The 113,805-nt window shown below is 56.3% G+C and carries 108 protein-coding genes, 1 tRNA gene, 3 pseudogenes and 1 riboswitch (2 of these 113 only partly in view); of the genes and pseudogenes, 59 read left to right on the forward strand and 53 right to left on the reverse strand.

Annotation, left to right across the window (positions count from 1 at the left end; translation table 11 throughout):
• Positions 1–121, forward strand: partial view of an undecaprenyl-diphosphate phosphatase gene (gene bacA / locus K7H21_RS03515; RefSeq protein WP_004125333.1) — the 3' end only. The gene continues 701 nt to the left of window position 1, outside the view; 121 of the gene's 822 nt are visible here — the last part of the coding sequence; its start codon lies beyond the left edge, outside the window; its stop codon occupies positions 119–121.
• A 10-nt stretch (positions 122–131) separates the two neighbouring features.
• Here the strand turns inward: bacA and K7H21_RS03520 are convergent, their stop codons facing one another.
• Complete coding sequence (locus K7H21_RS03520; protein WP_004125331.1) at positions 132–1,373, reverse strand: multifunctional CCA addition/repair protein; 1,242 nt, start codon at positions 1,371–1,373, stop codon at positions 132–134.
• Positions 1,374–1,433: 60 nt separating this feature from the next.
• Positions 1,434–2,054 carry a TIGR04211 family SH3 domain-containing protein gene (locus K7H21_RS03525; protein WP_004125329.1) on the reverse strand — a complete coding sequence of 207 codons (621 nt, stop codon included), beginning with the start codon at positions 2,052–2,054 and terminating at the stop codon, positions 1,434–1,436.
• Between the two features lie 214 nt (positions 2,055–2,268).
• Here K7H21_RS03525 and K7H21_RS03530 point away from each other — a divergent pair, with 214 nt between their 5' ends.
• From K7H21_RS03530 to hldE, 3 genes are read left to right on the forward strand one after another with little or no spacing between them, the layout of a single operon-like run.
• Positions 2,269–3,567, forward strand: coding sequence for a CYTH domain-containing protein (locus tag K7H21_RS03530; protein WP_196565303.1), 1,299 nt, complete (start codon positions 2,269–2,271; stop codon positions 3,565–3,567).
• Positions 3,568–3,590: 23 nt separating this feature from the next.
• On the forward strand, positions 3,591–6,425 hold the full coding sequence (gene glnE, locus K7H21_RS03535) for a bifunctional [glutamate--ammonia ligase]-adenylyl-L-tyrosine phosphorylase/[glutamate--ammonia-ligase] adenylyltransferase (RefSeq protein WP_223035580.1): 2,835 nt from the start codon (positions 3,591–3,593) through the stop codon (positions 6,423–6,425).
• A gap of 58 nt (positions 6,426–6,483) precedes the next feature.
• On the forward strand, positions 6,484–7,917 hold the full coding sequence (gene hldE / locus K7H21_RS03540) for a bifunctional D-glycero-beta-D-manno-heptose-7-phosphate kinase/D-glycero-beta-D-manno-heptose 1-phosphate adenylyltransferase HldE (RefSeq protein WP_004125323.1): 1,434 nt from the start codon (positions 6,484–6,486) through the stop codon (positions 7,915–7,917).
• Between the two features lie 153 nt (positions 7,918–8,070).
• Here hldE and K7H21_RS29250 read toward each other — a convergent pair whose 3' ends face one another.
• Positions 8,071–8,199, reverse strand: a complete 129-nt coding sequence (locus tag K7H21_RS29250) for a hypothetical protein (RefSeq protein ID WP_305955102.1) — start codon at positions 8,197–8,199, stop codon at positions 8,071–8,073.
• On the opposite strand from K7H21_RS29250, the gene glgS reads away from it, so the two are divergent.
• Entirely contained in the window at positions 8,191–8,400 is a 210-nt protein-coding gene (gene glgS, locus K7H21_RS03545) for a cell surface composition regulator GlgS (protein WP_004125321.1), read from the forward strand. The two genes, K7H21_RS29250 and glgS, sit on opposite strands and share 9 nt — an antisense overlap.
• A gap of 54 nt (positions 8,401–8,454) precedes the next feature.
• On the opposite strand, the gene ubiK is transcribed toward glgS, so the two are convergent.
• Positions 8,455–8,736 (reverse strand): ubiquinone biosynthesis accessory factor UbiK, encoded by a 282-nt coding sequence (ubiK, locus tag K7H21_RS03550; RefSeq protein ID WP_049089054.1) that lies wholly within the window; start codon positions 8,734–8,736, stop codon positions 8,455–8,457.
• Between the two features lie 120 nt (positions 8,737–8,856).
• A riboswitch (FMN riboswitch) is annotated at positions 8,857–9,008 on the forward strand.
• 106 nt (positions 9,009–9,114) lie between these two features.
• On the opposite strand from ubiK, the gene ribB reads away from it, so the two are divergent.
• Positions 9,115–9,768, forward strand: a complete 654-nt coding sequence (gene ribB / locus K7H21_RS03555; RefSeq protein ID WP_004125315.1) for a 3,4-dihydroxy-2-butanone-4-phosphate synthase — start codon at positions 9,115–9,117, stop codon at positions 9,766–9,768.
• A gap of 57 nt (positions 9,769–9,825) precedes the next feature.
• On the opposite strand, the gene zupT is transcribed toward ribB, so the two are convergent.
• Positions 9,826–10,596, reverse strand: coding sequence for a zinc transporter ZupT (gene zupT, locus K7H21_RS03560; RefSeq protein WP_049112688.1), 771 nt, complete (start codon positions 10,594–10,596; stop codon positions 9,826–9,828).
• A gap of 193 nt (positions 10,597–10,789) precedes the next feature.
• Between zupT and ygiD the strand changes: the two genes are divergently transcribed.
• Positions 10,790–11,581: a 4,5-DOPA-extradiol-dioxygenase gene (ygiD, locus tag K7H21_RS03565; RefSeq protein WP_004125309.1), complete on the forward strand. Its 792-nt coding sequence runs from the start codon at positions 10,790–10,792 to the stop codon at positions 11,579–11,581.
• A 46-nt stretch (positions 11,582–11,627) separates the two neighbouring features.
• Here the strand turns inward: ygiD and K7H21_RS03570 are convergent, their stop codons facing one another.
• The 3 genes from K7H21_RS03570 to tolC form a co-directional block, all read right to left on the reverse strand.
• A complete protein-coding gene (locus tag K7H21_RS03570) occupies positions 11,628–12,788 on the reverse strand; it encodes a glutathionylspermidine synthase family protein (protein WP_004125306.1) in 1,161 nt (386 codons plus the stop codon).
• 5 nt (positions 12,789–12,793) lie between these two features.
• Positions 12,794–13,462, reverse strand: a complete 669-nt coding sequence (locus tag K7H21_RS03575; RefSeq protein WP_004125303.1) for a DUF1190 family protein — start codon at positions 13,460–13,462, stop codon at positions 12,794–12,796.
• A 169-nt stretch (positions 13,463–13,631) separates the two neighbouring features.
• Positions 13,632–15,080, reverse strand: a complete 1,449-nt coding sequence (gene tolC / locus K7H21_RS03580) for an outer membrane channel protein TolC (protein ID WP_004125302.1) — start codon at positions 15,078–15,080, stop codon at positions 13,632–13,634.
• 195 nt (positions 15,081–15,275) lie between these two features.
• Here tolC and nudF point away from each other — a divergent pair, with 195 nt between their 5' ends.
• From nudF to parE, 5 genes are read left to right on the forward strand one after another with little or no spacing between them, the layout of a single operon-like run.
• Entirely contained in the window at positions 15,276–15,908 is a 633-nt protein-coding gene (nudF, locus tag K7H21_RS03585; RefSeq protein ID WP_004125299.1) for an ADP-ribose diphosphatase, read from the forward strand.
• Positions 15,905–16,327, forward strand: a complete 423-nt coding sequence (locus K7H21_RS03590; RefSeq protein WP_004125296.1) for a DUF1249 family protein — start codon at positions 15,905–15,907, stop codon at positions 16,325–16,327. The genes nudF and K7H21_RS03590 overlap by 4 nt, the downstream gene beginning before the upstream one ends.
• A gap of 24 nt (positions 16,328–16,351) precedes the next feature.
• Positions 16,352–17,179: a 3',5'-cyclic-AMP phosphodiesterase gene (gene cpdA, locus K7H21_RS03595; protein ID WP_004125292.1), complete on the forward strand. Its 828-nt coding sequence runs from the start codon at positions 16,352–16,354 to the stop codon at positions 17,177–17,179.
• Complete coding sequence (yqiA, locus tag K7H21_RS03600) at positions 17,179–17,754, forward strand: esterase YqiA (protein ID WP_004125289.1); 576 nt, start codon at positions 17,179–17,181, stop codon at positions 17,752–17,754. The genes cpdA and yqiA overlap by 1 nt, the downstream gene beginning before the upstream one ends.
• 30 nt (positions 17,755–17,784) lie before the next feature.
• Entirely contained in the window at positions 17,785–19,680 is a 1,896-nt protein-coding gene (gene parE / locus K7H21_RS03605) for a DNA topoisomerase IV subunit B (RefSeq protein WP_004125286.1), read from the forward strand.
• 40 nt (positions 19,681–19,720) lie between these two features.
• On the opposite strand, the gene K7H21_RS03610 is transcribed toward parE, so the two are convergent.
• The 4 genes from K7H21_RS03610 to qseB form a co-directional block, all read right to left on the reverse strand.
• Positions 19,721–20,035, reverse strand: coding sequence for a putative quinol monooxygenase (locus K7H21_RS03610; RefSeq protein WP_004125281.1), 315 nt, complete (start codon positions 20,033–20,035; stop codon positions 19,721–19,723).
• Between the two features lie 91 nt (positions 20,036–20,126).
• A complete protein-coding gene (locus tag K7H21_RS03615; RefSeq protein WP_004125278.1) occupies positions 20,127–20,708 on the reverse strand; it encodes an NAD(P)H-dependent oxidoreductase in 582 nt (193 codons plus the stop codon).
• A 106-nt stretch (positions 20,709–20,814) separates the two neighbouring features.
• On the reverse strand, positions 20,815–22,164 hold the full coding sequence (gene qseC, locus K7H21_RS03620) for a quorum sensing histidine kinase QseC (RefSeq protein ID WP_223035581.1): 1,350 nt from the start codon (positions 22,162–22,164) through the stop codon (positions 20,815–20,817).
• The gene (gene qseB, locus K7H21_RS03625) at positions 22,161–22,820 is read right to left on the reverse strand and encodes a quorum sensing response regulator transcription factor QseB (protein ID WP_004125272.1); all 660 of its coding nucleotides are present in this window, start codon (positions 22,818–22,820) and stop codon (positions 22,161–22,163) included. The genes qseC and qseB overlap by 4 nt, the downstream gene beginning before the upstream one ends.
• Positions 22,821–22,970: 150 nt before the next feature.
• Here qseB and K7H21_RS03630 point away from each other — a divergent pair, with 150 nt between their 5' ends.
• The 6 genes and pseudogenes from K7H21_RS03630 to K7H21_RS03655 all read left to right on the forward strand — a co-directional run.
• Complete coding sequence (locus tag K7H21_RS03630) at positions 22,971–23,378, forward strand: YgiW/YdeI family stress tolerance OB fold protein (RefSeq protein ID WP_004125269.1); 408 nt, start codon at positions 22,971–22,973, stop codon at positions 23,376–23,378.
• A 77-nt stretch (positions 23,379–23,455) separates the two neighbouring features.
• On the forward strand, positions 23,456–24,325 hold the full coding sequence (locus tag K7H21_RS03635; RefSeq protein ID WP_112166964.1) for an AraC family transcriptional regulator: 870 nt from the start codon (positions 23,456–23,458) through the stop codon (positions 24,323–24,325).
• Between the two features lie 122 nt (positions 24,326–24,447).
• Positions 24,448–26,706 (forward strand): DNA topoisomerase IV subunit A, encoded by a 2,259-nt coding sequence (parC, locus tag K7H21_RS03640; RefSeq protein WP_004125256.1) that lies wholly within the window; start codon positions 24,448–24,450, stop codon positions 26,704–26,706.
• Between the two features lie 192 nt (positions 26,707–26,898).
• The gene (plsC, locus tag K7H21_RS03645) at positions 26,899–27,636 is read left to right on the forward strand and encodes a 1-acylglycerol-3-phosphate O-acyltransferase (protein WP_004125254.1); all 738 of its coding nucleotides are present in this window, start codon (positions 26,899–26,901) and stop codon (positions 27,634–27,636) included.
• 84 nt (positions 27,637–27,720) lie between these two features.
• Positions 27,721–29,133 carry a cell division protein FtsP gene (gene ftsP, locus K7H21_RS03650; protein ID WP_004125252.1) on the forward strand — a complete coding sequence of 471 codons (1,413 nt, stop codon included), beginning with the start codon at positions 27,721–27,723 and terminating at the stop codon, positions 29,131–29,133.
• Between the two features lie 30 nt (positions 29,134–29,163).
• Positions 29,164–31,389, forward strand: a pseudogene (locus tag K7H21_RS03655) (YgiQ family radical SAM protein); the annotation flags it as partial.
• A 95-nt stretch (positions 31,390–31,484) separates the two neighbouring features.
• Here K7H21_RS03655 and K7H21_RS03660 read toward each other — a convergent pair.
• The 3 genes from K7H21_RS03660 to yqhD all read right to left on the reverse strand — a co-directional run bounded on the left by K7H21_RS03660 (position 31,485) and on the right by yqhD (position 34,162).
• Complete coding sequence (locus K7H21_RS03660; RefSeq protein ID WP_223035582.1) at positions 31,485–31,940, reverse strand: HIT family protein; 456 nt, start codon at positions 31,938–31,940, stop codon at positions 31,485–31,487.
• Between the two features lie 98 nt (positions 31,941–32,038).
• Positions 32,039–32,866 carry a 2,5-didehydrogluconate reductase DkgA gene (dkgA, locus tag K7H21_RS03665; RefSeq protein WP_049113394.1) on the reverse strand — a complete coding sequence of 276 codons (828 nt, stop codon included), beginning with the start codon at positions 32,864–32,866 and terminating at the stop codon, positions 32,039–32,041.
• A gap of 132 nt (positions 32,867–32,998) precedes the next feature.
• Positions 32,999–34,162: an alcohol dehydrogenase gene (gene yqhD, locus K7H21_RS03670; RefSeq protein ID WP_223035583.1), complete on the reverse strand. Its 1,164-nt coding sequence runs from the start codon at positions 34,160–34,162 to the stop codon at positions 32,999–33,001.
• 196 nt (positions 34,163–34,358) lie between these two features.
• Here yqhD and K7H21_RS03675 point away from each other — a divergent pair, with 196 nt between their 5' ends.
• On the forward strand, positions 34,359–35,258 hold the full coding sequence (locus tag K7H21_RS03675) for an AraC family transcriptional regulator (RefSeq protein WP_142471610.1): 900 nt from the start codon (positions 34,359–34,361) through the stop codon (positions 35,256–35,258).
• A 44-nt stretch (positions 35,259–35,302) separates the two neighbouring features.
• Here K7H21_RS03675 and yghB read toward each other — a convergent pair whose 3' ends face one another.
• A complete protein-coding gene (gene yghB / locus K7H21_RS03680) occupies positions 35,303–35,962 on the reverse strand; it encodes a DedA family general envelope maintenance protein YghB (RefSeq protein WP_223035584.1) in 660 nt (219 codons plus the stop codon).
• Positions 35,963–36,094: 132 nt separating this feature from the next.
• Entirely contained in the window at positions 36,095–37,282 is a 1,188-nt protein-coding gene (gene metC, locus K7H21_RS03685; RefSeq protein ID WP_004125240.1) for a cystathionine beta-lyase, read from the reverse strand.
• 251 nt (positions 37,283–37,533) lie between these two features.
• Here metC and exbB point away from each other — a divergent pair, with 251 nt between their 5' ends.
• The 4 genes from exbB (at position 37,534) to yghX (ending at position 40,383) form a co-directional block, all read left to right on the forward strand.
• Positions 37,534–38,265, forward strand: a complete 732-nt coding sequence (gene exbB / locus K7H21_RS03690) for a tol-pal system-associated acyl-CoA thioesterase (protein WP_004105812.1) — start codon at positions 37,534–37,536, stop codon at positions 38,263–38,265.
• Between the two features lie 6 nt (positions 38,266–38,271).
• Positions 38,272–38,697 carry a TonB system transport protein ExbD gene (gene exbD / locus K7H21_RS03695; RefSeq protein WP_004125236.1) on the forward strand — a complete coding sequence of 142 codons (426 nt, stop codon included), beginning with the start codon at positions 38,272–38,274 and terminating at the stop codon, positions 38,695–38,697.
• Between the two features lie 142 nt (positions 38,698–38,839).
• The gene (locus K7H21_RS03700; RefSeq protein ID WP_004105804.1) at positions 38,840–39,334 is read left to right on the forward strand and encodes a TIGR00645 family protein; all 495 of its coding nucleotides are present in this window, start codon (positions 38,840–38,842) and stop codon (positions 39,332–39,334) included.
• Positions 39,335–39,495: 161 nt separating this feature from the next.
• Positions 39,496–40,383 (forward strand): YghX family hydrolase, encoded by an 888-nt coding sequence (yghX, locus tag K7H21_RS03705; protein ID WP_223035585.1) that lies wholly within the window; start codon positions 39,496–39,498, stop codon positions 40,381–40,383.
• 35 nt (positions 40,384–40,418) lie between these two features.
• Here the strand turns inward: yghX and yghU are convergent, their stop codons facing one another.
• Positions 40,419–41,285 carry a glutathione-dependent disulfide-bond oxidoreductase gene (yghU, locus tag K7H21_RS03710; protein ID WP_004125234.1) on the reverse strand — a complete coding sequence of 289 codons (867 nt, stop codon included), beginning with the start codon at positions 41,283–41,285 and terminating at the stop codon, positions 40,419–40,421.
• A 60-nt stretch (positions 41,286–41,345) separates the two neighbouring features.
• Complete coding sequence (locus tag K7H21_RS03715) at positions 41,346–41,906, reverse strand: DsbA family protein (RefSeq protein ID WP_049113389.1); 561 nt, start codon at positions 41,904–41,906, stop codon at positions 41,346–41,348.
• Here K7H21_RS03715 and K7H21_RS29255 point away from each other — a divergent pair.
• The 3 genes from K7H21_RS29255 (at position 41,906) to K7H21_RS03725 (ending at position 45,427) form a co-directional block, all read left to right on the forward strand.
• Positions 41,906–42,034, forward strand: coding sequence for a hypothetical protein (locus tag K7H21_RS29255; protein WP_305955025.1), 129 nt, complete (start codon positions 41,906–41,908; stop codon positions 42,032–42,034). The genes K7H21_RS03715 and K7H21_RS29255 overlap by 1 nt on opposite strands.
• Before the next feature lie 76 nt (positions 42,035–42,110).
• Entirely contained in the window at positions 42,111–43,982 is a 1,872-nt protein-coding gene (gss, locus tag K7H21_RS03720; RefSeq protein ID WP_142468403.1) for a bifunctional glutathionylspermidine amidase/synthase, read from the forward strand.
• A gap of 263 nt (positions 43,983–44,245) precedes the next feature.
• Positions 44,246–45,427, forward strand: coding sequence for an aminotransferase-like domain-containing protein (locus K7H21_RS03725; RefSeq protein WP_004125228.1), 1,182 nt, complete (start codon positions 44,246–44,248; stop codon positions 45,425–45,427).
• Positions 45,428–45,747: 320 nt separating this feature from the next.
• Here K7H21_RS03725 and K7H21_RS03730 read toward each other — a convergent pair whose 3' ends face one another.
• From K7H21_RS03730 to K7H21_RS03745, 4 genes are all read right to left on the reverse strand, one after another.
• Positions 45,748–45,936 carry a hypothetical protein gene (locus K7H21_RS03730; protein ID WP_071988238.1) on the reverse strand — a complete coding sequence of 63 codons (189 nt, stop codon included), beginning with the start codon at positions 45,934–45,936 and terminating at the stop codon, positions 45,748–45,750.
• A gap of 273 nt (positions 45,937–46,209) precedes the next feature.
• Complete coding sequence (locus tag K7H21_RS03735; protein WP_227631560.1) at positions 46,210–48,132, reverse strand: tyrosine-protein phosphatase; 1,923 nt, start codon at positions 48,130–48,132, stop codon at positions 46,210–46,212.
• Between the two features lie 272 nt (positions 48,133–48,404).
• Positions 48,405–48,731 (reverse strand): hypothetical protein, encoded by a 327-nt coding sequence (locus K7H21_RS03740; RefSeq protein ID WP_004125215.1) that lies wholly within the window; start codon positions 48,729–48,731, stop codon positions 48,405–48,407.
• Between the two features lie 106 nt (positions 48,732–48,837).
• The gene (locus K7H21_RS03745) at positions 48,838–49,440 is read right to left on the reverse strand and encodes a short chain dehydrogenase (RefSeq protein ID WP_004125214.1); all 603 of its coding nucleotides are present in this window, start codon (positions 49,438–49,440) and stop codon (positions 48,838–48,840) included.
• 98 nt (positions 49,441–49,538) lie between these two features.
• On the opposite strand from K7H21_RS03745, the gene K7H21_RS03750 reads away from it, so the two are divergent.
• Positions 49,539–50,438 carry a LysR family transcriptional regulator gene (locus tag K7H21_RS03750; protein ID WP_004125213.1) on the forward strand — a complete coding sequence of 300 codons (900 nt, stop codon included), beginning with the start codon at positions 49,539–49,541 and terminating at the stop codon, positions 50,436–50,438.
• A 79-nt stretch (positions 50,439–50,517) separates the two neighbouring features.
• Here K7H21_RS03750 and K7H21_RS03755 read toward each other — a convergent pair whose 3' ends face one another.
• Entirely contained in the window at positions 50,518–51,663 is a 1,146-nt protein-coding gene (locus K7H21_RS03755; protein WP_049112486.1) for a trans-sulfuration enzyme family protein, read from the reverse strand.
• A gap of 10 nt (positions 51,664–51,673) precedes the next feature.
• A complete protein-coding gene (locus tag K7H21_RS03760; RefSeq protein ID WP_064397229.1) occupies positions 51,674–53,044 on the reverse strand; it encodes a pyridoxal-phosphate dependent enzyme in 1,371 nt (456 codons plus the stop codon).
• Between the two features lie 545 nt (positions 53,045–53,589).
• On the opposite strand from K7H21_RS03760, the gene K7H21_RS03765 reads away from it, so the two are divergent.
• The 7 genes and pseudogenes from K7H21_RS03765 (at position 53,590) to K7H21_RS03790 (ending at position 64,447) form a co-directional block, all read left to right on the forward strand.
• Entirely contained in the window at positions 53,590–54,978 is a 1,389-nt protein-coding gene (locus tag K7H21_RS03765; protein WP_223035586.1) for an SLC13 family permease, read from the forward strand.
• Positions 54,979–55,611: 633 nt separating this feature from the next.
• Positions 55,612–57,108, forward strand: a complete 1,497-nt coding sequence (locus tag K7H21_RS03770; protein WP_072011278.1) for a DUF3375 domain-containing protein — start codon at positions 55,612–55,614, stop codon at positions 57,106–57,108.
• Positions 57,109–57,113: 5 nt separating this feature from the next.
• Positions 57,114–57,863 carry a DUF4194 domain-containing protein gene (locus K7H21_RS03775; protein WP_185910073.1) on the forward strand — a complete coding sequence of 250 codons (750 nt, stop codon included), beginning with the start codon at positions 57,114–57,116 and terminating at the stop codon, positions 57,861–57,863.
• Positions 57,860–58,015 (forward strand): annotated as a pseudogene (locus K7H21_RS29260) (ATP-binding protein); the annotation flags it as partial. The gene K7H21_RS03775 and the pseudogene K7H21_RS29260, both read left to right, overlap by 4 nt.
• A 1,785-nt stretch (positions 58,016–59,800) precedes the next feature.
• The gene (locus tag K7H21_RS29265) at positions 59,801–61,147 is read left to right on the forward strand and encodes an SbcC/MukB-like Walker B domain-containing protein (protein WP_311103891.1); all 1,347 of its coding nucleotides are present in this window, start codon (positions 59,801–59,803) and stop codon (positions 61,145–61,147) included.
• A 1-nt stretch (position 61,148) separates the two neighbouring features.
• Entirely contained in the window at positions 61,149–62,297 is a 1,149-nt protein-coding gene (locus K7H21_RS03785) for a DUF3322 domain-containing protein (protein WP_049079800.1), read from the forward strand.
• 98 nt (positions 62,298–62,395) lie between these two features.
• A complete protein-coding gene (locus K7H21_RS03790; protein ID WP_142445248.1) occupies positions 62,396–64,447 on the forward strand; it encodes an RNA-binding domain-containing protein in 2,052 nt (683 codons plus the stop codon).
• Between the two features lie 53 nt (positions 64,448–64,500).
• Here K7H21_RS03790 and K7H21_RS03795 read toward each other — a convergent pair.
• From K7H21_RS03795 to K7H21_RS03805, 3 genes and pseudogenes are all read right to left on the reverse strand, one after another.
• Positions 64,501–64,799 (reverse strand): annotated as a pseudogene (locus tag K7H21_RS03795) (transposase); the annotation flags it as partial.
• Between the two features lie 143 nt (positions 64,800–64,942).
• Positions 64,943–65,018, reverse strand: a tRNA-Phe gene (locus K7H21_RS03800).
• A 105-nt stretch (positions 65,019–65,123) separates the two neighbouring features.
• Positions 65,124–65,840, reverse strand: coding sequence for a DUF554 domain-containing protein (locus K7H21_RS03805; protein ID WP_004125195.1), 717 nt, complete (start codon positions 65,838–65,840; stop codon positions 65,124–65,126).
• A 437-nt stretch (positions 65,841–66,277) separates the two neighbouring features.
• On the opposite strand from K7H21_RS03805, the gene K7H21_RS03810 reads away from it, so the two are divergent.
• Complete coding sequence (locus K7H21_RS03810; RefSeq protein WP_142469408.1) at positions 66,278–68,416, forward strand: ornithine decarboxylase; 2,139 nt, start codon at positions 66,278–66,280, stop codon at positions 68,414–68,416.
• Between the two features lie 67 nt (positions 68,417–68,483).
• Here K7H21_RS03810 and K7H21_RS03815 read toward each other — a convergent pair whose 3' ends face one another.
• From K7H21_RS03815 to mutY, 4 genes are all read right to left on the reverse strand, one after another.
• The gene (locus K7H21_RS03815) at positions 68,484–69,740 is read right to left on the reverse strand and encodes a nucleoside permease (protein ID WP_004125191.1); all 1,257 of its coding nucleotides are present in this window, start codon (positions 69,738–69,740) and stop codon (positions 68,484–68,486) included.
• Between the two features lie 193 nt (positions 69,741–69,933).
• Entirely contained in the window at positions 69,934–71,016 is a 1,083-nt protein-coding gene (gene mltC / locus K7H21_RS03820; protein WP_004135825.1) for a membrane-bound lytic murein transglycosylase MltC, read from the reverse strand.
• 50 nt (positions 71,017–71,066) lie between these two features.
• Entirely contained in the window at positions 71,067–71,342 is a 276-nt protein-coding gene (locus K7H21_RS03825; protein WP_004105744.1) for an oxidative damage protection protein, read from the reverse strand.
• Positions 71,343–71,369: 27 nt separating this feature from the next.
• Positions 71,370–72,428 carry an A/G-specific adenine glycosylase gene (gene mutY / locus K7H21_RS03830; protein WP_154902673.1) on the reverse strand — a complete coding sequence of 353 codons (1,059 nt, stop codon included), beginning with the start codon at positions 72,426–72,428 and terminating at the stop codon, positions 71,370–71,372.
• A 137-nt stretch (positions 72,429–72,565) separates the two neighbouring features.
• On the opposite strand from mutY, the gene trmB reads away from it, so the two are divergent.
• The 3 genes from trmB to K7H21_RS03845 are packed head-to-tail and all read left to right on the forward strand — an operon-like array spanning position 72,566 to position 74,381.
• Positions 72,566–73,285 (forward strand): tRNA (guanosine(46)-N7)-methyltransferase TrmB, encoded by a 720-nt coding sequence (trmB, locus tag K7H21_RS03835; RefSeq protein WP_004125186.1) that lies wholly within the window; start codon positions 72,566–72,568, stop codon positions 73,283–73,285.
• Positions 73,285–73,611: a YggL family protein gene (locus tag K7H21_RS03840; RefSeq protein ID WP_004105731.1), complete on the forward strand. Its 327-nt coding sequence runs from the start codon at positions 73,285–73,287 to the stop codon at positions 73,609–73,611. The genes trmB and K7H21_RS03840 overlap by 1 nt, the downstream gene beginning before the upstream one ends.
• Before the next feature lie 50 nt (positions 73,612–73,661).
• The gene (locus K7H21_RS03845) at positions 73,662–74,381 is read left to right on the forward strand and encodes a YggN family protein (RefSeq protein ID WP_024358653.1); all 720 of its coding nucleotides are present in this window, start codon (positions 73,662–73,664) and stop codon (positions 74,379–74,381) included.
• Positions 74,382–74,429: 48 nt separating this feature from the next.
• Here K7H21_RS03845 and K7H21_RS03850 read toward each other — a convergent pair whose 3' ends face one another.
• The 8 genes from K7H21_RS03850 to K7H21_RS03885 all read right to left on the reverse strand — a co-directional run bounded on the left by K7H21_RS03850 (position 74,430) and on the right by K7H21_RS03885 (position 80,882).
• Positions 74,430–75,731, reverse strand: coding sequence for a TRAP transporter large permease (locus K7H21_RS03850; RefSeq protein WP_004125184.1), 1,302 nt, complete (start codon positions 75,729–75,731; stop codon positions 74,430–74,432).
• Positions 75,731–76,234, reverse strand: coding sequence for a TRAP transporter small permease (locus K7H21_RS03855; protein WP_049113283.1), 504 nt, complete (start codon positions 76,232–76,234; stop codon positions 75,731–75,733). Before K7H21_RS03855 ends, K7H21_RS03850 begins: the two co-directional genes overlap by 1 nt.
• A 46-nt stretch (positions 76,235–76,280) precedes the next feature.
• Positions 76,281–77,267: a TRAP transporter substrate-binding protein gene (locus K7H21_RS03860; RefSeq protein ID WP_004125181.1), complete on the reverse strand. Its 987-nt coding sequence runs from the start codon at positions 77,265–77,267 to the stop codon at positions 76,281–76,283.
• A 304-nt stretch (positions 77,268–77,571) separates the two neighbouring features.
• Positions 77,572–78,708 (reverse strand): radical SAM family heme chaperone HemW, encoded by a 1,137-nt coding sequence (hemW, locus tag K7H21_RS03865; RefSeq protein WP_004125178.1) that lies wholly within the window; start codon positions 78,706–78,708, stop codon positions 77,572–77,574.
• The gene (locus K7H21_RS03870) at positions 78,701–79,294 is read right to left on the reverse strand and encodes an XTP/dITP diphosphatase (protein WP_049113279.1); all 594 of its coding nucleotides are present in this window, start codon (positions 79,292–79,294) and stop codon (positions 78,701–78,703) included. The genes hemW and K7H21_RS03870 overlap by 8 nt, the downstream gene beginning before the upstream one ends.
• Positions 79,295–79,306: 12 nt before the next feature.
• Complete coding sequence (yggU, locus tag K7H21_RS03875) at positions 79,307–79,597, reverse strand: DUF167 family protein YggU (protein WP_004125173.1); 291 nt, start codon at positions 79,595–79,597, stop codon at positions 79,307–79,309.
• Positions 79,594–80,160, reverse strand: coding sequence for a YggT family protein (locus tag K7H21_RS03880; protein WP_004105714.1), 567 nt, complete (start codon positions 80,158–80,160; stop codon positions 79,594–79,596). Before K7H21_RS03880 ends, yggU begins: the two co-directional genes overlap by 4 nt.
• Before the next feature lie 8 nt (positions 80,161–80,168).
• A complete protein-coding gene (locus K7H21_RS03885; RefSeq protein ID WP_004125172.1) occupies positions 80,169–80,882 on the reverse strand; it encodes a YggS family pyridoxal phosphate-dependent enzyme in 714 nt (237 codons plus the stop codon).
• A 16-nt stretch (positions 80,883–80,898) separates the two neighbouring features.
• Between K7H21_RS03885 and K7H21_RS03890 the strand changes: the two genes are divergently transcribed.
• Positions 80,899–81,879 (forward strand): type IV pilus twitching motility protein PilT, encoded by a 981-nt coding sequence (locus K7H21_RS03890; protein WP_142468404.1) that lies wholly within the window; start codon positions 80,899–80,901, stop codon positions 81,877–81,879.
• Positions 81,880–82,227: 348 nt separating this feature from the next.
• Positions 82,228–82,881, forward strand: coding sequence for a LuxR C-terminal-related transcriptional regulator (locus K7H21_RS03895; RefSeq protein ID WP_004125160.1), 654 nt, complete (start codon positions 82,228–82,230; stop codon positions 82,879–82,881).
• Positions 82,882–82,936: 55 nt separating this feature from the next.
• Here the strand turns inward: K7H21_RS03895 and ruvX are convergent, their stop codons facing one another.
• From ruvX to metK, 8 genes are all read right to left on the reverse strand, one after another.
• Entirely contained in the window at positions 82,937–83,353 is a 417-nt protein-coding gene (gene ruvX / locus K7H21_RS03900) for a Holliday junction resolvase RuvX (RefSeq protein WP_223035588.1), read from the reverse strand.
• Entirely contained in the window at positions 83,353–83,916 is a 564-nt protein-coding gene (locus K7H21_RS03905) for a YqgE/AlgH family protein (RefSeq protein WP_004125153.1), read from the reverse strand. The genes ruvX and K7H21_RS03905 overlap by 1 nt, the downstream gene beginning before the upstream one ends.
• 175 nt (positions 83,917–84,091) lie before the next feature.
• Positions 84,092–85,039 (reverse strand): glutathione synthase, encoded by a 948-nt coding sequence (gene gshB / locus K7H21_RS03910; RefSeq protein WP_049113275.1) that lies wholly within the window; start codon positions 85,037–85,039, stop codon positions 84,092–84,094.
• A gap of 20 nt (positions 85,040–85,059) precedes the next feature.
• Positions 85,060–85,791 (reverse strand): 16S rRNA (uracil(1498)-N(3))-methyltransferase, encoded by a 732-nt coding sequence (gene rsmE / locus K7H21_RS03915; protein WP_004125147.1) that lies wholly within the window; start codon positions 85,789–85,791, stop codon positions 85,060–85,062.
• Between the two features lie 90 nt (positions 85,792–85,881).
• Positions 85,882–86,589 carry a deoxyribonuclease I gene (gene endA / locus K7H21_RS03920; protein WP_004125144.1) on the reverse strand — a complete coding sequence of 236 codons (708 nt, stop codon included), beginning with the start codon at positions 86,587–86,589 and terminating at the stop codon, positions 85,882–85,884.
• Between the two features lie 94 nt (positions 86,590–86,683).
• Positions 86,684–87,184: a SprT family zinc-dependent metalloprotease gene (locus K7H21_RS03925; protein WP_087828544.1), complete on the reverse strand. Its 501-nt coding sequence runs from the start codon at positions 87,182–87,184 to the stop codon at positions 86,684–86,686.
• 75 nt (positions 87,185–87,259) lie between these two features.
• A complete protein-coding gene (locus K7H21_RS03930; RefSeq protein ID WP_004125138.1) occupies positions 87,260–88,654 on the reverse strand; it encodes a sugar porter family MFS transporter in 1,395 nt (464 codons plus the stop codon).
• 380 nt (positions 88,655–89,034) lie between these two features.
• Positions 89,035–90,189 carry a methionine adenosyltransferase gene (gene metK / locus K7H21_RS03935; protein WP_004125136.1) on the reverse strand — a complete coding sequence of 385 codons (1,155 nt, stop codon included), beginning with the start codon at positions 90,187–90,189 and terminating at the stop codon, positions 89,035–89,037.
• A 467-nt stretch (positions 90,190–90,656) separates the two neighbouring features.
• On the opposite strand from metK, the gene K7H21_RS28885 reads away from it, so the two are divergent.
• The 4 genes from K7H21_RS28885 (at position 90,657) to speB (ending at position 94,142) form a co-directional block, all read left to right on the forward strand.
• Entirely contained in the window at positions 90,657–90,806 is a 150-nt protein-coding gene (locus tag K7H21_RS28885; protein ID WP_227637570.1) for a hypothetical protein, read from the forward strand.
• Between the two features lie 85 nt (positions 90,807–90,891).
• Complete coding sequence (yqgB, locus tag K7H21_RS03945) at positions 90,892–91,023, forward strand: acid stress response protein YqgB (RefSeq protein WP_075210876.1); 132 nt, start codon at positions 90,892–90,894, stop codon at positions 91,021–91,023.
• 8 nt (positions 91,024–91,031) lie between these two features.
• Entirely contained in the window at positions 91,032–93,008 is a 1,977-nt protein-coding gene (speA, locus tag K7H21_RS03950; RefSeq protein ID WP_004125134.1) for a biosynthetic arginine decarboxylase, read from the forward strand.
• A gap of 213 nt (positions 93,009–93,221) precedes the next feature.
• The gene (gene speB / locus K7H21_RS03955; protein WP_004205166.1) at positions 93,222–94,142 is read left to right on the forward strand and encodes an agmatinase; all 921 of its coding nucleotides are present in this window, start codon (positions 93,222–93,224) and stop codon (positions 94,140–94,142) included.
• A 3-nt stretch (positions 94,143–94,145) separates the two neighbouring features.
• Here speB and K7H21_RS03960 read toward each other — a convergent pair whose 3' ends face one another.
• Positions 94,146–95,357 carry an MFS transporter gene (locus K7H21_RS03960; protein WP_142983814.1) on the reverse strand — a complete coding sequence of 404 codons (1,212 nt, stop codon included), beginning with the start codon at positions 95,355–95,357 and terminating at the stop codon, positions 94,146–94,148.
• 427 nt (positions 95,358–95,784) lie between these two features.
• Here K7H21_RS03960 and K7H21_RS03965 point away from each other — a divergent pair, with 427 nt between their 5' ends.
• From K7H21_RS03965 to K7H21_RS04030, 14 genes are all read left to right on the forward strand, one after another.
• Positions 95,785–96,108 carry a Rieske (2Fe-2S) protein gene (locus K7H21_RS03965; RefSeq protein WP_112166751.1) on the forward strand — a complete coding sequence of 108 codons (324 nt, stop codon included), beginning with the start codon at positions 95,785–95,787 and terminating at the stop codon, positions 96,106–96,108.
• Positions 96,105–96,413 carry a recombinase-like helix-turn-helix domain-containing protein gene (locus tag K7H21_RS03970; RefSeq protein WP_004125120.1) on the forward strand — a complete coding sequence of 103 codons (309 nt, stop codon included), beginning with the start codon at positions 96,105–96,107 and terminating at the stop codon, positions 96,411–96,413. Before K7H21_RS03965 ends, K7H21_RS03970 begins: the two co-directional genes overlap by 4 nt.
• A gap of 10 nt (positions 96,414–96,423) precedes the next feature.
• Positions 96,424–97,446 (forward strand): aromatic ring-hydroxylating oxygenase subunit alpha, encoded by a 1,023-nt coding sequence (locus K7H21_RS03975; RefSeq protein WP_223035589.1) that lies wholly within the window; start codon positions 96,424–96,426, stop codon positions 97,444–97,446.
• Positions 97,446–98,195 (forward strand): SDR family oxidoreductase, encoded by a 750-nt coding sequence (locus K7H21_RS03980; RefSeq protein WP_004125115.1) that lies wholly within the window; start codon positions 97,446–97,448, stop codon positions 98,193–98,195. The genes K7H21_RS03975 and K7H21_RS03980 overlap by 1 nt, the downstream gene beginning before the upstream one ends.
• A 13-nt stretch (positions 98,196–98,208) precedes the next feature.
• On the forward strand, positions 98,209–98,997 hold the full coding sequence (locus K7H21_RS03985) for an IclR family transcriptional regulator (RefSeq protein WP_004125113.1): 789 nt from the start codon (positions 98,209–98,211) through the stop codon (positions 98,995–98,997).
• A gap of 87 nt (positions 98,998–99,084) precedes the next feature.
• A complete protein-coding gene (locus tag K7H21_RS03990; RefSeq protein WP_004125106.1) occupies positions 99,085–100,011 on the forward strand; it encodes a VOC family protein in 927 nt (308 codons plus the stop codon).
• Positions 100,008–101,195, forward strand: a complete 1,188-nt coding sequence (locus K7H21_RS03995) for an NAD(P)/FAD-dependent oxidoreductase (RefSeq protein WP_223035590.1) — start codon at positions 100,008–100,010, stop codon at positions 101,193–101,195. Before K7H21_RS03990 ends, K7H21_RS03995 begins: the two co-directional genes overlap by 4 nt.
• Positions 101,196–101,221: 26 nt before the next feature.
• Positions 101,222–102,478: an MFS transporter gene (locus K7H21_RS04000; protein ID WP_004125097.1), complete on the forward strand. Its 1,257-nt coding sequence runs from the start codon at positions 101,222–101,224 to the stop codon at positions 102,476–102,478.
• A gap of 10 nt (positions 102,479–102,488) precedes the next feature.
• On the forward strand, positions 102,489–103,019 hold the full coding sequence (locus K7H21_RS04005) for a cupin domain-containing protein (RefSeq protein WP_004125089.1): 531 nt from the start codon (positions 102,489–102,491) through the stop codon (positions 103,017–103,019).
• A 9-nt stretch (positions 103,020–103,028) separates the two neighbouring features.
• Complete coding sequence (locus K7H21_RS04010; protein ID WP_004125084.1) at positions 103,029–103,799, forward strand: alpha/beta fold hydrolase; 771 nt, start codon at positions 103,029–103,031, stop codon at positions 103,797–103,799.
• Positions 103,783–104,577, forward strand: a complete 795-nt coding sequence (locus K7H21_RS04015; protein WP_223035591.1) for an SDR family oxidoreductase — start codon at positions 103,783–103,785, stop codon at positions 104,575–104,577. Before K7H21_RS04010 ends, K7H21_RS04015 begins: the two co-directional genes overlap by 17 nt.
• Positions 104,578–104,586: 9 nt before the next feature.
• Positions 104,587–105,351 (forward strand): aspartate dehydrogenase, encoded by a 765-nt coding sequence (locus K7H21_RS04020; RefSeq protein ID WP_049113594.1) that lies wholly within the window; start codon positions 104,587–104,589, stop codon positions 105,349–105,351.
• Positions 105,352–105,366: 15 nt separating this feature from the next.
• The gene (locus tag K7H21_RS04025) at positions 105,367–106,836 is read left to right on the forward strand and encodes an aldehyde dehydrogenase (protein WP_223035592.1); all 1,470 of its coding nucleotides are present in this window, start codon (positions 105,367–105,369) and stop codon (positions 106,834–106,836) included.
• Between the two features lie 14 nt (positions 106,837–106,850).
• A complete protein-coding gene (locus tag K7H21_RS04030) occupies positions 106,851–108,491 on the forward strand; it encodes a thiamine pyrophosphate-binding protein (protein WP_049113591.1) in 1,641 nt (546 codons plus the stop codon).
• Between the two features lie 134 nt (positions 108,492–108,625).
• On the opposite strand, the gene loiP is transcribed toward K7H21_RS04030, so the two are convergent.
• Complete coding sequence (loiP, locus tag K7H21_RS04035) at positions 108,626–109,384, reverse strand: metalloprotease LoiP (protein WP_223035593.1); 759 nt, start codon at positions 109,382–109,384, stop codon at positions 108,626–108,628.
• A gap of 278 nt (positions 109,385–109,662) precedes the next feature.
• Between loiP and tkt the strand changes: the two genes are divergently transcribed.
• Positions 109,663–111,654, forward strand: coding sequence for a transketolase (tkt, locus tag K7H21_RS04040; RefSeq protein WP_024358643.1), 1,992 nt, complete (start codon positions 109,663–109,665; stop codon positions 111,652–111,654).
• 160 nt (positions 111,655–111,814) lie between these two features.
• Here tkt and K7H21_RS04045 read toward each other — a convergent pair whose 3' ends face one another.
• The 3 genes in view from K7H21_RS04045 to K7H21_RS04055 are tightly spaced (each overlapping or abutting the next) and all read right to left on the reverse strand, a layout consistent with a single transcriptional unit that may run on beyond the window.
• A complete protein-coding gene (locus K7H21_RS04045) occupies positions 111,815–112,471 on the reverse strand; it encodes an ABC transporter ATP-binding protein (RefSeq protein ID WP_049112182.1) in 657 nt (218 codons plus the stop codon).
• Positions 112,465–113,142 (reverse strand): energy-coupling factor ABC transporter ATP-binding protein, encoded by a 678-nt coding sequence (locus K7H21_RS04050; protein WP_049112184.1) that lies wholly within the window; start codon positions 113,140–113,142, stop codon positions 112,465–112,467. The genes K7H21_RS04045 and K7H21_RS04050 overlap by 7 nt, the downstream gene beginning before the upstream one ends.
• Positions 113,130–113,805: the 3' portion of an energy-coupling factor transporter transmembrane component T gene (locus K7H21_RS04055; RefSeq protein WP_049112186.1), read on the reverse strand. It continues 32 nt past the right edge of the window; only the last 676 of its 708 coding nucleotides appear in the window; the start codon falls outside the window, past its right edge; it ends in the stop codon at positions 113,130–113,132. Before K7H21_RS04055 ends, K7H21_RS04050 begins: the two co-directional genes overlap by 13 nt.

Raw genomic sequence — 113,805 nt, forward strand, 5'->3', positions numbered from 1 at the left:
GTTTATCGTTGCGCTGATTGCGATTAAAACCTTCCTGCAGCTGATTAAACGTATTTCGTTTATCCCGTTCGCCATCTACCGCTTTATTGTCGCGGCAGCGGTCTACGTGGTCTTCTTCTAAGCGCCCGCCCTCAGTCCCGCGGCTGAGGGCAACGCTTTTCTTTCCAGCGGGCGACGGCCTGAATTCGCCGACGCGTCAGCTCTTCACGAATCTCAACGCCCTGAAAACCTTCGGCAACCACCTCTTTTGTTGAGACCGACCGGGCAACATCCCAGGCTTCCAGCAGCAGGCGTCCCTGCGGATAATCGCAGGCTTCAAAGCCGGTGCGCCCGCGCACGTCGGCCTCGCTGGTTAACGCGATTTGTCTGACACGATGCGGCTTGCGCCAGGCGTCAATATTATCGAACAGCTTGACCAGCGTCTTCGGCTGCAGGATCGGCAGCGTATGAATCAGATCGTGAAATTCGGCGACCAGCTTCGCCAGGTCGCGAATGTCGTTTGGTACTCGCAGGCGGGTGCAGAGCTGCTCGACCAGCTTAACCCCCGCCGGGCCGTGACCATGATGGCGCGGCCAGAGCGCTTTCGGCGTCAGCCCTTTCCCCAGGTCGTGGCATAGGGTGGCAAAACGGACATCCACTTCGGGCGAGAGCATTGCCGCCATGGTGACGGTCATCAGCGTGTGCAGGCCAGTGTCGATTTCCGGGTGCCATTTAGCCGGGGCCGGTACGCCATAAAGCGCGTCGACTTCCGGGAACAGCACCTTGAGCGCGCGGCAGTCGCGTAATGTCTGGAAGAAGACCTGCGGATTGCGGGTGGAAAGGGCGCTTTCCGTCTCTTTCCACACCCGCTCAGGCGTGAGGTGCGCCAGCTCGCCGGCATCGGCCATGGCGCGCATCAGCGCCATGGTTTCATCGGCGATGCGGAACCCCAGATGCGCGTAGCGGGCGGCAAAACGCGCCACGCGCAGGACGCGTAGCGGATCCTCGCTAAAGGCGGGCGAGACGTGGCGCAACAGGCGCTGGCGTAAGTCAGCCTGGCCGCCGTAGGGATCGATAATCTGGCCGTCGGCGTCCTGGGCCAGCGCATTGATCGTCAGATCGCGGCGCAACAGGTCTTGTTCAAGGGTAACGTCGGCTGCGGCATAGCAGGTAAAGCCGGTGTAACCAGAACCTGACTTGCGCTCGGTACGCGCCAGGGCATACTCTTCGCGGCTTTGCGGATGAAGGAACACGGGAAAATCACGGCCTACCTGCTGGTAGCCCGCGTCGAGAAGTTGCTGAGGCGTGGCGCCAACTACGACCCAATCTTTGTCTTTAACCGGTAGCCTTAATAACGCATCTCGTACTGCACCACCGACCAGATAAACCTTCACGCCTTACTCTCCCGTCTTCATTTTCTTACGATGATACGTAAGTCTGGCAGAGAAGACGAATTAGTTCATCCAACGGTCTTTGCGTTTGCGGCTCGGTACCAGGTGCGGCAACACCAGTCCGAGGATCAGGCCGACGCCCAGCACGCCGCCGCCGTACATAAACCACTGCATGATAATGGTGCGCTGTTTGTCATCAAGCTGTAGATTCGCGGCGTTTACCTTTTTCTGCGCGACAACCAGCTCATTTTTCAGCTTTTGGTTCTCTTCTTTCAGGCCGTTAATCACGGCGTCGCTACCGGCGACTTTCTTCTGCATGTCCGCCGTGCGCTGGTTCCAGGTGGTGTCGATGTTGTTGAGTTTGTCGGTCAGGGTTTTGACCTGGTTTTCCAGATCCGGCACGCGGGTGCGCAGGCTGGGCTCGTTGCTCAGCTCTTTCAGGGGGATCCAGGCTGTACGGCCGCTGCCGTCGCGTACCTGAGCATAGTTAGTGCTGTCGTTGGTTTGCAGCACCGCGACTTCTTCCCCGGCGTTGATGGTGCCCACGAGACGATAGTTATCGCCTGGACCGCTGCGCACCCAGGTATTCAGTTCATCTGAAACGTAACGTTTTTCTTCCGCGTGAACCGCCGTGGCGGCGCTCAGCGCCAGCAAAGTCAATGTAATAAGGCGTAATTTAGGCATCAGGTCATCGTTTGGTCATAAAAAGTTGAACGATAGTAGTGGCATCGCCGAAGCGACGCAAAGTTTTCCGCCACAATCGGAATCATCCAGGAGGTGGCCCGGCAAAATGCGCATTGCATGGCGATTCGCCGCAAAATACTATTTACTGACAAGAAATATCGTTGTTAGTTCGCCGCAATTTCCCGGCACAGCATATAAGCGGAAGAATTCAGTCATGGCTCAAGAAATCGAATTAAAGTTTATCGTCGCTCAGGATGGCGTTGACGCGCTGCGTCAGCACCTCAGTACGCTGGAGGCAAAGCATACGCCCGCGGGTCAATTGCTGAATATTTACTATGAAACGGCGGATAACTGGCTGCGCCGTCACGACATGGGGCTACGCATTCGCGGTGACCAGGGGCGCTATGAAATGACGCTGAAAATTGCCGGGCGCGTCGTCGGCGGCCTGCATCAGCGTCCGGAATACAACATTCCGCTGGACACGCCGGAGCTGGCGCTGGAGAAACTGCCGGCTGAGGTCTGGCCGCAGGGGGAACTGCCGGCGGAGCTCGCACAGAACGTACAGCCGCTTTTCAACACCGATTTTGCGCGTGAAAGATGGGTGGTCAAGGAAGGCGACAGCGAAATTGAAATCGCGCTCGACCGCGGCGAAGTGACAGCCGGCGAGCATCAGGAACCGATTTGTGAACTGGAGCTGGAACTGCTGTCCGGTAAAACGCAGGACATTCTGACCCTTGCCCGTCGCCTGCTGGATACCGGCGTACTGCGCCAGGGTAGCCTGAGCAAGGCGGCGCGTGGTTATCATCTGGCGCAGGGCAATGAAGAACGTCCGCTGACCGCGTTAACGATCCTTCGCGTCGCGCCGAAGGCCAGCGTCGAACAGGCGCTGGAAGCGGCGCTGGAAAGCGCGCTCGCGCACTGGCTGTATCATGATGAACTCCTCAATCGCGGCAATGCGAAAGCGAAAGCGGAGATTTTGCACGCTATTGCCCGCGTGCGGCACGCGCTGGTGCTATTTGGCGGTATTGTCCCGCGCAAGGCCACCACGCTGCTGCGTGAGCGTCTGAATGAAGCCGAAACGGCGCTGACCGAGGCCGAAACGGCCCAGGCGGCGCTTTTCAGCGTGGCGACCGTCAGAGCCAAGCTGACGCTCACCGATCTGCTAGTAAACCGCGGCTGGCGTCCTTTCCTGAACGCTGCCGGGGAGCAGAAAATTGCCGGATCGTTTAAACGCTTCGCGGATATTCAGCTCTCCAGAGCTGCGGCGGAGCTGAAAAACACCTTTCGCCAGCCGTCCGCTGACGGTTATGTCGATCAGCTTCCGCGCCTGACCCGCGAAATTGACACCGTTCAGCTGTTATCCGGAGCCTATCTCGACGTCGCCGGGCCGTGGCTGGAAAACTGGCAAGAGACCCGCCGGGCGATTGCGCATAACGACAGTAGCGTTATCGAATATTTTCGTCGCCAGGCGCTGGCAGCGGAGCCGTTCTGGCTGCATAGTGGAAAACGATAATTTCAGGCCAGGGAGCCCCTAAGATGCCGCTTTCTTCGCAGTTACAGCAGCACTGGCAGACGGTTGTAGACCGACTGCCAGCGGATTTTCCCGTATCGACGTTGAGCGAACGGGCGCAATCGGTTATGGCCTTCAGCGATTTTGTCGAGCAGAGTCTGATCGCGCAGCCGCAGTGGCTGGCGGAACTTGAAAGTTCGCCTCCCGAGGCGCTGGAGTGGCACCACTACGCCGAGTGGCTGCAGGTTCGCCTGGCCGAGGTCAATGATGAGGCCGCGCTGATGCGCGAGCTGCGCCAGTTTCGCCGCTGGATTATGGTGCGCATCGCCTGGGCCCAGGCGCTATCGCTGGTCAGCGAAGAGAGCAGTTTGCAGCAGCTAAGCGCGCTGGCGGAGACCTTAATCGTCGCCGCGCGCGACTGGCTTTACGCCGCCTGCTGTCGTGAATGGGGGACGCCGTGTAATGCTGAAGGTTCAGCGCAGCCGCTGCTGATCCTCGGCATGGGCAAGCTCGGCGGCGGCGAGCTGAACTTCTCCTCCGACATCGATCTGATTTTCGCCTGGCCGGAGCACGGCTCCACCCGCGGCGGCCGTCGTGAGCTGGATAACGCGCAGTTTTTTACCCGTCTCGGACAGCGCCTGATTAAGGTGCTGGATCAGCCCACCCAGGATGGCTTTGTCTACCGCGTGGATATGCGATTGCGCCCGTTTGGCGACAGCGGCCCACTGGTGCTGAGCTTTGCCGCGCTGGAAGATTATTACCAGGAGCAGGGGCGCGACTGGGAGCGCTACGCGATGGTAAAAGCGCGAATCATGGGCGATAACGATGGCGTTTACGCCAGCGAGCTGCGCGCCATGCTGCGGCCGTTTGTCTTCCGCCGCTATATTGATTTCAGCGTGATTCAGTCACTGCGCAACATGAAGGGAATGATCGCCCGTGAAGTGCGCCGCCGGGGTCTGAAGGATAATATCAAGCTTGGCGCGGGCGGTATCCGCGAAGTGGAGTTTATCGTCCAGGTCTTCCAACTGATTCGCGGCGGTCGCGAGCCGATGCTGCAACAGCGGGCCCTGCTGCCGACGCTGGCCGCTATCGAAGAGCTGCACCTGCTGCCGGAAGGCGATGCGCGGAGCCTGCGCGAAGCCTATCTGTTTTTGCGACGCCTGGAAAACCTGCTGCAAAGCATCAACGACGAGCAGACGCAAACCCTGCCCCAGGATGAACTTAATCGCGCCCGGCTGGCCTGGGGGATGGGGGCTGCCGACTGGGATACGCTCAGCGCGCGGCTGGCGGAGCAGATGGCCAACGTGCGGCGCGTGTTTAATGAATTGATCGGCGATGATGAAACCCAGTCGCCGGATGAACAGCTTGAAGAGTACTGGCGCGAACTGTGGCAGGACGCGCTGCAGGAGGATGATACCAGCCCGGCGCTGGCGCATCTTGCCGACAGCGATCGCCGCAGCGTGCTGGCGCTGATCGCCGATTTTCGTAAAGAGCTGGACCGGCGCACGATTGGTCCGCGCGGCCGCCAGGTGCTCGACCAGCTCATGCCGCACCTGCTCAGCGAAATTTGTTCGCGCACCGATGCCCCGGTGCCGCTGGCGCGCATTACGCCGCTGCTCACCGGGATTGTCACCCGCACAACCTATCTGGAACTACTGAGCGAATTCCCCGGCGCGTTAAAGCACCTGATTAGCCTGTGCGCGGCGTCGCCGATGGTCGCCAGCCAGCTGGCTCGCCATCCGCTGCTGCTGGACGAGCTACTGGACCCGAATACGCTTTATCAACCGACGGCCACCGATGCCTATCGCGACGAGCTTCGGCAGTATCTGCTGCGCGTACCGGAAGAGGATGAAGAGCAGCAGCTGGAGGCGCTGCGCCAGTTTAAGCAGGCGCAGCTGCTGCATATCGCCGCGGCCGATATCGCCGGAACCCTGCCGGTGATGAAAGTGAGCGATCACTTGACCTGGCTGGCGGAGGCGATGATTGACGCGGTGGTTCAGCAAGCCTGGCTGCAGATGGTGGCCCGCTATGGGCAGCCGACGCACCTGCACGATCGCCAGGGGCGCGGTTTTGCGGTGATCGGCTACGGTAAACTCGGAGGCTGGGAGCTGGGCTACAGTTCCGATCTCGACCTGGTGTTCCTCCACGATTGTCCGATGGAGGTGATGACCGACGGCGAGCGCGAAATCGACGGTCGTCAGTTTTATCTGCGCCTGGCCCAGCGCATCATGCATCTTTTCAGCACTCGCACTTCGTCGGGCATTTTGTACGAAGTGGACGCTCGCTTACGTCCTTCTGGCGCGGCGGGCATGCTGGTGACTACCGCCGATTCCTTTGCCGATTATCAGCAAAACGAGGCATGGACCTGGGAGCACCAGGCGCTGGTTCGCGCCCGCGTAGTGTACGGCGATCCTGAGCTACAGACGCGCTTTGACGCCATTCGTCGGGATATTCTCACCGCTCCGCGAGAAGGCGAAAAACTGCAAACAGAAGTGCGGGAAATGCGTGAAAAAATGCGCGCTCATCTGGGGAATAAGCATCACGATCGCTTTGATATTAAAGCCGATGCCGGGGGAATCACCGATATTGAATTTATTACCCAGTATCTGGTCCTACGCTATGCCAGTGATAAACCGAAGCTCACGCGCTGGTCCGATAACGTCCGTATTCTGGAACTGCTGGCGCAGAATGACATTATGGACGAGGCAGAGGCGAGGGCGTTAACTCACGCTTACACCACGCTGCGCGATGCGCTACATCACCTGGCGCTGCAGGAGCAGCCGGGGAACGTGGCGCCAGAGGCGTTTAGCCAGGAGCGCGAACAGGTCAGCGCCAGCTGGCAGAAGTGGTTGATGGCTTAACTAAAAAAACGGGTGTGCTATTATCGCGCGCAAAGTTTGCGTCTCGCAGGAGAGAGGAATGAAAGTAACGCTGCCAGAGTTTGAACGTGCAGGAGTGTTGGTGGTTGGCGATGTGATGCTGGACCGCTACTGGTATGGTCCCACCAGCCGCATTTCGCCGGAAGCGCCGGTGCCGGTGGTGAAGGTGGAAAATATCGAAGAACGTCCTGGCGGCGCGGCAAACGTGGCGATGAACATTGCGTCCCTCGGCGCGACCTCTCGCCTCGTTGGCCTGACCGGGATTGACGATGCCGCCCGCGCGTTGAGTAAGGCGCTGGCCGACGTTAACGTGAAGTGCGATTTTGTTTCTGTCCCGACGCACCCGACGATTACCAAACTGCGCGTACTGTCGCGTAACCAGCAGCTGATTCGTCTTGATTTTGAAGAGGGTTTCTCCGGCGTCGACCCGCAGCCGATGCACGAGCGGATTCAGCAGGCGCTGGGTTCCATTGGCGCGCTGGTGCTGTCTGATTACGCCAAAGGCGCGCTGACCAGCGTTCAGACCATGATTAAGCTGGCTCGCGACGCGGGTGTCCCGGTGCTCATTGATCCGAAAGGCACTGATTTTGAACGCTATCGCGGCGCCACCCTGCTGACGCCTAACCTCTCAGAGTTTGAGGCGGTAGCGGGTAAATGTAAGGATGAAGAAGAGATCGTTGAACGCGGGATGAAAATCATCGCCGATTTTGACCTCTCCGCGCTGCTGGTGACCCGTTCCGAGCAAGGGATGACGCTACTGCAGCCTGGGCGGCCGCCGCTGCATATGCCTACTCAGGCGCAGGAAGTTTATGATGTTACCGGCGCGGGCGACACGGTCATCGGCGTGCTGGCGGCAACGCTGGCTTCCGGCAACACGCTGGAAGAGGCCTGCTATTTTGCCAACGCGGCGGCGGGCGTCGTGGTGGGTAAACTTGGTACCTCAACCGTTTCACCTATCGAACTGGAGAACGCGGTACGCGGGCGCTCAGAGACCGGTTTTGGCGTGATGGGTGAAGAAGAGCTGAAGCTGGCGGTCGCCGCGGCGCGCAAGCGTGGCGAGAAAGTGGTGATGACCAACGGCGTGTTCGACATTTTACACGCGGGCCACGTTTCCTACCTGGCGAACGCTCGCAAGCTGGGCGATCGGCTGATTGTGGCGGTGAACAGCGACGCATCAACGAAGCGTCTGAAAGGCGAGTCTCGTCCGGTCAATCCGCTGGATCAGCGAATGATCGTGCTGGGCGCGCTGGAAGCCGTCGACTGGGTGGTCTCTTTTGAAGAGGACACTCCGCAGCGGCTGATTGCAGGCATTCTGCCGGATCTGCTGGTGAAAGGCGGCGACTATAAGCCGGAACAGATTGCCGGTAGTGAAGAGGTGTGGGCAAACGGCGGCGAGGTGCTGGTGCTCAACTTCGAAGACGGTTGCTCGACGACCAATATCATTAAGAAGATCCAGAAAGATAACAAACAGTAATGTGTTCTCTCCGCACTGTAGCGGCGGTATATCCGGGATTATCGCGCTAACCGAGGCGTAACCGGCGATAACGCTGCAACACAGAACAAAAGAGGCCCGCGATCGCCTAATTGCGGGCCTCTTTATATTTAATGACGGCATAAATGATTTGGCTCAATAAATCACCATGTTGGGCGCATTTTTCGTACAAAAAACGTTAAGGTAAGGATAAATACTGAAGTAAGTAAAAAGCATATGACCAATCAGAACACCAACGGCTGAAGGAGTATGCGTATGAAGAATAACGATATGTATTTAATGAAGAATTTTGATTTCCTGGCTCAGAGTTTCGCCAGAATGAACGCACAAGGTCAGCCCGTCGATCTTCAGGCCATTGTTGGCAATATGGATGAAGCGCATCGTGAATGGTTTTGTCAACGCTATGAGCTTTACTGCCGGCAGGCGAACAACGCTATGACGCCAGAAGCGGAGCTGGAGCACTAATCAACTTTCCACCTTACCGATATAACAACGGGCCTTGCGGCCCGTTGCTTGTTTTTACTGCTTCTCTTCAGCGTCTGGTGTCGCCGGCGCGCTCAACGAACGACTTTCCAGATCGTTAAGACGCTGCTCCAGCAGCGCCAGCTTTTCACGCGTGCGCAGCAGCACCTGCGTCTGCACGTCGAACTCTTCGCGGCTTACCAGGTCCAGGCGAGTTAACTGCGACTGGAGCACCTGACGAATTTTTTTCTCCACGTCTTCCCCCAGATCGCGGAGCCCTTTTGGCATCGATTCATGAACCTGACGGGCGATTTGTTCAATTTTTTTCGGGTCAATCATGGTGGTATCCTGCTCTGGTCGGTTATGCGCTCATTGTAGTGCGATCGTCGGTGCCTATAAACCATAAATGTTTGAAGCTTATGCATTGCCGACGATAGTCAATAGCGTTATAGTGACTTTGCTTATTCTCAGGGCGGGGCGAAATTCCCCACCGGCGGTAAATCAACCATAGCGTTGAAAGCCCGCGAGCGCTTTCTGTGAATGCAGAAAGGTCAGCAGATCCGGTGTAATTCCGGGGCCGACGGTTAGAGTCCGGATGGGAGAGAGTAACGGCTCAGTCGGGTTTCTGCCCGCTTGCGTTGACTTTTGCCGCTAAACCGGCGCTCCTAAGACTGCCCTGATTCTGGTAACCATACAATTAATGAGGTTTTTTTTACCATGAATCAGACGCTACTTTCCTCTTTTGGTACCGCTTTTGAACGTGTGGAACACGCTTTAGATGCATTGCGCGAAGGCCGCGGTGTGATGGTACTTGACGATGAAGATCGTGAAAATGAAGGCGATATGATTTTCGCCGCTGAAACCATGACCGTTGAGCAAATGGCCCTGACTATTCGTCACGGCAGCGGTATTGTTTGCCTGTGCCTGACGGAAGATCGCCGTAAACAGCTCGACCTGCCAATGATGGTTGAGAACAATACCAGCGCCTACGGTACTGGTTTTACCGTGACCATCGAAGCCGCTGAAGGCGTGACCACTGGCGTTTCCGCCGCTGACCGTGTGACCACCGTGCGCGCGGCAATTGCCGATGGCGCCAAGCCGTCCGACCTGAACCGTCCTGGCCACGTTTTCCCGCTGCGCGCGCAGCCGGGCGGCGTCCTGACCCGCGGCGGCCATACCGAAGCGACTATCGATCTGGTGACCCTGGCGGGTTTCAAACCGGCTGGCGTACTGTGCGAACTGACCAACGACGACGGTTCTATGGCTCGGGCGCCTCAGTGCATCGAGTTTGCTCAGCAACACAATATGGCTGTGGTCACTATCGAAGATCTCGCGGCTTACCGTCGCGAACACGAGCGTAAAGCCAGCTGATTTCGGCTTATTCGCTTAACAAAGCCCACCTCAAGTGGGCTTTGTTGTTTTTGTCTTTTAGCCGATTCCCACCGTTTGCAAAACCACCAGGCTTAATCCCATCACCGACATCCCGCACAGCACGCCATAGCTCGGGTTGCTTTGCGGATCGAGTTCTTTCGCCAGCGGCATAAGCTCATCGACTGACAGCGCAATCATGATACCGGCCACCGCGGCCATGACCGCGCCTATCATTACCGGGGATATCACGCTGCCCAGAACCAGCCAGGCCAGCACGCCGCCAAGGATTTCCGCCATGCCGGAAAGACCCGCCCAGAATACCGCTTTACTTCTGGAACCCGTGGCGGCATAAACCGGTCCGGCTACCGCCAACCCTTCCGGGATGTTATGTAGCGCAACGGCTAACGCGACCCCCATCCCCAGTTCGAGGTTATTGCTGGCCGTCACGAAGGTCGCTATGCCCTCGGGGAAGTTATGCAGGCTGATGCCTAACGTCAGCAATATCGCCGTACGGCGCAGATTGCGCGGGCGGGAAATACCGGGAGACATCAGATCCTGGGGGTGGGCGTGAGGCAGTATGCGATCAAGCGCAAAATAGCCCAGAAGACCGATAATAAACATGCCGTAGCCGAGCAGCGGCGACATACCTTCGGTAGCCAGCGCGGCAGGCAGCATTTCCATCAACGAAATCAACAGCATGATCCCGGCGGCGAAACCCAGAGAGAACCCCAATAAGCGGTTCGAGGGTTTCTGCCCAATAACGCCGAAAATTGCCCCAATAAAGGTGGCGCTCCCTGCCAGCAGGGTCAAAATTATGGGGGATGACATCCTGCATCTCCTTATGAAAATGATTCTTATGAAGAGTATTTCTCTTCATTAACGATCGCAAACGCGCTGATGCACGCTTTACCGACTCTTACATTCAAATTTTCTGACGATCATCATCATGCTTATCTGAGTTTATCCTCCATAGAAAGAGCGTAATGTAAATACATCAACTTTCTTAATAAAGGATATCACTATGTCCCGTACCCGCATGCCCGCGCTCTTTTTAGGCCACGGTAGTCCGATGAACGTGCTGGAAGATAACATCTATACCCGCGCCTGGCGGCATCTGGGCGAGACGCTGCCGCGGCCTAAAGCCATTGTGGTGATTTCCGCGCACTGGTTTACACGCGGTACGGGAGTGACCGCGATGGAGGCGCCGAAAACGATCCATGATTTTGGCGGTTTTCCACAGGCGCTTTACGATACGCATTATCCGGCGCCGGGTTCACCTGAGCTGGCCCAACGCCTGGTTGAGCTGCTGGCGCCGGTGCCGGTGACGCTGGATAAAGAAGCCTGGGGCTTTGACCACGGTTCATGGGGCGTGTTGATTAAAATGTATCCCGATGCCGATATTCCGATGGTGCAACTAAGTATTGATAGCACGAAACCCGCCGCATGGCATTTCGAAATGGGGCGTAAGCTGGCTCAGCTGCGCGATGAAGGGATTATGCTGGTCGCAAGCGGCAACGTGGTGCATAACCTGCGTACCGCGCGCTGGCACGGCGAGAATACGCCATATCCCTGGGCTGAGTCGTTTAATGACTACGTGAAAGCGAATCTGAACTGGAAAGGCCCCGTGGCTGAGCATCCGCTGGTGAATTACCTGGCGCATGAAGGTGGATCGCTATCTAACCCGACGGCCGATCACTTCCTACCGCTGTTGTACGTACTGGGGGCGTGGGACGGCGAGGAGCCGATAACTATTCCGGTTGAAGGAATAGAGATGGGGTCGTTGAGTATGCTGTCAGTAGTGATTGGCGCTTGAGAAAAAACAAAACCCCGGCAGTAAGCGGTGCAGCCGGGGTTCAGTGTTACTCGACGAAAATGTGCGGATAAAAGCGCGACAGGTCCTGAGTGATCAGCGCCCGGTCTTCGCGAATGCCAATCCCCGCAGGCTGATCGTTAATTAGCCAGCTGCCAATCAACGTGTAGCTGTCGCCAAACTTCGGTAAGGGATAGAACTCCTGGACGATGGTGCCTTCTTCGCCGTACGGCCCTTCTACCGACTCCAGCACTTTACCGTTCTCCACGATAGAGACGTTAGCGCCTTCGCGTGAGAAGATGGGCTTGATAACGTACTTGTCCATCTCCGGATGCGCATCTTCGCTGAAATAAGCGGCCAGTAGGTTTGGATGGTTGGGGAACATATCCCACAGCAGCGGCAGCAGCGCTTTGTTGGAGATAATGCTCTTCCACGCTGGCTCCAGCCAGCGCACGCCAGCGTCTTCCAGCTTGGTAGAGAAGACCTCACGCAGCATGAACTCCCACGGATAGAGCTTGAACAGATTACCAATCACCTGGTCCTGTAGGTCGGTAAACTGACCTTTTTCGCCAAGACCGATATCTTCGATGTAAAGGAATTCGGTTGCCACACCCGCTTCTGCGGCGCAGTCCTGCAAATATTGCACGGTACCGCGGTCTTCAACGGTATCGCGGCAGCAGGCCATATGCAGCAGCTGAAAGCCGAACTGCTCGCGCAGCTCGCTGAAGCGTTCGATCAGCTTCTCCTGCAGGCTGTTGAACTGATCGCTGCCCGCCGGAAGTTGACCGGCGTTAAGCTGATCTTCCATCCAGATCCACTGGAAGAATGCCGCTTCATACAGAGACGTTGGCGTATCGGCGTTGTTCTCCAGCAGCTTCGGCTCACCTACGCCGTCCCACGCGAGATCGAGACGCGAATACAGCGAAGGCTGATGGGTTTTCCACGACTGACGTACAAAGCCCCATGTGTGTTTGGGGATGCGAAATTTGACCATTAACTCATCGCTGGCGATGACTTTCTCTACCGCCTGCAGACACATCTGATGCAGTTCAGCGGTAACATCCTCAAGCTTCTCAACCTGCGCCAGCGTCAGTTTGTAATAGGCCTCTTCGCTCCAGTACGGCTCGCCGTACATAGTGTGAAAGTTAAAGCCATATTCTGTCGCCTTTTCGCGCCAGTCCGGGCGCTCGGTAATGCTGATTCTTTCCATGTCGCTTAGCCGCCCATTGAGCGTGAAGAAGAGGAGCTTGCTGAGCTACGCTGCATTGTTGATTGCTTAGCGACCGAGTCGCCAAACCCGCCGCGCGTCACGGTGCTGGTGGTGGCCGGTTTCGGCGCCATCGCGGTTTTCGGCACGGTCATAGTACGGCCAGGCTGCGCTGCGCCGTAGCTCTTACCACCCGCGTCGGTGTATTTACCATAGGCCGGGCTGGCCGGATTTTTTGAGCTGAACAGCGGTTGCTGAGCGCCCATTCCGCCGCCCATCATCCGGCCCATCATGTAGCCAGCCATCAGCGGCATCCAGAAGCTGCCGCTGCTTTGCGCCTGTGCCTGGTTTTCCGGAGCCATGCCAGCCTGAGCCGGCGCCTGCTGGCACTGACCTTCACCGAATTCGGCGACGCAATCTTCACGGGAGGCGTATTTCGGCGCGGTACGTTCCGCTTCTTTAAGCGCGTTATTGTAAGCGGTGGTGCACTCTGCGGATTTGCTCGGGTTAGCGGCAGAGCAGTCATCGGCGTTTTGATACAGAGAAACCGTTTCATCGCTTTGTTCACAACCGGCGAGCATAAATACCGCCGTCACGGCAAGCGCGACGGGAGTTAAATGACGAGCGCTCCAGCTTTTGCGGAAGGAGGCGTGTTTAATATTTTTTGTCCGTTTCATGTTTGTCTTCCTGGACCCAGTGGTATGCGTTTTGTTAACGCTCAGGATAGAGGATGAGTGGTGGAAAATGAAGCGAATAGGGGCGGAAAGCGGGGGATCTTTACGTTGCCTTACGTTTAACGCTTCGCTTACCCGCGGGGTAAGCGAAGCGTGGAGTGCGCAAGCGTGATTACTGGCGGAACGGGTTGCTGCCGTTGGTGCTGCGTGCGGACGCCGGTTTTGCCGCGGCGGTGTTGCTGTAGCCGTCAGCGCTGGCATCCTGCTGCGGATTTTCCGGCGCGACGCTGTCCGGCGAGGTCGGAATCGCTTTACCCAGCGTGTTGTTCAGCGCAACCAGGTCCTGCTCGTTCAGCGTACCGAGCGCGGACTTGATGTTCAGCTCGTTAATCAGGTAGTTATAACGCGCGTTGGACAGCTGCTGTTTTGCGTTATACAGCGTGGTGGTCGCGTCCAGGACATCGACGATGGTACGCGTTCCCACTGAATAACCGGCTTCCATGGCATCCAGTGAACTTTGGGCAGAGACCACGGCCTGTTTGTAGGCATTGATGCTGCTGATGGACGCGTTCACGTTGTTAAAAGAGGAACGAACGGTCTGCACCACGCTACGATGCGCGCTTTCCAACTGCTCGCTGGCGCCGACAAAGTTGTACTGCGCCTGTTTAACCTGGGAGTTCACCATCCCGCCCTGATACAGCGGCAGGGAGAAGTTCAGGCCGATTTGGTTCTGCCCGATATCTCTGTCCTGCGTGGTGTTTTTAGAACCATTGTAGCTGTTATTAGATACGCTACTGGTCGCGTTTAAATTCAGGGTCGGCAGATGCCCATCCTGCGCCTGGCGAATTTGCTCGCGCGCCAGGTCCTGGCTGAGTCGGGCCTGCAGCAGCGACAGGTTGCGGTTTTCCGCTTCTTTCAGCAGCGCGTTCACCGCCGATGGTTTCGTGGTTTTAAACCCATCAACATTCAGCGAGGCCAGCTCCGGATAGTAGTTGCCGGTCACCTGGCGCAGCTCTTCAACCGCGTTATCGAGGTCGTTGCGCGCGGTGACTTCGTTTGCCAGCACGGCATCGTACTGTGAACGGGCGTTCTGTACGTCAGTAATCGCCACCAGGCCAACGTTAAAGCGCTGGGTGGTCTGATCTAACTGGCGGTAAATAGCCTGTTTCTGCGCTTCGGTATAGGAGAGCGTATCGATAGCGGCCAGCACTTTAAAATAGGCCGTCGCGGTGTTCAGAATCAGCGTTTGCTGGTCCGTCTGATAGGTGACGTCCTGAATGCCGGCGTTCTTTTCCTGCAGCGTCAGCGCACGCCATTTCGACATATCAAACAGAACCTGCGTGAGCTGCAGCGATCCGCTGGTGACGTCGGAATTCTGGTCTTTAGCATCACGGAAGCCGCTAGTATAGGTATAATCGGCACCCAGACCGAGCTGCGGCAGTAACGGGCTACGCGCTTCGTTGATCTTCTCGAATGCGGCATCACGATCGGCTGCTGATTTACGCAGATCAGGGTTGCTGATACGCGCCTGCTGATAAACCTGCAGCAGGTTTTCTGCCTGGCTCATGGCGCTGAAGCCAGTCAGGCCCAGGCCGATAAGGATGGGAAAGAGTTTCTTCATTTGCATTCCTTGTTGTGAAGCATTTAGCGCTACTCAAATTCTAAAAATAATCACTGATTGTATAGAGTCTGTTACCGTAAAAAGTTGGCGTTATGTGCCATGGGGCGGTAATTTGCACCAATCTAACATACGAGCCGTAAAACGGTAGCCACACCGCCTATAAATTCATAACTTCATGTTCTACAGGATATCGAAATGAGCGACGTCAATCAGCAGGGGATTACCTTCTCTAAAAACGATGTAGAAATTATTGCACGCGAAACGCTTTATCGCGGTTTTTTTTCGCTCGATTTATATCGTTTTCGCCATCGCCTGTTTAACGGCGGCATGAGTGATGAAGTGACGCGTGAAATTTTTGAGCGCGGGCACGCCGCAGTCTTGCTACCCTTTGACCCGGTGCGCGATGAAGTTGTGCTCGTCGAGCAGATCCGTATTGCGGCGTACGATACTAGCGCGAGCCCGTGGCTGCTTGAAATGGTCGCCGGTATGATAGAAGAAGGCGAATCTCCTGAAGATGTCGCACGTCGTGAAGCGGTGGAAGAGGCCGGGCTTAATGTTGGCCGGATTAAACCGGTCCTGAGCTACCTGGCCAGCCCCGGCGGCACCAGCGAAAGACTGTCTATTATGGTGGGAGAAGTCGATGCCACGACGGCGAAAGGGATTCATGGATTGGCCGACGAAAATGAGGATATTCGCGTCCATGTGGTGAGCCGGGAACAGGCTTACAAATGGGTGGAAGAGGGGAAAATCGACAACGCAGCCTCTGTCATCGCGCTGCAATGGCTGCAACTGCATTATCACAATTTACGCAACGAGTGGACAAAATGAAGCGTTATACGCCTGACTTTCCTGAAATGATGCGCCTGTGTGAAACCAACTTTGCCCAGCTGCGCCGCCTGTTGCCGCGAACGGATGCAGCGGGAGAAAAGGTGAGTTACCAGGTGGGCAACGCGCAATACCGATTAACCATCGTCGAATCGACCCGCTACACTACGTTAGTAGCGATTGAGCAGACGGCTCCCTCGGTGAGCTACTGGAGTCTGCCGTCAATGACGGTACGGCTCTATCACGATGCAATGGTCGCTGAAGTGTGTTCAAGCCAGCAGATCTTTCGCTTCAAAGCGCGGTATGATTATCCTAATAAAAAGTTGCATCAACGCGACGAAAAGCATCAAATTAATCAGTTTTTGGCCGATTGGCTGCGATACTGTTTAGCACATGGAGCGATGGCGATTCCGGTTTGTTAGCGTCGTGAAACCTAAGGACACCATTTGGAAAGCCTGTTAAACCTACCTTTGGCTGGTGAGGCCAGAGTCAGGATATTACAAATTACCGATACTCACCTGTTTGCTGAAAAACACGAAACGCTGTTAGGCATCAATACCTGGGAAAGCTATCAGGCCGTACTGGATGCTATCCGCGCCTCACAGCGAGAATGCGACCTGATTGTTGCTACAGGCGATCTGGCGCAAGATCACTCTGCCGCGGCCTATCAGCATTTTGCTGAGGGCATCGCGAGTTTTGCTGCACCTTGCGTCTGGCTGCCGGGTAATCATGATTTTCAACCGGCGATGTACAGCACGCTGCAGGAATCAGGCATCTCCCCCGCTAAACGCGTATTGCTGGGCGACCATTGGCAAATACTGCTCATGGATAGCCAGGTGTTCGGCGTGCCGCACGGCGAGCTGAGCGATTTCCAGCTGGAATGGCTGGAGCAGAAGCTGGCGGAAGTCCCGGAGCGGTATACGCTGCTGCTGTTGCACCACCATCCTATGCCGTCAGGCTGCAGCTGGCTGGATCAGCATAGCCTGCGCAATGCCGGGGCGCTTGATTGCGCGCTGGCCGCGTTTCCTCGCGTTAAGCATCTGCTGTGCGGCCATATTCATCAGGAACTGGATCTTGACTGGAACGGTCGGCGCATGATGGCCACGCCATCCACCTGCGTGCAGTTTAAGCCGCACTGCGCTAACTTCACGCTGGATACCGTCTCTCCGGGCTGGCGCTGGCTGGATCTGCATCCTGACGGCACATTGACCACTGAAGTTTGCCGCCTTGAAGGCGTGAAATTTCACCCGGATATCGCTTCAGAAGGATACTGATGTCTACGCTTCTCTATCTGCATGGTTTTAACAGCTCGCCGCGCTCGGCAAAAGCGACTGCGTTGAAAGAGTGGCTGGCGCGGACCTATCCTGACATCTCAATGGTGATACCGGAGCTCCCGGTTTACCCTGCGCAAGCGGCTGAGCATCTGGAGTCTCTGGTGCTGGAGCATGGCGGTGAACCGCTGGGCGTTGTCGGGTCGTCGCTGGGGGGATATTACGCGACCTGGCTATCGCAGTGCTTTATGCTACCGGCGGTGGTCGTGAACCCTGCGGTGCGCCCGTTTGAGCTATTGAACAATTTCCTTGGCCCTAATGAGAATCCATACACGGGGCAGCAATATGTGCTAGAGTCTCGCCATATTTACGATCTCAAAGTCATGCAAATTGACCCGCTGGAAGCGCCGGATTTAATCTGGTTATTGCAGCAAACGGGCGATGAAGTGCTTGATTACCGCCAGGCCGTTGATTATTTCGCCTCCTGCCGACAGACGGTAGAGGAGGGCGGTAATCACGCATTTGTTGGCTTTGAAGATCATTTCACTCAGATTATCGATTTTCTGGGCCTGCGCTGAGCGGTTCGGAACGACCTACGAATACACACCATGACGCAATCTTCATATAACGCTGATGCCATTGAGGTACTCACCGGGCTTGAGCCGGTTCGCCGCCGTCCGGGAATGTACACTGATACCACACGTCCAAATCATCTTGGTCAGGAAGTTATTGATAACAGCGTGGATGAGGCCCTGGCCGGTCACGCGAAACGCGTGGAGGTCATTCTCCATGCCGATCAGTCGCTGGAAGTTATCGATGATGGCCGCGGAATGCCGGTGGATATCCACCCTGAAGAGGGGGTTCCGGCAGTTGAACTGATTCTTTGCCGCCTGCACGCGGGGGGGAAATTCTCCAATAAGAACTACCAGTTCTCCGGCGGCCTGCATGGCGTAGGGATATCGGTGGTCAACGCCTTATCGAAACGCGTTGAGGTGAACGTGCGCCGCGACGGCCAGATCTACAGCATCGCCTTTGAAAACGGCGATAAAGTAGAAGATCTCCACGTGACCGGTACCTGCGGTAAGCGTAATACCGGTACCAGCGTGCACTTTTGGCCGGATGAAAGCTTTTTTGACAGCCCGCGTTTTTCCGTCTCACGCCTCTCGCATTTATTAAAAGCCAAGGCCGTTCTTTGCCCTGGCGTAGAGATTGTTTTCCGCGATCTGGTCAACGATAGCGAACAGCGCTGGTGCTATGCCGATGGTCTGACCGACTATCTTAGCGAAGCGGTTAACGGCCTGCCTCTACTGCCGGAAAAACCGTTCGTCGGCACCTTCTCCGGTGATACTGAAGCGGTCGACTGGGCGCTGCTGTGGCTGCCGGAAGGCGGCGAGCTGCTGACCGAAAGCTACGTCAACCTGATTCCTACGATGCAGGGCGGAACCCACGTTAATGGTCTGCGCCAGGGGCTACTGGACGCCATGCGCGAGTTCTGTGAATATCGGAACATCCTGCCGCGCGGCGTGAAGCTGTCGGCGGAAGATATCTGGGAACGCTGCGCCTACGTGCTCTCCGTGAAGATGCAGGATCCTCAGTTTGCCGGGCAAACCAAAGAGCGCCTCTCTTCACGTCAGTGCGCCGCGTTTGTTTCCGGCGTGGTCAAAGACGCCTTCAGCCTGTGGCTAAACCAGAACGTCCAGTCGGCAGAGCTGCTGGCGGAGATGGCGATTTCCAGCGCCCAGCGTCGTCTGCGCGCGGCGAAGAAAGTGGTGCGTAAAAAGCTGACCAGCGGTCCGGCGCTCCCCGGTAAGCTGGCGGACTGCACCGCCCAGGATTTGAACCGCACCGAACTGTTCCTTGTGGAAGGGGATTCCGCGGGCGGCTCGGCCAAGCAGGCGCGCGATCGCGAATATCAGGCGATCATGCCGCTGAAAGGTAAAATCCTGAACACCTGGGAAGTTTCTTCCGATGAAGTGCTGGCTTCCCAGGAAGTGCATGATATTTCCGTCGCCATTGGTATCGACCCGGATAGCGACGACCTAAGCCAGCTGCGCTACGGCAAGATTTGTATTCTGGCGGATGCCGACTCCGATGGTCTGCACATCGCGACGCTGCTGTGCGCGCTGTTCGTCAGGCATTTCCGCACTCTGGTCAAACACGGTCATGTCTACGTGGCGCTGCCGCCCCTGTACCGTATCGACCTCGGCAAAGAGGTGTATTACGCGCTCACAGAAGAAGAGAAAACCGGCGTGCTGGAGCAGCTTAAGCGCAAGAAAGGCAAACCGAACGTACAGCGCTTCAAAGGGCTGGGCGAGATGAACCCCATGCAGCTGCGCGAGACCACGTTGGATCCGAATACCCGCCGTTTGGTACAGCTGATTATCAACGATGAAGACGAGCAGCAGACAACCGCCATGATGGATATGCTGTTAGCGAAGAAGCGCTCTGAAGATCGGCGTAACTGGCTTCAGGAGAAGGGCGATCTGGCGGAGCTGGACGGATAATAAAAAATCGGCCGGGAAACCGGCCGATTTATTTGCTTGCTTAAATGCCCGCTTCGAGAATACGAATGTTCATTTCCAGCACGTCGCCTTTAACGGCTTCGCCGTAGGCTTTCATGTGCGGAGTCTGCAGGTGCGCCTCAAGATGGGCGACGCTTTCCCACTGCTCGACCATCACGATGGAATCCGGTGAAGTGGTCTGAAAACTGACGCCAGCGGCGTGATCGACCAGCGGCGCATAGCCATGGCAGCCTTCTTCCTGAAGAACGGTCGGGGTTATTTTTGCGAACTGATCAAGCACCGCCTGGCGATGGTGTTGGCCTGGACGAGTACGAATTTCAGCGATCACTGTCAACATGGTTAACTCAACTCCTTCTGTATATTCTCATCATACTTCAAGCCGCCGCTAAAATGAGCCGCGCTTGTCGTTTTTTCATAACTCACTACAGTTAACCAAAAATTTCCGCCAGATGCTTGCGATATTCTGCCGTATAACGCGGAACATCGGGCATTTTGATCACATCGTTGGCGATGAAGGTAGGTAGGGCGCTCATCCCAAGGAACTGGTTGGCCTTATGGAATGGCAAGTAAACGCCGTCGACGCCAACGCCGTGGAAGAACTGATCTTTTTCGGTGAAGGCTTCCATCGGCGCGTTCCAGGTCAGAGACAGCATATATTTTTTCCCCTGAATCAGGCCGCCGGAACCATATTTCTTACTGGCGTCAGATCGAGTGCGGCCATCGCTGGCATACAGCGCGCCGTGACCTTCGGTAAAGACGTCATCAATGTACTTTTTCACCGTCCACGGCGCGCCCATCCACCAGCCCGGCATTTGCCAGATAACGGAATCGGCCCACAGGAAGTTTTGCACTTCGGTTTTCACGTCGTAGTCGCTATCGGCGCGGACCACTTTAACATCATGCCCGAGGTCGCGCAGATAGGTTTCCGCGACTTCAGTCAGGGTGTCGTTCAGCTGGCCGTTAGAGTGGCCGAACTTTTTTGCGCCATTAATAATCAGGATGTTACTCATTTTTTATCCTCAACTTTTCAATTTTGTGGTTAATTTTACCCCGCCGGGCAGAGCGGTAAAATGGGCAAAATGTGCAAAGTCTTTTGCTTTTATAGCAATAATGCCGCTACCAGCGAATGCGCGCCTCGAATCCGCCGTCGCGGGCGTTGCCGAAACTTGCCGTCATCCCGTGCAGCGCGGCGATGCGTTTGACGATGGAGAGCCCGAGGCCGCTACCGGGCTGCTCCTGGCCTGGAGGACGATAAAAGCGCTCGCCGACGCGCGCCAGGGCCTCGGCGCTGATGCCCGGGCCGTTGTCGCGTACGCGGAATTCACCGGCATACAGGGTGATGTCGACCTGGCTTCCGGCGGGGCTATAGCGCACCGCGTTATCTAAAAGATTGCGCACCAGTAGGCTTAGCAGCAGCGGCTGCCCGGTGCGCAAGATGTTCTTCGCGTTCAGGTGCAGGCGTAGCTCAAGTCCGGCCAGTTGCGCCGGGTGGTACATCTCCATGACCGCAGACTGTAGCAGTTCATCAATGGCGATCGTCTGAACATCATCCAGCTGCGCCAGCGAATCCAGGCGCGATAGGGTAAGTAGCTGGTCGACCAGGCGGGTTGCGCGATCGATACCCTGGTGGAGCTGCTCCAGCGCTTTATCCAGCCCTTGCGGATCGTCCAGCGAGAGCTGGGCCACTTCGGTTTGCACCTTCAGCGCCGCCAGTGGGCTGCGCAGTTCGTGGGCGGCATCGGAGGTGAACCGACGCTCGCGGATCATGGTGTCATGCGTCCGGGTAAAGAGCTGATTTAGCGCGTCGACCAGCGGGCGAACTTCGCTGGGCACGTTCTCGCTATTTAGCGTTTCGGCGGAATCCGGCGCTCGGGTGCGCAGCGTGTTGGCCAGCTTTTTCAGCGGCGCCAGTTCCCGGCTTAACAGCACGATGAGCAGCAAAAACATCAGCGGCAGCGCAACCAGCCAGGGTGTAAGCTGGGAGGTGACGATATCCAGCGCCATCTCGCGGCGGTAATCCCATTCCTGGCCGACGACGATACGATGGCGCCCGTCGCGGGTGGTGAGCCACAGAAAGCGCCATTCGTCATCATCGCCGCGCAGGTAGCCGTCGCTGAACCCCTCCCGGTTGTTACCCCACAGGATATCCTGGCCATTTTCGCCATCGTTAAGCACCATTTTGCCGTCGGTGGTAAAGATAGCGAAAGCCAGCGCATCGTCGTCGAGATGGCCGTGTTTAACCTTTTTCTTTGTCCGCACCTGTGGCGCGAGGGTATGGAGCTCGTCGAAATTCATCGCGCTCAGGCGGCGGGCGAACAACAACTGCTGGGTATCGAACAGCTTATCCAGCTTATCGGTGGTCTGTTGCCAGGCCACAAAGCTGGCAATGCCCCAGGCGGCGCTGGTCAGCAGCAAAAAAAGCAGCGTCAGGCGGACGCGCAGGCTCAGTTTCCCCAGCCGCTTCATGCGTCCCCCAGGGTATAGCCGATACCGTGTACGGTACGAATGAAAGCGCTGCCGAGCTTACGGCGCAGATGATGGACGTGTACTTCTATCGCATTGCTGGAGACGTCGTCATCCCAGCTATAGAGCTTTTCTTCAATAAGCTTACGCGGCAGCACGCGTCCGGCATTGCGCATCAGCAGCTCCAGCAGAGCAAACTCCTTTGGCTTGAGCGGCAGGCTCTCGTCGTTCAGGGTGGCCGTGAGTCGGCCAGGATCGAGGACCACATTGCCGTGCCGCAGTTCGCTGCTGCTCTGGCCGTGGGCGCGGCGCATCAGTGCTTCCAGGCGCGCGGCGACTTCAACCAGCGCGAAAGGTTTGCAGAGATAGTCATCGGCGCCGAGGCGTAATCCTTCGACGCGCTGGTTAAGCGCGTCGCGGGCGGTCAGGATCAGTACCGGTTCGTGGCGGCCTTTGTCGCGCCATTCGCGCAGAATATCCAGCCCATCGATGCCGGGCAGGGTCAGGTCAAGAATAATGGCGTCGTAAGCGGCGTGATACAGCGCGGCTTTCCCCTCTTCGCCGCGGGTAAACCAGTCGACGCTGAAGCCCAGCTTGGTCAGTCCGGTTTTGAGGCCGTCACCGATCAGTTTGTCGTCTTCCACCAGTAAAATGCGCATTTTCTGCTCCTGTGTCCCTTGGATACTCCCGCAGTAAAGCGCGTTGCGGCGCGCGCTGTACAGGAATAAAATTTATTTTTTCCGCTTAAGAAGTTGTTAAGTTTTGCCCGGTGTAATAGTGACGATATAAACACAAAGGGAGAACACATCATGAAGAAAATCGCCGCAATGACCGCTATCATCGCCTTAGTTTCCATGCCGGTACTGGCCGCTGAGCAGGGCGGGTTTTCCGGACCCGGCTCGACGCAAACCAGCCAGACGACCACGCAAAACGGCGGGTTCATTGGCCCGAACGGGAGCGTAACGACGGTCGCGAATGCGAAAACCCTGCGTGACGATACCTGGGTGACCCTGCGCGGTAAAATCGTGGAGCGTATTTCCGACGACCTGTATAAATTCCAGGACAGCTCCGGCACCGTGAACGTCGATATCGATCACAAGCGCTGGAACGGCGTGACCGTGACCCCGCAGGATACGGTAGAGATTCAGGGTGAAGTGGATAAAGACTGGAACTCAGTGGAAATCGACGTAAAGCAGATTCGTAAAATCACGCCATAGTTTTCTCATCATCTTAAGCAAGATCGGTCAGGAACCGCACTCCTCGCTCTGTCAGAGTATGTTTCCGGGAGGATGCGATGAACGATACTCAGGTAAGCCCGGCCTTTGCCGGGCGTTTTCAGCAAGTGTGCTTGTACATTGAACGTCATCTGGACACGCCGCTGTCGCTGGAGACGCTCAGTGCGATAGCCCATAGCTCGCCGTATCATTTTCACCGGCAATTCAGCGCCTATAGCGGGGTACCGCTCTATCGCTATATCCAATGGTTACGTTTGCGTCGCGCCTGTTGGCGACTGGCGTTTAATCCACAGGAAAAGATTATCGATATTGCCCTTGATGCGGGGTTCCAGAACCCGGAGTCGTTCAGCCGCGCCTTCCGCAGCGCCTTCGCGCAAAGCCCCAGCCAATTCCGCCAACAGCCGGACTGGCTGGAATGGCATCGACGTGTACCGAAGCATACGCTACAGGAGCAACACCCAATGGATGTTAAAATAATCCAGCTTCCTACCACTCAGATCGCGATGCTGCAGCATCGCGGCAACCCTGGCTTAGTCAATGAGACCGCCGCGAAGTTTATCGCCTGGCGCAAGAAGAGCGGTCTGTCCCCGGTCGCCAGCTGCGCAACCTGGGGGATCTCCTGGGACGACCCCGCTGCCACGCCGGCTGACGATTTTCGTTTCGATATTGGCGGTACGGTCAGCCAGCCGGTGCCGGAAAACAGCTTTGGCGTGGTGAATGGCGAGATCCCCGGCGGGCGCTGCGCAGTAGGGCGTCATTACGGTTCTCTGGACACGCTCGCGCAGAGTATCTGGTTTCTTTATCGCGACTGGCTGCCCGCATCGGGAGAGGCGCTGCGCGATTTCCCGGTTTTCTTTCGCTACCTCAATTTTGTGCATGAAGTCGGTGAGCATGAGCTGCAGACGGACGTTTATCTTCCGCTGAAATGAAGGATGTCCACGGAATTCCTCAACCAGCCTAACGCCCTGTGACTCAGGGCGTCAGATAGGGTATTATCGCCGGTAGTTTTGCCGTCCGAACGGCCGGTACGCAGATTGAGGATTCACGATTAATGAGCGATATGGCAGAGCGCCTCGCGCTGCATGAATTTACGGAAAACGCCTACCTGAACTACTCCATGTACGTCATCATGGACAGGGCGCTGCCGTTTATTGGCGATGGCCTGAAGCCGGTCCAGCGTCGCATCGTCTATGCGATGTCTGAGCTGGGTCTCAACGCTAGCGCCAAGTTCAAAAAGTCCGCCCGCACCGTCGGCGACGTGCTGGGTAAATACCATCCGCACGGCGATAGCGCCTGCTATGAAGCCATGGTGCTGATGGCGCAACCCTTCTCTTACCGCTATCCGCTGGTTGACGGTCAGGGGAACTGGGGGGCGCCGGACGATCCTAAATCCTTCGCCGCGATGCGTTATACCGAATCCCGTTTGTCGAAGTATGCTGAACTGCTGCTGAGCGAACTGGGGCAGGGCACCGTTGACTGGGTACCAAACTTTGACGGCACTCTGCAGGAGCCGAAAATGCTGCCTGCGCGCCTGCCCAATATTCTGCTCAACGGCACTACCGGCATCGCCGTCGGCATGGCGACGGATATTCCGCCGCACAACCTGCGTGAAGTGGCTCAGGCGGCCATTACCCTGATTGAAAAACCGCAGACCTCGCTGGACGATCTGCTGGATATCGTACAGGGGCCGGATTACCCGACCGAAGCGGAAATCATTACTCCGCGTGCCGAGATCCGCAAAATCTACCAGAATGGCCGCGGTTCGGTGCGTATGCGCGCGGTGTGGACGAAAGAAGACGGCGCGGTGGTGATCAGTGCGCTGCCGCATCAGGTTTCCGGCGCCCGCGTGCTTGAACAGATTGCCGCTCAGATGCGCAACAAAAAGCTGCCGATGGTGGATGACCTGCGCGACGAATCGGATCACGAAAACCCGACTCGTCTGGTGATCGTCCCGCGCTCTAACCGCGTGGATATGGAGCAGGTGATGAACCACCTGTTCGCGACGACCGATCTGGAAAAGAGCTATCGTATCAACCTGAATATGATCGGGCTTGATAACCGTCCTGCGGTAAAAAACCTGCTGGAAATCCTCTCGGAATGGCTGACTTTCCGCCGCGATACCGTGCGCCGTCGTCTCAGCTACCGTCTGGAAAAAGTCCTCAAGCGCCTGCATATCCTGGAAGGTTTGCTGGTGGCGTTTCTGAATATCGATGAAGTTATCGAAATTATCCGTCACGAAGATGAGCCGAAGCCGGCCCTGATGTCGCGCTTTGGCATCAGCGAAACCCAGGCGGAAGCGATTCTGGAGTTAAAACTGCGCCATCTCGCCCGACTGGAAGAGATGAAGATCCGCGGTGAACAAAGCGAGCTGGAAAAAGAACGCGACCATCTGCAGGCCATTCTGGCGTCTGAACGCAAAATGAATAACCTGCTGAAGAAAGAGCTGCAGGCCGATGCCGACGCCTTTGGTGACGATCGTCGTTCGCCGCTGCGCGAGCGTGAAGAAGCGAAAGCGATGAGCGAGCACGATATGCTGCCGTCCGAGCCGGTGACCATCGTTCTGTCGCAGAGCGGCTGGGTACGCAGCGCCAAAGGCCATGATATCGACGCGCCGGGACTGAACTATAAAGCGGGAGACAGTTTTAAAGCCGCAGTGAAAGGGAAGAGCAATCAGCCGGTGGTCTTTATTGACACCACCGGGCGTAGCTACGCGATTGACCCTATCACCCTGCCGTCCGCACGTGGACAGGGCGAGCCGCTCACCGGTAAGCTGACGCTGCCGCCGGGGGCGACGGTGGAGCATATGCTGATGGAGGCCGATGATCAAAAACTGCTGCTGGCGTCCGACGCAGGCTACGGGTTTATTTGTACTTTCAACGATCTGGTCGCGCGCAACCGCGCCGGTAAGACGTTGATTAGCCTTCCGGATAACGCCCACGTGATGCCGCCGCTGGTGATTGAGGACGAGTCCGATATGCTGCTGGCCATTACCGCCGCCGGCCGCATGCTGATGTTCCCGGTCAGCGACCTGCCGCAGCTGTCGAAAGGCAAGGGCAACAAGATTATCAACATCCCGTCGGCGGAAGCGGCTGCGGGTCAGGATGGCCTGGCGCATCTGTTTGTCCTACCGCCGCAAAGTACGCTGACGATTCACGTCGGCAAACGGAAAATCAAACTCCGTCCGGAAGAGCTGCAAAAAGTCACCGGCGAGCGCGGCCGCCGCGGCTCTCTGATGCGTGGACTGCAGAAAATCGACCGGGTGGAGATTGATTCACCGCGTCGCGCCTCGGCGGGCGATAGCGAAGAGTAGGATGATCCTCCCCCGCAGTAAGGCGGGGGAGGTTAATATTTACCGCAAAATCGTTGTTTATTCAGGCATTGCGATTAACAATATCCGTCAGGATCGTTCGGGGTGCTTAACGCGCTTTGCAATGATGCCCGATGCCTGCAATCTGCGAAACAGCGAGTATAATTCTAAGCGGTTTGGGTTTTAGAGGTAGCTATGCTATTTATTTTTCGACTAATTATCGTTGTCATCTATTGTATTCTGGTCTGCATCTTCGGCTGTATTTATTGTCTGTTCAGTCCTCGTAATCCTAAGCACGTCGCCACCTTCGGTCACCTGTTTGGCAAACTGTCGCCGGTCTTCGGCCTGAAAGTCGAGCTGCGCAAGCCGGCCGATGCGGAAAGCTACGGCAACGCTATCTATATCGCTAACCACCAGAATAACTATGATATGGTGACGGCATCAAATATTGTGCAGCCGCCGACCGTTACCGTGGGTAAAAAGAGCCTGGCGTGGATCCCTTTTTTCGGCCAGCTCTACTGGCTAACGGGGAACCTGCTGATTGACCGCAATAACCGGGCAAAAGCGCACGGCACTATTGCCGAAGTCGTGAATGCGTTTAAAAAGCGCAATATCTCTTTTTGGATGTTTCCAGAAGGGACCCGCAGTCGAGGCCGCGGTCTGCTGCCTTTTAAAACCGGCGCTTTTCATGCGGCTGTCGCGGCTGGCGTGCCAATTATTCCGGTGTGCGTTTCTAATACATCGAATAAAATTAATCTCAATCGCCTGAATAACGGTCTGGTGATTGTAGAAATGCTGCCGCCGGTAGACACCAGTCAGTATGGAAAAGAGGGCGTTCGCGCGCTGGCGACGCACTGTCGCGAGCTGATGTCCGCTAAAATCGCTGAGCTGGATAAAGAAGTTGCCGAACGCGAAGCGGCCGCAAAGAAATAACACAGGAAACGCCGCGAAGCGCGCGCGTATTGCTGGCGGGAAACGAATTCCCTTGTTAATTAGTCAGTATTTCATGGAGTAAATATGTCACTCAGTCGGCGTCAGTTCATTAAGGCTTCAGGCGTAGCGCTGTGCGCAGGCGCCGCGCCGCTGAAAGCACAGGCCGCTGGTCAGCAGCCTGCGCTGCCGATCCCTCCTCTGCTGGAGTCCCGCCGCGGGCAGCCGCTATTTTTAACGCTACAGCGAGCGCACTGGTCGTTTACGCCCGGAACCCGCGCATCGGTGTGGGGGATTAACGGCCGCTATATGGGGCCAACCATTCGCGTCTGGAATGGCGACGATGTGAAGCTGATTTACAGCAACCGCCTGACGGAAAACGTGGCGATGACGATCCGCGGCCTGCAGGTCCCCGGTCCGCTGATTGGCGGCGCCGCGCGCATGATGTCCGCCAACGCCGACTGGGCTCCGGTACTGCCAATCCGCCAAAGCGCGGCGACGCTGTGGTATCAGGCCAACACGCCAAACCATATGGCAAAACAGGTCTATAACGGTCTGGCCGGGATGTGGCTGGTGGAAGATGATGTCAGTAAGAATCTGCCGATCCCCAATCACTACGGCGTGGATGATTTCCCGGTGATTATTCAGGATAAGCGTCTGGATAATTTCGGTACGCCTGAGTATAGCGAGCCCGGTAGCGGAGGGTTCGTTGGCGATACGCTGCTGGTGAACGGCGTTCAGGGGCCTTTCGTGGAAGTGTCGCGCGGCTGGGTGCGCCTGCGCCTGCTGAATGCGTCCAACTCCCGTCGCTATCAGCTGCAGATGAGCGATGGTCGATTGCTGCACGTGATTTCCGGCGATCAGGGGTTGCTGCCGGCGCCGGTTTCGCTGAAGCAGCTGTCGCTGGCGCCGGGTGAGCGTCGTGAAATTCTGGTCGATATGACTAACGGCGATGAAGTATCGATCACCTGCGGGGAAGCGGCCAGCATCGTCGATCGTATTCGCGGCTTCTTCGAACCGTCGAGCATCCTGATTTCCACCCTGATTCTGACGCTGCGCCCGACGGGCCTGCTGCCGCTGGTGACCGATAGCCTGCCCGTGCGTTTGCTGCCGACGGAGATTCTGGCTGGCGCGGCGATTCGCAGCCGCGATATCACGCTTGGTGACGATCCGGGTATTAACGGTCAGCTATGGGATCCGCAACGTATCGATATTACGGCGCAGCAGGGAACCTGGGAGCGCTGGACGGTGCGCGCCGACCGGCCGCAGTCCTTCCATATTGAAGGCGTGATGTTTCAGGTGCGTAACGTCAACGGCTCCGCGCCGTTCCCGGAAGATCGCGGCTGGAAGGATACCGTCTGGATCGATGGTCAGGTTGAGCTGCTGGTCTATTACAATCAGCCCTCCTGGCCGCACTTCCCGTTCCAGTACTTAAGTCAGACGCTGGAGCTTGCCGACCGTGGCTCTATTGGCCAGATTCTGGTGAATCCGGCGCCGTAATGTATTCTGTCCCGGCCCATACCGGCCGGGATCGGAAAAACCTCCTTCATTTCTTCCATCGTTCCGGCTTATAATCGCCGCCCTTTTTGATTATTTTTTTATCATTTCCCCGGAAGCAATATGAGCGCAATATCCCTGATCCAACCGGATCGTGACCTTTTCTCCTGGCCGCAGTACTGGGCCGCCTGCTTTGGCCCCGCGCCGTTCTTGCCGATGTCGCGAGAAGAGATGGATCAACTTGGCTGGGATAGCTGCGACATTATTCTGGTTACCGGCGATGCCTATGTCGATCACCCGAGCTTTGGCATGGCGATCTGCGGACGCATGCTGGAAGCGCAGGGGTTCCGCGTGGGGATTATTTCCCAGCCGGACTGGAATAATAAAAACGACTTTATGCGCCTGGGTAAACCGAATCTGTTCTTCGGCGTCACCGCCGGGAATATGGATTCGATGATCAACCGCTACACTGCTGACCGTAAGCTGCGCCATGACGATGCCTACACGGCGGGGAACGTGGCCGGCAAGCGCCCGGATCGCGCCACGCTGGTTTATACGCAGCGTTGCAAAGAAGCGTGGAAAGATGTGCCGGTGATCCTCGGTGGTATCGAAGCCAGCCTGCGCCGAACCGCGCACTACGACTACTGGTCTGATACCGTGCGTCGCTCGGTTCTGGTGGACTCTAAAGCCGATATGCTGATGTTCGGCAACGGCGAGCGTCCGCTGGTGGAAGTGGCGCACCGTCTGGCCGCCGGCGAGCCTATCGGGCAAATTCGCGACGTTCGCAACACCGCGATCATGGTGAAGGAAGCGCTGCCGGGCTGGAGCGGGGTGGACTCCACGCGTCTGGACACGCCGGGGAAAATCGATCCGATCCCGCATCCGTACGGTGAAGATCTGCCGTGCGCGGATAACAAAACCGTCGCACCGCCAAAACAGGAAGCGAAGCGCGTTACCGTACAGCCGCCGCGTCCGAAGCCGTGGGAGAAGACCTATGTCCTGCTGCCTTCCTTTGAAAAGGTGAAAGGCGACAAGGTTCTCTACGCGCACGCGTCGCGTATTCTGCACCATGAAACTAACCCCGGCTGCGCCCGCGCGCTGATGCAGAAACACGGCGAACGCTATATCTGGATTAACCCGCCCGCTATTCCGCTTTCCACTGAAGAGATGGATAGCGTGTTTGCCCTGCCGTATAAGCGCGTTCCGCATCCTTCATACGGCGATGCCCGCATTCCGGCCTACGAGATGATTCGCTTCTCGATTAACATCATGCGCGGCTGTTTTGGCGGCTGTTCGTTTTGCTCGATTACCGAGCATGAGGGCCGCATCATTCAGAGCCGCTCCGAAGATTCGATCATCAATGAAATCGAAGCGATTCGCGACACGGTTCCCGGCTTTACCGGCATTATTTCCGATCTTGGCGGTCCGACGGCCAACATGTATATGCTGCGCTGCAAGTCGCCGCGCGCCGAGCAAACCTGCCGCCGCCTGTCATGCGTTTATCCGGATATCTGTCCGCATATGGACACTAACCATGAGCCGACGATTAATCTTTACCGCCGCGCCCGTGACCTGAAAGGCATCAAAAAGATCCTTATCGCGTCCGGCGTGCGTTACGACATCGCCGTTGAAGACCCGCGCTATATTAAAGAGCTGGCCACCCACCACGTTGGCGGTTATCTGAAGATTGCCCCTGAGCATACGGAAGAGGGGCCGCTGTCGAAGATGATGAAGCCAGGAATGGGCAGCTACGATCGCTTTAAGCAGCTGTTTGATACCTATTCGAAGCAGGCGGGTAAAGAGCAGTATCTGATCCCGTACTTTATTTCCGCCCATCCGGGGACGCGGGATGAAGATATGGTGAATCTGGCGCTGTGGCTCAAGCAGCATCGTTTCCGCCTGGATCAGGTGCAAAACTTCTATCCGTCGCCGCTGGCGAACTCGACCACCATGTATTACACCGGTAAGAACCCGCTGGGTAAGATTGGCTATAAGAGTGAGGATGTAGTGGTGCCGAAGGGCGACAAACAGCGCCGCCTGCACAAGGCGCTGCTGCGCTATCACGACCCGGCCAACTGGCCGCTGATTCGCCAGGCGCTGGAGACCATGGGTAAAAAGCACCTGATCGGCAGCCGTCGCGATTGCCTGGTACCGGCGCCGACGATCGACGAGATGCGCGAAGCGCGTCGCCAGAACCGCCATACTCGTCCGGCGCTAACCAAGCATACGCCGGTGGCGCATCAGCGCCAGACGCCGGCAGGCCAGAAAAAGCGGGTAAAAGCAGGGCGTTAATCTCTTGCCCGGTGGTTATAGGCTACCGGGCCCAAGCCTCAACGGCAAAAGCCGTTATGTGGCTATGCTTCTCTGATTCTGGCGGCCAGCGCCGCCAGCTTTTCATCATCCGCCCGCTCGTAATCGTGGGAAGAGAGATAGCCTTCGTATTGCGCAAAAAACTGAGTCTGACGCGACTCGATAGGCCGCCATTGGGTCATATCGCCGGTGCCGTGCATCGGGCTGAGCTTGCTGTGGACATGGTCAACGCCATAGCCTTCAAAAAACATCCCCGTACGGCCCACGTCATCAAAGGCTTTATCCAGAAGCTTCGCCACTTTCTGCGTCGCCAGCACCAAATCGGCCAGCGCCTGCGGCGGCATATCAAACGCATAGCTGGGGTAGTGCTTCTTTGGGATCACGACCGTAAAACCGTCGGTATTGGGGAAAATAGAGAGAAAGGCGAGGTGGTGTTCATCTTCCCACACCTTATGGCAGGGGGCTTTCCCCGCAACAATTTGACAGAAAATACAGCTCATCAGCACACATCCATTTGATTGCAACAAACTCTCAATGTACGTGGTTTTAACCGGTCCGCAAAGCGATGCTCCGCCGAAATCCGACGGAGCGGGGAAGATTAACCGCCGAACTGATCCGGGTCTGGCCCCAGGCGTTTGTTCTGGTCCAGTTTAGTGATTTCACTTAATTCATCTTTATCAAGACGGAAGTCCCAGACGTTAAAATTCTCGGCAATGCGCGATGGCGTCACCGATTTCGGGATCACCACCAGGCCGCTGTCCAGATGCCAGCGGATTACGATCTGCGCCGGGGTTTTAGCGTATTTATCCGCCAGTTGACGAATAATTTTGTGATCGAATACCCCTTCGCCGCCCTGCGCCAGCGGGCTCCAGGACTCGGTCTGGATCTTATGCGTCGCATTCCAGGCGTGAAGCTGACGCTGCTGCATCAGCGGGTGAAGTTCAATCTGGTTTATCACCGGAGCGACACCGGTTTCATCGATGATTTTTTGCAGATGATGAACCTGGAAATTACACACGCCGATGCTTTTTGCCAGCCCCTGCTGCTGCAGCTCAATTAAGCTTTTCCAGGCGTCGACGAAGTGGTTCGTTGCCGGAACCGGCCAGTGAATTAAATATAAATCGACGTAGTCGAGCTTCAGTTTTTTCAGACTTTCCTGCAGCGCTTCTTTGGGCTGCTTTTGATCGTCATTCCACAGTTTCGTGGTGACGAACAGCTCATCGCGGGGAACGCCTGCGCTGCTCAATGCGTTGCCGACGCCGGTTTCATTTTGGTACACGGCGGCGGTGTCAAACGAGCGATAACCGACTTCCAGCGCCTTATGAATGGCGGAGACGACTTCCTCGTTGCCTGCTTTCCACACGCCGAGCCCCAGCTGCGGCATCAGGTTGCCGTCGTGTAGTTTTATAACGGTTGGATGTGTCATGCCTTCCTCCTGTTAATGAACTCAGCGGAATAAAATCCGCCGAGGGGTAGCATTAAGTCTGGACGAAATAGCTAAAAACGGTAGTTAAACTCCTCTCCTTTGCGCGAGTTTACGCGTCGGAGAGGAGGTTGATTAGCGTGCAGCCTCGTAAATACGGCGGCTGACGTCCAGCGTAATATCCTGGTTTTCGCCCAGTTGGGTCATGCCGTGCTCTTCCAGTTTCGCCAGCAGCGCCGGGATAGAGCTACCATCCAGACCGTAGGCAGAAAGGCGCGTCGGGACACCCATCTGTTCGAAGAAATCACGCGTTGCGGCGATGGCGGCATCGATACGCTGCTCTTCAGAACCTTCGGTCATGTTCCAGACGCGAGCGGCGTACTGCAGCAGCTTGGCGCGTTTAGCGTCGCGTTTTTCATTCCACAGCGCAGGCAGGACGATAGCCAGGGTCTGGGCATGATCGAGACCGTGCATGGCGGTCAGCTCGTGGCCGAGCATATGGGTCGCCCAGTCCTGCGGCACGCCTGCGCCAATCAGGCCATTCAGTGCCTGGGTGGCCGCCCACATAATATTGGCGCGTACGTCGTAGTTTTCCGGCTCTTTCAGCGCTTTCGGGCCGTCTTCCACCAGGGTCAGCAGAATGCCTTCGGCAAAGCGGTCCTGAATTTTGCCATCGACCGGATAGGTGACGTACTGTTCAACGGTATGGACAAATGCGTCGACGACGCCGTTAGCCACCTGGCGCGGTGGCAGGGTATAGGTGTAAACCGGATCCAGGATGGCGAATACCGGCTGGACGTGGCTGGACATAAACGCGCGTTTGTCACCGGTGGTTTTGCGCGAGATGACCGCGCCTTTATTGGATTCGGAACCGGTCGCCGGCAGCGTCAACACGGAGCCCATCGGGATGGCGCTGGCCACTTTGCTGCCGTAGGTTTCGAGGATTTCCCACGGATCGCTATCGGCATTGTAGTGGGCCGCCGCGGCGATGAATTTGGTGCCGTCGAGAACGGAACCGCCGCCCACCGCCAGCAGGAAAGTGATTTTTTCATCACGCGCAATTTTTACCGCGTTCATCAGCGTTTCGTAGGATGGGTTGGGCTCGATGCCGCCAAATTCCCGGACGTCAATGCCGTTCAGCGCGCTGAGAACCTGATCAAGCACGCCGGTTTTCTTCACGCTACCGCCGCCGTAGGTGACAAGCACGCGAGCATCCGCCGGGATTTGATCGCGCAGATTTTCAATCGCGCCTTTACCGAACAGAATGCGGGTTGGGGTATGTAGGTCGAAATTATTCATGGCTGGTGCCCTCAAATAGATAAAACCGCCAACAGAGACGATACCTCTGCCAGATGACGGACATTGTGTTCCCGTCGCCCGTTCCCCTCAATGCACATTCCTGCCGTTGTCTTGCCCATTTCTCCTTGGGGCTGGAGAAATACGCCGGAAGTGCGCACAATACGGAGGTAAAAAAACGTTCGCAGAGGCCCGACAAATGAACCGCGCTGAGATATGTCAGTTACTAACGAGTAAGGTTAATCAGCTGAAAAATAAAGAAGAAGTGCTTAATGGTCTGCTGCCGGATATTCGCCTGCTGTACGGTACCCAGCCGGGGACACGGACGCCGGTCATGTATCAGCCGGGGATCGTTTTTCTCTTTTCCGGGCATAAAATTGGTTACATTAACGAGCGTACCTTTCGCTATGACACCAATGAGTATTTGCTGCTAACGGTACCGCTACCGTTTGAATGCGAAACCTTCGCCACCCCGGAAGTGCCGCTGGCGGGGATTCGGCTGAATGTCGATATTCTGCAACTGCAAGAGCTGCTGATGGATATCGGCGAAGATGAGCAGTTTCAGCCGTCCATGGCGTCGAGCGGGATCAACTCCGCGGTGCTGTCCGAGGAGATTCTGTGCGCGGCGGAGCGCCTGCTGGACGTGATGGAGCGCCCGCTGGACGCGCGCATTCTTGGCAAACAGATTATCCGCGAAATCCTTTATCACGTGCTGACCGGGCCGTGCGGGGGGGCGCTGCTGGCGCTGGTCAGCCGGCAGACCCACTTCAGCCTGATTAGCCGCGTATTGAAGCGTATTGAAAGCCAGTACACAGAGAACCTCAGCGTCGATCAGTTGGCGGCGGAAGCGAATATGAGCGTCTCGGCGTTCCACCATAACTTTAAATCAGTCACCAGCACCTCCCCGCTGCAGTACCTGAAAACCTATCGTCTGCATAAAGCGCGCATGCTGATGATCCACGATGGTATGAAGGCCAGCGCGGCGGCGATGCGGGTGGGGTATGAAAGCGCGTCGCAGTTCAGCCGCGAGTTTAAGCGTTATTTCGGCATGACGCCGGGGGAAGATGCGGCGCGAATCAGAACGATTCAGGGGATGTGACGAACGATGTAAGGGCGGCGAATCCGCGCCGCCCCGGCAAACGATCAGGCGTTACAGTATTTCTTTTTAATCACCACGATAACCGTACCGAGCAGCCCGGCGATCAGCAGCGCGATAGGCAGAATCATCAGACAGGTCATAACCTGATCTTCATGACGCTTAACGAAGGGAATCATGCTCAGCGCATAGCCCAGGCTGGTAACCACGCCAACCCACAGCAGCGCGCTCAGCCAGTTGAAGAACTGGAAGCGGCGGTTTGGCAGCCCGGAAATGCCCGCCATGGTGGGAAGCAGGGTGCGAACAAACGCCAGGAAACGCCCGGCCAGCAGCGCCAGCAGGCCGTGTTTGTCAAACATGCAGGTTGCCCGCTGATGGTACTTATGCGGCAGATGCCCAAGCCAGCGCTTAACCGTGACGGTGTTACCCAGCCAGCGCCCCTGGATATAGCTCAGCCAGCAGCCGAGGCTGGCCGCTGCGGTTAAAATGGCGACCGTAGGTACAAAGTCCATTACGCCTTTGGCGATCAGCGCCCCGGCGAGCAGCAGCAGGCTATCGCCCGGTAAAAATGAGGCGGGCAGCAGACCGTTTTCCAGAAACAGGGTTGCGAACATGACCAGATATACAACGCCCACAACGTGGGGGTTTGCCAACGCGGCAAAATCATGCTGCCACAGCGCGGCGACAATTTCTTGAATGACAACCATGGACTTTCCTAAGTGGTACCGTGTTTTTTGTCTAGTGTACTCCTGAAGAGGCTCGGGCACCTTGATCCCGGGCGCAACTAAAGCGGCCGTTTTTCTAAAAAACGTCCGCTATTGTTGCCACTGACTGTCACTTTACACGATACGCGCGAAGCCCGCCGCTAAATCATCCTGCAGATCGGTAACATTTTCTAACCCGATATGCAGGCGGATCAGCGTGCCGCTGAAATCAACTTCAGCATCAGGGCGGATTGCGGCAATGTGTTCCGGCTGGTTGGCTAAAATCAGCGATTCAAAGCCGCCCCAGGAGTAGGCCATGCTGAACAAGCTGAAGTGGTCCAGATAAGCGGAGAGTTCGGCGTCGGTCAGGCGTTTATTGAGCACGAAAGAGAACAGGCCGCTGCTGCCGGTGAAGTCGCGCTGCCAGAACTCATGGCCTTTGCTGCCGGGCAGAGCGGGGTGATTCACGCGGGCCACTTGTGGATGCTGGGCCAGCCATTCGGCAATCTGCAGGCTGCTTTCATGGTGCTGACGCAGGCGCACCGCCAGAGTGCGCAGACCGCGGCTGGTCATATAGGCGGTATCGGCATCCACCATTTGCCCCATCAGATAGGCGTTTTCGCGCAGCTGCGCCCAACAGCGCTCATTGGACACGGCGGTACCGACCATCGCGTCGGAATGGCCGATCAGGTATTTGGTGCCGGCCTGAATGGAGATATCGATACCAAACTCCAGCGCTTTGAACAGCACGCCCGCCGCCCAGGTGTTGTCGATCATAATGATGGCTTCGGGAGCGACGCGGCGCACCGCCGCGACGATCGCCGGAACATCATGAACTTCCATGGTGATGGAGCCGGGCGATTCGAGGAATACCACTCGGGTATTCGGCTGCACTAGACGGGCGATATCGCCGCCGATAAGCGGGTCGAACCAGCCGGTGGTTACGCCGAGTTTGGCGAGGATTTTAGTACAGAAATCCTGGGTCGGCTCGTAGGCGGTATTGGTCACCAGAATATGGTCGCCCTGCTCGACGAACGCCAGGATAGTATTTGCGACCGCCGCTGCGCCGCAGGGGAAGAGGGCGCAGCCGGCGCCGCCTTCCAGTTCGCACATCGCTTCCTGCAGGGAGAAGTGGGTTAGCGTCCCGCGACGACCGTAGAACAGTTCGCCTTTGGCGCGGTTGCGGGTGGCGTGCTTTTTCGCTTCGACGGTGTCGAAAACCAGCGATGACGCGCGCTGAATCACGCTGTTGACCGAGCCCTGAGTGTATTTTTTGCTGCGTCCGGCGTGAACCAGCGCAGTATCAAGATGTTTATCAGCCATGTTCAGATAACCTGTTTTTATACGTCTGGACGTCTAAACTAACATGAATACCCGTTAATGTACCGGGTCGCGGCGGATACAGGTAAAAATTTTACCAACGGTGGGGTCAGCAACTTTTTTACTGCGTAAGCGCAAGGAAAATAATCGTGATTTGCTGCACAGTGTAAATACTAATGAGAACCACTATCAATTCGATGTCGTTTTGATATTATTGTGCGCAGATTTTGTGATTTACGTCCTGGAGATACAGTGTGGGTAATAATTTGATGCAGGCGGATCTCTCCGTTTGGGGTATGTATCATCATGCCGATATTGTCGTTAAGGTAGTGATGATCGGCCTGATTCTGGCGTCGGTCGTTACATGGGCTATCTTTTTCGGCAAAGGCGCAGAAATCCTGGCCAGCAAGCGCCGCCTCAAGCGCGAACAGCAGCTGGTTGCTGAAGCACGCTCTCTCGACCAGGCCAGCGATATCGCTAACGGTTTCGATGCGAAAAGCTTGACCTCGCAGCTGATCAACGAAGCGCAAAATGAGCTTGAGCTTTCTGCGGGTTCTGAAGATAACGAAGGCATTAAAGAGCGTACCGGTTTTCGACTGGAGCGTCGCGTCGCGGCGGTAGGTCGTTACATGGGACGCGGCAACGGTTATCTGGCGACCATCGGCGCGATTTCCCCGTTCGTCGGCCTGTTTGGTACCGTCTGGGGCATCATGAACAGCTTTATTGGGATTGCCCAGACCCAGACCACTAACCTGGCGGTTGTTGCTCCGGGCATCGCGGAAGCGCTGCTGGCCACGGCAATCGGCCTGTTCGCTGCGATTCCGGCGGTCGTCATCTATAACATTTTCGCCCGAATGATTGCCAGCTACAAAGCGTCCCTTGGCGATGTCGCCGCCCAGGTTCTGCTGCTGCAAAGCCGCGATCTGGACCTGAGCGCCAGCGGCGTTAAGCCGGTACGTACCGCCCAGAAATTACGCGTAGGTTGATGCTCTATGGCGATGCATTTTAACGAAAACCTCGATGATAACGGCGAAATGCACGACATCAACGTGACGCCGTTTATCGACGTCATGCTGGTGCTGCTGATCATCTTTATGGTGGCGGCGCCGCTGGCCACCGTAGACGTGAAGGTGAATCTTCCGGCGTCTTCCAGCCAGCCGCAGCCGCGCCCGGAAAAGCCGATCTACCTGTCGGTGAAGGCGGACAAAACCATGTTCCTCGGTAATGACCCCATCACCGAAGAGAGCATGATTACGTCCCTGGATGCCCTGACCGAAGGCAAGAAAGATACCACCGTCTTCTTCCGCGCAGATAAAACCGTAGACTACGAGACGATGATGAAGGTCATGGATACCCTGCACCAGGCGGGCTATCTGAAGATTGGTCTGGTGGGCGAAGAAACCGTAAAAGCGAAGTAACCCCTTACCGACTCATCTCCCAGGCTGGCCTTGCGCCGGCCTTTTTTATCTCCTCGAATTGCTCTCCTGTTGGACGAGTGTTGCTAAAACGTTGCCCTGTTGCGGTATAATGGCGGCCGTTTATGTTAACTGACAGGATCTTATGGAACGCTTTCTGGAAAATGCTATGTACGCCTCGCGCTGGCTGCTGGCGCCGGTTTATTTTGGCCTTTCGCTCGGTTTGATTGCGCTGACGATCAAATTTTTTCAGGAGATCTTCCACATACTGCCGCATATTTTCAGCGTCAGTGAGTCGGATATGATTCTGACCCTGCTGTCGCTGGTGGATATGACCCTGGTGGGCGGTCTGCTGGTGATGGTGATGTTCTCCGGGTATGAAAATTTTGTCTCGCAGCTGGATATTAACGAGGGTAAAGAAAAACTCAGCTGGCTGGGCAAAATGGACGCGACGTCGCTGAAAAATAAGGTTGCCGCCTCCATCGTGGCGATCTCCTCTATTCACCTGCTGCGGGTGTTTATGGATGCGAAAAACGTCCCGGACAATAAGCTGATGTGGTACGTCATTATCCACCTGACCTTTGTGCTGTCGGCCTTTGTGATGGGCTACCTCGATCGTCTGACCAAAGTGAAACACTGAGGCTGATGATCGAGCTGTTTTAGATATTGCGCTCGTCTTTCTGCCGGGTGGCGGCTTGCGCCTGACCCGGCCAACAAAATCCACCATTTCTGCCCCTCGCCGCTGGCGCATGCTCGCGCTTCTGCTTTGCTTAAAGAGCGCTTAACAACGGAGGAAGGGTGATGACGCGACTCACGGCCAAAGATTTTCCCCAGCAGCTGCTCGAGTACTATGACTACTACGCCCACGGCAAAATCAGCAAACGCGAGTTTCTCCAGCTGGCGGGGAAGTATACCGTCGGCGGGATGACCGCGCTGGCGCTGTTTAACCTGCTGAAGCCCGACTATGCTCTGGCGGAGCAGGTGGCGTTTACTGACCCGGATATCCGCCCGGAGTATATGCGCTATCCCTCTCCTGACGGCCACGGTGAAGTGCGGGCCTATCTGGTGACGCCGGCGAAAATAGCCGACAAATCGCCCGCCGTGGTGGTGGTTCATGAGAACCGAGGCCTGAATCCCTATATTGAAGACGTTGCCCGGCGGGTGGCGAAAGCGGGCTATATCGCGCTGGCGCCGGATGGCCTGAGCTCCGTCGGCGGCTATCCCGGTAACGACGATGAAGGCCGCACGCTACAGCAGAAGGTCGATCCCGTGAAGCTGATGAATGATTTCTTTGCGGCGGTCACGTTTATGCGCCAGCACCCGCAGGCGACGGGGAAGGTCGGCATCACCGGATTTTGCTACGGCGGCGGCGTCAGCAACGCGGCGGCGGTAGCGATCCCCGAGTTGGCCTGCGCGGTACCGTTTTACGGTCGCCAGCCGCCGCTGAATGAGGTCGATAAAATTAACGCGCCGCTGCTGCTGCATTATGCAGGACTGGATAGCGGCATTAATGAAGGCTGGCCCGCCTATGAAAAAGCGCTGAAGGCACACCATAAAGTCTACGAGGCCTATATTTATCAGGGTGTTAACCACGGCTTTCATAATGATTCCACGCCGCGCTATGACCGGGCCGCGGCTGAGCTCGCCTGGCAACGCACGCTGGCATGGTTTGAGAAGTATCTGCGCTAAAAGCCGGAGGCTGAAGCCTCCGGCGGGCATGGGTGCTAAGCCTGGCGTTTATCTTCGGTTTGCGTGTCGAAGTCGCTGGCGTCATGGCGCTCGTGAAGCTGCTCGTTAAGCGGGCCAGAGGTGCGGTTAACCATGCGTCCACGCTGTACGGCCGGGCGATTGCCAACATCCTGCGCCCAACGCAACACGTTTTTATAGCTACCGGCATCAAGGAACTCGGCGGCGTTATAAACGTTCCCCAGCACCACGTTGCCGTACCATGGCCAGATGGCCATATCGGCGATGGTGTACTCTTCTCCCGCCACAAAACGGCCGCGGGCAAGCTGCTTGTCGAGCACGTCAAGCTGGCGTTTGGCTTCCATCGTAAAGCGGTCGATCGCGTATTCGATTTTCACCGGCGCATAGCTGAAGAAATGGCCAAAGCCGCCGCCGAGGAACGGGGCCGAGCCCTGTAGCCAGAACAGCCAGTTGAGGGTTTCAGTGCGGCCTGCTGGATCTTTGGGCAGGAAGAAGCCAAACTTTTCCGCCAGATAGAGCAGGATGCTGCCGGATTCAAAAACGCGGGTCGGCGGCGTGGTAGAGTGGTCGCGGAGCGCGGGGATTTTCGAGTTCGGGTTAACCTCGACAAAGCCGCTGGAGAACTGATCGCCTTCGCCGATGCGAATCAGCCAGGCGTCGTATTCCGCGCCGCTGATGCCTAACGCCAGCAGCTCTTCCAGCATAATGGTCACCTTCTGCCCGTTGGGCGTCCCCAGCGAATAGAGCTGAAGCGGGTGCGCGCCCACCGGCAGCACCCGATCGTGCGTTGCGCCGGAGACGGGACGGTTGATATTGGCGAATGCGCCGCCGTTGTTTTGCTTCCATTCCCACACTTTCGGTGGCTGGTAGTTCTTCTCTGACATGCTGATCTGCCTTTTTAGTGAGGTGTTGAAGTCGTGGCGCTAACCTTTCGGTGCGCCGGTCTAAGCCAGAATCCGCGCGGCCCATACGCTGACGTCGTCGCCGCTGCCGAGATCCGGCTGCACCAGGCCGTTAACCATAAAGGTCGGCGACACGTGAATGCCGTTCTGGCGGGCGTACTTGCTGTGCCATTTGATCTCGTTTTGCAGCTCCGGGCGGGCAAACGCCGCAGCCAGCGAAACGTGGCTATAGCGTTCGATACGCTCGATAATCTGCTGCGGCGTGACGTCCATGTTTGGCCCGCTACAGTGGTCGGTAAACTCAAACTCTTCACGGTGGTCGGCGACGGCTTTAAGGACCTTATGCGCCTGCTCCCGGCCGTGCGGCAAGGTGGAAGCGGCAAGAATGCAGCGCACGATGACGCCGGAAAACAGATGCCAGGGCTGGGACTGGAGACGAATTTTGATCGTCACGTTATCCGCGCCAACTTCATCCAGCAGATCATCCAGCTTATTAAAGGCGCGCACGGAGAAAGGGCAGGTGGGTTCGAGGAACACCTCAAAGGTGCGTGGGCCATGCCCCCAGACCAGCGGTTGGGCAGTCAGATGCGAAGGTGTGCTCATTGTCGACTCCTGTTTTTTTTATCTCAAATAACGATATCACTTTTGCCCGGCGGCGCAGGCTTATTTTCCTTAAGGGCACGATTAGCGAATCGAATGAGTGGTATCATCACTCCACCTCTGTCTGGTAAGTGCCTGCGGCAGGATAAGAAGAGGGAGTTTTGTTTCGCCAACTGCCCGGGCTGCATTAATTTGAGGTCAGGCTAAATGAGCAAAGGTTCGACAAGCAGTGACGCCCCGTTTGGTACACTATTAGGCTACGCACCGGGCGGCGTGGCGATTTATTCTTCGAATTACAGTAGCTTAAATCCGCAAGATTATCCGGATGACGCCACGTTCCGCAGCTATATCGGTAATGAGTATATGGGGCACAAATGGCAGTGCGTGGAGTTCGCGCGCCGCTTTCTGTTCCTCACCTACGGCTTTGTTTTCACCGATGTCGGCATGGCCTATGAAATCTTCTCCCTGCGTTTTCTTCGCGAGGTGGTCAACGACAATATTCTGCCGCTGCAGGCGTTCGCCAACGGCTCCCGCCGTCCGCCGATCGCCGGCTCGCTGCTGATCTGGCAGAAAGGCGGCGAGTTTAAGCACACTGGCCACGTGGCGGTGATTACGCAACTGGTTGGGAATAAGGTCAGGATCGCCGAACAGAACGTGATTCACTCGCCGCTGCCGCAGGGCCAGCAGTGGACCCGCGAGCTGACGCTGGAAGTGAAAAACGGCCTCTACACGATTAAAGACACCTTTGCCGATACCGAAATCCTCGGCTGGATGATCCAAACCGCCGATACCGAGCACAGCCTGCCGCAGCCGGTGCTGCCGGGTGAGGCGATGGCCATTAAAGGCGCGCGGCTGCCGAATAAAGGCCAATACCGCGGCAACTGGCTCAACGAGAAAGATTCGCTGCAAAAAGCCTATGTGGAAGCCAACGGCCACGTCATCAATAAAGACCCTTACCAGTATTTCACCATCAGCGAAAGCGCCGAGCAGGAGCTTATCAAGGCCACCAACGAGCTGCACCTGATGTACCTGCACGCCACCGACAAGGTGATGAAGGATGACAGCCTGCTGGCCCTGTTCGATATTCCGAAAATTCTCTGGCCGCGTCTGCGCCTCTCGTGGCAGCGCCGTCGCCATCATATGATTACCGGCCGCATGGATTTTTGTATGGATGAGCGGGGGCTCAAGGTGTATGAGTACAACGCCGACTCCGCGTCCTGCCATACCGAAGGCGGGCTAATCCTCGAACAGTGGCTGAAACAGGGCTACTACGGCACCGGCCACAACCCGGCGGAAAATCTGCTGGATGAGCTGGCCGGGGCGTGGAAGCACAGCCGGGCGCGTCCTTTTGTACACATCATGCAGGATAAGGATCTGGAGGAGAACTACCACGCGCAGTTTATCCAGCGTTCGCTGACCCAGGCCGGTTTCGAGAGCAACATTCTGTTTGGCCTGGATGAGCTGCGCTGGGATGCCGCCGGGCAGCTGATCGATGCTGACGGTCGTCTGGTCAACTGCGTCTGGAAAACCTGGGCATGGGAAACCGCTATTGAGCAGGTGCGGGAAGTCAGCGCCGATGAGTACGCGGCGGTGCCGATCCGTACCGGACACCCGAATAATGAAGTGCGTCTGATTGACGTTCTGCTGCGCCCGGAAGTATTAGTCTTCGAGCCGCTGTGGACCGTCATTCCAGGCAACAAGGCGATTTTGCCGGTGCTGTGGTCGCTGTTCCCTAATCATCGCTATCTTCTGGATACCGATTTTGTGGTTAACGAGCAGCTGGCGGAAAGCGGCTATGCGGTTAAGCCTATCTCGGGCCGCTGCGGCAACAATATCGACCTGATTGGCCCGCAGGACGAAGTGCTGGATAAAACCAGCGGCCAGTTTTTCGACCGCAAAAATATCTATCAGCAGCTGTGGTGCCTGCCAAAAGTGGATGGCAAATACATCCAGGTTTGCACCTTCACCGTCGGCGGTAACTATGGCGGGACCTGCCTGCGCGGAGATGATTCTCTGGTGGTTAAAAAAGAGAGCGATATTGAACCGTTAATCGTGCTAAAAGACACAGATAGCCGTTAAGTTTGGCCCCGGATTGCGGCAGTGAGCGCTTTATCCGGGCTGCGGTTCTCGTCACCTGCGGCATTTGTAGCCCGGGCAAGGCGCATCGCGCCGCACCCGGGCAAGGCCGCTGGATGCTGAAGAATATCCCGGAGGCGATGCTGCGCATCTGTCCGGGCTACCGAACATACGAACCCGTAGCCCCGGTCAGCGTCGCGCGACCGGTGAATGACCGTTAAAAATAGATAAAACATCACAACAACAAGACAGAAAAGGAAAATAGTATGCACGATCGGCGACTCGCCGCCCGCGCGGGTGAACTTAAGCCCTCCGCCGTCCGCGAACTCCTCAAGCACAGTAAACTGCCCGGCGTTATCTCTCTGGGCGGCGGTATTCCGGCCCCGGAGCTTTTTGATACCGAAGGCCTGAACCTGGCAGTGCAGCAGGTGATGAACGGGCGCTTTAACGATGCGTTCCAGTACGGGTTGACCGAAGGTTATCCGCCGCTGCGTCAGGCCGTTAGCGAACTTTGTCAGGCGCGCGGCGTGGCCTGTTCGGCAAGCCATGTCTATATCACCTCCGGTTCGCAGCAGTCGCTGGATATCGTCGCCCGCACGCTGCTCGATCCGGGCGATGCGATCGTCGTTGAGCGTCCGACCTATCTGGCGGCGCTGCAGGTCTTCCAGCTGGCGCAGGCGAACATTCTCAGCGTCGATACCGATGATGACGGCATGCTGGTGGAGCAACTGGCCGACCTGCTGGAAACCACGCGTGTGAAAGCTGTTTACCTGGTGCCGACGTTTGGCAACCCCGGCGGGAAAACCCTGAGCGAAGCACGCCGTCGCCGCCTGGTAGAGCTGGCGAAAAAGCACGACTTCGTCATCATTGAAGACGATCCGTATGGCGAAATTAGCTTCACTGACGAAGTGCGCCGTCCGCTGTATCAGTACGCGGTTGAGCTGGGCTGTGAAGATCAGGTGGTTTATACCTCCACCTTCTCCAAGATCCTCGCGCCGGGGATGCGTATTGGCTGGATCGTCATGCCGGACTGGCTGGCGCAGCAGACGGTGATCGTCAAACAGGCGGCGGATCTGCACACTAACATGCTTTCGCAGGTCATCACCGCGGAATACCTGAGCATGAACCGTCTGGAAAGCCAGATTGCCCTGATCCGCGAGGATTACCGCAAGAAGTGCGTGGCGCTGGCCGACGCGCTGGAATCGCAGCTTGGCGAGCATCTGGAGTTCAGCCGTCCTAAAGGTGGTATGTTCCTGTGGGCCCGCTTCCGCTATCCGTTCGATACCATGGAATGGATGAAGAAAACGCTGGAAAACGGCGTGGTTTACGTTCCAGGGGAAGCGTTCTATAACGATAACCCGGATACCCGCACGCTGCGTCTTTCCTACTCTACGGTGTCGGCAGACGGTCTGATGACCGCCGTCGAGCGTCTGGCTAAGTCGCTGTAATCGCCCTGCTCCGCGCCGTCGGCGGCGCGGAGCTCTTCTCTAAGCATCTGTCTTCATCCGTATGCATGGACTGCGCAGCGGGCGAAAATCATCAATGCGTAGCGTGAAAATGGCATGGGCGGGGTTTTTGAATCGCCCGCAGCTGATGGCGACGGGCGAAAGAAACACAGAGGCGAGCGTTTTGCGACTTATCGCTGGCCCGGGTCGTTAATCCTGGTCGGCAATGCGATCGTCAAGCCAGATCAGCATCAGCGTGGAAAGAAAAGCAACAGCGACGGTACCAATAGCTAACAGCATAAGAAGAGCCTCAGGGGTTTTTATTATTTTTCTGCTTTGACCGATGAGCGATTATTTCTGTCTGTGATGGTGACTTTTGTTGCTGAATGGGATGTTGCGAGGGTGAAAAAATCGTCAGCATCAATATCGAAATTGAGGACGATTTCTTTGTACTTTCCACAATTCATTAACTCTTTTGCTTCTTTCATACTACTGGCTGTGATAGTAGGCATCAGTTTCATCTCGTTTAAAAACTGAGAAGCAAAATAAGAGCTTGTCGATACCAGATCAACTACTTTTTATGGTAAGGACAATCATGCATCAGATTGATGATTGCCGCTGCCAGTAGCCGATTGAAACATAATTTCTGTTTTACCTTTCCTGCCAGCGTTTCGTTTTGCCCATGACGGCGAAAAATGCGCCGATCCTCGGCAGTGGATTTTTAACCGTTTTACAATTACGTGGCTAAGAACGAGCCGCCAGCGGCGGCGGCCCGCTGTAGATGTTTAAAAGGCGTAGCCCACGCTAAGGTTGCCGCTGTAGCCGTGGCTGTCGCCGCCGCTGGCGACATCAGCCTGGCCGCCAAGGTTCAGGCTCAGCGCACCGCGCGTGATGCTCAAACTGGCGCCAGCGTTGACCATGTCACGGCTATCGAAGGCCGCGTTCTGTACGACTTCATAGTGATAAACCTGGCCCTGAGTACGTACCGAAGGGCCGCTGAAACTATGTTCATAGCCGATATTTATCGCCGGCGTGAAGCGCCAGCCGCCGCCGTTTTGCGAATGAAATGCGATACTCACATTGGCAATACCGCTGGCGTTATTTTCACTGACGCGGTCGACGTTGAGCGCCAGCTCGCTGCCGCTTTCGCGGAAAGCGTCCATCCGCAGGTGGGTCAGGCGGGTACCGATGGCGTACTCAACGCTGGCAAAATCGAGTGGACTCACGTAGCCGAGGCGCAGCGTGCCGCCAACCAGCTGGCCATGGGTATCGCCGGTGGCCGTACCCAGCCCGCTATTCAGCCGGCGCGTACTGCTATAATCGATCCAGCCTGCGTTAAGATCGGCGGCGGCAAATAAACCACGATTTAGATCCTCAAAAGCATAGCGACCGCCAAACCCCAGCAGAGTGGTGTTGGCATCCGCATCGGCGCTGGCGCTGCCCAGCGAGCCCCAGCTATATCCCAGAGTGCCGTAGCCGCTAAGCTGCGCGTTAAACCGCCAGGTATAGCCCAGCAGCGAGCCGGTGGTATGCTCATTACTGCTGGCGGCGCGGGCGGAACCATCGGTGCCAAGATAGCCGCTAAGCCCGGTCAACCACAGTTTTCCTTCCCCATCCCGCAGCTGACGGCTATCAATATTCGGCGTTAACGCCCTGTCTAATCGCGATCCGCTGCGCAGCAGGTAGCTGGCGGCGTCCGCGTAGATCTGCCCGCCGACCTGAGTCTCCACGCCGCCGAGGGTTCCGGCATCAATGGCCGATTGCAGATAATAGTTATAGTCGGTGTAGCGGCCCGCTAGCCCGCTATTTTGCAGGGCGTTAAGCAGCGCTGCGCCCTGCGCCGCATTCCCCCGCAGTTCGCTTTGCCCCGGCAGCTGGCCGTACTGCACCATTTTGCCGCGCAGGACGTAGAGCGTCTCCTGCGACAGCCCCAGGCCCTGCTTCAGATAGTTATCAACCGATCCGTACTCGCGGCTGATTTCATCCAGCCCGGCCTGAAGATAGCTGGCGTCAACGCCCAGCAGCGGCTCGTAAATCGCCGCCATGGCGGGGGGCATCATCGCCAGGGTCGCTTCAACGCGCTGGCGGGTATAATCGTTGGTGGCGAGGTAGTTTTCCATAATGGTCCCCTCATCGACGCCGGCAATGCTCAGCAGCATCGCGGCGGTCCAGCCGGTGCGGTCCTTGCCCGCGGTACAATGGAACAGCGCTGCGCCTTCGGCGCTGGCCAGATCGTTAAATAGCGTGGTGAACCGGGCGCGCATCCCGGCATCGCTGACGAAGGCGACGTTAGTCTGCTGCATCATTGCTTTGGCTTCCGCGGCGCTACTGAACGTTATTGAGGTGATGTTGCTGCCCGAAGCGGTGTTACCGATGATATCAATATGGGTATACCTCGCCCCGTCGGGCATCACGTCCGGGCTGCTGGCGATTTCGCTGGCCGTGCGCAAATCATAAACATCGCTGATACCGAGCGTGCTCAGCGTCGACTGGTCCGCGGAGGATAATGCCAGGGCATTGGAACGATAAAAAACGCCTGTGCGCAGGGTGCCGTCGCGGCTGGTGGTATAAACAGTCGTCGTGCCAGCAATATCGCGGAAATTATCCATCGTAGCGAGCACGGGCGTATTTATCGGCGCAGCGTAGAGCACGCAGGAAACGGCAGCGGCGACCAGAGAGAGCGAAACGGGAATATAGCGAATCAACATAAGCCTCGATAATTATTGGTTATAATTCTTTGTTTATTAAGGCTTGAAAATATAAGAGGGGATTGTGACGAAATTATTTCTGAAACGAAATTTTTTAAATAAATAGGATGATAATAACGTCAGGCTATCGATTAAATATAACTTTTGCGCGCGCTAAATACTGTTATTCATTCGCCATGTTTATGTTTAACATTCCGCTCGTCGCAGCGGAATGTTATTTTCTGTTATTGTCAGCGAGTCATTTTGCGCAGTAATCCCCCTTAATCCGGGCGCTACTTTTCACTCATCAGCTGGCGACAGCGCTGCTGGTCCTGGCTGATACTTTTCTGCTCTTCCGGCGTGAGCTGCTGCCAGGTGTCCAGCATCCGTTGGCCCAGAGCGGGCACGTAATGGGTCTTATGCAGCGCATAATCCGAATTGCCGCCTTCAATCATATTTTCCATATCGCGGAGAAACGCGCGGCTGTCCTGATGGTCGATAACGCAGAAGACGGAGCGGTAGTACGCGACATCCTCTTCGGCGTAGCGGGGCGTGAACCACCAGATAAGCAGGGCGATAAGCGTCAAAAGCGGGGCGATAAAAGCAAGTTTCTTCAACATGAGTCATTCAAAAAGGCAAATTGAAGGAGCAGTGTAGCCGTTGATGAAACAGGATGTAAGCGCCGCTGCGGGCTGGAAGGGGGATTCCGGCCCGCAGCGGTACCGGTTAGTAGCCGACCTTATAGATCCGTCCGCTCTGGATGCCTTCCACGCTGCGGCGGTAGGCCTGAGCCACGCTGGCGGCGGGAACGCTGGCAAAACCGGGGAAGAAACCGTCGTAGGCTGCCGCCGATTCCGTTAATACGGTCGGGCTAATCAGGTTAATGCGTATTCCGCGCGGTAGTTCGCAGGCGGCGGCGCGAACGAATCCTTCCAGCCCAGCGTTGACGGTGGTGGCATTGACGCCCTGAGCGATGGGCTCATGGGCGACGATCCCGCTAATCAGCGTAATAGATCCGCCGTCGTTCAGATAATGCTGGCCGGTCAACGCCAGGCGAATCTGCCCCAGTAGTTTATCCTGTAAGCCCTGGTTGAAATCGTCATCGGTCATGGTCGCCAGCGGACCAAAGAACAGATTACCAGTGGCGGAAACAATCGCGTCTACCCGACCGATTTTCTCAAACAGGTTCTCTACGCTTTGCTGTGAGGTGATATCCACCTGATAGTCGCCCTGAGTGCGGCCGACGTGAATAACCTCATGACGCTGACTTAACTCTTGCGCAACCGCGCGGCCAACGGTACCGCTGGCGCCAATAACGATGATTTTCATAGCAGATTCCTCTCTCGGATGAGAGGCTATTCTTTAATAAAATAAATATCGGATAAACTGGCTAAAAGTTAAATGATTACTAACCAGGAGTTTGTAATATGGATAAGCTGCGGGCGATGGAGACCTTTATTGCGGTGGTGGAGTGCGGAAGCTTTACCGAAGCCGCATCGCGCCTCGATATGTCGGCGGTGATGGTCGGGAAATATATCGCGCTGATCGAACGGCAGCTTAATACCCGTCTTCTTGAGCGCAATACCCGCCGCCAGAGCCTCACCGACGCCGGGCGGGTCTATTTTGACGAGGCGAAACGCGTCCTTGAACAGGTTTCAATCGCCGAGAGCGCGGTGGAGAGGCTGCGGATCGCGCCCGCGGGGACGCTGCGGGTAAGCGCGCCAACGTCGTTTGGCGCCTGCGTCATTGCTCCGCTGGCCGCCACTTTTCTCCAGGCCTGGCCCGACGTGCGCGTGGAGCTGGATCTGACTAACCGGATGGTCGATCTGGTGGATGAAGGTATCGATTTGGCGATCCGCATCGGCGAGATCCGCAATAACGATCTGGTAGCAAAGTATCTCGCGCCCTACCGGATGACGATCTGCGCCGCGCCCGGGTATTTAGCCCGCTACGGTACCCCGATGACGCCTGCGGACCTGGCCGATCACCTCTGTTTGTCGCATACGGTGTGGACCGCGCGCAATGAGTGGAAGCTGCCGGGCGCCGAGGAGGGCGTCCGCTGGAAGCGCGATGCCGTCCTGCGCTGCAATGATGGCTATGCCCTGCGAACGGCGGCGATCGCCGGAGCTGGACTGCTGCTGCAGCCGGAAGTGCTGCTGGCGGATGCGCTCGAGTGCGGCAAACTGGTGCGCGTGCTGGAGGCGTATACCCCGCAGCCGAGGCCGGTTCATTTACTCTGGCGGCAGGATCTTCGGCCGCTGCCGAAGCTGACGCGGTTTGTTGAGCATCTTTTGCAGGGGCAGCGCCACAACGGGCAGAGTGCTTAAGTCTCTGCCGGGCGGCGGGCCTGATGTGATGGGGGGCTTGTCGGCCCGGCAAAGCGTTAGCCGCCGCCGGGCAATCTGCTTAGTCGCGCAGCGCGTGGCGCCAGTCGGCGATCAGATCCTGCGGATCTTCAATGCCTACCGACAGACGAATCAGCTGAGGAGTAATGCCGTTGGCTAACCGCTGCTCCAGCGGGATCGACGCGTGGGTCATGCTAAACGGCTGGCTCACCAGGCTTTCCACGCCGCCGAGGCTCTCCGCGAGGGTAAACAGCTTCAGCTTACGGATGATCCGTTCGGCGTAGCCATCATCGCCTTTGACCACCACGGAGATCATCCCGCCGGGAAGCGCCATTTGCCTGCGCGCCAGCTGATGATGCGGATGCGAAGCCAGCCACGGGAACCAGACTCTTTCGACCTGCGGCTGCTGCTCCAGCCACTCGGCAAGCAGCAGCGCATTGCTGCTGTGGCGCTCCATACGCAGCGCCAGGGTACGAATACCGCGCAGCGTCAGGAAACTGCTGAACGGATCGAGCACGCCGCCAACCGCGTTTTGTAGATAGCCCAGCTTTTCCGCCAGCGCGGCGTTGTCGCCGACCACCGCCAGCCCGGCGACCACATCGGAGTGGCCGTTAAGATACTTGGTCGCCGAATGCACCACGATATCAAAGCCCAACTCAAGCGGACGATGGATAGCCGGCGAGGCGAAGGTGTTGTCGGTAACGCTGATAATATTGTGCCGCCGCGCAATGGCGGCGATGGCGCTGAGGTCGGCCAGCTTAAGCAGCGGGTTGGTCGGCGTTTCAACCCAGATCATGCGCGTATCGGGCCGAATAGCTGCTTCGATGGCCGCCAGATCGTCGGGCTTCACCCAGCTTACCCGCAGGCCGGCGCTGCGGCGGCGAACGTTTTCAATCAGCCGGTATGTGCCGCCGTAGACATCGTCGACGGCGACCAGGTGACTGTCTTTATCCAGCAGTTCCAGCACGGTTGAGATGGCCGCCAGACCGGAAGCAAAGGCGTAGCCGCGCGTGCCGCTTTCCAGGTCGGCTATCGCCGTCTCCAACGCGTGACGGGTCGGGTTGCCGCTGCGCGAATATTCGTACCCGGTATGCTGGCCCGGCGCGGGCTGAGCAAAGGTGGAGGTGGCATAAATAGGCGGCATCACCGCGCCGTGTTCATCGGTAAATGCGCCGCTATGTACGCTCAGGGTATGCAAATTTGTCATTGAGAAGTCCTTACTGTTCGAGTCGGTTACGCCAGGTGGTCAGCACATCGCTGCGGGTAATGAGGCCAAGAAAACGATCGTTGTCGGCGATAACGGCCACCAGGCCGCGATCGAAAATGGCCTTCAGCGCGCTTTCCGGCGCGTGCTTATCCAGGGTCTCCACGTTACGCGTCATTGCTTCCCTGACCGGCAGAGAAAAGCGCTGACTGTCGCCCTGGACGTGGCTAATCAGATCCCATTCGTCGACAATGCCGACGACCCGGCCGTTTTCCAGCACCGGCAGCTGCGAGATGTCGTAGAGACGCATACGCGCGAGGATGGCCGCCAGGGTATCGTCCGGCGCGGCGGTGACGGTTGCCCCTTCGTCGTGGCGCAGAGCGATAAAATCGCTGAGATCGCCGCGCGATGGACGGCTTAAAAAGCCCTGCTGGCGCATCCAGTCATCGTTAAACATCTTTGATAAATATTTATTGCCGCTGTCGCAGGCGAAGGTCACCACGCGTTTCGGGGTTGTCTGCGCCCGGCAGTAGCGCAGGGCAGCGGTGAGCAGCGTTCCGGTAGAGGAGCCCGCAAGAATGCCCTCAACCTGCAGCAGCTGGCGGGCGGTGGCGAAAGCTTCGCTATCGGTGACGCGGTATGCGCTGCGGACGCCTTCAAGATGGGCCAGCGGCGGAATAAAGTCTTCGCCGATCCCTTCCACCAGCCACGAGCCGGTTTCGCCGTAGCGTCCGGTTTCGACCTGGTCCGCCAGAATGGAGCCCGCCGGGTCGGCGAGGATAAATTCCGTTTTGGGGGAGTGCTCAGCAAACCAGGCCTGTAGCCCACCGAGCGTTCCGCCGGAGCCGACGCCGACGACAATCGCGTCGATATCGCCTTCCAGCTGCTGGAAGATCTCCGGGGCGGTGGTGGTGGCATGCGCCAGCGGGTTAGCTTCGTTATTAAACTGGTCGATATAAAAGGCGCCAGGCGTTTCGTCGGCAAGACGCCGGGCGTAGTCCTGATAGTAGGCGGGATGGCCTTTGTTAACGTCCGAGCGGGTAAGCTGCACCTGCGCTCCCAGCGCGCGCAGGTGGAAAATCTTCTCACGGCTCATTTTGTCCGGCACCACCAGGATCAGGCGATAATTTTTCTGCGCGGCGATCAGCGCCAGCCCGAGGCCTGTATTGCCGGCGGTGGCTTCGATAATCGTGCCGCCGGGTTTTAATTTTCCTTCGCGCTCTGCCTGGGCAATCATGGATAGCGCGACGCGGTCTTTTATCGAACCGCCGGGATTTTGATTTTCCAGTTTTAGAAACAGGCCGCAGGGGCCGGTATCCAGCTTATGAAGCTGCAGCAGGGGAGTATGACCAATCAGGTCGCTAACGGAATGAAAAACTGACATAACATTTTGCCCATTCGTATCGAGATGATTTGAATGGTAGGGCTGCAAAATTGGCATTTTAAAGAACTTTTGTCTGCCGCTAAGAGCAAAAAGGAATATAAGATGCTTTTTAGCCGTCCGGAGGGAAAGGTTGTTAGCCGCCTGGGCGTGTTGATTTCCAGAATAGCGCGCTTTTGCCCGGTTTTTCACCGAATTATCCGTTTTTACGCGCTGCTTTATCTCTATTTCAGAAATAGATTGCCGAAAATATTCGATGGATCTCTGGGGTTAGTTTAGGTGTTGGTGAAACTATCAATGCCGCGTATACCGGCAAAGTAGCCAACGATCTAAATTCAGGTGCAGGAAATTAAAGCTAATAAAGTCGGCCTGCTCGCTTCAATAAATCGTCTATATCAGGAACCTCTTTCCGGAAATATCCTGACCTGGGTGTCATTCAGCCGGGAAATTGTCTGGTACGATCCAGTTAACAGAACAGGAACATAATTTATACCTGATAGACATATACATGTAATGATTCAGTCGTAACCAGTTACAAGGAAGCTACTATGAATAAAAACGACATGAGTCCTTTACCCACCAATACCCACGAGTGGTTTTTTAATCGTAACAGCATCATCATTTTGCTCGATATTGTTCTGTTTATCGTTCTCTACAACACGCTACCCTATGAGCCGAAGGTGGTCATGGGACTGAGTATGCTCGCTTTTATCGCCGTATTATGGTTAACGGAAGCGCTGCACGTGACCGTTACGGCAATAATGGTTCCCGTTATGGCCGTGCTGTTGGGGGTATTTAATACCCAGGCGGCGCTAAACAGTTTCGCTAACTCTACGATATTCCTTTTCCTCGGCGGCTTTGCTCTGGCGGCGGCGATGCATGTGCAGGGGCTGGATAAAGTCATTGCCGATAAAGTATTAGCGATGGCGAGGGGCAAAATGCGCCTCGCGGTCTTTATGCTATTTGGCGTGACGGCGCTGCTGTCAATGTGGATCAGTAATACGGCGACGGCCGCAATGATGATGCCGCTGGTATTGGGGATCCTGAGTAAAGTCGATGGCAAAAATCGCCATTCGACCTATGTGTTTGTGCTCCTCGGTATTGCCTATAGCGCCAGCATTGGCGGAATGGCGACCATCGTCGGCAGTCCACCGAATGCGATTGCCGCCGCTGAGGTGGGGCTCTCCTTCTTTGACTGGATGAAGTTCGGTTTCCCGGCAATGATCGTCTTACTGCCAGTCGCTATTGCGATTCTTTACCTCGTGTTCAGGCCGGAACTTAAGGGGACCTTCGAAACGAATAGTGAACAGGTCGATTGGGATAAAGGCAAAGTCGTCACCCTGGCTATTTTTGCGCTTACCGTATTCTTCTGGATTTTCAGCGGACCCATTAACGATCTGCTGGGCGGTTTTAAATCCTTCGATACCATTGTGGCTTTAGGCGCCATTATATTAGTCAATTTCGCCCGGGTAGTTCACTGGAAGGATATAGAGAAAACGGCTGACTGGGGCGTGCTGTTATTATTCAGCGGCGGTATCTGCTTAAGTAATGTGTTGAAAGAGACGGGTACCAGTCTGTTCCTGGCAAACCAGATTAGCGGGATGGTGGCTCATATGGGGATATTTATTATTATCCTGGTGATTGCAGCATTCGTGGTGTTTCTGACCGAGTTTGCCAGTAATACGGCCAGCGCCGCTTTGCTTATTCCCGTATTTGCCTCAGTGGCCGAAGCGTTCGGCATGTCGCCTGTGATTCTGTCGGTATTGATTGCCATTGCTGCTTCATGCGCTTTTATGCTGCCCGTGGCGACGCCGCCAAACGCTATCGTTTTCGCCACTGGCCATATCAAGCAGCAGGAGATGATGCGCGCCGGCCTGTTTTTGAATATCGCCTGTATCGTCGTTTTGACCGGATTTAGCATGATGTTTTGGGTCTAGCTTTTGATAAGCGAGTTTCCACCCAATATCTTGCAAATGAAGACTGCCGAGCGGCGAATAATCGAACGCAGTTCGATGGAGAGGCCGGTCGCAGAAAAGCAAAAACCCAGCCATAGGCTGGGTTCTTTAAATAGTGGTGCCGGACTCGGAATCATATCCACGATTAACACACTGTTTATTGTTGGTTTTGTTAGTATTTCTCGTAAACAGCGCCCCCACGAAGGCCCCATAAAAAATCGCTTTGGTTTGTGATAGTTATCACGAAAAATCGGTGTGTAATTGACTCTCTAACCACTCTTACGACACGCAATTAGTTCCATACCATAAAACTCACCATTGTTATGAAGCTGAGTTGTTATTTTTTTATCGTAGGGAGTTAACACAATTTACGCATTTTTCCACTACGCCTTTCAGTATCCTGTCTTGTAAAGTTATTCTGGACGTTATCAGTTCATACGTTAGCCCGAACTTGCAGCATACAGATTCCGGTATTTTTCCTGATAATAGAGAAAAGTCGCTGGAGGAAAATTGTGATAAAAATCACAAAGCAAGGCAGGTTACCGGAGAAAAAGTCCGCAACGGCGAATTATCGTAGTCTATGAACCTCAACCCGAATTTTGAAGGCTCTGCTAGATGGAAGAAAACACAAGGCAGCGTACGGAAAAATATATCTCAGCAAAAAACCAGCATCCAGCCTGGATACTTCTTGCTACCCGCCGCGCCCCGCTGGTATTGAGCTGCCTGAAAACGCTGTTTGAAAAATCACATGATGGTATCCCCCTTGAGGAAGCGATTCAGTCTCTTACCGGCATTCTTGTCGAGCACGTGAGTCAGGAACAGTATGACATTAATCAGGACAATCCCTCTCTTCAGGCCAGCCGTGAACTGCGGGAATGGATTAAACGCCGTTTAATTGTCGAACGGGATGGCCGTGTCTTTGCTACCGATGCGCTCGAGGTCGCGATTACGTTTGTTGAGTCGCTGGATAATCGTTTCATGACCTCTACGGCTTCCCGTTTGTCCACCGTACAGCGAGAAATTGAAAACCTGGAAACCCGGCTTAATCCTAATCCGGCAAACCGGGTTACAACCTTACGTCGTCGTATTGCCGAACTAGAACGTGAATTACAGGAAGCCGAAGCCGGGCATATTGAGGTGCTGGAAACGCATCAGGCGGTTGAACATATTCGAGAGGTCTTCAACTTAGCTTCCAGCCTGAGGGCTGACTTTCGTCGTGTTGAAGACTCCTGGCGCGAGGCCGACCGTGCGCTTCGGCAATCCATTATTGGTGAGCAATATCATCGCGGCGATATCGTAGAACGCCTGCTCAACGATCAGGACGCGCTGCTTAATACTCCCGAGGGAAGAGTCTTCGACAGTTTTCAGCAGCAACTCCGTCAATCCTCTGAACTTAAGGCGATGAGTGAACGATTACGTGTGATCCTTAGCCATCCGTCTGCTTCCGATGCGCTTAACCGTCTACAGCGTCACGATTTGCGCTGGCTGGTTAAACGCTTGGTCGATGAATCGCAAACCGTACTCCAGGCTCGCGCCCGAAGCGAGCGCGATGTCCGCGGTTTTATGAAAACCGGTCTTGCTGCTGAGCACCACCGCGTTGGTCACCTGCTTAACGAATTTCTAAACCAGGCGTTAAAACTCGACTGGCAGCGCCAGATCGTTCGCAAACAAGAGGTTCCGCTTCCTGCTGTTGGTGTGGCGGTAACAGGCATCCCGGCTATTGAACGTTTACGGTTTAAAGAGGTGGATGATGAAGCGGAACAAACGTTGGATCTCAGTAATCATGCGGCGGATTTAACGCAAATTGGCGATGACTTCTGGGATGCTTTCAACGGCCTCGATCGTGAAGTGTTGATTCAGCAGACGTTGCAGCTTCTGGCAAAAGAAAATCGCCCCGTTGGCCTGGCTGAACTGGCGGTGTTGTTGCCCCCAGATCACGATCTCGAAACCTTTGCCATATGGATTGGTATGGCGAGAGAAGCGGGCATTGAGATTATTGATTCACAGCGCGAATTTGCTGAGCTTAGTGATGGGGAAGGTCGCCGCTGGCGATTTAATCTGCCCACTACCGGTCTGGAAAGCCAGGCATTAATGGATATCGATTGGGAGTAACAGGTATGGTGGGCTTTTTTGACAGACAGATTAACCGGAGCGTTGCTGCAAATGCAGGCAGTGAACCAGAACCATCGGACGAAGCGGTTGCCGATGAGTCGGTTGAGGAAATTGCAACCAATAGCGAAATGCGAACGCTGAAAAAAATACGTGAAGCGACTCAGGAATTGCTCAAATACGGCCTGCTGGAAGAAGCCAGTAAACCCAATCTGTACCGCGTTGTACTGACCCATCCAGAAGAGGTTACTCGCATTCTGGAACCTCTCGATCTGGATATCGGCATTGATGAGATCCGCGGCCTGCTGTATGTCAAAGTCAGACTTGACGAAACGCCAGAGCAGGATGAATGGTCCCACCCTCTGGTGAGACGGCAACGGCTTAACCTGGAACAATCATTATTAGTTGCCATACTGCGCCAGCATTTTGTTGCCTGGGAGCAGGAAAGTGGAACAGGCGCCAGCCAGGCGCAGATCGCTATCGACGATCTCCTCCCTCAGCTCCAGATTTACCTTGGCGATCCGGGGAGTGAATCCAAAGAACGCACCCGGTTGCTTACCCTATTGGATCAATTAAAGGGCCATGGGCTAGTCACGTCGCCGGATGCGCATGAGCGGATCGTGATTCGTCCGATTATTGCTCATCTTGCCGATCCGATGAATCTTCAGGCATTACTGGCATGGCTACAGGACCAAATTGCTCAACAAACCTCCCCTGCTGATTCGTCAGAAAAGGAGAGCAGTGAGGAGGACGTATGAATCAAATAGCGCGTCTGGCTGGAAAGGAATCTTTTATTCTCACCCGTATCGAGTTGTTCAACTGGGGCGGTTTTCATGGATTGCATCAGGCAGCAATCCATCAGGAAGGTACCGCCGTTATTGGTCCAACCGGCAGCGGGAAAACGACGCTGGTCGATGCCTTAATGACGCTACTCTGCGCCAATCCCCGCTACAACCTGGCCTCAACCGGGGGGCATGAAAGCGACAGAGATCTTATCTCCTACGTGCGCGGTGTATCCGGACCCGGCGATGGCGGGGAGGGGCAATCGCATATTGCCAGACCAGGTAAAACCGTGACCGGCATTGCCGCGACGCTGGAGCGTGAAGGGCAGCAGGTACGTCTGGGAGCTCTGCTGTGGTTTGATTCCACCAGCTCCAGCGTGACGGATATGAAAAGGCTTTGGCTTTTCAGCGATAACCCCGAGCAGACGCTGGAGCATTGGTTGAACGTTTACCATGACGGCGGCACACGATTGCTGCGGCAAATGGAAAAAGAAGTGACCGGGATCTGGACATACCCGAATAAAAAACAGTATCTGGCGCGCCTGCGGGACTTTTTCGAAGTGGGGGAAAACGCGTTTACGTTGCTAAATCGGGCGGCAGGGTTAAAACAGCTAAACAGCATTGATGAGATTTTTCGTGAGCTGGTATTGGACGATCACTCCGCCTTCGATCGCGCGACGGAAGTGGCCAATAGCTTTGATGGTCTGACAGAAATCCATCAGGAGCTGGAAACGGCGCGCAAACAGCAGCAGTCATTGCAACCTGTTGCCCTGAGTTGGGATAAGTACCAGAAGCAAGAGCGACAATTTGCTGAAAGGAAAGTACTGGAATCACTATTGCCCATCTGGTTTGCACAACAGGCAAGCCAGCTCTGGAGGGAAAAGGTCAGCCATCTTGAAATCGAGTTTGGTGAGGCACAGATCCGCGAAGAACAGATCCTGTCGCAGCTTGAGCAACAGAAAAAACGGGTAGCTGACTGCATACAGCGCTATTACCAAGCCGGTGGTGCCAATATCGATGATCTGAATGAGCGCATCAAGGACTGGCAAAAAACGCTCGGCAGTCGGGAGGCTCTGGCGCGCCAGTATCAACAGCTGATCCATAATCTGGGGTTGCCGCCTGACCTGAGTCAGCAACAGCTAGAGGCGAATCAGCATGAAGCCGAGGCCCGACGTGAGCAGCTTGCTGATGATGTAAAGCTGAAGCAGGAAGAGGTTTATCAAAAAGGCGCGCTCAGGCATCGCATGACCGAAGAACTTCGGGAACGGGAAACTGATCGCGCTGAGATCGCGCGTCGTCCGGATTCTAACCTTCCCGCACATTATCAGGCATTTCGCAGCGAACTGGCAAAAGCGCTGAACGTCGATGAGTCTGAACTGCCTTTCGTCGCTGAACTGATACAAGTTAAACCCGAAGAGGCGCAATGGCGCGGTGCGATTGAGCGCGCTGTGGGGAGCAACAGGCTGCGTATTCTTGTTGCGCCGGAATCTGCACAGGAAGCGCTGCGCTGGGTAAACCAGCGCAACAATCGTCTGCACGTGCGCCTATTGGAGGTCAAGTTACCGCACTCTCCCGCCAGGTTTTTTGATGATGGTTTTACCCGCAAGCTGTTGTGGAAAAATCATCCGTGGCGAGAGGCCGTCAAAGCATTACTGGCCGAAAGCGACAGGCATTGTGTTGACAGCCCCGAACAGTTGCGTGACACACCTCACGCTATGACGGTGCAGGGGCTAATGTCTGGTAAACAGCGTTTCTATGACAAACAGGATCAGAAACGCCTTGATGAAGACTGGCTAACGGGATTCGATAACCGCGATCGCCTGAACTTCCTTGCCAAAGAAATCGCCGCGCTTCAGGAGCAGGTTAAAACCGCAAACGCGGCATTTGAGGTTGCGAAAGGCGAGGTGGCACTTTTGCAAAATCAGGCCATTTCATTCCAGAAAATACAACAGATTGATTACGATAGCATTGATGTTCCCGGCGCAAAGAGCCAATTGGAAGCGCTCAAGGAGCGGCTGGAGAATCTGATCCGCCCGGATTCCGATGCCAGCGTAGCGAAAGCAAAACTTGATGAGGCTCAAACGGTTGAGTCTGAATTTGATAAGCAGCTCAGAGCCGCCAATAAAGTCACTAACGGGCTGGATACAGAACTCACCTCCGCCAGGGCCGCAGAACGTAAGGCCCAGCAAACCGCGCAACAAGGTATGCAGGATGAAGAGCGAGAGCTGTGTGCCTTACATTTTCCGGCGGTGACTCTGGAGCAACTGCCTGACATTCGCGATCTGGAACGTCAACATGAGCGGGGAATTCAGCAAGAAATTGAGGGTGTTAAAGGTGAACTGCATCAGCTGAGTATTGAGTTGACCAAACGTATGTCTGAAGCCAAACGTGTGGATACCGGGGCGCTCGTTGAGGCAGGGGCTGATTTGGACGATATTCCTGTCTATTTACAGCGTTTGCAGGAGCTGACCGAAGAAGCCCTGCCGGAAAAGCTCAACCGCTTTCTTGACTATCTGAACCGTTCATCTGACGACGGCGTAACGCAATTGCTCAGTCATATTGAACATGAGGTGTTAGTCATTGAAGAGCGTCTCAATGAGCTCAATGAAACCATGTTTCGGGTAGATTTTCAGCCGGATCGTTACCTGCGTCTGGATACGAAAAAAGTTGTCCATGAAAGCCTGCGTACGCTTGAAAAAGCACAGCGTCAGCTAAATACTGCCCGGTTTGTTGATGATAACGGTGAGAGCCATTATAAGGCCTTACAGGTGCTGGTGGCGCAACTGCGGGATGCCTGTGAACGAAACCGCACCTTGGGGGCGAAGGCGTTGCTGGATCCCCGTTTTCGTCTGGAGTTCGCCGTATCGGTGATGGATCGTCAGAGCGGAAATGTGATTGAGTCGCGTACTGGCTCGCAGGGCGGTAGCGGTGGAGAAAAAGAGATTATTGCGTCTTACGTGCTGACCGCATCACTGAGCTACGCGCTATGTCCTGCTGGGAGTCGTTATCCGCTTTTCGGCACCATTGTCCTTGATGAAGCCTTCTCCCGCAGCTCTCATGCCGTGGCGGGCAGGATTATTGCCGCGCTTAGAGAATTCGGCTTACATGCCGTATTTATCACACCCAATAAGGAAATGCGCCTGCTGCGTGACCATACCCGTTCGGCGATTGTCGTCCACCGGCGCGGTCAGGATTCAAATATGGCTTCGCTGAGCTGGGAAGAGCTTGAACAACACTCCCGACGACGGGAGAACGCGTAGAATGTATTCTCCTGATGAACTGCGTGAAAAGCTTGCCCGGCAGTGGGATAACGCAAAGCTCCGGGCCGAGCGTTTACTTCCACCCGGTAACTGGCCGCTCTGTCTGACCATTGGCAAACCTTCCGCGAAAATATTCGCAGAGCAGCCTCAGCGCGTTTTACAACACGTGCAGTTATGGCGGCGAGTCGCGGTTGGGCGTGTGGACTGGGGAGAGGTCAGTTATCGGGCGAGCGACGGACCGGTATCAATGCCGCTGCGCTGGGTCCTGAATGGCCCTTCTGACTGGATCAGCGCCGCGGCGGATCAGGCGGTGAGCCGGGAGTTTCGCTTGCTGGAGGTAATTATTGAGCAGGTTGATCCCATTTTTCATCCGCTGTTGGTTAGTCATCGTTCCCTCTGGCGGCATAAAGCTCCGCAGGACATCATCAGTGCCGCCAGGCTGGCCTGCCGATTAGAGCCGGGCTGTGCAAAAGGGCTGCCGCTAAGACTGCTTTCCGGGCAAGGGGTGGATACCAAATTTATTGAGAATAATATTTCATTATTAACCCGACTGCTGGACGTGCGTTTTTCCGGCGAAGCCAGCGAGCAGGGGTTAACCACCTTCCTTGATGCTTTTGATGAGTCCAGCCACTGGGTTCTGGTTGTGCCACTTTCGCCCGGCTTGCTTCCTTTTAAAAAATGCCGGGTGACAACGGCGGAACTGGGGGAAACGACATTGCCCGCGTCGCGTGTGCTGGTGATTGAAAATGAACAGTGTCTGCATCAACTTCCAGCGTTATCTGACACTATCGCGATCTTAGGGTGCGGCCTTGACGTGCAATGGTTATCCAGCTCTGTTCTGGATGAAAAACGCGTTGCCTATTGGGGGGACATGGATAGCTGGGGGCTACTGATGTTGGCGAGAGCCAGGTGCTGCCGCCCGACGCTTGACGTTCTGCTGATGAACCGTGAGTTGTTTGAGCAATATGCCAGCCATAGCGCCGTTCCTGAACCGGTAAAAGCGCAGCAAGCAATACCTGATGGCTTGCTTGATGAAGAGGTCGATTTTTATCGTTACTTGATCTGCTTGCCACGTGGTCGTCTGGAGCAGGAATTTTTGCCTACGGGGATAGTTGAAGAGGCGCTGGTCATGTGGCAGAAAGGATTATAAATAAGGCTGAAGGATTCGTCAGTACCCTTAGCTACCTACCGGATATTCGGTAGATGCGGTATGATAAAGCCGAGCATTTTTCAGCCAGAGGAACCTCTATGCCTTTGCAAATAAAAGATATTATAGATCTGCAAACCCTTGTTGAGTCGGAACAGGTTGAGTTCAAACTGGCAGGGGGGAAAGACGGCAAAGGCGAGTTACCGAAAGACTTCTGGCCCACCTATTCCGCAATGGCGAATGGTCGGGGCGGTTGGGTGATTCTCGGTGTAAAAGAACAGGCTGGAAAATTTATACCAGTTGGTATTGTTGATCCCGAAAAGATTAAGACCGATCTGTTTAATCAGTTAAACGATCGCGATCGTGTCAGTGCGAATGTGCTGAGATCAGAAAACGATGTGCAACAGGTCTCTTTGCAGGGAGCGGACGTTCTGGCGATCCATATTCCACAGGCGATGCGCAAACAAAAGCCGGTTCACCTGAAAAAATCCCCATTTGGTAACACCTATCAACGTATGCACGAAGGCGATCGCGTTTGTGATGATATGACCATCAAGCGGATGCTTGCAGAGCAGATCCACGACAGCCGCGATAATGAAGTGCTTTCTGAACACTATACTTTTCAGGATGATATCGATCTGGACAGCCTGAAAGTCTATCGCAATCTGCTATCGGCAAATAACCCGCAGCATCCTTATTTGGCCTGTGAACCGTTTGAACTATTAAAAATGGTTGGTGGATGGCGTAAAGACAGGGAAACTGGAAAAGAGGGCATTACGCTGGCTGGCGTTCTCATGTTTGGTAAATGGGATGCGATTGTTGCTGCTGCGCCTAACTACATGGTGGATTATCAGGAGCGCCCCGAAGCTAAAACGGAGCTGCGTTGGGTGGATCGGGTATGCCCGGACGGTACATGGTCAGGGAACTTGTTTGATTTTTATCGCAAGGTATACCAAAAGCTGGTCGCCGATCTTAAAGTTCCCTTTACGCTTGAAGATGGACAACGCAGGACGGATACGCCAGTACATATCGCACTGCGTGAAGCGCTGGTCAACACGCTGGTCCATGCTGATTTTACCGACCGGGTTTCTATTCTGATCGTTAAACGTCCCGACATGTTTGGCTTTCGCAATCCGGGCTTGATGCGCCTGCCGCTGGAGGATGTGATAGCAGGCGGAGTTAGTGATTGCCGCAACAGGTTACTGCACCAGATGTTTTTGCTGATTGGCCTGGGTGAGAAAGCGGGTTCAGGGATGCCGAAGATTTTCAGCGGCTGGAAATCGGCTAACTGGCGAACCCCCAAACTTTGGGAAAAAACGTTTCCTGCACAGACGCTATTAGAGCTTTCTACGGCTAGCCTGATCCCGCAGCTTATTCTGGATGATTTGCATCAGCGATTTGGTGAAACCTTCGATCAGCTTGATGATTTTGAACAGGTGATTGTTGCAACAGCGGCGATTGAAGGCTGGGTCAATCATGAACGCGCCTGCCAGTTAACAACCCGTCATTCCCGCGAAGTCACGTTGACGCTTCCACGTCTGGAAAGTAAAGGTTTTCTGGTCGCTGGGGGTGAGCAGAAAAGCAAATATTACACCTTGCCTGGCGTATCGGTAATGACACCAGATGAGGTTTTCTCGTTAGGTGCGGTTGTAAGCTCCACACATAACGAGGGGAACTCCGCATATAACGAGCAGAGGTCCACACATAACGAGGGGAGCTCCACATATAACGAGCTGAGGTCCACACATAACGAGAAGAAGTCCACACATAACGCGGAAAACTCCACGTATAACGCCGGGGACGATCAACCCGCGTCCCGGGATGAGTATGGACGTTTGCTTAACAGCTTTATCGATAGACCCTATATTGATGATGTTGATAATCTCACCGAAGCTTTCCGGGATTCGTTGTTTGCTCTGGCTGCCGTTCCGCGTGAAAGGTTGCGTCTGGGAGATAAAGAGCTGATGAAGAGTGTGATCCTGAATGTGTGTCAGGGACAGTATATTTCTGTTGCTGCGCTGGGACAGATCCTTAGTCGTAACCCTAATGCTCTGCGTCAGCAGTACTTAAAACCGCTGGTGGAGCAAGGGGAACTGAAGCTGGCGTTTCCGCAGTATAAGAATGACCCGAAGCAGGGGTATAGTGCCGTTTGAAGAACTGATTAATATCTTTAATAAGAGCTTATGGGATATGAGTGAACTTGATTACGCAAAAACTGTTCCTCCAGGCGTAGTCGGCGAGCCTGCTTTTTCAGCTCGCAGATGCGTTGCTGCTCTGGGGAGATAGGGGTTGCAGAGGGCGTAATTCCCAGACGCTCTCGCCTGAGCTGATGCATCCAGCTCTCAAGCGTGGTAGAACCGACATTCATCAATTCACTGGCTTGTCGATATGAGCAGCCCTTATCAACAATCAGCTGTGTCCATTCCCGCCGGAACTCTGGGGTGACGTGCACTTAGTTTTCTTGTTCATTAAGTCACCTGTTTTGTGCCGAGGTGAGAATAACATCTTTAATCTGGTGGCCAAATATTACCGTGCCACTCCCCCCGAAGGGGTGAGCCGCTGTGCGGCGAATAATCGAACGTAGTTCGATGGAGAGGCCGGTCGCAGAAAAGCAAAAACCCAGCCATAGGCTGGGTTCTCTGAATAAGTGGTGCCCGGACTCGGAATCGAACCAAGGACACGGGGATTTTCAATCCCCTGCTCTACCGACTGAGCTATCCGGGCAACGGGGCGCATTAAACCTGATTCACCGCACCTCGTCAACGAAATTTATCTGTTTCGCAGCAGACTGAACAATCTATCACCAGATTGCGTCAAAAGCACGCATCTTCAGGCGAAAAACGCCGTCCAGGCCATTGAAATCGGCATCGCCAGCACCAGGGCAGGCAGCATATTCACCACGGCGAACATTTTAATTCCGCAGATGCGCAAACCGGTGGCAACCAGCAGCATCCCGCCGACAGCGGTGAAATCCGCCATCATCATCGGCGTGGTTAACGGCATAATCAACGATGCGCAGGCCGCCAGCGCCAGCTGGATGGCCAGCATCGGTACGCAAATGGCCGAGACCGCCAGCCCCAGGGTGCAGGCGAAGATGGTGGCGGTAAAGAAGTCGAGAAACGCTTTGGCGATAAGAATGCTGGCGTCGCCGGTCATTCCTTCGCGCATCGCGCCGAAAATCCCGGTTCCGCTGGCGCAGAACAGCACGATTATCGCGACGTAGCTTTGAATATAGGACTCATGCGCTGAGACCTTTTTCTGCCCCTTTTTGGGCGAAAGCAGCTGCTGGAGCTTACTGACCAGCGTATTAATGCCTTTCTCCATGTTGCACACTTCGCCGAGCAGCGCGCCCACCAGCGTTGAAAGCACCATCACCGGCAGGTTGGCGCATTTGATCACCAGCAGAATGCCGATGCCCAACGACGCAAGGCCAAAAATAGAGGTCATTGATGTACGAATCCGTTCCGGCAATCTTTGACTTAAGAGTGCGCCGAGTACGCCGCCCAAAAGGACCGCGCCGGCGTTAATAAATGGCCCTGTAACCACAGCATGACTCCTGTTAATTATCCCTAATGACTGCATTATTATGACGCCAATCGGGCAAAAAGGCTTGCGCATCCGTGGTGTGGCTGCATACGTAATTCATCTTGCGCGGTAGATTTAAAGGTGACATGATTGCGCGAATTTTCTCCTCTCCTGAATGAGGCCGCCGGGATGACGACATCGCCACTACATCACCAGTGCCGCTGCGTACAGATGCGCAGGCAGCCTCGTCTTGCTACCCTTACTCTGCAACTTCTGCCCGCCATGCGGTGAGCGTAACGCGGGCTCACTGCAGGACAACAGTAAGATCGGACGCGGTCTGCTTTTACTGATGTCTGGCGGTCGGAGCTGGGATCCAGCCAGACCCTGACATTTCGTTGGCCAGAGCCCAGACGCCCTGGCCGAAGCCTTTTACTCTCCGGAAACGGGTATTCGCGCTCATGAAATCAATGCACATTGCCGCCAGCCGCGAGCTGGTATCCCGCCTGTCCACCCACCGTCGCGTGGTGGCCCTGGACAGTACCGATTTTACCGATGTGGCGGCAGTCGTCATTACCGTAGCGGACAGCCGCAGCGGCATCCTTGCGTTACTGAAACGCACCGGGTTCAACCTGCCGGTTTATCTGTTCAGTGACGCTGACCACGAAAAACCAGAAGGCGTGACGGCCATCGTTAGCGGCAAAGAGCAGGAGTGGCTCGAACTGGAAGCCGCCGCCTGCGACTACGAAGAGAATCTGCTGCCGCCGTTCTTCGATACCCTGACCCAATACGTTGAGATGGATAACAGCACCTTCGCGTGTCCGGGCCATCAGCACGGCGCCTTCTTTAAGAAACACCCGGCGGGACGGCAGTTCTTTGACTTCTTTGGCGAAAACGTCTTTCGCGCCGACATGTGCAACGCCGACGTTAAGCTTGGCGATCTGTTGATTCATGAAGGATCGGCCAAACACGCGCAGAAGTTTGCGGCGAAGGTCTTCAACGCCGATAAAACCTATTTTGTCCTTAACGGCACCTCGGCGGCGAACAAAGTGGTGACCAACGCGCTGCTGACGCGCGGCGATCTGGTGCTGTTTGACCGTAACAACCATAAATCCAATCATCATGGCGCGCTGATTCAGGCCGGGGCAACGCCGGTTTATCTCGAAGCGTCGCGCAATCCGTTTGGTTTTATTGGCGGTATCGACGATCGCTGCTTCGATGAGAAATACCTGCGTGAACTGATACGCGAGACGGCGCCGGAAAAAGCCGATGCGCCGCGCCCGTTCCGCCTGGCGGTGATTCAGCTCGGTACTTATGATGGGACGGTATACAACGCCCGCCAGGTGGTCGATAAAATCGGCGGTCTGTGCGACTACATCCTGTTTGACTCTGCCTGGGTCGGCTACGAGCAGTTTATCCCGATGATGGCCGACTGTTCGCCGCTGCTGCTGGACCTGACGCCGGACGACCCGGGCATTTTTGTCACTCAGTCGGTGCACAAACAGCAGGCCGGTTTTTCGCAAACGTCGCAGATCCATAAAAAAGATAACCACCTGCGCGGGCAGGAACGTTTTTGTCCGCATAAGCGGCTCAACAACGCCTTTATGCTGCACGCCTCGACCAGCCCGTTTTATCCGCTGTTCGCCGCTCTGGACGTGAATGCCAAAATTCACGAAGGAGAGAGCGGGCGCCGCCTGTGGGCGGAGTGCGTGGCGCTGGGTATTGAAGCGCGCAAGGCGATTATCGCCAACTGCAAAATGATCCAGCCGTTTATTCCACCGGTGGTGGCGGGGCGTCCGTGGCAGGATCATCCCACTGAAGCCATCGCCCGCGAACGGCGCTTCTTTAGCTTTGAGCCGGGCGCGCGCTGGCACGGCTTCGAAGGCTATGCCAGCGATCAGTATTTCGTTGACCCCTGTAAACTGCTGCTGACGACGCCGGGGATCGATGCGGAGAGCGGGAAATATACCGATTTTGGTATCCCGGCGACCATTCTGGCCCACTACCTGCGCGAAAACGGCATCGTGCCGGAGAAGTGCGATCTGAACTCCATTCTGTTCCTCCTGACGCCCGCAGAGAGCGCCGAGAAGCTGGCGCAGCTGGTGGCGATGCTCGCCCAGTTTGAGCAGCATATTGAATCCGACACCCCGCTGGCCGACGTTCTGCCGACCATCTTTAATAAATATCCGGTGCGCTATCGGGATTACACCATCCGCGAGCTGTGCCAGGAGATGCATAACCTGTACGTCAGCTTTGACGTGAAGGATTTGCAAAAAGAGATGTTCCGCAAGAGGAGCTTCCCGCGCGCGGTGATGAACCCGCAGGACGCCAACCGCGAGTTTATTCGCGGTAACGTTGAGCTGGTGCGCTTAAGCGAAGCGGAAGGGCGGATTGCGGCGGAAGGCGCGCTGCCGTATCCACCGGGCGTGCTGTGTGTGGTGCCCGGAGAGATCTGGGGCGGGGCGGTGCTGCGCTATTTCCTGGCGCTGGAGGAGGGGGTCAATATGCTGCCGGGTTTCTCGCCGGAGCTCCAGGGGGTCTACAGCGAAACGGACCCTGACGGCATTAAGCGGCTATATGGCTATGTGCTGAAAGCATAAAAAACGCGCCCCGTTGATAACACCGGGGCGCGTTTTTTTATTCGTAAATCTGGGGTAAGCCGTTTATTTAATGTGCGACGGTCTGCGCCCCGGTTGGTACGCGGACGTGCTTGTACTTAAACAGCGCTACAAAGGCAAAAGCCAGAACCAGCGAATAGCCGGCGAAAATCAGCCATACGGTTTGCCAGTCGGTGATCCCTTCGACGGTAAAGTGCTCCACCACTTTACCGCTTACCATCCCGCCAAGTATGCAGCCGAAGCCGTTGGTCATCATCAGGAACATCCCCTGCGCGCTGGCGCGGATTTCCGGGCGAACCTCTTTTTCCACAAACACCGAACCCGAGATGTTGAAGAAGTCGAAGGCGCAGCCATAAACGATCATCGACAGCACCAGAAGCACGGTGCCGAACGGGGTCGGGTCGCCGTAAGCGAACAGGCCGAAGCGCAGCATCCACGCCACGATACTAATCAGCATCACGTTCTTGATGCCGTAGCGACTGAGGAAGAACGGGATGGTCAGGATGAACAGGGTTTCCGAGATCTGCGAAATCGACATCATCACCGAGGCGTGCTGCACGATAAAGCTGCTGGCGAACAGCGGATCTTTATCAAAGCTGTGCAGGAAGGTGTTGCCGAACATATTGGTGATTTGCAGTTCGGCGCCCAGCATCATCGAGAAAATAAAGAAGATCGCCATACGTTTATTTTTAAACAGCGCGAAGGCATCAAGGCCCAGCATGGCGGTCCAGCTCTGGTTTTTCTGCTGATTAGCCACCGGAATATGCGGCAGCGTCAGGGTGAAGAGCACCAGCAGTAAGGAGAGCGCCGCGCCGATATAAAGCTGCATATGGCTTAGCTCAAATCCGGAGAAGCTGACGCCCCACATGGCGAGGATAAAACCGATGGTGCCCCAGATGCGAATCGGCGGAAAATCGGTCACGATATCCATGTTCGCAGACTGCAGACGGTAGTAGGAAATGGTGTTAATCAGCCCCAGCGTCGGCATATAGGCCAGCGAGTTAAGCAGAATGACGAGGAACATCTCGCCCGGCGTAGTGACCTGGGCGGCGAGCCACAGCGTCAGCGCGCCGACCAGATGGCAAATGGCGTAAACCCACTTAGCGCTGATCCATTTATCGGCAACGATACCGAGCAGCGTCGGCATAAACACCGCGGCGATACCGAGTGAGCTATAGACCGCTCCGATGGCCGCACCATCGAACTTGAGAGTGACGAACATATACGAGCCGAGCGTGGTCAGCCAGCTTCCCCAGAGGCAGAACTGCAGGAACGACAGTACTTTGAGCTGCAGCTTAAGATTCATGTTTTGATCCTCACGGATATAGAATTGTTTTGTGTTTTAAATAACATTTATAGCGTTATTTTGGTTGGATTCTATCATTTATGCGGTGGATGCTTTTGTTAACTGCCGCAGAAAATCGCAAAACAGTTGCGCAACTCTATTGTGTATAGCAGAAGGAAGGCGCCCTTGAGGAAACAAGGGCGCTGGAGGGAGATTACCTGCGGCGATAGCCTTTCTGCGCAGAGTTAACCTTGTACAGATAACGACGCGACTCGGCGGAGGGGTGACGGCTGGTGATGGTTTGATAAACATCGCCCGGCGTCATGTTGTTGATGATATTCGCCGCCTGAACCTTATCGCTGGAGAAGACCCGCAGTACGCTGCCCGCGCCGCCGTTATACGCGGTGATGACCGCATAGCGACGCGAGGTCGGGTTGGTGATACCGGACAGATAGACGTTGTTAAGCATTGCCAGATAGGCGGTGCCGGTGTCGATGTTATTGACCGGATCGAACAGGTAGCTGCGGCTCGGTAGGCCTGATTTCCCCTGCGAACGGAACACGTCCTTCCCGGCGCTGTGCTGCACCACCTGCATCAGCCCCAGGGCGTCGGCGTGACTTACCGCATAGGGGTTAAAGGAGGATTCGGTTTGCATAATCGCCAGGATCAGCGATTCATCAACGCCGTATTTGCGCGATGCCTGACGGACCATACCAATGTACTTATGCGCGCGTTTGTCGAGGTGGTTCGGCACCAGGTTAATGGTGATGCTGTAGATCATGCGCGGGCCGTTGCTGCGGCTTTTCAGGCGTGTTTGCAGCAGATAGTCGGCGAAGCGCGAGGCGCGCCACTCCCAGCGAATCGCCTCGCCGGTGTTATCCACCACCTGGCCATACAGGAACGGCTCTTTTGAAATCTGAATATCATCGACGTCAGAATAGAGGTCGATGGAGTTAGGGTCATCGCCCATCAGCAGGGTTTTAATAATCGCCTGGCGCAGGCGCCCGGCCGGGTCGGTACCGGCGATAGTTTCAACGGTAATCGTCCCCGCATCAAAGTTGATGTGGCTGCGGGTTTGATACTGGTCGGTGTATTTAACGTAGTCCTTCGGCCCGGCGAGCAGAACTTCGTTATAACCCCAAATGTTCTCGATGTTATGGGCGAACTGGCCCATCAGGATATCAAAGCCGTTGGTGTCCTTCACCCACGCCTCGTTATACTCGGCGCCTTTTTTGGTTGAGCTGGAACACGAAACGAGCAAAGGCGCAATCAGCGCTAGCGCTAAGTATTTTTTCATCATTCCGGGAGTGCGTGTTGTGTTTATTGTTGTAAAGGGCCGTCAGGCCCTTACTGTTTTTCTGGCGGCGTATAGCCTTCGATGTGCACGTCTTTGCCTTCAAACAGGAACTGAACCATCTCCTGCTCCAGCAGTTTGCGATGCTCAGGGTTCATCATGCTGAGTTTTTTCTCGTTTATCAGCATCGTCTGCTTATGCTGCCATTGGGCCCAGGCTTCTTTGGAAATTTCGTTATAGATGCGTTTGCCCAGCTCGCCCGGATACAGCTGAAAATCCTGGCCATCGGCTTCACGCTGCAGGAAAGTACAAAAAATCGTTCTGCTCATTCTTAATCCTCTTTAATCGCCAGAAAGCTAAACCGGTGCTCCGGCTTTTAACTGTTGCAACAAGCGCTCCACGGGGGCCGCCAGACCGACGGACGGCGGCTGCGCTAAGTTATACCAGAGTGCGCCCCCTTCATCCATGCATGCGCCGGATGAGTGCACTGTAAGCCACATCGGCACAATATCCAGATGGAAATGGCTGAAAGTGTGGCGGAACGCGGTTAATTGCGTCAGATTCTCAGCCTTGATCTGCCGCTGGGCCAGCCACTCCCGCAGCGTATCTTCATCTTCAAACTGCGGGAAGCAGAACAATCCCCCCCATAATCCCACCGGTGGGCGCTGGGAGAGAAACACCTTGTCGCCGTGCTGCATCAGCAGGAAATAGCCGGTACGCTCGGGGATCGTCTGTTTCGGTTTTTTGCCTGGATATTGAGCCCATGAATGATTTGCGTAGGCCACGCAGCCGTTATTCAGCGGGCAAAGCTCGCATTTCGGCTTTGAGCGGGTACATACCATCGCTCCAAGGTCCATCATGGCCTGGTTAAAACGCTCGACCCCATTGGCTGGCGTGACGTCTTCGCTGATATCCCACAGGCGTTTCTCAACCTCTTTTTTCCCCGGCCAACCGCTGACAGCATAGCAGCGCGCGAGCACGCGCTTCACGTTGCCGTCGAGAATCGGATAATGCTGACCGAGAGAAAGGGACAAAATCGCGCCGGCGGTGGAGCGGCCCACGCCTGGCAGTGCGGCGACTTCATCGAAGGTCTGCGGGAATTTTCCGCCGTGCAGGGTGGCCACCTGCTGCGCCGCTTTATGCAGATTGCGCGCGCGGGCGTAATAGCCAAGTCCGGTCCAAAGATGCAGGACTTCATCGAGGGGTGCGTTCGCCAGATCGGTAATTGTTGGGAAACGCGCCATAAAGCGTTCAAAATAGGGGATAACCGTCGCCACTTGCGTTTGTTGCAACATCACCTCGGAGAGCCATACTTTGTAAGGCGTCTTGCCAATTTGCCAGGGCAGGGTTTTGCGCCCGTATTTGTCGTACCAGTCCAGCACCTGGGCTGAAAATTGCGCGGCGAGAAAAGTCAAAGCTACGGCTCCGGGAAAGCGATTATAAGGTGGCAGATTGCAGCACAAGGGCGAGGGGCTGTAAACCCTTGCATCCGCCGGGTAACTTTGGATAATGCCCGTTTTCCGAACACATCTCACAAGCAGACTTAACTTTTATGAAAAACGACGTCATATCTCCGGAATTCGATGAAAACGGCCGCCCGCTGCGCCGTATTCGCAGCTTCGTCCGTCGTCAGGGCCGCCTGACCAAAGGTCAGCAGCACGCGCTGGACACTATTTGGCCGGTGATGGGCGTTGAATTCAACGAAGCGCCGCTCGATTTCGCCGCCCTGTTTGGCCGTGAAGCGCCGGTCACGCTGGAGATTGGTTTTGGCATGGGGGCGTCGCTGGTGGCGATGGCGAAAGAGAAGCCGCAGCAGAATTTCCTCGGCATTGAAGTGCACTCGCCGGGCGTCGGCGCCTGCCTGGCGTCCGCCGAAGAAGAGGGCGTGCAGAACCTGCGCGTCATGTGCCACGATGCGGTGGAAGTGCTGCATACCATGATTCCGGATAACTCCCTGAGCATGGTGCAGCTGTTTTTCCCTGACCCGTGGCACAAAGCGCGTCATAATAAGCGCCGTATCGTTCAGCCGCCTTTTGCCGAACTGGTGAAAAGTAAACTGAAGCTGGGGGGTGTCTTCCATATGGCGACCGACTGGGAGCAATATGCCGAGCATATGCTGGAAGTGATGTCCTCGCTTGAAGGGTATCGTAACCGGTCTGAAAGCAACGACTATGTGCCGCGCCCGGAATCGCGCCCGGTAACCAAATTTGAACAGCGTGGCCATCGTCTTGGCCACGGCGTATGGGACTTAATGTTCGAGAGGGTGAAATAATGGCAACGAATCGTAGCCGTCGTCTGCGTAAAAAAATGCATATCGACGAGTTTCAGGAAGTGGGTTTCTCCGTCGCGTGGCGCTTCGCGGAAGGAACCAGCGAAGAGCAGATCGACCAGACCGTTAACGATCTGATTGATGAAGTGATTGAGCCTAATAAGCTGGCCTTTGATGGCAGCGGCTATCTTTCCTGGGAAGGGCTGATCTGCCTGCAGGAAATCGGCAAATGCACCGAAGAACACCAGGCCATCGTGCGTAAATGGCTGGAAGATCGCGGGCTTGCCGATGTACGCACCAGCGAACTTTTTGATATCTGGTGGGACTAAGTTTGACAAGGGTCGGCAACTGCCGGCCCGTTTTGTCTGAAGGGAGTTAAATGATGCGCAAAACGCTGTTGGCAGTGGCGCTGTCCGTCACCGCTTTGTCCGCGCATGCGGACTACCAGTGTAGCGTCACGCCGCGTGACGATGTCATCCTCAGCCCGCAGCAGGTGCAGGTGAAAGGCGAAAACGGCGATCTGGTGATTAAGCCGGACGGCAATCTGACCTTTAACGGGAAAGCCTATGCGCTGAATGCCGCCCAGCGCGAGCAGGCGCAGGACTATCAGGCTGGACTGCGCAGCAGCCTGCCGTGGATTGATGAAGGCGCCCGCACGCGGGTAGAAAAAGGCCGCGCCGCGCTGGATAAAATCATTACCGAACAGGTGGGGGCCAGCAGCAGCATGCATAGCCGCCTGACCAAGCTTGATGCGCAGCTGAAAGCGCAAATGGGCCGTATTATTGAACATCGCAACGATGGGCTGACGTTCCACTATAAAGCCATCGATCAGGTGCGCGCCGACGGCCAGCAGCTGGTAAACCAGGCGATGGGCGGTATTCTGCAGGACAGCATCAACGAGATGGGCGCGAAGGCGGTTCTCAAAGGCGGCGGTAACCCGCTGCAGGGGATCCTTGGTAGCCTTGGCGGCCTGCAAACGGCCATTCAGGACGAATGGAAAAACCAGGAGGCAGATTTCCAGCAGTTTGGTAAGGACGTCTGCGGCCGCGTGGTCTCCCTTGAGGAGAGCCGCAAAGCGCTGGTGGGGTCGTTAAAGTAAGTTTTAATTCGCTACCTGCGGGCGCAGGTAGCGATTATGGTCAGTCGGTCACATCAGCCCCAGCAGCTGCGGAATAAACAGCGAGATCTGCGGGATATAGACAATCATCATCAGCGCGATCAGCAGGGCGGCGTAAAACGGCAGCAGCGGTTTAATGAGCTGCTGAATTTTAACGCCGGAAATAGAGCAGCCTACAAACAGCGCGCTGCCTACCGGCGGCGTCAGCAGACCGATGCACAGGTTAGCGACCATCATGATGCCGAAATGCACCGGATCCATCCCCAAATCCTGCGCGATGGGCAGGAATATCGGCGTGAAAATCAGTACCGCCGGGGTCATATCCATGAAGATCCCGACGATTAACAGCACGATATTTATCAGCAGCAGAATCACCACCGGGTTTTCAGAAATCCCCATTAGCGCATCGCTTATCATGTAGGGTATATCGGCGTTGGTCATCGCCCACGACATGCCGACGGAAAAGCCGATCAGCAATAGCACGATGGAGGTCATCACCACCGATTCAAGGATCAGCTTCGGCAAATCGCGCCACTTCACTTCCCGGTAAATCAGCACTGACAGGATAAAGGTGTAAACCACGGCGATAGCCGACGCTTCGGTCGCGGTGAAAATGCCGCCGAGGATCCCGCCCATCACAATGATCACCAGCAGCAGGCTGGGCAAGGCGTCGAAAAACGCTTTTGCCGCCTGGGCGCAGGTGGGACGTTCAGAAACCGGATAACCGCGACGTTTAGCGATAAAAGCGCACACCACCATGATGGCCAGGCCCATCAGAATGCCCGGCAGATAACCGGCCATAAACAGCGACGCAACCGAGACGCCCCCAGCCGTCAGGGAGAAGACGATCAGGACGTTTGACGGCGGGATGAGCAGGCCCGTGATGCATGATGAGACGTTAACCGCCGTGGAGAACGCCGGGTCGTAGCCCTTCCGGGTCTGAATGGGGTTGAGCGTTCCCCCTACCGCCGCCGCCGCGGCGACCGCCGAACCTGAAATCGAGCCGAACATCATATTTGCCAGCACGTTGACGTGGCCCAGCGATCCCGGCACGCGTCCGACCATCACCTGCGCCAGATTGATTAAGCGGATGGCAATCCCGCCGCTGTTCATCAGGGTGCCGGCAAAGATAAAGAATGGAATCGCCAGCAGGGCGAAGTTGTCGAGGCCGTTCGCCAGGCGCTGAGAAACGGTAATCACCGCAATATCCCACGGGAACATCAGCAGCATCGAGCCGACGGTCGCGATGCCAATGGAGAAGGAGATGGGGACGCCAATAAAAACCAGAATAAAGAAAGAGCCAAATAGCATCAGTGCGATATAGCTGTCCATCAATTTGCCCCCGCTTCATAGTTTTTCATATTTTTCAGACCGTTGCTGATAAAACAGAGCGTGTAAAACATCATAATGATGCCGGTTAGCGGCAGGATCAGATACACGTAGCCCATGGGGATCTGCATCGCGGCCGAGACCTGGGATGTCGACAGCGTTTTTTCAATCAGCTTCACGCCGCCGGTTACAATTACTGACCCGGCAAAAATAAAGATCAGCAGATTAATAATGACGCTGAGCAGCGCTTGCTTGCGGGGAGGAAGCGTCATGGCGAGTAAATCGATCGCCAGATGACGCTGGGCGCCGACAGTATATGCCGCACCCAGCAGCCCGACCCAGATCATCAAAAATCGCGCCAGCTCGTCGGTCAGGGTGCTTGGCTGGTTTAGCACGTAGCGGCTGAACACCTGCCAGACGACGCAGACCACCAGCGCAATCATAACGGCGACGGAGAATGCGGCGATCGTGCGGTCCACCGCCAGCTTTATGCGGTTAAGTATCATCATTGTTTTCCCGATGAAAGCGGGCCAGCGGCTGGCCCGCTAAGTGTTATTCGGCGGCAGCTTCAAATTTGTCCAGCAGGGCGGCCTGCTTCGGATCTTTTTTGAAGTCATCAAACAGCGGCTGCACGGCGGCGCGGAACGGTGCTTTATCCACTTTGATGATTTCGCCGCCCATGGCTTTGGCCTGCGCGCGGGTGTCGGCGTCGATCTTGTCCCACAGTTTTTGCTGATACGCTTCGGAAGCTTTTGCCGCCTTGATCAGGATTTGCTGCTGATCCGGCGTCAGTTTGTCCCAGGTTTTACTGGAGATAACGAGGAAATCCGGGATGGAGGCATGTTCATCTTCAGAGAACACTTTCGCGATTTCGATATGGCGCGTTTGTACCCAGGAAGGCACATTGTTCTCCGCGCCGTCCACCACGCCCTGCTGCATGGCGGTATAAACTTCACCAAAGGAAATGGGCGTTGGCGAACCGCCCATTAATTCGACCATTTTTAAGGTTGTCGGGCTGGCCTGGACGCGGATTTTCAATCCTTTTAAATCTTCCGGTTTAGTGATGGGCTTTTTGGCGTAAAAACTGCGGGTCCCGGCAACATAAGCGGAAAGCGCAAAGAATCCTTTATCTTTCGTAGACTCCATTATTTCCTTACCCACCTCACCGAAGACGACTTTATTGAAGTGATTCTGGTCTTTAAACAGGAACGGTAAATTATATATCGCGTAGACGTTATCGAAGGACTCCAGATCGCTGGCGGAACCTTTGGTCATATCCAGCGCGCCATTTTGTAATAACTCCAGCGTTTCACGCGCGCTGCCCATTTGGCTACTGGGATAAATACGGATCTTTATAGCCCCGTTGGAAAGTTGGTTAACCTCTTTGGACATCTCCTCAAAGGCCTGATGAACAACATGGCTGCGTTCAAGGTTATGTGCCAGTTTTAATGTGACTTTTTCAGCCGCGCTTGCGCCTGAGGAGAGCAGGGCAAGCAAAGATACACACACCAGAGAACGAGAAAAAGAGAATTTTTTCATGAGTCGGCTCCATGCACTTGGGGTAATTGGTCAATATCTTAAGGGGTAATCTTTGTTTCTGTATGACATATTATCCTTGTTGTCGTACATCTTTAAGCTATCTGTCTCACACTTTTTCTCAATAAGTCGATCAAAAAGATATTTTTGTGCGGTTGGTTATATTTATTTTCAATAAATGAATGTGAATTTATTTTCACTGGAAATGTTGAATTGAGATGCTTCGGGAATAGTGATATTGATGTTTCGTAAAAAACGAATAATTAATTATCCCGCTATTTTTATAACGGGATAAGTGGAGAGGAGATTATTCGCTGAGGAAAAGTTCGAGAAGGGAATTCAAAAATAGCTTACCGTGCTCGGTAATTTGCCAGTAGCGCTCATCTTCCATCAGGTAGCCTTCGGCGATGGCGGCATCGATTTGCGGACGGATCGTACGCTCATCAAGGCCGGTGTAGCGGCTGAATTCATCGCGCGGGGCGGCTTCCAGCAGGCGGAAACGGTTCATAAAGAACTCAAACGGTTTATCCGCATCTTCCACATCGTGCTGGCGCTCCAGATAGCGGCCTTCCATGTAGCCGCGTGGATGCCGGGTTTTCGCCGTCCGCAATATGCGCCCATCCGGGAACGTCACTTTGCCGTGCGCGCCGCAGCCAATCCCCAGGTAGTCGCCAAAGCGCCAGTAGTTCAGGTTATGCTGGCACTGATAGCCCGGCTTAGCGTAGGCGGAGGTTTCATATTGCTGATAGCCCGCCGAACTGAGCAGGCTATGCCCCTGTTCATAAATGTCCCACAGCGCGTCGTCGTCCGGCAGGGTTGGCGGACGCGAGCCAAACAGGGTGTTTGGCTCAATGGTCAGCTGATACCAGGAGAGGTGCGGCGGATTGAGCGCGATTGCCTGGCGCAGGTCATCCAGCGCCTCTTCCAGAGACTGATCCGGCAGACCGTGCATTAAATCGAGGTTAAAGCTGCGCAGTCCCAGACCGCTTGCCAGGTTTGCCGCGCGCCGGGCTTCCTGTGGCCCATGGATACGTCCGAGCCGCTGCAGCTTCTGTTCGCTAAAGCTCTGTACGCCGATGGAGATGCGATTAATACCTGCGCGCTGATACTCGACAAAGCGATCCGCTTCCACGGTGCCGGGGTTGGCTTCCATGGTGATTTCCGCGTTGGATGCCAGCGGAAGAGATTCGCGCACGCCGTCGAGCAGGGTTTGCATCGCCGTGCCTGAGAGCAGGCTCGGCGTACCGCCGCCGATGAAAATAGTCCCGATTTCACGTCCCTGCGCATAGTGGGCGTCGGCCCGCAGATCGTTCAGCAGATGCTGAACGTAGTCGTCGTGCGGTACCTCGCCCTTTAACGCATGCGAGTTAAAATCGCAGTACGGGCATTTCTGCACGCACCACGGGATGTGAATATAGAGGCTCAGGGGCGGCAAATTAGCCATTACGTAAGGCTTCCAGTAACAGTTTTAGCGCGCGTCCGCGGTGGGAAATGGCGCTCTTTTCTTCACGGCTCAGCTCCGCTGCGGTTTTACCTTCCGTCGGAACAAAGAATATTGGGTCGTAACCAAAGCCGCCGTTGCCTGCGGCTTCACGAGCGATGATGCCCGGCCAGCTGCCGTGGCAAACCAGCGGCGTTGGATCTTCCGCATGACGCAGATAGACCAGCACGCAGTGGAATTGCGCCTGGCGCTTATCGTCCGGCACGTCGCGCAGCGCGTCGAGCAGCTTTTCCAGATTGCGCTGGTCGGTCGCATCTTCACCGGAATAGCGGGCGGAGTAGATGCCGGGCGCCCCGCCTAATGCATCGACGGCCAGACCTGAGTCATCGGCGATGGCCGGGAGCCCGGTCACCTGCGCGGCATGGCGCGCCTTCAGAATGGCGTTTTCGATAAACGTCAGGCCGGTTTCCTCTGCGGAATCCACGCCCAGCTCGGTTTGCGCCACGATATCGAGGCCAAAATCTGCCAGCAGCGAGGCCAGCTCGCGCACTTTTCCGGGGTTGCCGGTAGCGAGAACAACTTTTTGCATATGAGATCCTGTTTATTCTGTCAGCGCGGCGACCCCGTCCGGGATCTGCTGCGGATGAATGATTTTTATCTGTTTGTGGCGGCCCAGTTCGCCTTTCTCAATAAGCACCTGGCTTTTCGCTACGCGAAACTGTTTGGCGAGGAATTTTACCAGATGGGCGTTGGCCTGGCCGTCAACGGGAGGCGCGGTAATGGCGACTTTGAGCTCGTCGCCATGTAAACCAACGATGCTGTCGCGGCTGGCCTTGGGCTGAATATACAGCCGTAAGACCAACCCGTCAGCGCAGGCTTCGACGGCACTCATAGCGCCATCCACAGCCCCGGAAGCAGAACGTTGCCGGTAGCCTGCAACAGTTCGGCGATACCCATATTGATTACGTACAGCAGCAGAACCAGCACCATCGGCGAGAAATCAATGCCGCCCATTGAGGGCAGCAGCCTGCGGATCGGGCGCAGCAGCGGGTCTGCCAGCTGCATCAGAACATATTCCACCGGGCTGCGGCCCTGGCTTACCCAGCTCATGATCGCCATTAACAGAAGAACCCAGAAGATCAGCGAGCCGACAGTTTTGATAAGGATCAGCAGCGCGGAGATCCAGATAATCGGCTGGAAGGTGACGACCATAAAAAGGACGATAGCTTTCACGACGCAGAGAATAAATGCGACCAGCAGGGAGGCGCTGTCGAGCGGCCCCATCGCCGGGATAATACGGCGCAGCGGCCCAACGACAGGCTGCGTAGCCTTGACCACGAACTGCGAAAACGGGTTATAAAAGTCGCAGCGCGCCCACTGCATCCAGACGCGTAACAACACGACCATTGTGTAAAGCTCAATGACCGTTGAGAGCAGGAAAGTCAACGTCTTCATGGCGTTCCTCAGATTCCTTGTTTTTTGCTGTAGTCGCGCGCGCCGAAAATTGCGGTTCCGATGCGCACCATAGTGCTTCCCGCCGCGATGGCGGCTTCCATATCATCCGACATTCCCAGCGACAGCGTATCGACGGTAGGGTAGTGCGTTTTTAGCCGCGCAAATGCTACCGCCATTTGTTGGGCGACGGCAAACTGCCTTACATATTCTGACTCTGGCGCGGGAATGGCCATTAAACCGCGTAGCTGCAGATTAGGGAGTTTAGCGATTTCTGCCGCCAGCGCGTCCAGCTCTTCAGGCGGAATACCCGACTTGCTCTGCTCATCGCTAATGTTGATTTGAATTAGCACGTTGAGCGGCGGCAGTTGAGCCGGGCGCTGTTCACTCAGGCGGACGGCGATTTTGAGACGATCGACGGTATGGCACCAGTCAAAATGCTCGGCCACCAGACGGCTCTTATTGGACTGCAGCGGACCAATAAAGTGCCACTGTAGACCGGTTGCGCCCGTTTCCTGAAAGTAGCGGATTTTATCCACGCCTTCCTGGACATAGTTTTCGCCAAACGCGAGCTGGCCGGCAGCCATCGCTTCTTCGATAGCGCTCGCAGGTTTCGTTTTACTGACTGCAAGCAACGTAACTTCTTCTGGAGCACGGCCGCAGCGTGCGGCAGCGGCTGAGATTTTGTCCCGGACCTGTGCCAGGTTATGCGCAATATCGTTCATATACCGAGGATGAGTTATGGAACTGGAAGAAATAGTGGCCCTTAGTGTAAAGCATAACGTCTCCGATCTACACCTGTGCAATGATTCAGCGCCGCGCTGGCGTCGCCAGGGCAAGCTGGAGCCCGCGCCGTTTACCTCCCCTGATATTGGCAAAATACTCACTGATTGGCTCAACGCCGAGCAGCTCGACCAGTGGAAGGCCTGCGGACAGGTTGATTTCGCGCTGACTCCGGCGGGTGGGCCGCGTCTGCGCGCCAGCGCATTTGTGCACAATCGCGGTCTGTCGCTGGCGCTGCGTCTGCTGGCGGAAACCTGCCCTCAGCTGGCGGATCTCGGTGTGCCGGCCGCCTTAACGGAGCTGCTCAATGAGGAGAGCGGACTTATCCTGGTCACGGGGGCTACCGGTAGCGGGAAATCAACCACCCTGGCGGCGATGGTGGGCTATCTTAACCAGCGCCTCAGCGGCCATATCCTGACGCTGGAAGATCCGGTTGAATTTATTCACCGCAGCGAGCGCTGTCTGATTCAGCAGCGGGAAATCGGCCGCCACTGCCCCTCATTTGCCGCTGCCCTGCGCGCCGCGCTGCGTCAGGACCCGGATGTCATTCTGTTAGGAGAACTACGTGACAGCGAAACGATCCGCCTGGCATTAACGGCAGCGGAGACCGGACATCTGGTGATGGCGACGCTACATACGCGCGGCGCGGCGCAGGCGGTTGAGAGGCTGGTGGACGTCTTTCCGGCGCAGGAGAAAGAGCAGGTACGCAGTCAGCTGGCGGGAAGTTTGTGCGCGGTGCTGGCACAAAAACTGTTTCCAGATGCTGCTGGCGGCAGAGTTGCGTTATACGAGCTTTTGGTTAATACCCCGGCGGTGGCTAATTTGATCCGAGAGGGGAAAACGCATCAGCTGCCCGGCGTAATGCAAACCGGGCAGCAATCGGGCATGCAAACATTTACGCAAAGCTTTCAGCAACGTACGGCCGCCGGGCTTTTGTAGCTGCGCTTTTTATATTCAGAGATCCTACCAATAGCTTGTTATAATAATGTTTTATTAATGTTTGTTACCCTTATTTGATATTACAAATAAACACCTAAGATTAAGTCGAATAATGTATTCCATGAAAAACGAATTGACATAAACCTCTCATAACCAGGAAAAAAGTTTGATAATCTTTTGACTCTCTTAAGGCATTCGATTTATGCTGTTTACAGGGGTAGGAAAATTCCCATGGAATATTGTTTCAATGTGTAAAAGTGGTTTGTTTTTATAAATACACAGACGATCGTATTCTTGTTAATTCATTTAACCGCTATGAAGGCGGAAATCAACTAAGGAGAGTTTTAAGTGATTAATTTATCTGAGAATTTGGCTTTTTCTCACCAGGTTACTTTTATTACTCACCCCTCCATTCAAAGCAAAGCATTTGCGACCTGGCTGGCCGAAAGGTTATCCGCATCGGTCATTCTGCAAAATATTAACAAACCCCTCGCGCAACGCCTTTTGAAAAATTCTGTAATATTATTTGATATTGCGGTTTCAAATAAAAAGTTGAATAGCGTATGGCGTGATATTATTCGCATGCAGGGAGATAACCCCCGTTTATTGATTATCAATAGCGCACAAAAGTATGAGCTCTACGAAATGGCGCAGTGGCCAGCGCTGTACGGCGTTTTCCGTCATGACGATGATGAATCGCGCTTAATTGAGGGCGTTAGGGCTGTGCTGAACGGCGAACAGACGGCTGAATTGAGCGTGATGCACCCGGCGATGTATGCTGCGGATCATGTATCGGCGCCTGCGGAGAATTCACCGTTGACCGAGCGTGAATGTGAAATTCTGAATGAACTTCGCTGCGGGGCGACAAATCTGGATATTGCCCGCGCGCTATTTATCAGTGAAAACACGGTGCGTACCCATCTGTACAACGTGTTCCGTAAGCTAAGCGTGAAGAACCGGACTCAGGCGGTAAGCTGGGCGAATGAACATCTGCGCCACTAAACATGAAATCCGGATGATGGCGCCTGCCGCTGGTATGGGGCGCCATCATTCAGCTTCAGTAACTCTGCTCGAAGTAGCTTTCCAGAATAATGACGGCAGAAGCGGAATCCACGCTGCCTTTTTTTAGCGCCCGGAATCCACCCTGTTCGAATAGCCCGGCTCTGGCTTCAACCGTGCTCAGACGTTCATCATGCAGGATTATCTGCACGCCGAAGCGGCCATGGATTTTATTCGCGAAGTTGCGCGCACGGGCGGTCAGGGATTGTTCCGTACCGTCCATATTCAGCGGCAGGCCGACAATCACGGCTTCGGGCTGCCACTCTTTCAGCAGTTTCTCAATAACGTTCCAGTCAGGCTTACCGTCCTGCGCTTTCAACGCGGGGAGGGGGCGGGCGGTGCCGGTGATGCGCTGCCCTACGGCGACGCCAATGCTTTTGGTGCCAAAATCGAAGCCTAAAAACGTTCCGCTCATTACGCGTGCCCCGCTTCGGCTGGCATGGTCACGATATCAATGCCAATCAGCTTTGCAGCCTCACGCCAGCGGTCGGCTATCGGCGTGCTAAACAAAATATTCCGATCGGCCGGCGCGGTGAGCCAGGCGTTATCCAGTATCTCCTGCTCCAGCTGGCCTTTCTCCCAGGAAGCATAGCCCAGCGCAACCAGCACGTTCTCCGGCTGTTTATCCGTACCCAGCGTTTCGAGCACGTCGCGGGAGGTAGTGATCACCGTGTTATCGGAAATACGGATGCTGGAGGAGAAATCGGAAGGCGGCGAATGCAGTATAAAACCCCGATCCTCGGCCAGCGGACCGCCAACCATCACCGGTTTATCCAGGCGGATCTCGGGATTGCGCGGCTCAGGCGTGATTTTTAATTTCTCCAGGATCCCTTCAACCTGCAGATTTTCCATCGGCTTATTGATGATGATGCCCATGGCACCGTCATCGTTATACTCGCAGATATAGACTACGGAGCGACGGAACATCGGGTCCTGGAGAGCAGGCATGGCAATTAGAAAGTGATGCTGTAAATTCATTGTCAGAGGTTCTGTTCCTGGTTCAAAAAAGCAGCACCCAGTATGCGGGTAAAGCAAGGGAGTGTCGATTCACTTTATCTTTCAGGTTTCAGGGGCTTGCCTGCCTGAGCTTGAAAGCGAATCGCCTGCGCTGGCTCCAGGCTACAGGCGCGGGCCTGCAGCCGGAATAAGCGCTTTATTTATTGAGGCGCTTCTCGATGGCGTCCATCAGCATCCCGGTAATGGAAATCGGGAAGGCGGCTTCGATTTCACGGACGCAGGTGGGGCTGGTGACGTTAATTTCCGTCAGACGATCGCCGATGATGTCCAGGCCGACGAAGATTAAGCCTTTGGCCTTCAGCGTGGGGCCAACGCGGCGGGCGATGGCCCAGTCGCTTTCGGTCAGCGGGCGCGCTTCGCCACGACCGCCGGCAGCAAGGTTACCGCGGGTTTCGCCGCCCTGCGGGATACGGGCCAGGCAGTAAGGAACCGGCTCGCCGTCAACCACCAGCACGCGCTTATCGCCATCTTTAATGGCTGGCAGATAGTTCTGCGCCATGCAGTAACGGTTGCCCAGCTCGGTCAGCGTCTCGGTGATGACGCCGAGGTTAGGGTCACCCTCTTTTACGCGGAAAATAGAGGTGCCCCCCATACCGTCCAGCGGTTTGAGAATGATATCGCCGTGTTTTTCCCAGAAGGCTTTCAACTGCGCTTTATTACGGGTGACCAGCGTTTCCGGGGTCAGCTCGGAGAACCAGGCGGTAAACAGCTTTTCGTTACAGTCGCGCAGGCTCTGCGGTTTGTTGACGATAAGCGTGCCTTGTTCTTCGGCGCGTTCGAGGATGTAGGTCGCGTAGATAAACTCGGTATCGAACGGCGGATCTTTACGCATCAGAATGACGTCAAGCTCCGCGAGAGGCAAATCCTGCTCGCCGTTGAACGCGTACCAGTTGTCGTAGTTCTGCTCGACGCTTAGCTTGCGCGTACGGGCGCGGGCTTCGCCGTTGATTAAGTACAGATCGTTCATCTCCATATAATGGAGTTCATAGCCGCGACGCTGCGCTTCCAGCAACATGGCGAAGCTGGTGTCTTTCTTGATGTTGATGGTTGCGATGGGGTCCATCACGATGCCGAGCTTAATCATTGTTCTTCTCCGTTAACGCTTCAACCTAAGTCGCCAAAACGCACCTGCAGGGCGGTAATGGCAGTGAGCGCAGTTGTCTCTGTACGCAGAACGCGCGGTCCCAACAGGATATCAGTAAACTGGTAGCGAGCAGTCATCGCTATCTCTTCTGCCGAAAGCCCGCCTTCCGGGCCAATCAGCAGCCGGATACGTTCGACCGGCAGCGGCAGCGTATTAATGCTGGCGCTGGCGCGAGGGTGCAAATTAAGCTTCAGGCCCTCGTCCTGCTCCGCACACCAGGCTTCAAGCTGCATGGCCGGGCGGATTTCCGGCACCACGTTGCGGCCGCTTTGCTCGCAGGCGGCAATGGCGATTTTCTGCCACTGCTGGATCTTTTTCTGCAAACGTTCGGCGTCCAGTTTAACGCCACAGCGCTCGGAAAACAGTGGCGTTATGAGGCTTACACCAAGTTCGATCGATTTCTGGATGGTGAATTCCATTTTTTCGCCGCGGGACATCACCTGGCCCAAATGGATATGCAGAGGGGATTCACGGTTATCAACTTTGCTGCTCTGTACTTCAACCAGAACATTTTTCTTACCGGCCTCGACAATAACCGCCTCGAAGACCTGATTGCTGCCGTCAAAAAGCTCTATAGCCTGGCCTTTACCCATCCGTAAAACGCGACCGACATGGTTGGCCGCGTCGTCGGAAAGAGCTATCTGGCTACCCGTGGTAATGCGTTCCGGGTGATGGATGCGAGGAATGCGCATGCTTGATGTTCCGTTCTTAGCGCAGATGTCTCTTCCCCCAGTAAAGGGGGAGGAGTAAAGCTGCAAATTAACAATTGCCGCTAGTGTAGGTTAGCTCTTTTGCGCCTGGCAAGCCTGCAGGACATAAGGATTATGGTTGCCCTGAACTTTGGCAATACGCGCGTCGCGTTCGCACTCCCAGGTTGTGACCGGGTACATCTTATCCCAGGCGGTAAACAGCTGGGTTTGCTGGCGGGAAAGATTGAGCTGGTAGCGGTCGCGCATATAGAAGTAGGTACGGGCGATGGCGCCACGTGCGCGCGCCGGCGGCTCGGCAACTTTATCTTTAAAATCAACCTTCATTGCGCACTGACCGTACTGGCCTTCGCCGCCGTTCCACTGGCTGTACATAAAGTTGGCGCGATCGCCGTTGACCTCGCCGACCGCCGGCTGCAGGTTATGCATGTCGCTTTCCATCTTGCGGTATTCCGGATCTTTAGCGCAGTTTTTGCGCCCGCCGTCCTGCCAGCACTGACGCTGATGGCCAAACTGCCATGCGGGAACCACATGCTCCCACTCGACCCGGCTGGCGCGATTTTCATTTTTACGCACTTTATAGCCACAAGACTCCAGGTCGATAACCCCCTTTTTTCCCTGCCAGTTGATTTTACAGCCGCAGTAAAAATCGCCGGGGGCATCGGCATTGACCTTGACCCCAGCGGTCTTGGCCTGAGAAAAACTGTTGATTCCTTCCGCTGCAAGCGGAGCGCATACCGCCGCGCTGAGAAATGCGACAGCAAAAATATGAATACGGGACATCGTTAACTCCGTGTCAAAACGAGCCCGCAACGTAACGAATGTGATTGCCAGACGCAATCAGTCAGATCAGAAAATTTCCAATTATTTCCGGAGATTACTTTTCCGCCACCAGAACATCTCCACAGCGCACGCAGCGATAGGTGGCCTCTCCGCGCATCACGCGATTGTGGCGGCGGACGGTAAGCTGGTGCTGCTGGCACTGGCAGCGGTAGGGGAAGGTATTTTTACGGACTGAATCGAGTTCGAAACGATGGGTGCGCAGAGCCGGAACGCCCAGCACGCTTTCCATCATCCATTTCCACTCTTTGCCGTGTGGCGCCACGCGGCCAAAGTGCTTCCACACCAGCAAGTGGGCCAGCTCGTGCGGCACGACTTCATCAATAAACGCCTGCTGGTTTTCCAGCAGCAGCACCGGGTTAAGGCGGATTTCATTTTTCTCCAGCCAGGCGGTACCGGCGGAGGTTCCCCGCTGCTGATAAACCAGCACCGGTTCAGGGTAAAGTCGTCCCAGCTTGAGGTTCGCTTTGGCCAGATTCTCCCGCAGGCTGCGCATAACGGCCTGTTGAAGGGCAATGGGAATTCGGGGTGTTTTCATAGCGCCAGAGGATAGTTCGGCGGGGTGAGGAGAGCAAGAAGAAGCTTCCTCCCGGGAGGGAGGAAGCGTATCAGGCTAGTCGCGCGCGCCGATTTCGCGCAGCTTGCGGCCTTTCATCAGGTTACGTTCGATATGCTCCAGCGAAACGTTTTTGGTTTCCGGGATCAGCCACAGGGTCAGGAAGATGAACAGGATGTTCAGGCCGCCATAGACCCAGAAGGTGTTGGCGCTGCCCAGCGAGTTCAGCATGGTCAGGAACGTCGCGCCGACGATCATGTTGGCAATCCAGTTGGTGGCCGTCGAACAGGTGATACCGAAATCACGCCCTTTCAGCGGCTGGATTTCGGAACACAGCACCCAAATCAGCGGGCCGGCGCTCATGGCAAAGCCAACGATAAACATCAGCAGCATCAGAACGGCAAAGTACTGCGCCGTGGCGGAGTGGATGCCGATATGCATCATGCTGCCCAGAATGCCCATGCCGAGCGCCATGACGATAAAGCCAAGGATCAGCGTCGGCTTACGGCCCCAGCGGTCGACAAGCCCGATGGCGATAAAGGTCGCCAGCACGTTGGTCAAACCAACGATGACGGTGCCCCACATCTGTTCGGTGGTATTGGCATAGCCCGCCAGTTCAAAAATCTTCGGCGCGTAGTACATGATGACGTTCATACCGGTGAACTGTTGCATCACCTGCAGCAGAACGCCGAGGAATACCGCGCGGCGGAAGTTGCTGTTTTCTTTGAACAGCGACCAGCCGGACTGTTTTACCTTCAGGCTTTCGCGGATCTCATCCAGCTCGCGTTTCGCTTCAGCGCTGGTGTCGCGCAGGCGCAGCAGAACCCGTTCGGCATCGACAAAGCGGCGCTTAGCGGCAAACCAGCGCGGGCTGTCCGGCAGGAAAACCACGCCAATCAGCAGCAGCACCGCCGGGATAATAATCACCCCGAGCATCCAGCGCCAGGCGCCGCTGTAGCTGAATGCCGTATCGGAAAGATAGGCGCCGAGAATACCAATAGTAATCATCAGCTGGTACATCGAAATCATGCTGCCGCGGATTTTTTCCGGGGCGATTTCAGACAGATACAGCGGGGCGGTGTAGGAGGCGACGCCCACGGCCAGGCCGAGCAGCACGCGGGAGATCAGTAGCACTTCCACGTTCGGCGCGGCGGCGGAGAATAGCGAGCCGGCAACGAACAGGATGGCGCCAATCATCAGGCTTTTTTTACGCCCGAGTTTGAAGGAGAGCCAGCCGCTGCCCACTGCGCCGACGGCGGCGCCGAACATCATGGAGCTGACCACCCATTCCTGAGTGTGGGCGCTTATCTGGAACTCGTTGGCAATAAAGGGTAAGGCACCCGCAATAACACCGATATCAAGGCCGAACAGCAGGCCAGCCAGTGCGGCGAGGAAGCAGACAAAGAACGTCATCGTCTTGTTCGAACGCCCTTGTTTTTTGTTGTCAGGCATAACGCCCTCCGGTTGAGTTATTGATCCTGTCGATGCGTAGGGTAGGTAAATACGTCGTAAAAAAATGTGATAGTAATCACGACAGTGTAATCGGTTACACTAGAGTAAAGAAACGTAATTGTTATAAACGTATTTAAATCAGTATATTAATTGAGTTTAGTCTAAGAAATTAAAAGCGCTAATCAGACTTTGCTGAAATATTGTGTAACAAAGTGAAGGGTTATTACATTTTGCACGTATTAGGGGAGTATGTTTGCGCTGTATATGATGTAATCGCTTCCATTTTTGACGAGCGGAAGGCAGGATTCGGCGTCAGCGGAGGGAAGCTAAAGTAAAAAGGCCAGCGCGGGGCTGGCCTTGAAAGCGGGGAAGTGCGGAGATTATTTCAGACCGGACGCTTCGCGCAGCTGGGCTGCTTTGTCGGTTTTTTCCCATGGGAAATGTTCGCGACCGAAGTGACCGTATGCCGCCGTCTCTTTGTAGATCGGGTGCAGCAGATCCAGCATCTGAATCAGGCCGTACGGACGGAGGTCAAAGAACTCACGCACCAGCAGGGTCAACTGCTCAGAAGGCACTTTTTCGGTACCAAAGGTTTCAACCATGATTGACGTCGGCTCCGCCACGCCGATGGCGTAGGAAACCTGAATTTCACAACGATCGGCCAGGCCAGCGGCAACGATGTTTTTCGCTACATAGCGCGCCGCGTAGGCCGCAGAACGGTCCACTTTAGATGGATCTTTACCGGAGAACGCGCCGCCGCCGTGACGAGCCATGCCGCCGTAGGTGTCAACGATGATTTTACGCCCGGTCAGGCCGCAGTCGCCCATTGGTCCGCCGATAACAAAACGGCCGGTTGGGTTGATAAAGAATTTTGTGGCGCTGTTCAGCCACTCGGTCGGCAGAACCGGTTTGATGATCTCTTCCATCACCGCTTCCTGCAGCGATTTCTGGTCGATATCTTCCGCGTGCTGGGTCGACAGGACTACCGCGTCAATGCCGACGATTTTACCGTCGTCGTACTGGAAGGTGACCTGGCTTTTCGCATCCGGGCGCAGCCACGGCAGAGTGCCGTTTTTGCGCACTTCAGCCTGACGCTGCACCAGACGGTGCGCATAGGTGATCGGCGCCGGCATCAGCACGTCGGTTTCGTTGGTGGCATAGCCAAACATCAGGCCCTGGTCGCCCGCGCCCTGTTCCAGCGGATCGGCGCGGTCAACGCCCTGGTTGATGTCCGGAGACTGTTTACCGATAGCACTCAGGACCGCGCAGGAGTTGGCGTCAAAACCCATGTCGGAATGCACGTAGCCAATTTCACGGACCGTGTTACGGGTGATCTCTTCAATATCAACCCATGCGCTGGTGGTGATCTCGCCACCGACCAGAACCATGCCGGTTTTGACATAGGTTTCACAAGCTACGCGCGCCTTCGGATCCTGTTCGAGGATCGCATCCAGCACGGCGTCGGAGATTTGGTCAGCAATTTTGTCGGGATGCCCTTCTGATACGGACTCTGACGTAAAGAGGTGTTTTGCCATGTTTTATTTCACCTGTGGACGATTCGGGTAGCTCATACTGTTGTGTAGAATGGCTTTGACGGATGACTCTACCAAAGCTTGCAGGTAGCGACACGAGCAGTCTGAGTGTTAATCAGTATAGATGGATTAACTTCTGGACGGCTATTTTAGGGCAGTTCTTGACCCCATTTCCAGCCTTTTTTGATATTCGTCGCATTTATAGAAAAAGGGCGGTGGCAATTTTTCCTGACAATCCCCGGTAACGCGCATATTTTTATTTTGCTTTTTACCCCGCTTCTCGGTATAAAACGCCGCGCGCGGCTCATTAAAACAGCGCACGAGCATTTACCTCGTGACGCCACTTCCAGCCGGGTTAAGCAGTCTGTATTGACAGAGTCCCGCAGCGGCGTTTTCGCTGACTGTCTGGAACGTATAGCTTTGGCTTGTCGCTGGCCCGTCTCGGGGCAGTGTGGAGGTGATACCAGATAATGAACCCACGTTTTTCGCCTGATTCGTCGCGTCGTTCCGTCGCGCGTCACTATCCCGCAACCCGCATCTCTCTCATGCAAACCAGCCGATGTTCTACCCATCTCGGCGCTTCTCAGGATTCCCGGGCCGGCAGGCTGCTGGAACACTGAACAAGGGCGCTCTTGCGATAGCAAGGGTTTTCTCGTGGTTTCTCCGGACTGTCATACTCCGTTCGGGTACGTGTTTTACGATGATATGAATAAGAAACCGGTCGCTCAGCCGCAAGACCAGCACTATCTACTGGGATTTCGGACTGTTTATGGGTTGTTATCGCTTCTTCGGATTGCGATAGTAGTCAACTGTTTTACACTTGTTACTAAAATTTGAGGTTCGCTATGTCTGACGACATGTCATTATCTTCGCCTTCGTCAGCAGGCGATCACGGTGTACTACGTTCCATGCAGGAGGTTGCGATGAGCTCCCAGGAAGCCAGCAAGATGCTACGTACTTACAATATTGCCTGGTGGGGTAATAACTACTACGACGTTAACGAACTGGGCCATATCAGCGTCTGCCCGGATCCTGACGTCCCGGAAGCGCGCGTTGACCTTGCTGAGCTGGTGAAAGCCCGTGAAGCTCAGGGGCAGCGCCTGCCTGCGCTGTTCTGCTTCCCGCAGATTTTGCAGCACCGTCTGCGTTCGATTAACGCCGCCTTCAAACGCGCGCGTGAGTCTTATGGCTATAACGGTGACTACTTCCTGGTTTATCCGATCAAGGTCAACCAGCATCGCCGCGTCATTGAATCGCTGATCCACTCCGGCGAGCCGCTGGGTCTGGAAGCCGGTTCGAAGGCTGAGCTGATGGCGGTGCTGGCACACGCCGGTATGACCCGCAGCGTCATTGTTTGTAACGGCTACAAAGACCGTGAATATATCCGCCTGGCGCTGGTGGGCGAAAAGATGGGCCACAAGGTTTATCTGGTCATCGAGAAGATGTCGGAAATCGCCATCGTGCTGGAAGAAGCCGAGCGGCTGAACGTGGTACCGCGTCTTGGCGTGCGCGCGCGTCTGGCTTCGCAGGGCTCCGGTAAGTGGCAATCTTCCGGCGGCGAAAAATCCAAATTTGGCCTCGCGGCGACCCAGGTTCTGCAGCTGGTTGAAATTCTGCGCTCTGCCGGGCATCTGGACAGCCTGCAGCTGCTGCATTTCCACCTTGGCTCGCAGATGGCCAATATTCGCGATATCGCCACCGGCGTACGTGAATCCGCGCGTTTCTACGTTGAGCTGCATAAGCTGGGCGTGAATATTCAGTGCTTTGACGTTGGCGGCGGTCTCGGCGTTGACTACGAGGGCACCCGTTCGCAGTCCGACTGTTCGGTAAACTACGGCCTGAACGAATACGCCAACAACATTATTTGGGCGATTGGCGATGCCTGCGAAGAGAACGGTTTGCCGCATCCGACGGTGATCACTGAATCCGGCCGCGCGGTCACGGCGCACCACACCGTGCTGGTATCGAATATTATCGGCGTTGAGCGTAACGAATATACCGAGGCGACCCCGCCTGAGGAAGACGCCGCGCGTCCGCTGCAAAGCATGTGGGAAACCTGGCTGGAGATGCAGGAAACCGGCAACCGCCGCTCGCTGCGCGAATGGTTGCACGACAGCCAGATGGATCTGCACGATATCCACATCGGCTACTCCTCCGGCACTTTTAATCTTCAAGAGCGCGCCTGGGCCGAGCAGCTGTATCTGAATATGTGCCATGAAGTTCAGAAGCAGCTCGACCCCAGCAACCGCGCGCATCGCCCGATTATTGATGAGCTGCAGGAGCGCATGGCGGATAAGATCTACGTCAACTTCTCCCTGTTCCAGTCGATGCCGGATGCGTGGGGTATCGATCAGCTGTTCCCGGTGATGCCGCTGGAAGGGCTGAACAAGATACCGGAACGCCGCGCGGTGCTGCTGGATATCACCTGCGATTCCGACGGCGCGATTGACCACTATGTGGATGGCGACGGTATTGCGACCACCATGCCGATGCCGGAATACGATCCGGAGAATCCGCCGATGCTGGGCTTCTTTATGGTGGGCGCCTACCAGGAGATCCTCGGCAATATGCACAACCTGTTCGGCGATACGGAAGCCGTAGACGTGTTTGTCTTCCCTGACGGCAGCGTCGAAGTTGAGCTGTCGGATGAAGGGGATACCGTTGCGGATATGCTGCAGTACGTGCAGCTCGATCCGAACACGCTGTTGACCCAGTTCCGCGATCAGGTAAAAAATACGGACCTGGACGCCGCCCTGCAGCAGCAGTTCCTTGAAGAGTTCGAAGCGGGTTTATACGGCTACACTTATCTCGAAGACGAGTGATATACGTCCTCTCCGTAGCCGAGAGGGAAGAGAGGGGAGAGAAGGCTCATTACGCCATTCGCCAGACTCACTTGAACGCGTAGACATTTACGGCGATAATTCGCTCAACTAAGCAGTAAACTCATTTAAACCCTTCCTCGTCGGGCCTAACGACGCGGAAGGGTTTTTTTATATTTGTATTTCAACGCAACGACGGTAAAAGAGGTCATATCCATGAGCACCTTAGGTCATCAATACGATAACTCCCTGGTATCTAACGCATTTGGTTTTCTGCGTCTACCGATGAATTTCATGCCGTATGACAGCGATGCGGACTGGGTCATCACCGGCGTACCGTTTGATATGGCGACCTCCGGACGCGCGGGCGGCCGTCATGGCCCGGCGGCGATCCGTCAGGTGTCGACGAACCTTGCGTGGGAGCACAACCGCTTCCCGTGGAATTTTGACATGCGCGAGCGCCTGAACGTCGTGGACTGCGGCGACCTGGTTTATGCCTTCGGCGACGCGCGTGAAATGAGTGAAAAGCTGCAGGCCCACGCGGAAAAACTGCTGGCGGCAGGTAAACGCATGCTCTCCTTTGGCGGCGACCACTTTGTCACCCTGCCGCTGCTGCGCGCTCACGCTAAGCACTTTGGCAAAATGGCGCTGGTGCATTTTGATGCCCATACCGATACCTACGCCAACGGCTGCGAATTTGACCACGGCACCATGTTCTACACCGCGCCGAACGAAGGCCTGATCGATCCGAATCACTCAGTGCAGATCGGTATCCGTACCGAGTTTGATAAAGACAACGGCTTCACGGTGCTGGATGCGGGCCAGGTCAACGATCGCAGCGTTGACGACGTGATCGCTCAGGTGAAACAGATCGTCGGCGATATGCCAGTGTACCTGACCTTTGATATCGACTGCCTGGACCCGGCGTTTGCCCCGGGTACCGGTACGCCGGTGATCGGCGGCCTGACCTCCGATCGGGCGATCAAGCTGGTGCGCGGCCTGAAGGATCTGAACATCGTCGGCATGGACGTGGTGGAAGTCGCTCCGGCCTACGACCAGTCCGAAATCACCGCCCTGGCGGCGGCGACGCTGGCGCTGGAAATGCTCTACATTCAGGCGGCGAAAAAAGGCGAATAAGCCTCAGACGCTCACTGCTGCTGCGCGACGCATGCGCAGCAGCAGCACGCCTCCGGCGCAAAGCGTCATCAGCTGTGATACCACCAGCACCGAGAATCCCGAGCTTACCGATCCCGCCGACTTCATGACCATCCCCATCAGCAGCGGGATAAACGCTGCGCAGATATTGCCGATGCCATTAATAATGCCATAGGCGCTGCCGACCGCCTCGCGTGGCGCATGGTGCTGCACGACCGCAGGGATCGCCGCGCCCTGCAACCCCCAGAATACGTTCGCCGCCAGCATAAACAGCGCCAGCATCGCCTGCTGGTGGCTGAGCATCAGCGCCAACACCGACAGAGCGGTCAGCAGGCCGCCGATAATAAACAGCACGGGCGCCTGCTCCGGCCGCATCTTATCGAGCAATACCCCGCCGAGAAATTTTGACCCCAGACTTAGCAGAAACGGAACCGCCGCCAGCAGGCCGGTGGCCTGCAGCGAGAAGTGATGCTCGTCGCGTAGCCAGGTCGGCAGCCAGGCGCTACTGCCCCACAGATAGCTGAGGGTGGCGATCTCCACCACCAGGATCCAGCCGAGCAGCGGCGTGCGCCAGGCGAGAGTAAAGGTTTTGATGATACCGGGCTTTGCGCAGCGTTCATTGACGACAGGGGCGGGCAGAAAGCGCCAGATTAATCCGCCGCCGAGCAGCAGGTTCAGCAGCGCCAGGGCGTAAAACGAACCCATCCAGCCGACGTGCGCCATCAGCCAGGTGACCAGCGGAAAGCCTATCGCCAGCCCGAGCGAGACGCCGAGGGCCGTCACGGCGTTAGGTTTACCAACCTCATCGGCAGCGAAGCTATCGCTGATAAAGCGGGTTTTCAGCGAGAATAGCGGCCCCTCGGCAACGCCGAGAACGATGCGCGCGATTAACATTCCCAGCAGCGAGCCCAGCAGCGGCGAAACCGCGCAAACCAGCGCCCATATTGCCACGCTGCTTAACAGTCCCTGGCGATAGTTGAGCCTGCTTTCTATAAGCGGAGTTAATATTAATGCCGATAAACCATAACCCAGGAGAAAGCATGTCATCAGCATGCCTTGTAACATTCTGTTTTCATTTAAATGAAAGTGAGCGGCGAATTCGGGGTTCAGGATCATTACCGAGATATTTACCCGATCGACGTAAGAAATAATTATTAACAAAAGTAGTGCGATAGTACCTTGCCATCTTGCCGCCATGTTTTACCTCTTTTTTAAATTTAATACATATTGGTTATTATTTTTTTAACGCCAGAAATAATCACCTGACTAAAATGGTTCACCTATGAAATTCTATGTTTTTTAAGGTTAAAATTTCATTATGTTTCATATGTGAAACCGTGAGATTTACCTTTGTGCTCATTTCTAACGAGCATTGTGAAAAGAAGTCAACAGGTCCACTTCATTTCTTAAGAGATAGCGTTATTTATAATGAAAGAGCACTTTAAATATCATCATTTCATCTGGCTGCTTTTTTTCGTGATCAATTCCACAGTTAGCTAATTAAAAGTCTGTTCATTAACAATTTAATCACATTAGCGCTTGACGAAATATTCATCGCTTTTATATTGACCGTATTAAATAAGAAACAGAGTTTCATATATGAAACAGAGCCCGGAGGAATGCGATGAGCTGGATTGGCGTGTGTGACGCGGAGCAAGTACAGGAAGATTTCCCCTACAGCGGCAGTATCGACGGTAAAGAAATCGGTATCTATCTGATTGATGGCGAATATTACGCGCTGGAAGACGTTTGTCCCCACGCTTATGCGCTGCTGAGCCAGGGCTTTGTTGAAGATGGCAAGGTGGAGTGCCCGCTGCATGAAGCGGTATTCGACGTCAAAACCGGCCAGTGTTTGCACGGCCCCGGTGGCCGCAGCCTGCATCGCTACCCGGTGCGGGTATACGACGAGCAGATCCAGATTTCTTTTATCGAGGAGAACGTGGCATGAGCGAATCCCTGGACTTTAACCCGGCATTGCCGGAAAGCCGTCAGTTCACGCCGCCGGCGGAAGGCGGAAACGGCAATATTCACAAGCCCGGCGACTATCCCAATCTGATCTGGCAAACCCGCAGCCGGGTGCCGGAAAGCTGGGAACTACAGCTTATTGCCACCCTGGAAACGCTCTTTGAGCAGGGCGCGGAAAACCTCGGCGAGCTGGTGAGCGGCCTGAACGGCGTCAGAATGTACGACCAGCAGGGCGAACCGTGGAGCGAAAGCAGCTTCCAGGCATTTCTGCAGGTAAATGGATACTGAGGACACAGCGATGACGACAACGGTACAAAACTATCTTGATAAAGGGTTACGCGGCCTGTGGTATCCGGTGCTGGCGAGTTGGGAAGTGCAGTCGGCTCCGGTGGGCATTACCCGCCTCGGCGAACAGATTGTGGTCTGGCGCAATAAAGACGGCCAGGTGCAGGCGCTGGAAGACCGCTGCCCGCATCGCGGCGCGCGCCTGTCGATGGGCTGGAACCTGGGCGATCGCATCGCCTGCTGGTATCACGGCGTGGAAGTGGCCGGCAACGGCGAAGTGAAAGACGTCCCGGCGGTTGACCGCTGTCCGCTGGTGGGTCAGCAGTGCGTCCGCAGCTACAGCGTTCAGGAAGCGCACGGCGCTATTTTTGTGTGGTTTGGCGTCACCGCCGACCAGCAGCCTGATGAGCTGAACTTTCCGCAAGAGCTGGCCGATAGCGACAAATATAGCAACTTCCTGTGTACCGCGGCATGGAAATGCAACTACCAGTACGCCCTGGAAAACGTGATGGACCCGATGCATGGCACCTATCTCCACTCCTCCTCTCACTCGATGGCGGAAGGCGATCGCAAAGCCGACATGGTGCTGCAGCCCACGAAAACCGGGTTTATTTTTGAGAAGAAAGGGCAGGTTGGCGTTAACTTCGACTGGGTTGAACTGGGCAACAGCGGGACCTACTGGATGCGCCTCTCTATTCCGTACAAAAAGCGCTTTGGACCGGGCGGTCACTTCTGGATTGTCGGCATGGTGGTGCCGGAAGATAACGACAACTGCCGCGTCTTCTTCTGGCGCATCCGTGGCGTACAGGGCTGGCAGCGCGATCTGTGGCGTTTTATGTATCGCAACCGCCTGGAAAAACTGCACTGGGAAGTGCTCGAGCAGGATCGCGTGGTGCTGGAAAGCCTGGCGCCGAATGCCCGCGATCGTGAATATCTTTATCAGCATGACGTCGGCCTTTCGCGTCTGCGCCGCATGATGCAGAAAGCGGCAAAAGAGCAGTTGGCGGCCCTGGAAGAGCAGCAGGGAGCCGCCTGATGAACGGCCTGCTTAACGGGAAACGTATCGTCGTCACCGGCGCGGCGCGCGGCCTGGGCTACCACTTCGCCGAAGCCTGCGCCGGACAGGGCGCGGCGGTGGTGATGTGCGACATTCTGCGGGGTGAGCTGGCGGAAAGCGCCCATCGTCTGCAGGAAAAGGGCTACCGCATCGAATCCCACGCGATCGATCTCGCCGATAGCGAATCGATCGACCGGGTATTCAGCGCTATCGGCGAGCGGGGAGCGATCGACGGGTTAGTGAATAATGCGGCAATGGCCACCGGCGTCGGCGGTAAAAACATGCTCGATTACGATCCGGATCTGTGGGATCGGGTGATGACGGTTAACGTTAAAGGTACCTGGCTGGTGACCCGCGCGGCGGTGCCGCTGCTGCGCGAAGGGGCGGGGATCGTCAATGTCGCCTCGGATACCGCCCTGTGGGGGGCGCCGCGGCTGATGGCCTACGTTGCCAGTAAAGGCGCGGTGATCGCGATGACCCGCTCAATGGCCCGCGAGCTGGGGGAAAGGCGCATCCGCATAAACGCCATCGCGCCGGGGCTGACCCGCGTTGAGGCGACGGAATACGTGCCTGCGGAACGCCATCAACTTTATGAAAACGGTCGCGCGCTGAGCGGCGCGCAGCAGCCGGAAGACGTCACCGGCAGCGTGGTCTGGTTGCTCAGCGATCTGTCGCGGTTTATCACCGGCCAGCTGATCCCGGTCAACGGCGGTTTTGTTTTTAACTAATAAGTGAGGCGGTATGGCGAACGATCAGGAAGTGAAGTACCTGGTGCCGGGGCTTGAGCGCGGCCTGCAGCTGCTGCTGGCTTTTGGCGAACAGCATCGCGATCTGACCTTCGCCGAGCTGCACCGGCTGGTGGATATGCCGAAAGCGACCGCTTATCGCGTGGTGCAAACGCTGGAGTATATGGGCTTTCTCGAGCGCAACGCGCGCACCAACACCTTTTCGCTGGGGATGAACGTGCTGCGGCTGGGCTTTGAATATATCGCCTCGCTGGATATCGCCCAGGTGGGTCAGCCGGTTATCGAGCAGCTGCGCGATGTCAGCCAGTGCAGCAGTCATCTGGCGATCCGCGATGGCCGGGACATTATCTACATCGCTCGCGTCAGCGCGGCCGGTTCGCGGATCAACCAGGTCAGTGTTGGCACCCGGCTGCCGGTGCACTGCACCTCGCTGGGCCGCATGCTGCTGACCGATGTTTCACGCAGCGAGTTTGAACAGCTGTTCCCTGACGAGCGACTGCCGGGCAACACGCCGGGCCAGCTGCACGATCGCGAAGCGCTGTGGCAGATGGTACAGCAGGATAAAGCCCGCGGCTATGTGATTGGCGAGTCGTTCTTCCGCCACGGCATCTCGTCGATTGTCTACCCGGTGTATGACCGCAGCGGCCGGGTGGCGGGGGTGGTCAGCATCCTGGTTCCCTCCGATGAGATCCCGCAAAGCGATCGCGAGCGGCTGCAGAACGACGTCAGCCTGGCGGCGGACAAAATTTCCGGTTTCCTGGGATATTTGTCTCAGGCTAGTTAAATCAAATACTTAATGGCAGGCGCTTGAATGCGCCGGGCATGTTTACGCCCAAATTCGGGCGACAGAACGGTAAAGAGGCGACGAACAATGAGTATTACCGGAATTGAAAAGCTGGAATTTGGCGTAGATGACCTGAACCATAGCGCCAAATTTATGCACGATTTTGGCCTGGCTGGCGATGCCAGCGGGCGCGTGTTTACCACCCTCAGCGGCGCGCGCGTCGAGCTTAATCCGATCGACAGCCCCGACCTGCCCCCAGCGTTTGAGGCCGGCAATACGCTGCGCCGTATGACCTGGGGTGTAGCGGATCAGGCGGCGCTGGAGGCGCTACGTCCAAAGCTGGAACGTCAGCCCGGCTTCCGCAGGGTTGACGGCGCGCTGGAGTGCCTCGACCCGAACGGCATGACGCTGCGGGTGCAGGTCAGCCAGCAAACGGCGGTAGAGCTTAACGTCGAGCCGATCAACCAGTGGGGCGATGTTCGCCGCATCGACACGCCGAGTCCAGTTTACGACCGCGCGCAGCCGATCAACGTCGGCCACGTGGTGTTCTTTGTTGAAGAGCTGGCGGCGGTCGAAAGCTTCTATCGCGAAGTCCTCGGCTTCCAGGTGTCAGACCGCTACATCAACCGCGCGGTATTCCTGCGCTGCGGCGCGCGCGGGGGCCATCACAACCTGTTCCTGCTGCAGCTGCCGAACCGCAAGCGGGGTCTGAACCACGTGGCCTTCACCGTGCGTGACATCCACGAGGTGATCGGCGGCGGCATCGCGATGAACAAAAACGCCTGGAGTACCTTTATTGGCCCCGGCCGCCACCCGGTCTCTTCGGCCTACTTCTGGTACGTCAACAGCCCCACCGGCGGCGCCTTCGAGTACTACACCAACGATGATTATCTGACGGAAAACTGGCAGCCGCGCGAGCTGGAGCACTCGTTGGTCTCCTTTACCGAATGGGCAGTGGAGGGCGGTATCGACCACGATACTCGCCGCCAGCAGAAAAAAACGGAGGCGGTATGACGGCGCGGATTGTGATTGTCGGCGGCGGCCAGGCGGGCGGCTGGGCGGCGAAAACGCTGCGCGACGAGGGATTCGACGGTGAGATTTGCGTGGTGGCGGAAGAGGAATGGGATTTCTACGAGCGGCCGCCGCTTTCCAAAGCCGCATTGTTGGATACCGATGCGCAGCTACCGCGCTTGTTTTCGCACGAAGCGCAGCAGGCGCTGAACCTGACCTGGTATCGTCCGCTGCGTGCAGAGCAGATTGACCGGGCCGCTAAAACGCTGATTTTAAGCAACGGCGAACGTATTAGTTACAACATTCTTTTAATCGCCACCGGGGGGCGAGCGCGTCTGCCGGGCGAGGCGTGGGCGGCGCATCCTCAGGTTTATACCCTGCGTCACTGGCAGGATGCGCAGCGTCTGAAAAGTCGTCTGGCGGAAAGTCAAAAACTGGCCATTGTCGGTGGCGGCTGGATTGGCCTTGAGATTGCCGCCTCGGCGCGGAAAAACGGCGTGGCGGTGACGCTGTTCGAGCAGCAGCCTGCGCTGTGCATGCGTTCGGTGAGCGGCGAGGTGTCGCAACGCTTAGCGGCAATTCATCGCGCGCAGGGCGTGGATATCCGTACCGGCTGCGGCGCGCTGGAGCTGGAAGATAATAACGGCCTGCCGGTCATTCACTGTGACGGTAAGCGCGAAATTTATGATGCGGTGGTGGTGGGGATCGGGGTCGATCTTAATCTCGAACTGGCGCGCGACGCGGGGCTGAAAACAGAGCGCGGGATCGTTGTGGATACCCAGGGGAGAACGTCGGATCCGTTCATCTTTGCTGCCGGGGATGTGGCGCAGCATCATCACTACGGCCTGTGCATCCAGTCCTGGGCCTTCGCCCAGAATCAAGCGGTGGCGACGGCAAAAGCGATGCTCAACCCCGATGCGCCAGGCTACGACGACGCGCCGTGGCTGTGGTCGGATCAATATCAGCACAATATCCAGATCCTTGGTATTCCGCAGCTGGGCAGCAGAACGATAGCGCGTGAAGACTCGCTGTACTTCTCGCTGGACGAAAACGGGCGGCTGACGCAGCTGGTGGCGTTCAACGATGCGCGTACCGTCAAGCTGGCGAAGCGCTGGATGGCGGCAGGGCGAGATTTATCCGCTGTACCGCTCGCCGACCCGGCCTTTTCACTGATGTCATTGCGATAGCTAACCCGCACCCTTAAGGGGGAGAAATGACCACATTAGAGACTAACGCCGCGCCTGCTGAGGCGAGCGGCGAGGGCATCCGCACGCCTGAAAAAGCGGTTCGCTGGGCCATTCCGCTGTCGCTGCTGGCCTGCGTACTGCTGGCGTTCTTCGACAAGATCAGCATCGCCGCGCTGTTTTCCGATAGCCACTTCCAGCAGGCGATGGGCATCGATTTCGACACCACTCGTCTGGGTATCCTGATGAGCGCTTTCCTGCTGAGCTACGGATTTTCCTCAGTGCTGTTAAGCGGCCTGGGCGACCGTATCGCGCCGCTGCGTCTGCTTACCGGGATGATGGCGGTGTGGTGCATTTTAATGCTGGTGATGGGCTTCACCCACAACTACACGCTAATGGTGACGCTGCGAATTTTGCTGGGTATCGCCGAGGGGCCGCTGTTCCCGCTGGCGTTCGCTATCGTCCGCCATACCTTTCCGCAGCACCTGCAGGCGCGGGCCACCATGCTCTGGCTGCTGGGCACCCCGGTGGGCGCGGCGATTGGCTTTCCGCTATCGATTTGGCTGCTCAACACCTTCGGCTGGCAGAGCACCTTCTTTGTGATGGCGATGCTGACGGTGCCGGTACTGATTTTTGTGCGTATCGGGCTGCGCGGCGTCAGGCTGGAGGCGAAAGCCAGCGGCGGGCAAACGTCGCAGGAGGCGCGCCGCAGTGCGCGCCGCGAGCTGTTTGTCAGCCCGCACTTCTGGATGATTTGCATCTTCAATATCGCTTTTCTCGCCTATTTGTGGGGCATCAACGGCTGGCTGCCGGGCTACCTGATTAAGGGCAAAGGTATCCATCTTGAACACGCCGGCTGGCTGTCTTCAATGCCGTTTATCGCCATGCTGCTCGGCGAAATCATCGGCGCCTGGCTGTCAGACCGCGTCGATAAGCGCGCTGCCGCCTGCTTTATTTCCCTGGCAGGTGCAGGTATTGGCCTGGCTGCGGTGATGCATTTCACCACGCCGTTGCCGGTGATCGCGGCGATGAGCTTTAGCACCTTTATGTGGGGGACCGGCGCGCCGAATATCTTCGCGTTGTTGGCCAAGGCGACCCATCCGCGAGTCAGCGCCACCGCGGGCGGAATTTTCAACGGGCTGGGAAACTTTGCCGGGGCGTTATCGCCGGCGGTGATGGGCGCGCTTATCGCCTTCACCCACAGCATGGATTCCGGGCTGATTTTTCTGGTGGTGATGGCGGCGGTGGGCTGCGTCCTGTTACTGCCGCTGCTAAGACGTTACTGAGGATAAAACGATGACTGATTCAACCGTAACCGCAAAACCGAGTCTGAAACCTGAACATCTGACGATGGAAGAGTGGGTCGAGTCGCGTATTGCGCGCTTTGAAGGCCGTAAATACGACTGGAATGCGCTGAAGTTCCAGGCGGATTTCGACCCGAAGTATCGCCGCGCGCAGATGCGCTATATCGGCACCGGCGCGACCGGCGTCGCCAGCGATAGCAATACCGTTCAGGCGGAACACTTCACCTTCTCCACCATGGTACTGCCGTCCAAATGCGAAGGCCCGCTGCATCTGCACGACGATGTGGAAGAGGTGTTCTTCATGCTCAAAGGGCAGATCACCCTGATGATTCAGGATGGCGACAGCTATACCGAGACCGTCCTGCGCGAACGCGATCTGATTTCCGTTCCGGCCGGAATTTATCGCGGGCTGTTCAACCATGGAGAGGAAGAGGCGCTGATGTGCGTGATGCTCGGTACGCCAAAGCCGCATATTCCGACCTACCCGGAAGATCATCCGCTGTCAAAAGTGAAGCGTAGCTAAGGAGCGATGATGACGGGTTTTCGTGAACAAGGAAGCGGTACGCCGCTGACGCTGCTGCACGGCATCAGTTCCGGCGCGGCCTCCTGGCATAAACAGATGGCGCTTCCGGGCTACCGCGTGCTGGCCTGGGATATGCCCGGTTATGGCGAAAGCCCGATGCTTGCGACGGCGCGGGCGGATGCCGGCGACTACGCCGATGCGCTGGCGCGGATGCTCGACCGCGCCGGGGTGCAGAAAACCGTACTGGTCGGCCATTCGCTGGGCGCGCTGGTCGCCGCCGCTTTTGCCGCCAGGTATCCGCAGCGCGTGCGGTATCTGGTGCTGGCCGACGTCGCTCAGGGCTACGGCCAGGCGGCAGCCGCGCAGCGGGAAAAAGTCTGGCAAGGGCGTCAGCAACAGATGGCGCTGGGCGGTGAGGCGATGGCCCTGGGACGGGCGGCGAAGCTGCTGCGCCCCGGCGCGCGCGAAGCCGATGTGGCGACGGTTGCGGCAGGCATGCGCAGGCTGCGCAGTGAAGGCTATCTCGCCGCCGCCTGGATGCTGGCGCACGACGACATCCACCGCTGGCTTGCCGATTATCGCGGCCGCTTCGCCGTGTGGTGCGGCGAGCAGGATGCCATCACCCAGCCCGAGCTGGTGCAGGGGGTAGCGCTACGCTACGGCATGCCGTACACCGCTATCCCGCAGGCCGGGCACGCCAGCTATCTCGATAACGCGACGTTTTTTAATCAACAGCTTTTACGCATAGGGGAAGAGGTGCGCGATGAATGCACAAATTGAAGGACGCGTCGCGGTGGTCACCGGCGGCTCGTCAGGGATTGGTTTCGAAACGCTGCGCCTGCTGCTGGGCGAAGGGGCGAAAGTCGCCTTTTGCGGCCGCAATCCGGACCGGCTGGCCAGCGCCCACGCGGCGCTGCTAAACGAATATCCCGCTGGGGACGTGTTTTCCTGGCGCTGCGACGTTCTGAATGAACAAGAGGTTCAGGCCTTTGCAAATGCAGTAGAAGCCCATTTTGGCGGCGCTGACATGTTGATAAACAACGCCGGCCAGGGCTATGTCGCCCATTTCGCCGATACGCCGCGCGAGGCCTGGCTGCACGAAGCCGAGCTGAAACTGTTCGGCGTGATTAATCCGGTCAGGGCGTTCCAGCCGCAGCTTGAGCGGTCGGGTATCGCCTCAATTACCTGCGTGAACTCGCTGCTGGCGCTGCAGCCGGAAGAGCACATGATCGCCACCTCCGCTGCCCGCGCCGCGCTGCTGAATATGACGCTGACCCTGTCGAAGGATCTGATCGGCAAAGGGATTCGCGTCAATTCCATTCTGCTGGGCATGGTCGAATCCGGACAGTGGCAGCGCCGTTTTGCAAACCGCAGCGATAAGAGCCAGAGCTGGCCAGAGTGGACCGCCGACATCGCCCGCAAGCGCGGGATCCCGATGGCGCGGCTCGGAAAACCGCAGGAGCCGGCGCAGGCGCTGCTGTTTCTCGCTTCGCCGCTGGCTTCGTTTACCACCGGCGCGGCGCTGGATGTGTCCGGCGGCTTTTGCCGTCACCTGTAGGGAAAGATGATGAAAAAGGTGATGTTAATCGGCTACGGCGCGATGGCGCAGGCGGTCATTGAACGGCTGCCGCCGCAGGTGGCGTTAGGCTGGATCGTGGCGCGCGAGCCGCACCATGCGGCGATCCGTCGGCAGTTTGCCGGGGCGGTTGCGCCGTTAAGCGATCCGCAGCAGTGCGACCAGACGCCGGATCTGGTGCTTGAATGCGCCAGCCAGCAGGCGGTGGCGCAGTACGGTGAGGCGGTGCTGGCCCGCGGCTGGCATCTGGCGGTGATTTCCACCGGCGCGCTGGCGGATAGCGAACTGGAACAGCGCCTACGCCAGGCGGGAGGCAGGCTAACGCTGTTGGCGGGCGCGATAGCCGGTATTGATGGCCTGGCGGCGGCGAAAGAGGGCGGCCTTGAGCGTGTGACCTATCAGTCGCGTAAAAGCCCGGCCAGCTGGCGCGGCAGCTATGCCGAGCAGCTGATCGATCTTAGCGCGGTACATGAAACGCAGATTTTCTTTGAGGGCAGCGCCCGCGAAGCGGCGCGGCTGTTTCCGGCGAACGCCAACGTGGCGGCAACCGTGGCGCTGGGCGGCATTGGTCTTGATGCCACCCGGGTGCAGCTGATGGTGGATCCGACGACGCAACGCAACACCCATACGCTGCACGCCGAAGGGCTGTTCGGCGAGTTTCACCTGGAGCTGAGCGGCCTGCCGCTCGCCAGCAATCCCAAAACGTCGACCCTGGCGGCACTGAGCGCGGTACGCGCCTGCTGCGAACTGACATAACGCAGAGAGGCTGAGATGGACGAGTTAGACATTTTTATCGGCGGCCAGTGGCGGCGCGGCGGCGGCAACCTGATGCACAGCCGCTTTCCGGCGGATGGATCGCTTAACGCTTCGCTATATGCGGCCAGCCTTGACGATCTGCAGGAGGCGATCGACTGCGCCGATCGCGCCTGGCGGGAGCCGACGTGGCGGGCCACGCTGCCGCATCAGCGGGCAAAGATCCTGCATAAGGTCGCCGATCTGATTGAAGCGCAGAGCGACGAGTTAACCCGCAAGCAGAGCCGCGACAACGGTAAACCGCTGGCGGAAGCGCGGGGTCTGGTGATGAGCGCGGCGGGTACCGCGCGCTATTTTGCCGCCGCCTGCGAACTGCTGGAGGGCGAGCTGCCGACGCCGCGTCAGGCGGATCTGCTGACCCTGAGCCGCTATGAACCGCTGGGCGTGGTGGCGGCGATTACGCCGTGGAACTCGCCCATCGCCAGCGAAATGCAAAAAGTTGCGCCGGCCATCGCCGCGGGGAACGCAGTAATCCTCAAGCCGGCGGAAGCGACGCCGCTGATGGCGCTGGAGCTGGCGCGCATCTTTGAGCAGGCCGGGCTGCCCGCCGGGCTGCTGAGCGTGCTGCCGGGCAAAGGTTCGGTGATTGGCGATGCGCTGGCTCGTCATCCTAAGGTGCGCAAAATTTCCTTTACCGGCGGCAGCGCTACCGGACGACATCTGGCGCACGTGGCGGCGGAAAAACTGATCCCGGCGTCGCTGGAGCTGGGCGGCAAATCGCCGACCATCGTGCTGGAAGATGCCGATATTGAACAGGCGGCGCGGGGTATCTGCTACGGCATATTCAGCTCCGGCGGCCAGGCCTGCATCGCCGGATCGCGTCTGTTCATTCATGAAAAAGTCTATCCGCAATTAATGGCCCGGCTGCTGGAATTAACCCGCGGGCTGCGGGTGGGCCATCCGTTTAGCGCCGACACCCACGTCGGACCGCTGATTAACGATAAGCATCGCCAGAGCGTGCTGGCGTATGTCGAACTGGCGAAGCGCGAAGGCGGTAGCGTGCTGTGCGGCGGCGAGATCCCGGCGGATCCGGCGCTGGCGGCGGGCAGCTACTTCCAGCCGACGATCGTCGAGGGACTGAACAACCAGGCTCGCGTCTGTCAGGAAGAGATCTTCGGGCCGGTGCTGGTGGCGTTGCGCTTTAGCGATGAAGCGGCGCTGATCCGCGAGGCCAATGACTCCGTCTTCGGGCTGGCGGCGGGGATCTGGACGCGCGATACCGGCCGCGCCTTGCGCCTGAGCGAACAGCTGGAGGCCGGTACGGTGTGGATCAACACCTATAAGGTTTTCTCTATCTCCACCCCGTTTGGGGGCTTTAAAGAGAGCGGATTGGGCCGCGAAAAAGGTATCCAGGGTCTGAAGGCCTGGATGCAGCAGAAGAGTATTTATCTGGCGACGGGTAATAGCGTCAACCACTGGTGCGATTGAGATAAGGGTGAACAATGAGCGAAATGATAACCGTCGGCGACGCCATCGCCAGAACGCTGGAGCAGTATCATGTTGAAGCCATGTATGGCGTCATCTCTATTCACAATCTGCCGATCGCCGATGCCGTTGGCCAGCGGGAAAAAATCCGCTTCGTCCCGGCGCGCGGGGAGGCGGGATCGGTGACTATGGCTGACGCCCACGGGCGTTTTTCCGGGCTCGGCGTGGCGTTGACCAGCACTGGCGCCGGGGCGGGCAACGCCGTCGGCGCGCTGGTTGAAGCGATGAACGCCGGCACGCCGCTGCTGCACCTCACCGGCCAGGTTGAAAAAGCCTGGCTGGATGCCGATACCGGGTTTATTCACGAAACTCGCGATCAGCTGACTTTCCTGAAGGCCAGCTCAAAGCGCGCTTATCGCATCAGTAGCGCCAATCAGGCGGTCGCTCTCCTGCATAAAGCGATTCAGGAGGCGCAGACGCCGCCATGTGGCCCGGTCTCGGTTGAAATTCCGATTGATATTCAGAGCGCCGAAATCCCGCTTTCGCTGCTGACCGCGCCGTTGAAACACGCTTCGGCTGTGGCGCCGGAATCGTCGATGGTTGATACGCTGTGGGCGCAGCTTAAGCAGGCGAAGCGGCCGCTGCTGTGGCTTGGCGGCGGCGCCTTAGAGAGCTGCGAGGCGGTGAAGGTGCTGGCGGATGCCGGGATGACGGTGATTTCCAGTACCCACGGCCGCGGCATTCTGCCGGATGGTCACCGCGCCAGCCTGCGCGCATTTCATAATTCGCCGTCGGTTGAAGCGCTGATTTCACACTGTGATTTCACACTTGTCGCCGGTTCACGGTTACGCAGCAACGAGACGCGTTCGTGGACGCTGGAGCTGCCCGCGCCGCGGGTGCAGATTGATATCGACCCGGCGGCGGCCAGCCGTAACTACCTGATGGACAATACGCTGGTGGCGGACTGCCGCGCATTATTAGGCGCGCTGGCGGAACGAGCGCAGGGGCGCATATGGGGCGACGCGCGCTGGGATAGCCAGATAAAAGAAGCGGTGGCGATCGCGGAGCAGGGGCTGCGCGAACAGTGCGGCGATTACGCCAGATTAAGCGACGCGATCGCGCAGGCGCTGCCGGCGAACGGCATCCTGGTACGCGATATTACCGTGTCCGGTAGCCTGTGGGGCAGTCGCCTGTTTCGCGCCCACGGTCCGCTGATGAATATTCACTCGCTGGCCGGGGCTATTGGTATGGGGCTGCCGATGGCTATTGGTACCGCGATTGCCAATCCGCAGCGTAAGGTGGTGGGGCTGGTTGGCGACGGTGGCCTGAGCCTGAACCTCGGTGAACTGGCGACGCTGGCTCAGGAAAAGGCTAACGTGACGCTGCTGATTATGAACGATGGCGGCTACGGCGTGATGCGCGGCATTCAGGATAAGTATTTTGGCGGCCGCCAGTATTATAACGAGCTGCATACGCCAGATTTTACGCTGCTGGCACAGGCCGTCGGTCTGCAGGCGTGGAGCGTCGATCGGGCGGAGGATTTCCAGGCGGTGATGACCGAAGCGCTAGCGATGCCGGGGCCGTCGGTGGTGGAGGTGAAAATGGGCGAGATAGGCGCGCTGCGCTTTGCCGGCCCGCCGCAGAAGACGCTGTACTAGTCTGACGGCGAGCCCGCAGGCCGCCTCCGGGGAAAACGCCCGGCTTGAGGGCCCAAACCCTCTCCTTACCGGGAGAGGGGGGAGGCTCCACAAGGCGTTCCTCTTCACTATAAATAGTGAGAGTACGCCGGGGCTTACTTGATCCCGTCGGCCTTCATGCGATCGCGGATATGTTGAGCGCGTGCTTCCGATGCCGGGTGGTCATCAAACATGGAGCTTTGGCGTCCGGCTTCCAGCTTTGCCAGTTTCTCGAAGCTGGTGGCGAGGCCTGCCGGATTAATGCCGCGCTTGCGCAGCAGATCGTACGAGTAGTCGTCCGCTTCAGACTCCTGACGCTGAGAGAACTGCGAGTTCACCAGCTTCTCGCCCAGATCGCCCAGCTGCGACTGCGACAGGCTACCGACGATGCCGCCCGCGGAGGCCGCCGCCGCGCGTACCGCGTTGGTGCCTAATGCCACCTGCATGCCTTTCTTCACGTGGCCCAGCGCAACGTGACCCATTTCGTGGCCGATAACCGCTTCGACTTCATTATCATTCATCAAATCCATCAGCCCGCTATAAACGCGGATGCAGCCGTTAGCCATGGCGAAGGCGTTAACGTCTTTAGTTTGATACACCTTGTAGTTCACCGGCTGGCCGTTGATGTTGTCCCCCAGCGCAGCGGCGATTTTACTCAGACGTTTACTGTATTCACTGCTGGCAGGCGCGATAGTCGCTTTCGCATCCATCTCCTGACAGGCTTTGTCGCTTAAGGCTTTTACCTGCTCGTCGCTGAGTGAATAAGCCTGGAAAGCCTCCGCGCCGGAGCTAAGCAGGCCGGTGGAATCCATGTTCTGGCATCCGGTAAGCGTGGCTGCGATCCCAAGGGCAAGAAGAGCTGAGCGAATTTTCATTTTTTATCTTCCACAATCTTATGGTTATTTATCCGAAAAAACGGCGATGGCTACCTGCCGTATCCTGTGCAAATTATAAATACTATATGAGAATGCGGGCGAGAGGATTACGCCGTAGCACAACGTGTTCCAGAGATTTCTTAAACGGCAAAAGGATGCTCCATGTACATGCTTTGCCGCTTAGGTTACATTGTTCACACTTTTTTCCGGCGTAGCCCAAAACGCGCTGTCGTCAAGTCGTTGCGGGCATGGCCTTCATTATCCGATCTGGAGTCAAAATGTCCTCACGTAAAGAGCTTGCTAACGCTATTCGTGCGCTGAGCATGGACGCAGTACAGAAAGCCAAATCCGGTCACCCGGGTGCCCCGATGGGTATGGCTGACATTGCCGAAGTCCTGTGGCGTGATTTCCTGAATCATAACCCGCAGAACCCGTCCTGGGCCGACCGCGACCGTTTTGTCCTGTCCAACGGCCACGGTTCCATGCTGATTTACAGCCTGCTGCACCTCACCGGTTATGATCTGCCGATTGAAGAGCTGAAGAACTTCCGTCAGCTGCACTCTAAAACGCCGGGTCACCCGGAAGTCGGCTACACCGCGGGCGTGGAAACCACTACCGGTCCGCTGGGGCAGGGTATTGCGAATGCGGTTGGTATGGCCATCGCGGAGAAAACTCTGGCGGCGCAGTTCAACCGCCCGGGCCACGACATTGTTGACCACTTCACCTACGCGTTCATGGGCGACGGCTGCATGATGGAAGGTATCTCTCACGAGGTATGCTCCCTGGCCGGTACCCTGAAGCTTGGCAAGCTGGTGGCGTTCTATGACGACAACGGCATCTCTATCGACGGTCATGTAGAAGGCTGGTTCACCGATGACACCGCGAAGCGTTTTGAAGCCTACGGCTGGCACGTGGTGCGCGGCGTTGACGGCCACGATGCTGACTCGATTAAACGCGCGGTAGAAGAAGCGCGTGCGGTCACCGACAAACCGTCCCTGCTGATGTGCAAAACCATTATTGGTTTCGGTTCGCCGAACAAAGCCGGTACCCACGACTCCCACGGCGCGCCGCTGGGCGACGCGGAAATCGCGCTGACCCGCGAAGCGCTCGGCTGGAAACACCCGGCATTTGAAATCCCGTCTGAAATCTATGCCCAGTGGGATGCCAAAGAAGCCGGCCAGGCGAAAGAGTCCGCGTGGAACGAGAAATTTGCCGCCTACGCCAAAGCCTTCCCGCAGGAAGCCGCCGAGTTTACTCGTCGTATGAAAGGCGACATGCCGGCTGACTTCGATGCGAAAGCGAACGAGTTCATCGCGAAGCTGCAGGCTAACCCGGCGAAAATCGCCAGCCGTAAAGCATCTCAGAACGCCATTGAAGCCTTCGGCCCGCTGCTGCCTGAGTTCCTTGGCGGTTCCGCTGACCTGGCGCCAAGTAACCTGACCCTGTGGTCCGGTTCTAAAGCGATCAACGAAGACACTGCCGGTAACTACATCCACTACGGCGTGCGCGAATTCGGTATGACCGCGATTGCCAACGGTATCGCTCTGCACGGCGGTTTCCTGCCGTACACCTCTACCTTCCTGATGTTCGTCGAGTATGCGCGTAACGCGGTACGTATGGCCGCGCTGATGAAACAGCGTCAGGTAATGGTCTACACCCACGACTCCATCGGTCTGGGCGAAGACGGCCCGACTCACCAGCCGGTAGAGCAGGTGGCTTCCCTGCGCGTCACGCCGAACATGTCCACATGGCGTCCGTGCGACCAGGTGGAATCCGCCATCGCGTGGAAATATGGCGTTGAGCGTCAGGACGGCCCGACCGCGCTGATTCTGTCCCGTCAGAACCTGGCGCAGCAGGAGCGTACTGAAGAGCAGCTGGCGAACGTTGCCCGCGGCGGCTACGTGCTGAAGGATTGTGCCGGTCAGCCGGAACTGATCTTCATCGCCACCGGCTCTGAAGTTGAGCTGGCGGTTGCCGCTTACGAAAAATTGACTGCCGAAGGCGTGAAGGCGCGCGTGGTTTCCATGCCGTCCACCGACGCGTTCGACAAGCAGGATGCCGCTTACCGTGAAGCCGTGCTGCCGAAAGCCGTCTCTGCGCGCGTAGCTATCGAAGCGGGTATCGCCGACTACTGGTTCAAATACGTGGGCCTGAACGGCGCGATCGTTGGCATGACCACTTTCGGTGAGTCTGCGCCGGCGGAGCTGCTGTTTGAAGAGTTTGGCTTCACCGTGGATAACGTTGTCGCCAAAGCGAAAGCACTGCTGTAGTCCTTTCACCGCTCCCGGGGGCGGCGCGGTAAAGCGGCGCCTTGCCCGGGCTACAGGCCAGTACGGTCGGGTGGCCCGGACAGGTGCGCAGCACCGCCGCTGGGGAAGAATTTGATTGTCACCGTAAAAAAACGGGTCGCTCAGGCGGCCCGTTTCTTTTTCAGGAAATACTCAGCAGTCTGCCCTTTTCCAGGCGCACCATGCGGGAAAAGTGGCGCTGGATAAAAGCCGGGTCATGGCTGATAGCCACTACGCTGGTCCCCCTCTTGCGGCAAACCGCAAGCCACTCCTCAAATATCGTCAGCCAGTGCGGGTCAAAATCGCGGCTGGGTTCGTCGAGCAGCAGAATTGCTGGCGCCATCGCTTCCAGACAGGCGACGGCAACCATGCGGCGCTGGGCGGTATGCAAATCCAGCGGATGCGCATCGGCGACATCCTCTAACTGGCAAAGCTGCAGCGCTGCCGCGGTGCGTTGAGTAACTTCTGTGGCAGGCCGTTTCTGTAGCCGCAGCCCGAAGGCGATTTCTTCAGCCACCCTGCTGTGAAAGATTTGATTTTCAGCTTCCTGAAACAATACGCCGAGCATACCGGCGCGATGGCGATTTTTATAATGCGCCATCGGTTTATCCAGCAGATTGACGGTACCGGACGTGGCGGGTAGCAGTCCGGCCATCACCCGCAGCAGGGTGGATTTCCCCGCGCCGTTATCGCCGGTGAGCGCCAGCCATTCGTTTTCACAGAGGTTTAGCGAGATGTTTTGCAAACAGTCTGCCGCCGCGCCGGGCCAGCGATAAGTCACCTGATTTAACGTCAGCATAGCGGGGAAATCGCTCCATCATGCAGTCGCCATCCCTGCTGACACCAGGCAAGAAAAGGCGAGGGGGTTCGTTCAAAAAGGATAATCAAGGAACGCTGCACCTGCGCCCAGTGCTGCAAGCGCTCAAGAAGCATGGTGCTTGCCTGCGCTGTCAAACGGCTAAACGCTTCATCCAGAATCAATATCCTGGGCTGCATGACGAGCGCGCTGGCAATGACTACCCGCTGGGTTTCTCCCCCGGAGAGCGTCGCCGGGTGGCGATGACGTAACGCCTGGCACGCTGTCAGCGTCAGCGCTTCATCAATACGGCGCATAATCTCGTCTTCGCTGAGGCAGAGATTTTCAGGTCCAAAAGCGACCTCTTCTTCGACGCTGAAGGTACAGCCGGAAAGCTGGAGATAGGGGGATTGTTGAACCAACTGGATGGTGCTCGCCTGTTCGACGAGCGACAACTGTCCGATAGGGTTCCCGAGTAACGTTCCTTTACCTTCAGTTTCTCCGGGGAGGAAATCCGGATACCAGCCCGCCATCAACTGCGCAAGCGTACTTTTTCCGCTGCCGTTATCGCCAAAAATCGCCACCATACCGGGCTCGGCGTAGTGAAAATCGAAGCAGGCAGGTGGGCGCGCGGCATGGGTTGGAAGATAGCGAAACTGTTCTAATGTAACCATATCCAGACTCCGGTCTCGGCTATCATCAGCACCACCATGGCGTAGCGTGCCCAACGCTGTAAGGGGCTGTCCGGCGGCGCCCACAGTGTGGTGCGTGTCCGATGCAGGCGAAATCCTCGCATATCCAGCGCCGCACCGCGTACGGCTAAATCGTTGAGCGCATTATGGGTAAGCGGCACAATCAATGCAGGCATCGCGCGTAAACGATGATACCAGGCCTCATCCAGCGGTACGCCCCGTGCGCGCTGGGCCTCATGAATAATCGCCAGTTGACGTTTGAGTTGCTCGACAACCAGCAACGGGCCGGCAAACAGATAGGCGAGACCCGGCGGCAAGCGGGAGGCAAACAGGGCGCGCATAAACCGCGAAACCGGCACGTAGTGCATCCACAGCTGCGATGTTGATACGATGGCCAGGATCCGCAGCCAGAGCGTGACGGCATTGGCCCAACGTTCAGGTTCACGCGCTTGTCCACCGATCCATTCGCTCAACCAGCCGCCGTGCACCAGCCACAGGCCTAACCCTAAAGGGATCATCAGCCAGAGTACGTATTTTGCCCGTGGTCGCGTGGCCTTCATTCCCAGTAAACAAATGAAAGTTAGCGCGCTATAAAGGCTTAATGGCGTACCCGCGGGGAGCAGGAGCGTGGAGCAGGCGGCGAGC

The organism is Klebsiella sp. CTHL.F3a (assembly GCF_019890895.1).
GTDB lineage: Bacteria > Pseudomonadota > Gammaproteobacteria > Enterobacterales > Enterobacteriaceae > Klebsiella > Klebsiella grimontii.

Excerpts from the sequence above, each read along its gene's own strand:
- K7H21_RS03525 (WP_004125329.1), bottom strand. The coding sequence starts at position 2,054 with ATGCCTAAATTACGCCTTATTACATTGACTTTGCTGGCGCTGAGCGCC.
- K7H21_RS03530 (WP_196565303.1), top strand. The coding sequence starts at position 2,269 with ATGGCTCAAGAAATCGAATTAAAGTTTATCGTCGCTCAGGATGGCGTT.
- glnE (WP_223035580.1), top strand. The coding sequence starts at position 3,591 with ATGCCGCTTTCTTCGCAGTTACAGCAGCACTGGCAGACGGTTGTAGAC.
- hldE (WP_004125323.1), top strand. The coding sequence starts at position 6,484 with ATGAAAGTAACGCTGCCAGAGTTTGAACGTGCAGGAGTGTTGGTGGTT.
- glgS (WP_004125321.1), top strand. The coding sequence starts at position 8,191 with ATGAAGAATAACGATATGTATTTAATGAAGAATTTTGATTTCCTGGCT.
- ubiK (WP_049089054.1), bottom strand. The coding sequence starts at position 8,736 with ATGATTGACCCGAAAAAAATTGAACAAATCGCCCGTCAGGTTCATGAA.
- ribB (WP_004125315.1), top strand. The coding sequence starts at position 9,115 with ATGAATCAGACGCTACTTTCCTCTTTTGGTACCGCTTTTGAACGTGTG.
- zupT (WP_049112688.1), bottom strand. The coding sequence starts at position 10,596 with ATGTCATCCCCCATAATTTTGACCCTGCTGGCAGGGAGCGCCACCTTT.
- ygiD (WP_004125309.1), top strand. The coding sequence starts at position 10,790 with ATGTCCCGTACCCGCATGCCCGCGCTCTTTTTAGGCCACGGTAGTCCG.
- K7H21_RS03570 (WP_004125306.1), bottom strand. The coding sequence starts at position 12,788 with ATGGAAAGAATCAGCATTACCGAGCGCCCGGACTGGCGCGAAAAGGCG.
- K7H21_RS03575 (WP_004125303.1), bottom strand. The coding sequence starts at position 13,462 with ATGAAACGGACAAAAAATATTAAACACGCCTCCTTCCGCAAAAGCTGG.
- tolC (WP_004125302.1), bottom strand. The coding sequence starts at position 15,080 with ATGAAGAAACTCTTTCCCATCCTTATCGGCCTGGGCCTGACTGGCTTC.
- nudF (WP_004125299.1), top strand. The coding sequence starts at position 15,276 with ATGAGCGACGTCAATCAGCAGGGGATTACCTTCTCTAAAAACGATGTA.
- K7H21_RS03590 (WP_004125296.1), top strand. The coding sequence starts at position 15,905 with ATGAAGCGTTATACGCCTGACTTTCCTGAAATGATGCGCCTGTGTGAA.
- yqiA (WP_004125289.1), top strand. The coding sequence starts at position 17,179 with ATGTCTACGCTTCTCTATCTGCATGGTTTTAACAGCTCGCCGCGCTCG.
- parE (WP_004125286.1), top strand. The coding sequence starts at position 17,785 with ATGACGCAATCTTCATATAACGCTGATGCCATTGAGGTACTCACCGGG.
- K7H21_RS03610 (WP_004125281.1), bottom strand. The coding sequence starts at position 20,035 with ATGTTGACAGTGATCGCTGAAATTCGTACTCGTCCAGGCCAACACCAT.
- K7H21_RS03615 (WP_004125278.1), bottom strand. The coding sequence starts at position 20,708 with ATGAGTAACATCCTGATTATTAATGGCGCAAAAAAGTTCGGCCACTCT.
- qseC (WP_223035581.1), bottom strand. The coding sequence starts at position 22,164 with ATGAAGCGGCTGGGGAAACTGAGCCTGCGCGTCCGCCTGACGCTGCTT.
- qseB (WP_004125272.1), bottom strand. The coding sequence starts at position 22,820 with ATGCGCATTTTACTGGTGGAAGACGACAAACTGATCGGTGACGGCCTC.
- K7H21_RS03630 (WP_004125269.1), top strand. The coding sequence starts at position 22,971 with ATGAAGAAAATCGCCGCAATGACCGCTATCATCGCCTTAGTTTCCATG.
- K7H21_RS03635 (WP_112166964.1), top strand. The coding sequence starts at position 23,456 with ATGAACGATACTCAGGTAAGCCCGGCCTTTGCCGGGCGTTTTCAGCAA.
- parC (WP_004125256.1), top strand. The coding sequence starts at position 24,448 with ATGAGCGATATGGCAGAGCGCCTCGCGCTGCATGAATTTACGGAAAAC.
- plsC (WP_004125254.1), top strand. The coding sequence starts at position 26,899 with ATGCTATTTATTTTTCGACTAATTATCGTTGTCATCTATTGTATTCTG.
- ftsP (WP_004125252.1), top strand. The coding sequence starts at position 27,721 with ATGTCACTCAGTCGGCGTCAGTTCATTAAGGCTTCAGGCGTAGCGCTG.
- K7H21_RS03660 (WP_223035582.1), bottom strand. The coding sequence starts at position 31,940 with ATGAGCTGTATTTTCTGTCAAATTGTTGCGGGGAAAGCCCCCTGCCAT.
- dkgA (WP_049113394.1), bottom strand. The coding sequence starts at position 32,866 with ATGACACATCCAACCGTTATAAAACTACACGACGGCAACCTGATGCCG.
- yqhD (WP_223035583.1), bottom strand. The coding sequence starts at position 34,162 with ATGAATAATTTCGACCTACATACCCCAACCCGCATTCTGTTCGGTAAA.
- K7H21_RS03675 (WP_142471610.1), top strand. The coding sequence starts at position 34,359 with ATGAACCGCGCTGAGATATGTCAGTTACTAACGAGTAAGGTTAATCAG.
- yghB (WP_223035584.1), bottom strand. The coding sequence starts at position 35,962 with ATGGTTGTCATTCAAGAAATTGTCGCCGCGCTGTGGCAGCATGATTTT.
- metC (WP_004125240.1), bottom strand. The coding sequence starts at position 37,282 with ATGGCTGATAAACATCTTGATACTGCGCTGGTTCACGCCGGACGCAGC.
- exbD (WP_004125236.1), top strand. The coding sequence starts at position 38,272 with ATGGCGATGCATTTTAACGAAAACCTCGATGATAACGGCGAAATGCAC.
- K7H21_RS03700 (WP_004105804.1), top strand. The coding sequence starts at position 38,840 with ATGGAACGCTTTCTGGAAAATGCTATGTACGCCTCGCGCTGGCTGCTG.
- yghX (WP_223035585.1), top strand. The coding sequence starts at position 39,496 with ATGACGCGACTCACGGCCAAAGATTTTCCCCAGCAGCTGCTCGAGTAC.
- yghU (WP_004125234.1), bottom strand. The coding sequence starts at position 41,285 with ATGTCAGAGAAGAACTACCAGCCACCGAAAGTGTGGGAATGGAAGCAA.
- K7H21_RS03715 (WP_049113389.1), bottom strand. The coding sequence starts at position 41,906 with ATGAGCACACCTTCGCATCTGACTGCCCAACCGCTGGTCTGGGGGCAT.
- gss (WP_142468403.1), top strand. The coding sequence starts at position 42,111 with ATGAGCAAAGGTTCGACAAGCAGTGACGCCCCGTTTGGTACACTATTA.
- K7H21_RS03725 (WP_004125228.1), top strand. The coding sequence starts at position 44,246 with ATGCACGATCGGCGACTCGCCGCCCGCGCGGGTGAACTTAAGCCCTCC.
- K7H21_RS03730 (WP_071988238.1), bottom strand. The coding sequence starts at position 45,936 with ATGCCTACTATCACAGCCAGTAGTATGAAAGAAGCAAAAGAGTTAATG.
- K7H21_RS03735 (WP_227631560.1), bottom strand. The coding sequence starts at position 48,132 with ATGTTGATTCGCTATATTCCCGTTTCGCTCTCTCTGGTCGCCGCTGCC.
- K7H21_RS03740 (WP_004125215.1), bottom strand. The coding sequence starts at position 48,731 with ATGTTGAAGAAACTTGCTTTTATCGCCCCGCTTTTGACGCTTATCGCC.
- K7H21_RS03745 (WP_004125214.1), bottom strand. The coding sequence starts at position 49,440 with ATGAAAATCATCGTTATTGGCGCCAGCGGTACCGTTGGCCGCGCGGTT.
- K7H21_RS03750 (WP_004125213.1), top strand. The coding sequence starts at position 49,539 with ATGGATAAGCTGCGGGCGATGGAGACCTTTATTGCGGTGGTGGAGTGC.
- K7H21_RS03755 (WP_049112486.1), bottom strand. The coding sequence starts at position 51,663 with ATGACAAATTTGCATACCCTGAGCGTACATAGCGGCGCATTTACCGAT.
- K7H21_RS03760 (WP_064397229.1), bottom strand. The coding sequence starts at position 53,044 with ATGTCAGTTTTTCATTCCGTTAGCGACCTGATTGGTCATACTCCCCTG.
- K7H21_RS03765 (WP_223035586.1), top strand. The coding sequence starts at position 53,590 with ATGAATAAAAACGACATGAGTCCTTTACCCACCAATACCCACGAGTGG.
- K7H21_RS03770 (WP_072011278.1), top strand. The coding sequence starts at position 55,612 with ATGGAAGAAAACACAAGGCAGCGTACGGAAAAATATATCTCAGCAAAA.
- K7H21_RS03775 (WP_185910073.1), top strand. The coding sequence starts at position 57,114 with ATGGTGGGCTTTTTTGACAGACAGATTAACCGGAGCGTTGCTGCAAAT.
- K7H21_RS03785 (WP_049079800.1), top strand. The coding sequence starts at position 61,149 with ATGTATTCTCCTGATGAACTGCGTGAAAAGCTTGCCCGGCAGTGGGAT.
- K7H21_RS03790 (WP_142445248.1), top strand. The coding sequence starts at position 62,396 with ATGCCTTTGCAAATAAAAGATATTATAGATCTGCAAACCCTTGTTGAG.
- K7H21_RS03810 (WP_142469408.1), top strand. The coding sequence starts at position 66,278 with ATGAAATCAATGCACATTGCCGCCAGCCGCGAGCTGGTATCCCGCCTG.
- K7H21_RS03815 (WP_004125191.1), bottom strand. The coding sequence starts at position 69,740 with ATGAATCTTAAGCTGCAGCTCAAAGTACTGTCGTTCCTGCAGTTCTGC.
- mltC (WP_004135825.1), bottom strand. The coding sequence starts at position 71,016 with ATGAAAAAATACTTAGCGCTAGCGCTGATTGCGCCTTTGCTCGTTTCG.
- K7H21_RS03825 (WP_004105744.1), bottom strand. The coding sequence starts at position 71,342 with ATGAGCAGAACGATTTTTTGTACTTTCCTGCAGCGTGAAGCCGATGGC.
- trmB (WP_004125186.1), top strand. The coding sequence starts at position 72,566 with ATGAAAAACGACGTCATATCTCCGGAATTCGATGAAAACGGCCGCCCG.
- K7H21_RS03840 (WP_004105731.1), top strand. The coding sequence starts at position 73,285 with ATGGCAACGAATCGTAGCCGTCGTCTGCGTAAAAAAATGCATATCGAC.
- K7H21_RS03845 (WP_024358653.1), top strand. The coding sequence starts at position 73,662 with ATGATGCGCAAAACGCTGTTGGCAGTGGCGCTGTCCGTCACCGCTTTG.
- K7H21_RS03850 (WP_004125184.1), bottom strand. The coding sequence starts at position 75,731 with ATGGACAGCTATATCGCACTGATGCTATTTGGCTCTTTCTTTATTCTG.
- K7H21_RS03855 (WP_049113283.1), bottom strand. The coding sequence starts at position 76,234 with ATGATACTTAACCGCATAAAGCTGGCGGTGGACCGCACGATCGCCGCA.
- K7H21_RS03860 (WP_004125181.1), bottom strand. The coding sequence starts at position 77,267 with ATGAAAAAATTCTCTTTTTCTCGTTCTCTGGTGTGTGTATCTTTGCTT.
- hemW (WP_004125178.1), bottom strand. The coding sequence starts at position 78,708 with ATGGCTAATTTGCCGCCCCTGAGCCTCTATATTCACATCCCGTGGTGC.
- K7H21_RS03870 (WP_049113279.1), bottom strand. The coding sequence starts at position 79,294 with ATGCAAAAAGTTGTTCTCGCTACCGGCAACCCCGGAAAAGTGCGCGAG.
- yggU (WP_004125173.1), bottom strand. The coding sequence starts at position 79,597 with ATGAGTGCCGTCGAAGCCTGCGCTGACGGGTTGGTCTTACGGCTGTAT.
- K7H21_RS03880 (WP_004105714.1), bottom strand. The coding sequence starts at position 80,160 with ATGAAGACGTTGACTTTCCTGCTCTCAACGGTCATTGAGCTTTACACA.
- K7H21_RS03885 (WP_004125172.1), bottom strand. The coding sequence starts at position 80,882 with ATGAACGATATTGCGCATAACCTGGCACAGGTCCGGGACAAAATCTCA.
- K7H21_RS03890 (WP_142468404.1), top strand. The coding sequence starts at position 80,899 with ATGGAACTGGAAGAAATAGTGGCCCTTAGTGTAAAGCATAACGTCTCC.
- ruvX (WP_223035588.1), bottom strand. The coding sequence starts at position 83,353 with ATGAGCGGAACGTTTTTAGGCTTCGATTTTGGCACCAAAAGCATTGGC.
- K7H21_RS03905 (WP_004125153.1), bottom strand. The coding sequence starts at position 83,916 with ATGAATTTACAGCATCACTTTCTAATTGCCATGCCTGCTCTCCAGGAC.
- gshB (WP_049113275.1), bottom strand. The coding sequence starts at position 85,039 with ATGATTAAGCTCGGCATCGTGATGGACCCCATCGCAACCATCAACATC.
- rsmE (WP_004125147.1), bottom strand. The coding sequence starts at position 85,791 with ATGCGCATTCCTCGCATCCATCACCCGGAACGCATTACCACGGGTAGC.
- endA (WP_004125144.1), bottom strand. The coding sequence starts at position 86,589 with ATGTCCCGTATTCATATTTTTGCTGTCGCATTTCTCAGCGCGGCGGTA.
- K7H21_RS03925 (WP_087828544.1), bottom strand. The coding sequence starts at position 87,184 with ATGAAAACACCCCGAATTCCCATTGCCCTTCAACAGGCCGTTATGCGC.
- K7H21_RS03930 (WP_004125138.1), bottom strand. The coding sequence starts at position 88,654 with ATGCCTGACAACAAAAAACAAGGGCGTTCGAACAAGACGATGACGTTC.
- metK (WP_004125136.1), bottom strand. The coding sequence starts at position 90,189 with ATGGCAAAACACCTCTTTACGTCAGAGTCCGTATCAGAAGGGCATCCC.
- K7H21_RS28885 (WP_227637570.1), top strand. The coding sequence starts at position 90,657 with ATGAACCCACGTTTTTCGCCTGATTCGTCGCGTCGTTCCGTCGCGCGT.
- yqgB (WP_075210876.1), top strand. The coding sequence starts at position 90,892 with ATGAATAAGAAACCGGTCGCTCAGCCGCAAGACCAGCACTATCTACTG.
- speA (WP_004125134.1), top strand. The coding sequence starts at position 91,032 with ATGTCTGACGACATGTCATTATCTTCGCCTTCGTCAGCAGGCGATCAC.
- speB (WP_004205166.1), top strand. The coding sequence starts at position 93,222 with ATGAGCACCTTAGGTCATCAATACGATAACTCCCTGGTATCTAACGCA.
- K7H21_RS03960 (WP_142983814.1), bottom strand. The coding sequence starts at position 95,357 with ATGGCGGCAAGATGGCAAGGTACTATCGCACTACTTTTGTTAATAATT.
- K7H21_RS03965 (WP_112166751.1), top strand. The coding sequence starts at position 95,785 with ATGAGCTGGATTGGCGTGTGTGACGCGGAGCAAGTACAGGAAGATTTC.
- K7H21_RS03970 (WP_004125120.1), top strand. The coding sequence starts at position 96,105 with ATGAGCGAATCCCTGGACTTTAACCCGGCATTGCCGGAAAGCCGTCAG.
- K7H21_RS03975 (WP_223035589.1), top strand. The coding sequence starts at position 96,424 with ATGACGACAACGGTACAAAACTATCTTGATAAAGGGTTACGCGGCCTG.
- K7H21_RS03980 (WP_004125115.1), top strand. The coding sequence starts at position 97,446 with ATGAACGGCCTGCTTAACGGGAAACGTATCGTCGTCACCGGCGCGGCG.
- K7H21_RS03985 (WP_004125113.1), top strand. The coding sequence starts at position 98,209 with ATGGCGAACGATCAGGAAGTGAAGTACCTGGTGCCGGGGCTTGAGCGC.
- K7H21_RS03990 (WP_004125106.1), top strand. The coding sequence starts at position 99,085 with ATGAGTATTACCGGAATTGAAAAGCTGGAATTTGGCGTAGATGACCTG.
- K7H21_RS03995 (WP_223035590.1), top strand. The coding sequence starts at position 100,008 with ATGACGGCGCGGATTGTGATTGTCGGCGGCGGCCAGGCGGGCGGCTGG.
- K7H21_RS04000 (WP_004125097.1), top strand. The coding sequence starts at position 101,222 with ATGACCACATTAGAGACTAACGCCGCGCCTGCTGAGGCGAGCGGCGAG.
- K7H21_RS04005 (WP_004125089.1), top strand. The coding sequence starts at position 102,489 with ATGACTGATTCAACCGTAACCGCAAAACCGAGTCTGAAACCTGAACAT.
- K7H21_RS04010 (WP_004125084.1), top strand. The coding sequence starts at position 103,029 with ATGACGGGTTTTCGTGAACAAGGAAGCGGTACGCCGCTGACGCTGCTG.
- K7H21_RS04015 (WP_223035591.1), top strand. The coding sequence starts at position 103,783 with ATGAATGCACAAATTGAAGGACGCGTCGCGGTGGTCACCGGCGGCTCG.
- K7H21_RS04020 (WP_049113594.1), top strand. The coding sequence starts at position 104,587 with ATGAAAAAGGTGATGTTAATCGGCTACGGCGCGATGGCGCAGGCGGTC.
- K7H21_RS04025 (WP_223035592.1), top strand. The coding sequence starts at position 105,367 with ATGGACGAGTTAGACATTTTTATCGGCGGCCAGTGGCGGCGCGGCGGC.
- K7H21_RS04030 (WP_049113591.1), top strand. The coding sequence starts at position 106,851 with ATGAGCGAAATGATAACCGTCGGCGACGCCATCGCCAGAACGCTGGAG.
- loiP (WP_223035593.1), bottom strand. The coding sequence starts at position 109,384 with ATGAAAATTCGCTCAGCTCTTCTTGCCCTTGGGATCGCAGCCACGCTT.
- tkt (WP_024358643.1), top strand. The coding sequence starts at position 109,663 with ATGTCCTCACGTAAAGAGCTTGCTAACGCTATTCGTGCGCTGAGCATG.
- K7H21_RS04045 (WP_049112182.1), bottom strand. The coding sequence starts at position 112,471 with ATGCTGACGTTAAATCAGGTGACTTATCGCTGGCCCGGCGCGGCGGCA.
- K7H21_RS04050 (WP_049112184.1), bottom strand. The coding sequence starts at position 113,142 with ATGGTTACATTAGAACAGTTTCGCTATCTTCCAACCCATGCCGCGCGC.